Origin of the sequence: Marinomonas piezotolerans (assembly GCF_003362755.1) — a bacterium.
Taxonomy (GTDB): domain Bacteria; phylum Pseudomonadota; class Gammaproteobacteria; order Pseudomonadales; family Marinomonadaceae; genus Marinomonas; species Marinomonas piezotolerans.
In genome coordinates, this window is the sequence record NZ_QKRA01000008.1 from 1 (window position 1) to 115343 (window position 115343).

The following is a 115343-nucleotide window of genomic DNA, read 5'->3' on the forward strand; positions in this document are numbered from 1 at the left end:
TCCACATCCGATCACTCATAACGAAACGCACACCGGTTTGCTTGACGATCATAGAGGCGTTGAACCACCTGATCCCATCCCGAACTCAGAAGTGAAAAGCGCCATCGCCGATGGTAGTGTGGGAGATCCCATGTGAGAGTAGGTCGTCGTCAAGCTTCAAATACGAAGCCCTGATCAGCAATGGTCAGGGCTTTTTTGTGTCTGGTGAAAATCCCTCCTATCGGTGCTCAGCACTTAGGACAAGGTTTAGCTCCTCATGCAAGCACGAACAGTGCTTACATATCTTGTTAATTGCTTGTTCCTCTCTGCAAGCGCTGGTAAGGGTTAGAGTGCCTTTTGAGGCTTTGGCTTCGTAGCATGTATTGAGGCAAAAAAAAGCCTAGCAAAGCTAGGCGTCAAAATTTGGGAACTTGCATAATGAAAACGATAAAACGTTTATCGACGAGCGATTACCCATACAGCATGAATAATACCTGGAATGTAGCCCAATATGGTTAGCAGAATATTAAGCCAGAACGCTCCGCCTATACCGACCTGAAGAAATACACCTAGCGGTGGTAACAAAACGGAGAAAAGAATCCGAATTAAGTCCATGTCGTACTGTCCTCTTTCATATTAGATAATCATCTCTGACAACAAACTATGGAGTTTGTCAGGGGCTTAATCAAGCTACGGTCAGTGTTTTACACGCTATCGCGACATTCCTTCCGCATTGTTTAAGAGAGTACATTTTAGTCACTTCCTACTTTCATATTCTTGAGGCGTTTACTGAGAGCGGGTTGCGATATGCCTAGCATTCGTGATGCAAGCGATTGATTATGATTTGCTCGACGCATGGCTTCTTCGACAAGAAGTTTATTTAATTGCGTTAAACTGGGTAGAGGCTCGTCTTCTGAGAACAACACATTTTGATGGGTGTAACTTTGGTTGCTTGCATCGATGACAGATGTAAAGGGTATCAAACTTAACTCATTATTTTGGCTTTGACTGACCGCATCAAATACGAGCGCTCGTAACTCTCGAACATTGCCTGGAAACTCATATCTATGGAGTTGCTTGATGAGATTGGATGGGATGTTTATTGGAGGTTTTTGAAGCTCTTTGGAGGCAGCATGGACAAAGTGCTCGATGAGCAATGGTAAATCGTTGAGTCGCTCTCTAAGAGGTGGGATTCTCACCATGTGCGTGCGCAATCGATAGTAAAGATCCTTACGGAAGTGTCCGTTTTGTTGTTGCTGCACTAGGTCTTGATGTGTGGCGACAATAACACGAGCTTGTATGCGTTTCGGTCGGTCGCTGCCAATGGGGTAGTACTCACCTTCTTGCAAAAGACGTAATAATTTTATTTGAGAGGTTGGACTAAGATCTCCGATTTCATCTAAAAATAGAGTACCTCCTGCGGCACTTTCCACTAGGCCTGGGCGTACTCTATCGGCTCCAGTAAATGCACCTTTGGCATGCCCAAATAAGGTGTCTGAAAATATATTGTCGTCTAAACCGGCGACATTTACGGTGACTAGGGGGCCAGTTCGTTCACTCAGTTCATGAATTGCACCTGCGATCAGTTCTTTACCAACACCGCTTTCTCCTGTGATCAGAACAGGCTGGCTGCTGTTGGATATGGATTCTAAGTAGCGGAAAGTGGACATCATCTTAGGGTCAGCTGTGACGAAATCTGTGAAGCAATCGGCTTTTTCAAGGTCTTGGGAGAGTAGCTGCGCACGCAGGGCTTGGTTCTCTAGGCTGAGTTCTTGAGTGTGGATGGCACGTTTAATCGCTTCAAGTATTTGTTCTTGATCTGTTGTTTTTACGATGTAATCAAATGCTCCCCGCTTAACGCAGTCGACGGCAGCGTCCACCTGGTTAATACCGCTGAATATGATCACACAAACATCTGGGAATTCTTCATTGAGCCATGTGAGAATTTCCTGCCCTGACATGGTCGGCATTGTTAGATCCAGCAACACTAAGCCAACGTATTCGTCGGCCATGATCTTTGCTACTTGCTTAGGATCGGTACAGGTAATGAGATTATTGAAGCCGTAGCGTTCAAGAGTAAGAGACATGCTCCGCAGGAAAGAGGGTTCGTCATCTACAAGCAGAAGTTTAAATTGTGGGTAAAGCGTTTGTTTCAATGTATGGCCCTCAATTGATGCCGAATGTGTTGTATGACACATCATTGGTTGAGTAAGGGAAATGTTACGGTTACGGTAGTTCCTTTACCCTCTGTCGAATCAAACGACAGTCGGCCTTGAAGTGCCTTTATAATACCTGCGGAGACAGACAGCCCTAGCCCTGTACCACCTCTTTCACGTTTAGTGGTGTAAAAAGGGTCGGTAAGTCGAGATATAACGTCAGCAGGAATGCCGCAGCCGCCGTCTACGATCCTAATCATAGCCTCACCCCCATCTTGGCTTATGGAAGTAGAGACACGTAAAGAGCCATCTTTTGATTCCAGCGCGTCACACGCGTTTAGAATCAGGTTAATGAGTACTTGTTCAATGCGTTGTGAGCTACCTAGTACGGTCGGCTTCCGATGGTCCAACAGTAATTCAAAACAGTCCGTAGCGGTACGTATGGACTGGTCGACTAAACGAACGGCCGTTGCAACCACCACATTTAGATCAACCTCATGGGCAACTTCATCGGGTTGTTCCCTAGCAAAATCTTTTAGATCATTAACAATATTACGAATGCGATCTGTACTGTTCTGCATTTCTTCTAATAGATAGGGGATTTCGCCTTTGATTCGCTGATAAGGAAGCCCTCCTAAAGTGAGGTCTTTCTCTTCTTCTGCTTGTTTATCCAAATAAGGTAAGGCGTCTTCCCATGCAGATTTGAGGATCGGGATATTGAGCATGAGAAGCCCAGTTGGGTTGTTGATTTCGTGAGCGACGCCAGACACAAGTACGCCAAGAGAGGCCATTTTATCGGCTTGAATAAGCTGCTCTTGGTGAGCTTTTAACTCGCGTGAGCGCTTTTCGACTTCTTTTCTGAGCATGGTATTCCAGACCATGATCCCGCCGAGTACGACTAACAAAACCAAGATGGTATAGAAGGCGTATTGTCCTAGCTTTTTCCATTGAACTTTTGGACCATCCAACGTGCCAAGCCATTTATCGTAGATTTCTTGTTGACGGCCTGTGTTCTTTAGAATGGCCAAACCTTCGCTGAACAGAGCAATTAGATCTTCATTTTTGGGAAGGGCGCCATAGCCTAAGCGTTGTCCTGCAACGGGTCGTGCAATGGGCTCGATGTTGCTGAGTCCTAGCTCTTTGCTCAGGTATAGGCTCGGAAGGTTGGCGGTGAGAGCGAAATCGTATTTACCTGATGCTAACAGGCGAAGAGCATCGGAATGTGTGGGAACAGGAATAATAATAGCGCCTGGCACTCGCTGTTTGAGGTATTCGTGCATGATGCTGGCGTTTTGAACTAAGACTTCATGACCAGATATCTCACTGATATCGTCCACTTTAGGACCGTCTTTTCGAGCAAAAAGAGACTGATTAACGATCGAATGGGGCGAGGAGAACTTGATCAGCTTCGCGCGTTCCTCAGAGTGGGCGATACCTTGTAATACGTCGTAGGTACCATCCAAAAGGCCAGCGTAAGCGCTTTTCCAATCGGTCATGGTGAGCTCAATCTGAAACCCCATCACTTCTGCGATGGCGTAGCTGAGTTCAACGTTATAACCTGCTGGATTGCCTCTTTCGTCGGTGAATTCATATGGAGGATAATTATAATCTGCGGCGATGTGTACCACGCGCTTTTGTTGGCTTTGTCCATTAGGTCCAACGCGTTCAAGTGACCATGCGAACTGTGTCATCAGAAAAGAGATCAGCAACCAACTTAAGGAAAGTTTCATCTGTACAAATAATCTACAAAAAGCGTAAGAATAGGCATCTTAGCGGCTCTTAGCGGGAATTAGAAGCCGTGACTTCGGAGGTATAAAACGTCACTTATAACTTTTGTTATAAGTATGAAAAACGTTATAAACCCTCATCTATTGCCCATCAATGCTAGTGTATTGCGCTCAACCCCCTTCAAGCGGCCAAATGACTTATAACAAAAGTTATAACGGTCAGCATCCCAATACAGTCTTGTAAAACTTAAAATATTCTTTATTTTCAATGAGTTAAATGGTTTTTCGTTGTTTGGCACTATCCTTGCGATGTCTCCCTCGTTTTTGATGATTTCATAACAAAAAAATGACACTACGAGGAATTTTCAATGAAAAACGCACTGCTTAAAACAGCACTTGTCTCTGTGATAACTGCGACTTCGACTTTGACCGTGGCTGATACGCAATTCGTCTCAATTGGTACTGGTGGAGTAACAGGTGTGTATTACCCAGCAGGCGGATCAATTTGTCGGATGCTGAATAAAGAACGTAAAGAGCACGGAATCCGTTGTTCTGTCGAATCGACTGGCGGATCGGGTTACAACGTCAACAGTATTCGTGCCGGTGAATTAGAGTTTGGTGTCGCGCAATCCGATGTTCAGGCAGCGGCTTTGGCTGGTAAAGGCCAATTCCAAGATAATCCATTCCCAGAACTTCGCTCAGTATTCTCACTTCACCCTGAGCCCATCCATTTAATGGCCCGTGCTGATTCAGGGATTCAATCTTTTGATGATTTGGAAGGTAAGCGCGTCAATATCGGCAACCCAGGCTCAGGTAACCGATCCATGATGGAGCTGATGATGGCAGAAAAAGGTTGGACGACAGACAATTTTGCGTTTGCGGCGGAGCTTAAATCTTCTGAAATGGCTCAAGCGCTATGCGATGACAAATTTGATGTCACCATTTTCGTTGCAGGGCTGCCAAACGGTTCTGCGCAAGAAGCAACAACGACGTGTGACGTGCGAATGATTCCTCTCATTGATGACACCTCTTTGGCGGTACAGAAGAAACACTCGGAGTTCTCTCAAGCGATCATTCCTAGTGGCATGTACAACGGCAATCCAAATGACGTTGTAACCTTTGGTCCCAAAGCAACGATTGTGACGTCTACAAACGTTTCTGACAAAGTCGTGTATGAAATGACCAAAGCTGTGTTTGAGAACTTTGAGTCATTCAAGCGTCTACACCCTGCTTTTGCTCGGCTCCAGCCATTAGAAATGGTGCATTCTTCTTTGGTTGCTCCTTTGCACCCCGGTGCAGAGAAGTATTACCGCGAGCAAGGTTTGATTAAGTAATCCCTAATACTTAATTGAATGCAGTTTGCTCATATAAAAGCGCCAACGATTGTTAGCGCTTTTACTTCTTTAAAAATTTGTTTGGACACGTCTATGTCGACCCATACTTCTCAAACGCTGGATACCAATAAACTGGACGAAATGGTTGCCGAAGCAGATACCGGAAAACGCGCTCCGACCGGACGTATTGCGCTAGCGTTACTGTTTCTATTACCGCTGTGTTGGTCCTTGTTTCAGCTATGGATTGGCTCGCCGTTACCGTCGCAATTTGGCTTTGGTTTTTTAAATGACACTCAGTCAAGAGCCTTGCATCTTGCATTTGCTGTGAGTCTAGCGTTTCTCGCCTTTCCGGCTTTCAGTCGTAGCCCTACCCACCGTATTCCTTGGTTAGACTACATCTTCGCGTCGGTAGGAGCATTCTGTGCCGCTTATTTATTTTTATTTAACGACGAACTGGCTATGCGCCCAGGCCTGCCAACGACCTTAGACCTTGTTGTAGCTGGCATTGGATTGTTATTAACATTGGAGGCTGCGCGTCGCTCACTTGGGCCACCTTTAATGATCGTCGCTATTTTCTTCCTGCTGTACGTGTTCTTCGGTGATGCGTCTTGGTTACCTGAAGTGTTGCGTTGGAAAGGCGCTTCGTTTGAAAAAGCCATGACGCATATGTGGCTGACGACAGAAGGTGTGTTTGGTATTGCCTTAGGCGTGTCTTCGGGTTTTGTTTTTCTATTTGTATTATTCGGTGCGTTGTTAAACCAAGCAGGTGCTGGTAATTACTTTATACAAGTTGCATTTGCGTTACTTGGGCATATGCGGGGTGGCCCAGCAAAAGCAGCCGTGTTGTCGTCCGCAATGACAGGGTTGATCTCTGGCTCGTCGATAGCCAATGTCGTCACCACCGGTACCTTCACCATCCCTCTCATGAAAAAAGTAGGTTTTAGCCCTGAGAAAGCAGGTGCCGTAGAAGTGTCTTCGTCAGTGAACGGTGTGATTATGCCGCCTGTTATGGGGGCGGTGGCGTTCTTGATGGTGGAGTATGTTGGGATTTCTTACATTGAGGTCGTCAAGCACGCCTTCTTGCCTGCAACCATATCGTACATTGCCTTACTGTATATCGTGCACTTGGAAGCGCTAAAAGCTGACATGCGTGGATTGCCACGAGCAACACCAGCACGCCCTTGGAAAGTTGCGATTCTGCGCAGCGGAATCATCGTTTCGAGTGTGATGATTTTGGCTGGGGTTCTGTATTACTTAGTTTTAGCCATCAAATGGGTGTTGGGAGGATGGTCACATATCGGGTTATTAGCGTTAGTGATCGGAGGCTATATGGGGCTGTTGTACATGTCTGCTAAAAGCAAAGACTTGGACATGGACACCACCGAAGGTGCGATTGTTAAATTGCCCGTATTTGCAGACATTTATCGCGCGGGTTTGTACTACTTAGTGCCTCTGGTGGTATTGATTTGGTTTCTCATGGTGGAGCGTAAATCACCTGGCTTGTCCGCTTTCTGGGCCAGCCTGTTGATGGCTTTTATTTTAGTGACTCAAAAGCCTCTCAAGGCTTGGTTTCGTAAGCAGTCTAATATAAAGAGCCACGTAGCGTTGGGTGTCTGGGATCTTGTCGAAGGGCTGATCACAGGTGCTCGAAATATGATTGGCATCGGCGTTGCGACGGCCACCGCTGGCATTATTGTGGGCACCGTCACCTTAACAGGTGTCGGACAAGTGATGGCTGAGTTTGTCGAGTTGTTGTCTGGCGGCATATTGATCGTCATGTTGCTGATGGTGGCTTTGATCTCCTTAATTTTGGGGATGGGGTTGCCGACGACGGCGAACTACATCGTAGTATCGTCTCTCATGGCCAGCGTCGTCGTAGAGCTGGGGGCACAGTCTGGTTTGATTGTCCCTATGATTGCCATTCATATGTTCGTGTTCTATTTCGGCATCATGGCTGATGTCACGCCTCCGGTGGGACTGGCCTCATTTGCGGCGGCTGCCGTGTCGGGTGGAGATCCGATTAAGACAGGCTTTACGGCATTTTTCTATTCCATGCGTACCGCTTTATTGCCGTTTCTATTTATTTTCAATACAGACCTGCTGCTGATTGATGTGACGTGGTGGCAAGGCATTGTCGTGTTCTTTGTTGCTTTGGCTGCCATGTTGATCTTTGCGGCTGCCACACAAGGTTACTTTTTTGCTCGTAGCAAACACTGGGAAAGTGCCGTGTTACTGGTCGTGGCATTTACCTTGTTTCGTCCTGGTTTTTGGTTAGATCAATTACTTCCTCCCCATGAGCATTATGCGGGCGCAGAGCTGATGCACTATATCGAACAGCATCCTGAAATGGAAAACGTACGATTGGCTGTCGAAGGTGAAAATCTGGATGGTCGCTGGATTGAAACCACCGTGAACTTACCGCTGGCTCCGACTGGCAGTGCAAGCAATCGCCTGTATGACGGCGCAGGCATTGAATTACGTGATGAAGAAGGTCGCCTCTTCATTGACAGTTTAGCGTTTGGCGGCGTTGCTGAGCAGATGAAGTTGGATTTCGATTGGGAAGTGACAGGGTTTGATATTGAAAACCAGCGACCAGCAAAAGAGTGGTTTTTTATTCCTGCATTTCTACTGGTGTTGTGGATTATTCGACGCCAGAAAAAGCGCGCTGCGAAATAGTGTACGTAGCTTTTAGTCGAGGCCTTTAGCCTCGTTTTTTCAATATGTGATGTTAACTTGGAGGTAAATTTGAATATTGTGCAGACGTTTATCTTTGATGAAACTGGGCGAAATATGGGGAGTTATACCAGTGCTCAGCCTGTCGCCTTCTCGGAGAATTTTTCTAAGTTAAAGGCGTATGTTTCAAAATCTTTGATACTAACGAATCTTTCTAACGTCAATGAGATAGCCGCCAGTGTAATGCTGGAGTTGAATGGAAAAACCTACTTAGCATCGATTCGCCGTATTCGTTCGAGAGAAGATCTATTCATCGTTGATGTATATGGTTAACGCGAACGAGGCTTTGCGCCATGGCAAGGTTTGTATTGAGCGGGGGCATAGCCGCGAGAAACATCTGTGCTACGAAGGCGTTGATGTTTGGTCGCGCGACCAGACACACGAGCGCGCCAGGTACGAAAGCTGCCTGATTTGAGATGTGACCGCATCAGCTTGATTACATCTTTTTCAGCTAATCCGTATTCTTGTTCAATCGCTTCAAATGGAGTGCGGTCTTCCCATGCCATTTCAATGATTCTAGATTGATGTTCATCGCTGTTAGAGTAGGGTGTCATGTGTTGAGTCCAGTCTACGAGAATTGATTTATACGTAGCGAACGTGAGAATGGATTGGATATAAAAAGCCCCCCGATAGAGAATTATCGGGGGGCTTTTAACAGGCGTATTGCTTGTGTGTCTATTTGTAGCTAAGACATGTATCGACTTCGTTCGCAGCCCCTAGTACCACAGCAACACGCTGGTGAATGCCTTCAGGCTGGATATCAAGAATGCGGTCTGTATGCGTAAAGGCTTTACCACCCGCCTGCTCGATTAGCATCCCCATTGGGTTTGCCTCATACATTAAGCGAAGCTTACCAGGTTTGCTTGGATCTTTGTTGTCCCATGGGTAGATGAAAATACCACCACGGCAAAGAATGCGATGAACGTCCCCAACCATCGCCGCAACCCAACGCATATTGAAGTTTTTCTCACGTGGGCCTTCTTTACCCGAGATGAGATCAGTGACATAGCTCTGCATCGGCGCTGCCCAGAATCTTTGGTTGGACATGTTGATCGCAAACTCTTGGGTATCTTTCGGTACCTCTACAGTCGGTTGGGTTTGAACAAATTCACCTTTATCAACGTCCAACGTGAACATGCTAACGCCATTACCCGTGGTAAAGACCAACATAGTAGAAGGGCCGTAAAGTACATAACCCGCCGCGGCTTGATTTTTACCTGGTTGTAGGAAGTCTGCTTCGGTGGCGGGTGCTGTTCCAGTTTGGTGATAGATGGAGAAGATGGTGCCGACCATAGAGTTGATATCGATATTGGACGATCCATCAAGTGGATCAAATGCAATCAGGTACTCTCCATCGGTATGAGCTGGCACAATGTCATCTTCTTCCTCAGAAGCAATAGCGCGGACCACAGGTGAAGCTAACAAAGCACTTTTCAGCATATTGTTAGAGATGACATCTAGTTTTTTCTGCTCTTCACCTTGTACGTTTTCATTGCCTGCCATCCCTAGAATCCCAGCAAGCGAGCCTTTCTTCAGTGCGTTTGAGATTTCAATGCAGGTTTGTGTTGTGACAGATAAAACTTCCTGCAATGATTCGGAAGTAGAGCCAGACGCCAAGAACTGAGAGAGGCTTTGCATAGTATTGGATCCTTTACTATTTAATTCGTTATGACAAATTATGCCACTGCCGCGCGGTTCAGTCAGCCAACATGTATGAAAAAGCGAATAAATATTGCTCAGGTAGACACAAGACTGTTCAAGAGAGAACTATGACCTATTTATTACATTATTTAAAACTTGATGGCCTCGGAGGCTGTGAGCAACTAACGACGTTGCCAACAGAAGTTCCCAATGATGGAGCGCACTGGGTTCATCTAGACTGTGCTCAAGTCGAAGGACGGCGTTGGTTAGATGATATCGACAGCATCCCTGAGGCGGTTGTTGATGCATTATTTGCAGATGAGACGCGTCCGCGTACGGTGAAAATGGGCAACGGAATATTAGTGACTCTGCGAGGAGTAAATCTGAACCCTGATTCGGACCCCTCAGATATGGTGTCATTACGCTTGTGGATGACTCCGCATTTCGTAGTATCGACTCGCCGTCGGCGCTTGTTATCTGTAATGGACCAAGTGACGCAATTGGAGCAAGGTGTCGGAGCTGAGAGCGTGGCGGATTTGGTCGCGACATTGACTCATACGTTAACCGTACGAATGGCAGGTATCATAGACGGGATAGAAGATAGGCTGGGGGAGCTCGAAGAAGAGATGAGTTCACAGATATTGCCTGAGCAACGCAGTGTATTGGTTGAGCGTCGGCTACAAACGGTTCGTCTGCGTCGTTTTTTGGTGCCGCAGAAAGAAGCGATTGTGCGTCTATCAACGGATATTCAAGCTTGGATGACGAAAGAGCAGTTAGCTCATATTCACGAAGCGGCCAACGAGATCACGCGCTACGTTGAAGGTCTGGAGTCACTACGTGAGCGCTGTGTCCTAATGCAGGAAGAATTTACGAACCACCAAGCGGAGAAAATGAACGCGCGTATGTACGTCCTCTCCATTCTATCGGGTATTTTTATGCCGCTTGGTTTTCTGACTGGACTGTTTGGAATCAACATTGGCGGTATGCCTGGGACAGACAACAGCACTGCTTTTTGGGTGTTTTGCGTTGTGTTAGTGGTTCTAGGGGGGGGGCAGTTTTTGCTGATGCGGAAAAGCCGCTGGTTTTAGAAACGATCTGAAGCGAGAACCCAATCGGTTAAAAAGCCTTGTTGGGTTCTCGATTCGTCAATTAAAAACGTGAAAGTTATTTCGCTTTAATTGTTTTTACACCAGATTGAGTGCCTAGCAGTAAGACATTCGCTGGTCGCTTTGCGAACAAACCATTGGTGACAACACCAACGATGCCATCGATGCTTTTTTCCAACGCGATGGCATCAAGGATTTCTAGATTGTAAACATCCAGAATGTGGTTGCCGTTGTCCGTCACAACGCCCTCACGATATACCGGGTCTCCCCCAAGTTTCACTAGCTCACGTGCGACATGACCGCGTGCCATGGGAATGATTTCCACCGGCAGAGGAAAATCACCAAGGACCTTAACCAGCTTTGATTCGTCCGCGATGCAGACAAACTCTTCAGAGCATGCCGCGACGATTTTTTCACGCGTTAAGGCAGCACCACCGCCTTTAATGAGGTGAAGATGGTCGTTTGATTCATCTGCACCATCGACATAGACACGAATGTTGTCAACGCTGTTTAAGTCATAAACAGGAATGCCATGACTTTTAAGGCGTTCTGCTGACGCTTCAGAGCTCGCCACGGTTCCGTCGAATAAGCCTTTGTGTTTGGCTAATTCATCAATAAATAAGTTTGCTGTCGAACCAGTGCCAACACCAATAATGGTGTCTTCTTCTAGCATTGGGTGAATGTAGTCGACCGCGGCCTTGGCTACGGCTTGTTTTAATTCATCTTGTGTCATGCTGGGTAACAACCTGTGAGCGATTTTATGAAATAGCATCCCTTTAGGGTGGGCACATTATAGTCAGTTAGTGTGCCTTTTGTTACCCCTCTAGGAGGAAGTTGCTGTGTTCGCGCAAAAAGCATTCAAATACAGCTCTAGGCTTTGCTCATAAAGGGCGGAAGGAGTATATTGCGTGTTCATTTTTTAGCAGATTTACCTCTTAAACGTCACACGGTTGACGTGCTTTCAAAGAAAAAAGCAGGAATGTATATGCCTCATACGATCATCAAAAAAATTCTAAGGGCGCCAGTGTATGACGTCGCCGTAGAAACTCCCGTTACCCCAGCCACGCAACTTTCTGAGCGTATGGGAAACGATATTATTTTGAAGCGAGAAGACCTACAGCCAGTGTTCTCGTTTAAGATTCGTGGCGCATACAACAAAATTATTCAACTATCTGAACAAGAGCGTGCCAAAGGCGTTATCGCAGCCTCCGCTGGCAATCATGCTCAAGGACTAGCGCTTGCGGCCAAAAAGCTTGGCATTAAAGCAACGATTGTGATGCCTGAAACCACACCAGACGTAAAAGTAAACGCAGTGCGTGCTCGTGGTGCGGAAGTGGTACTGTCGGGCGATGCATTTGATGCGGCGTATGCTAAATCGCAAGAGATTATGGCGAAAACAGGCCAAGTGTATGTTCACCCATTTGATGACATCGACACCATTGCTGGTCAAGGTACTATCGGGATGGAACTGTTGCGTCAGATAGAAGGCGACATCGACGCTGTGTTTATTCCTGTTGGCGGCGGTGGTCTGATTGCTGGCGTGTCGGCCTACATCAAGTACTTGCGCCCAGAAATCAAAATCATTGGTGTTGAGCCAACGGATGCGGCATGTTTAAAAGCGGCACTTGAAGTAGGGCATCCAATTCGCTTGCCTACGGTTGGCATATTTGCGGAAGGGGTTGCGGTCGCTGAAATCGGTAAAAATACGTTCGACATTGCAAAAGAATGTGTAGACGAAGTCATCACTGTGAACACGGACGAAATGTGTGCGGCGATCAAAGACATCTACGATGATACCCGTGCCATAACCGAGCCAGCAGGTGCGTGTGCGCTAGCAGGATTGAAAAAATACATCGAGCGTGAAGGGGCGTTGGGTCAGCGCTTAGTGGCAATCAACTCTGGCGCAAACGTCAATTTTGATCGTTTGCGTCACGTGTCTGAGCGCGCTGAATTGGGTGAAAAACGAGAAGCGATCATCGCCGTCAAAATTCCAGAATCTCCGGGTAGTTTTAAGGATTTCTGTCAGGCTTTGGTGGGGCGTTCTATTACCGAGTTTAACTACCGCTATAGTGATGCAAACGAAGCGGTGATTTTTGTCGGTGTAGCATTGGGAGGCAGCCCGCATAGCCGCGAAGAATTACTGCATGATTTAAAAGAATACGAAATCATTGATTTGACGGATGATGAAACTGCGAAAGTGCATGTTCGCCATATGATTGGTGGCCATTTGCGCAGTGAGAAAGGTGAGTTGCTGTACAGTTTTGAATTCCCTGAACGTCCAGGCGCTTTGCTGAAATTCTTGAATACGTTAGGTGGGCAATGGAACATTTCCATGTTTCATTATCGTAATCATGGCGATGCGTATGGTCGTGTCTTAGTTGGCTTGCAAGCCGTCGGTGAAGAGACGGACGTGACGCGCTATTTAGACGAATTGGGTTACCCGTATCAAGATGAAAACGACAATCCAGCGTGCAAGCTGTTCTTTCGCTAAAACGCTGAAAATCGGTTATCATAGCGCCAACTTCAAATAACACGACAACCCTCTGGTCAGTGCGCTGACCAGAGGGTTGTGTGATTCTATAAATGGGTTTTCTCGTGAATATTCAAACGCTTCTTAATCAACGTATTCAAGCCGCTATGGTCGCATCTGGAGCGGCTGATGATGCGCCAGCATTGGTTCGCCAATCTGCAAAAGTACAATTTGGTGACTACCAAGCCAATGGCATCATGGGGGCTGCTAAAAAAATTGGCACCAACCCTCGTGAGTTCGCGGCTAAAGTACTTGAACAGTTGGATTTGTCTGACATCGCCGAAAAAGTCGATATTGCAGGCCCTGGCTTTATCAATATTTTCTTGAAAAACGAATGGCTAGGGGCTCAATTAGGCGAACAACGTAAAAGCGAGCGTTTAGATGTTGCTGTGGTGGCTGATCCTCAAACGGTAGTGGTTGATTACTCGGCCCCTAATCTTGCAAAAGAAATGCACGTTGGGCATTTACGCTCCACGGTGATTGGTGATGCAGTAGTGCGCACCCTAGAATTCCTCGGTCATAAAGTGGTACGTCAAAACCATGTTGGTGATTGGGGGACTCAGTTTGGTATGTTGTTGGCGTACATGGAGCGCTTACGGGCCCAGAATTCCAAAATCAGTATGGCGCTATCAGATTTAGAAACGTTTTACCGAGCAGCTAAAACATGCTTTGACGACGATGAGGCGTTTGCCGCCCGTGCTCGTGAGTTAGTGGTTGCATTGCAGTCTGGTGATGAAGAGTGTTTGGCGCTTTGGAATGAGTTTATCGATATTTCGATGGCGCACTGTGAAGAAACTTACAAGATGTTGGGTGTCTCTCTTGCTCGTCAAGACGTCATGCCAGAAAGTGCCTACAACGATGATTTAGAAAATGTAATCAACGAGCTGCAAACGCAAGGTTTATTGCAAGAATCTGATGGCGCGAAATGTGTGTTTATGGAAGAGTTCGCGAACAAAGATGGTGAGATTACGCCGATTATTGTGCAGAAAACCGGGGGAGGCTTCCTATACGCCACCACAGATCTCGCGGCTGTGCGTTACCGTCAAAAGGTATTGAATGCTGATCGCGTGTTGTATTTTGTTGATGCACGCCAATCATTGCACTTTCAGCAAATCTTCACTTTGTCCCGTAAGGCGGGCTTCGTAGAACCAACCACCAGCCTAGAGCATATGCCATTTGGCACAGTGATGGGCAGCGATGGTAAACCATTTAAAACGCGTTCTGGCGGTGTCGCTAAGCTGTCTGCGCTATTAGAGGAAGCGCAAGAGCGTGCTTTTCAATTGGTTGCATCGAAGAACCCTGACATGGCGGAAGATGAGCAGCGCAATGTGGGGCGCGTAGTCGGAATTGCCTCCGTTAAATACGCCGATTTATCAAAAAACCGCACGTCAGATTATGTGTTCAACTGGGATAATATGCTCAGCTTTGAAGGCAACACGGCACCGTACTTACTTTATGCCTACTCTCGTGTCGCAAGTATTGTTCGTCGTTCTGAGATAGATGTTTCTTCGATTAATGCGCCGATTACGATTGCAGCAGAGCAGGAGCGCGCACTCGCGGTTAAACTATTTCAGTTTGAAGAGGCCATTCAGCAAGTGGTTAGCGATGGTATGCCACATTTCTTGTGTGCGTATTTGTATGAGCTTTCGGGTGTCTTCATGACCTTCTACGAAGCGTGTCCAATATTAGCAGCAGAATCAGGATTGAAAGAGAGCCGCCTTCAGCTGGCTTTGAATACGGCTTCCACCTTGCAGCTTGGTCTGTCTTTGCTCGGTATTGAGACATTAGAGCGCATGTAATGCGCTAATTGAGTTGAAAAAGCCCGCTTTATAAAAGCGGGCTTTTTTGTGAGCATCGCACTGGATTATGACTCGTCGTCAAGAATCACAATCGGTGATAGGGCATTGTTCTTAGCAGCTTTCATTAATCGGCCATCTTGTTTGATATCTCTCACAAACTGATTCACTCGTGCAAGCCAGAGAGGGTCATCCTTGGCGACTGCATACGCATATTGAAATTGCCGAGTTTGGTTTTTTGGCTCAATCAGCTCTGCCCAATCGTAAACGCTGAGAATTTTTTGGCTGTATGGATAGTCTGTGATGAACACATCTGCACGACCTGAAAGCACTTCTAGTTCCCGCTCTTTTGGTTTGATCACCGTTGATATTTGGGCATGTTTCAACTGCTGACGCATGAGGTTTTCCATGTAAGTGCCTTTTTGCACACAAACAATGACACCCTCTTGATCCATATCGGACCAAGAACGTAAAAACGGGTGATTTTTAACACGAATGCCGTATATACCACTTGATAGATAAGGTTCACTGAAATCAACAAGCTCTCGTCGACTGGCGGTATTGCCAACGCCAAACATAGCGATATCGCATTGCTTGGCATTCAAATCCTTTATAAACCGACCGAAATGAGTGGTGACATAGTTCAGCTGGACGCCTAAATCATTGGCTAAGGCTTGGCTTAACTCAATATCAATGCCTTCCAGCCGAGCTGTGCGTGGGTTTTGATAAGTGATAGAAAAGTATTCGGGCCAAATACAGACATTCAATGTGCCGCGCTGTTCAATTTGTTTAAGCGTGCTACTATTCTGATCAACAGAGAACGCTTGTTGCGATAGTAAACAGCACGCGACAATGATAAAACTAGATAAACTCCATCCTGACATATATCAACACCTTAAAAATTCAAACCTATAAGCTACAGTTATTATTCATACATTTAAAAGCAGCGAACTGATCTGTGTTAATAAACTTTCTTAAATTTGGATCAAATCTCATACGACATCAACCTGTCATTGTCGTAAGTGCACTTGTTGTCTTGTTGGTCATGCTGGTGAGCCTACAACAGGTCTTGTCTCGTGGCTATGAGCGTGCGCTAAATGAGCAAAAATCTACCAATGATGCGCTGATATATGCATTGGAAGAGTCCGTTGTTTTATCTCTGCAAGCGGTTGACAACGCTTTACAATCCTTGGCTTCTGAGGTTCTTAGTCGTTCACCACAGACATTCGAGAGCATTAAAACGCAAACCTTGCATAGCTTGCCACAATTAAGAGATATCCAAGTTGTACCGGTGGTACAAGCGCAAAGCTGCATGCCTGTGGACGGTGATATACGCCAAGGCGATCTTCGTTTTCTTGAACCAGCGTCCGGGCGATATTGGGGGGATGCCAGTGTGAGAAAGGGCCTAAGCTATTGGCCTGCGTGCGTGCCCTTCTTTATTGACGACGTGTTAGAGGGTTTTGTCATTGGCTCGATCAACCTCAATTATTACAGAAGCCTATTTCAATCTGTTGCGTCAGGGCAAAGAGAAGTCTCTTTGTATCTATTTAGCGGCCAAAAGGTAGTCGGAGAAGGTGCTGATGCGCTCGCAGACAGGACGCGGCGATCTATTAGAGATCAGGCTTGGGGGGATTATCGTAGCGCTGTCGAGGAGCGTGCTTTTTTAGAGAGCTACCGTTCAACCTCTTTTTTGCCTTTGGTGATGCTGATGCGCTCCTATGATGACGACGCGCTAGTCCGCTGGGAGCGTGATGCGGAAGTGGTTAAGTTTGTCTTTATTATCCTAGCCATTGCGCTACTGATGATGCTGATTATGTACATTGTGTTGCGAGCGAAGCGAGAGAAAATTCAAGGCAGTAATTATTTGCTGAGTATGGCGATTCGTAATACTGCCAATGCGATCTTTATTACAGATCCAAAAGGTAAGATTGAATGGGTGAACGATGCGTTTACCAAGTTAACAGGCTATAGCTTGAAGCAGGTAAGGGGTAAAACCCCCAGAATTTTAAATTCTGGTGTTCATGAACGTCCGTTTTTTCACAATTTATGGACTACCATTTCAGCGGGCAAAAGCTGGCGCAACGAACTGGTCAATCGACGTCGGGATGGTTCTTTGGTGTCTGTTGATCAAACGATTACTCCGATACTGGACAGTAAAAAAAATGTTGAATATTTCATTGCCGTGCATGAAGACATTACCGCGCGAAAAGAAGCTGAAGAAAAAGTCTTGTTTCTCGCCCAGCATGATGATTTAACAGGCCTAGCCAATCGTCGTTATTTTGAAGCGGAATTGGCGCAATGCGTCGCGACCCATCAAAGTGGCTCGATTGCGCTCATATTTATAGACTTAGATCGCTTTAAAGAAATTAATGATACTCTGGGGCATGATGCGGGTGATGTGCTCCTGAAGCGAACGGCTACAAAGCTGCTTCGGGTACTCCCTGATGATGCCAAATTATCACGTCTAGGTGGTGATGAGTTTGCTGTGCTTTTGTACCCCATACACAGTGAAAACGCGCCACAACGCCTTGCCCAAGATTTAGTGCGGACACTTGCCACCCCATTTGAATACCAAGACGTCTCCTTTTCCGTCAGCTGTAGCGTCGGTGTCGCGCTCGCTGATATCGCCATGACAGATGTGTCGTCGTTGCTACGTCAGGCGGATTTAGCGATGTACCGTGCAAAACAATCTGGTAAGAACACGTACCGAATGTTTGACGAATCAATGGACGTGAGTATGCAGAATCGTGTCAGAATGCAGCGACTGCTAAAAGACGCCATGCAGGCTGATGATCAACTGATGCTCAATTTTCAACCACAAATAGATTCGCAAACCGAGCAGCTACATGGATTGGAAGTACTGCTGAGATGGCATTGCCAAGGTGAATGGATTTCTCCAGCAACCTTTATTCCTGTTGCTGAAGACAGCGGCCAGATTGTTGAGCTAGGTCGATGGGTGATCGAAAACACTCTCGCTCAAATTAGTCGTTGGCAACAAAAAGGGCTTTCTTTTGGGCGCGTTGCTATCAATATTTCGGCTGTTCAGATGGCGAACTCGGAAGTTGTGAAAGATCTATTGGATGCGATGAAACGATACGACGTCGGCAGTGACTCCATTGCCGTTGAGTTTACCGAGTCAACATTAATGGTTCGTTCTAATCAGTTGCTTAATAACTTGTCACGTTTACGAGAGGCGAAAATAGCGATCGCAATTGATGATTTTGGCACGGGATACTGCTCGTTGAGTTACTTGAAGGAGCTTAACGCTCAGTACCTTAAAATTGATAAATCATTTATAGATGGTATTGGTGAGCGGTATTCTGATGAATGTATTGTTACCGCGACAATTGCTATGGCGAATGGGCTTGAGATGGCTGTTGTTGCAGAAGGGGTAGAGACCGAAGCGCAAGTGGCTTATTTAAGACAGCATGGCTGTGAGACAATTCAGGGTTATTATTATGGACGCCCTATGCCAGCAGAAACGTTGGAATCATGGATGCAGAGCCACGCTCAACGTATTACCGACCAGTACCTCACTCGATAATGATGTAATGCCTGATTAACTGCGTTTGCGTGCAATCTGCTTCAATCTGGCGTCTAAACGATCGATTTTCATACCTAGACGTTCCGCTTCATCCACAAAATGATCAAACTCTATTTTGCTAGGCAGTAGCTCGCTGTTGGACTGCAAGTAATTGACAAAGTGTGCTCGAGCGTTGGTTGATAGAGTCTTGCTCGCTGACCATTGGGTACGAATCAGACGTGCGAAGCTGGCGGCTGGTAGGTCGCCAACTTTATCCGCAAGGATCCCTTCCCAGTCAAACTCAAAGCCTTGCATGACTTTATGTAAGGTCATCAGAGCTTGAGCATTACCTCGAATACGCAAGTCCCCATCAAAAAAGCCATCTCCTTCGAGTAGCTTTCGGTATGCACCACTTGGCCCCTTAACATGAGTATCTAGTTTGGTGTCCAACTCAACCTCAGTCATGCTAGATGGACGGTCTAACATTACGCCTTCATCTAGCACATGAATCTGAAGAATCAGGTTGAAGTCTTCAACCTCCAAGAAAATTTGCTGTCCAGCCAGCTTTGCTAAATGGCGTTGTGAAGGCAGATCTTGCTTTAATGCATAGTTGATCGCGTGTTCGATAGCGCCCAAGGCGGCAAGACTAAGTGACATGTCAGTATCCTACTTAATGAACCTGATGAATTTGAATGCTAGAAGCTTCTCGAGTGCGGCCCTCTTGATTAAGTCGATCAAGATACATTTGCCATAATTCACTATAGTTCTTGCCCAAATTATAGAGGTATTCCCATGTGTATAACCCAGTATCGTGACCATCATCAAAGCTGATTTTAAGCGCATAATTACCCGCACCTTCGATGTCCATGATCGCAACATCACGTTTGCCAAACTGTAGGATCGGAATCTGAGCACCATGGCCACGTACTTCAGCGGAGGGGGAGTGAACTCGCAGGTACTCTGCGCTCAATCGATACTGCGCGCCATCGGCAAACACCAGTTCCAATTCACGAGATTGCTTATGATAGTGGATTTTAGTCGGGACTGGCGTTGCCATAAAGGGTTCTCGATACAGTAGGTTATAAGATGTATTGGCTTAGATCTTCGTTTTGTGCAACTTCACCAAGTTGCTCATCGACATATGCTGCCGTGATATCGACTTGTTGTCCATCCGGCATGTCGCTGGCAGAGTAAGATACTTCCTCTAACAGGCGCTCCAAGACCGTATGTAAGCGACGTGCGCCGATGTTTTCGGTGCGCTCGTTGACTTGGCAAGCGATCTCGGCCAAGCGCGTAATGCCTTCATCAGTAAAGTTTAAATTGATGTTTTCCGTTTTCGCCAATGCAACATATTGCTTGGTCAACGAGGCGCTTGGCTCCGTTAGAATGCGTTTGAAGTCTTCTACGGTGAGAGCGTCCAGTTCGACGCGAATAGGCAAACGACCTTGTAATTCAGGAATTAGATCGGATGGCTTCGATAGATGGAAGGCGCCCGATGCAATGAATAGAATATGGTCGGTCTTGATCATGCCGTATTTGGTGTTCACGGTGCAGCCCTCGATAAGAGGTAATAAATCACGTTGTACACCTTCGCGTGACACTTCGCCACTGGAGCGTTCTGAGCTTTTTGCGACCTTGTCGATTTCGTCTAGAAAGACGATGCCATGTTGCTCCACCGCTTCGACAGCACGCGCTTTTAGATCGTCTTCATTAACCAGCTTCGCTGCTTCTTCATCACGCACGTGACGCAGAGCCTCTTTAACCTTCATTTTACGCTTTTTCTTGCGCTCGTTCCCCATATTGGAGAATAGGTTCTGCAATTGGCTGGTCATTTCTTCCATGCCTGGAGGCGTCATGATTTCAACGCCAACTGGCGCATCAGACACTTCAATGTCGATCTCTTTGTCATCCAGTTGACCTTCCCGTAGCTTCTTACGGAATGTCTGGCGAGTGGAGCTGCTGGCCGAATCTTCTTCAAAGCCACGAGCAGGTGGCAATAAGGCATCTAAGATTCGATCCTCAGCGGCGTCTTCCGCTTTGTGCTTCATGCGTTCCGTTTCTTGTTCGCGAAACATTTTTAACGAAGTTTCAACGAGATCGCGAATAATAGAGTCCACATCACGGCCAACATAGCCCACTTCTGTGAATTTCGTCGCTTCAATCTTAATAAAGGGTGCATTGGATAGCTTGGCTAAGCGGCGCGCGATTTCGGTTTTACCAACACCCGTTGGACCGATCATTAAAATATTCTTTGGGGTCACTTCAGCACGCATGTTGTCATCAAGCTGCATGCGACGCCAACGGTTACGTAGAGCGATTGCTACGGCGCGTTTGGCACTTTGTTGGCCAATAATGTGTTGGTCTAATGCATTGACCGTTTCACGTGGAGTCATGTTGCTCATAATACAGTCTCTCAAATTCATCTAGTTGAATGCTATTGCGTGTGGTCTTCTAGCTTGTGATCGATATTAATCGTTTCGATCGTCAAGTTGTGGTTTGTGAAGACACAAATATCCGCAGCAATATTCAGACTTTTTTCTACGATGTCTTTAGCGCTTAGGTCAGTGTTATCGATCAAAGCACGCGCCGCAGCTTCTGCGTAGTTACCACCAGAACCAATGGCTAACGCGCCATGCTGAGGTTCAACGACATCTCCAGTACCGGTAATAATAAGGGTGCTGTCTGCGTTGGCGACAATAAGCATCGCTTCAAGCTTGCGCAGTGCTTTGTCTGAACGCCAGTCTTTTGCCAGATCTACCGCGGCTCGAACCAGATGACCTTGATGTTTTTCAAGTTGCCCTTCGAAGCGTTCGAATAGAGTGAATGCGTCCGCAGTCCCCCCCGCGAAGCCTGCAATGACTTCACCGCGATATAAACGGCGTACTTTGCGCGCGTTGCCTTTCATCACTGTGTTGCCAAGTGATACTTGCCCATCGCCACCAACGACGACTTGGTTATCTTTGCGTACGGTTAGAATCGTAGTCATGGTTTACTCCAAATTCGATTAATAACCGAAATGGGGGTATAGCTGAGGATTTCAAGCGTTGCCAATAGGCTTTGACAACGCTTTGAGGGTTATTGCTCTTTTTTTACTTTGTAGGTGTAAGACTCGATGCCCATACTGACTAGCTTGTCTTGAGCACGGTTTTCGGCGGAACGCGTGTCGAAGGGGCCGACGACAACCCGATACCAAACGCCGTTATCACCGGATGTCTTACGAATAGCGGCCTCTAATCCAGATAAAATGAGTTTCGCACGCAATCGGTCCGCTTCTTCATTGGATCGGAACGAAGCCGCTTGAACCATGTAGTAAAAGTCTTGCTCACCACGTGGAGTGTAGTGATAAGCGTCCACATGACTGGTATCAACTTCACTGTCTTGCAAAATCTGATAGAACTCGAAGGTTTCTTTTTTGGTGTCCGCGGACTTAGCAGTCTTTTCCTGCTTTGGTTCAGGTGTCGCTTTTTGAGCGGGCGCAGGTTTGACAACAGGCGCTGGCTTGATAGTCGGAGCACTGGCAGGCTGAGGTGTAACAGTAGAGATCTTTACTAATACAAAGATAAAGGCCGCTAACAGGCCTGGCACAATGAGCCATAGCCACCAAGGTACTTTACGTTTAGGTGGTGGTGGCGCTTTTCGGGTAGCCCCTTTTCGTGTTCGGCCACCTTTGGCAGCCATGAGCATAAAATTTAACATGGGAGGTATCGTTATCATGTAAGTGCGCACATTATGCGCAGTGTGTTAAAAAGTTTCCAGTGGGTCAACGTCGATGGCGAAGCGAATTCTTTGGTTTTTGGTGTTTTGTTCGAGCCATTGTGCGGCGAATGCCACACATTGATGCAGTGGACCTCTTTGAGTGCCTTTCAGGCAGAGTAATGCTCGGTGTTGGCCAGCTTTACGCACAATGATGGCGGTGTACGGTCCAATGATTTGCATGTCATCGGGTAGTGTTACGCTTAATTGGTTACGTAGTTGCATCAATACGCCCATGGCCTGTTGCTCTTGTGCTGATTCAGCGCGAACAATGGCCTGGTATTGAAAAGGGGGGAGCGCTAATTGCTGTCTTTCTCTGAGCCCATCCATGGCAAAGGCTTCGTAGCCTTGCGTGCAAAGGCATTCAATTGCGGGATGCTCTGGGTGATACGTCTGCAGTAAAACATGGCCTCGTTTGGAAGCACGTCCAGCGCGCCCTGCGACTTGGGTAATCAGTTGGGCTGTTCGCTCCATACCGCGAAAGTCGGAGGAGAATAATCCGACGTCAGCATCCATAATGACAACTAACGTAACATTTGGGAAATGGTGTCCTTTAGCGAGCATCTGAGTGCCGACTAGGATGGCTTGATCGTGTTCATGGATCTTTTGCGTAATTTGCGTCAGCGCTGACTTTCTTTGGGTGCTATCTCGGTCAATACGTAGAATGGGTGTATTCTTAAATAGCTGATTGAGAATGCCTTCTACTTGTTCTGTGCCTTCTCCTACCGTAAAAAGCTCGTCGCTTTGACAATCAGGGCAGGTGTGAAGCAGCGCTTTGTGGCTATCACAATGATGACAATGGAGTTTATTGGCACGTTTATGGACGGTGAGGTTCGCATCACAATGATCACAACTCGCAATCCAACCACACTGGTGGCACATCAAGGTCGGGGCATAACCGCGTCGATTTAAAAAAACGAGCACTTGTTCTTTTTTTTCTAGGGTTTGCTTCATTCGCTCTAGAGTATGCTCGCTGAAGCCCTGCTTAAGAGTTTGTCCGCGTAAATCGATGCGCTCCATTTCGGGGAGCTCGGCATTGCCCGCTCTCTGGCGTAATTTTAACCAGTGATAACGTTTCTGTAAGGCATTCGTGAGGCTCTCATAAGAAGGCGTTGCTGAGGCAAGTAAAACGGGGATATTCAGACCTTGGGCACGTTTGATCGCAAGGTCTCTGGCGTGGTATCGAAACCCTTCGTGTTGTTTGTATGATGCATCATGTTCTTCATCAATGATGATAAGACCTAGATCTAGAGTTGGGATAAAAACGCTGGAGCGTGTGCCTATGATGATTTTGGCATCGCCTTTTTCAACCATAAGCCATGCATCGAGGCGTTCCCGATCGGTCATATTAGAGTGCATCAAAACAATATCAGTATTAAAACGTCCCTCAAATCGCCTTAAGGTTTGTGGGGTTAGGCCAATCTCGGGCACCATAACCAAGATCTGCTTATCTTCTGCAAGCAGTGCTTCAATGACTCGTAAAAACACCTCGGTCTTACCGCTGCCAGTGATGCCATCCAGTAATGCGACACCGAATTCATCTTTCATCGCCAAGAGTGCTTTGGTAGCAGCGGCTTGTTCATTATTGAGTGTCGGAGGTACTTGTTTTTGATGGGCGTGTGTTTCGCGCGCACGCTTGAATGCGCGCTGTTCACTTCGGATCAAGCCTTTTTTCTCTAGTGCTTTGGTAGCGCTACTGTTTACATCCAGTACTGAAATAAGGTGTGGGCTTAAACCGTGTGTGGCATGTTCCTGGGCGGCTTTGAGAAACGCTTTTTGCAATTTGGCTCGATTAAGTGTTTCAAGGTCCGTGGCCGCTCCCTCCTCCGTGACAAACCACCATGTTTCACTGCGGAAATCAGCAGACTCGCCTTTACGAAGGCTGGTTGGTAAGGCATGGAAAAACACTTCTCCAAGAGGGTGGTGATAATAACGTGATGCCCATACGCATAGCTCGAACAATTCACGATCGATGATTGGGCTATCATCAAGTAGAGCCGTTAGAGGCTTAATTTGAGCATCAGGGTAGTCACTCTGTGCGACCGTTTCGATGACTAACCCGATTGCTTGACGATCACCATTTCCAAAGGGCACTTTGACTCGCATCCCTGGGCGTAATTCGTGTCGATATGCCAAAGCTTTAGGTACTTTGTAATCAAAGGTCGCTCGCAGCGGCACATTCAGTGCAACTTTGACATACGGGTGAGCAGTGAGCAGAGTATCTACCATCGAAAGACTAATACCTTGATTTTTCAACGAAAAAGTTTGAGCTAACAATACATGATATTAGTGTACGTTAGTCAGCTTTGAAAATGTGAACTTTTCATGTACCTATTGGGATGGAAAATATCATAAAAGGGGTTGCTGAAATGAGCTTTGCCGCCTAAAATACGCGGCTCTTGGTACCACTGTACAATAGATGTACAACGAATCGTGCGGTGCTTGGCAAAAGCGTTGACCAAGTGGCGGCACACCAACCTTAAGGTAAAATACGATGCAAAAAGAAATCCATCCAAAATACTCTACCGTAACTGCAACTTGTACTTGCGGTAACACACTTACTCTTAACTCGACTCTAGGTAACGACCTACACATCGACGTTTGTAGCCAGTGTCACCCATTCTACACAGGTCAGCAAAAAATGCTTGATACTGGTGGTCGTGTTGATCGCTTCAAAAAGCGTTTCGGAGCTCGTCGTTCTACTAAGTAATTGGTGGATGAAACGCATGAGTATTCTAAAAAAGCGCCGGGCATTTTGCTTGGCGCTTTTTTTATGGTTGCCGTTTGGCAGCTATGCGCAGTGTGTCGCTCAAGGTGAACTGAACGTGGCGCAGGTCAGCAAAGTGATTGATGGTGATACCATCCATTTGACTGATGGCCGTAAAGTACGTTTGATTGGTGTCGATACGCCAGAACTTGATCACCGTGATGGTAATCATGACGATTTCGCGGTCGAAGCGAGAATGATGCTCAAAAAACTTGCTGGCCAAGTGGTATACTGGCAAGTAGGTTTAGAGCCTGAAGATCGGTATGGTCGTAAATTGTATTATTTATTTACGAAAGATCGAGTCTCGATTTCAAGTGAGCTATTATCAGCTGGACTTGGGTATCGTGTCGCGATCCCTCCTAACCTGAATTATCAGAGCTGCTTTGATCAAGCAGAGCTCGAAGCAAGGCACGCAATGCGAGGCCTATGGCAAAAACCACCGTTATGGCAGCCAAAAGCTGGATTTACGGTTGTTCGTCCAACCATCGACTTAGTCACGCGTAATCGGGGTGGTTGGTGGCTAGAAACTGAATGGGATTTAGTCATACATATACCGCGATTTGCAGAGCATTTCTGGACTGAAAAAGAGCTGTTTCTTCTTCAGGGAAAGGCTGTTGAAGCGCGAGGTTGGCAATATCAACGTAAGAAGCGGCAGAATGATCGATTTAAATCATTTGTTTTAACAGTGAAACATCCGCAAGACTTACGTAGAATTACTGTGTCACAGTGATTGTGACAACTACTATTACTACTATATAAGGCACCACTTCAAACGTTCTGACACAGGATGTGTTTAGTTTTGAATAAGGGGTCAACTGCTGAAAAAGCAAATGAACAACACTAATTAGACGGAATAAGATAATGGCAGAAGATTTTAAACAAGCCGCTCTTGAGTACCATGAGCAACCAGTACCGGGTAAGTTGAGTATTACGATTACCAAGCCGACTGCAACTTCACGCGACCTATCGTTGGCGTACAGCCCAGGCGTTGCAGAGCCTTGCCGTGAAATTGCTAAAGACCCAGAGGCGGCTTACCGCTACACAGGTAAGGGCAACTTAGTGGCAGTTATTTCTGATGGTACTGCGGTACTAGGCCTAGGTAACATTGGCCCATTGGCGTCTAAGCCAGTAATGGAAGGTAAAGGCGTATTATTCAAACGCTTCGCGGGGGTCAACTCTGTTGACGTAGAAGTGGAAGCAGAAAGCCCAGAAGCATTTATCGACACGGTAGCACGCATCGCGAATACTTACGGCGGCATTAACTTAGAAGACATCAAAGCTCCAGAATGTTTTGAAATTGAGCGTCAGCTTATTGAGCGCTGTTCTATCCCTGTATTTCACGATGACCAACACGGAACAGCGATTGTAACGGCTGCTGGCCTGTTGAATGCACTAGAGTTACAAGGTAAAGCGATTGAAGAGGCTAAAATCGTATGCCTAGGCGCTGGTGCAGCGGCAACAGCGTGTATGAATCTAATCATTGCTTGTGGCGCGAAGCGTGAAAACATTTTCGTGCTTGATCGCAAGGGTGTGATTCACTCAGGTCGTGATGATCTAAATGAATACAAAGCGACGTTTGCTCACGAAACCGACGCACGTACATTAGACGATGCCATCGATGGCGCGGATGTATTCATTGGCGTATCGGGTCCAGATCTACTGACAGTTGAGCAGTTGAAAAAAATGGCTGCCAATCCAGTTGTGTTTGCATGTTCAAACCCAGATCCAGAAATTAATCCTGAAGCGGCATTGGCTGCGCGCGATGATTTGATTATGGCGACAGGCCGCTCTGACTACCCGAACCAAGTAAATAATGTACTTGGCTTCCCATTCATTTTCCGTGGTGCTTTAGACGTTCGTGCGACTAAGATCAACGAAGAAATGAAAGTAGCGGCAGTGCACGCATTGAAAGATCTTGCGAAAGAAGAAGCGCCTGCAGAAGTTGTTGCAGCATACGGTGGCGCGGCGTTGACGTTTGGTAAAGAGTACATCTTGCCGAAGCCAATGGACACTCGTTTGTTGACGAATGTTTCTGCGGCGGTTGCGCGTGCTGCGGTAGATTCTGGTGTAGCGTCTTTGCCATACCCAGACTTTTACCCACTAGAGAACTTAGATCGTTTCGGCGCATAATGCCTCGATTCTGAACTGTATTGAAAAGGCGATGCTGAAAAGCATCGCCTTTTTTATTGAATTTGAATGGCTTGTCAGGGTTGGTCTAGTGTGTGAAAAGGTTTGCGAGCAAGGTGTAAAGTAGCAAGTATTTTGTCTTTTTCTTCAGTAGGTTAGGGCCTACTGAAGAGGAGACTAAAATGAAGTTACTTACGCCCCTTACACATAAGAATGCACAGCTTTCCCTAGATAAGTTGTGTCTAACGTTAATAATGTTGTGTGTGGTGTTGCTTTCGGGATGTTCAGTTCACAAAGTGGCGGGTGAAATCGCTGGAGTAGAAGTTGAAGCCAGTCGCAATGACCGCCACCACAAGTCTGATAAGCAATCATATAATCGTTTTTGCCCGCCAGGGCAGCGCAAAAAAGGTCACTGTTACTAATAAGTCATTACCGATAAGTAAGACCGAACTGAGAATAAAAAAAGAGCCAATCAACCGGCTCTTTTTTTATTGTTTCAAGAAAAGTTATAGGACGTCCTGAAGTAAAAAAGCCAGAGTGTTAGCTCTGGCTTCCTAAAAGACCTCAACTGGAAAGATAAAGTGCTAGCGAGATGTGGTCGCCATCTCTAGATCATCGCGAGTACCGAAGACGACCGTTGTGACACGGCGGTTGAGCTGACGGTTTTCTTCCGTGGTATTTGCCACCAGTGGATTCTTCTCACCAAACCCAATGGTTTCAATGCGATCTGGCTCGATATTAAAATCTGCTACCAATCGTTGTGCGACAGACTGGGCTCTGTCCTCTGACAGCTCTAGGTTGTAGTCTGGGCTGCCTGTGTCGTCCGCATAGCCTTGAACTTGAGCCACTTGATCAGGGTTTGCTTTTAAGTGATCGGCAATTTCTTGTAGCTGTTCGTAGTTAGCTTGTGTGACTTTGTCTGAGTCGAACGCAAACTGAACGTTGTACGGCAGAATTGTCTTGGTTGGCTCGACTTCTACAGGTTCAGATTTAATCTTGGTTTCGATTGGGTCTGGCTCGGAGATTGCTGCGATCCCTGACGTCCACTCATCTTCTTGATTTGTAACAGGTGTCGGTGCCGTAGTTTGATTAGCAACCTTTTGTTGTGCAGCGTCGTTTGTACCGCCAAAGGTCATTTGTAAACCTAGGCTTGCGACTTGATCAGTGTGATCGGAGTTCAAATCTTCCAGCACTCGATAATCTGCTCGAACAGCTAGATTGTCTTTTAGTGCATATTTTACCCCGCCCCCTGCGTTGAACTGCGTGTTGCCATCACCGTCTACGTTACTGCTGTATTGAGTGGTACCAAGACCTGCTGCAACATAGGGAGTGAAATCCGTGTTGTTTGCGAAGTGATAAAGTCCATCTAGACGATACTGATCAGCGTCAACACCTTGACCATTGTGAAGTTCACTGTCGGCGTTTAAGTAGTTAAATTCAATTGCCCAAGGATTATCAAATTGGTAGCCCAAGCCGATACCGTAGGTCTCATTATCTTTTATATCTCGGTTACTGTCTGAATTAGAGTAGCCAATATTAGGGTTGACGGTGAAGCCTGCTTTAGGTTGGTCCGCGTAGGCCATTGAGGCTGTTGCTGTCGCGGCTAGAATACTGCTAAAGACGGCGCTTTTTGAAAATAAATTAGACATGATCTTCTCCTTAGTGGAACCTGCTGTTTCAAGTTGAGATCAGCTTATCGAACTTTTTAAAAGCATGTGTTGACACTAAAAATGCAGAAAATGTGGGGCTTGAAAGGTGTCTGGCGATTATTGACTGGGGCTTTACATACAGCCGTTTCTTTACACGATCCGTGGGGTAATCGGAGACGCTTTTGATGAGAAAATCACCAGAATGATTACACCACTTTTGCACGAGAAATTGGCTCGCTGGGCTGAGCGAGGAAACCTTGCAGAAATTATGACGCAGAGAGCATCAAAAAGGTGACGTTTGAGGTAGACGGTTATATTTTCTTGACGTATTTGTCATGAGTGTGCGACAAGGATTGACACTACAGAGCGCGCGACAGTATGTCAGGCGCTCTGTACTGGCTGATTATAAGTGGTTTGGTTGAGGTTCCTGAGCTGGTAAATTAGCGACAGCCTTTAAAATGGTTAAAAAGGCATCAACCGATGCAATGGAAGCGGACTCTTGCATCGTATGGTAACCCGTCGTTGGAATCTGAATGGTTGTTCCATCTACTAAGCCATTAGACGCGGCAATAATTCGACCGAGCTCGGTACTACCAAGTGAGTGGGGGGATTGGCCTTTTTCAATGAGCTTTTGATTCTGTTGTTCGACATAGTGATCTTTATATAAGAATGAAACGCCATGAGTGCCACAGAGGTTTTCCAGTAGGGCTGTGCTGTCTGCATTGAAGCTGGCATTGGCGTCTTTTTCCCTCAAGACTAATAGCTGTTGATCGGCGGCTTGGGTATCGGGAAAGGGGCTCGTATCGACCACAAACAAGCGGTTAGTGGTACCACCGAAGCGTCGGAACCACTCTAAAAGATAGCGCCAACTTTTACCTGACTCTTCTTGAGCGGTGAAAAAAGCGGTGCCCTTAAACCCTAGACTAAACAGATGCACCAGTGCCGCAGCAGTGATGACGTTATCGAGTTGCCCCTCAAGGCGATCTCCATTCGTCGTTAAGCTATCTTCAAATGCGACAGGCGTCCCAGCATCTACAGCTTCCAATCCACTGACTTCAAAAATTAAGTTGTTACGAAACTCACAAATATAACCGTTTTCGATCACGCCTTTACCGCGATAAACACCGGACCAAGGCTCATAGGCGTACACTCTCTCTTGATTGAAGCGTTCCGTTACTTTATTCATAAGTTGTTCAGAAACGGAGTTATTCAATAAATCCGTACGGTTTGCAGAGACAAATGCAGCATATTGAAATTCATTAGGCCCAGTGCACACCAATCCGTGGCGATCAATATGCGCTGAAAACATTGCGCTGAATGGGTTAGCGCCTTGTGCCACCAGTACGCCTTCGTACCATGTGACTTTGGCACCACGTTCCTCTAGCTCTCGTTGAAGTACACGAAAGAAAGAATGCTCAGCGCCAACCACAGATGGCGCTCTAATAAGACGTTTTAATAGGTCAATGAATTCAGGGTTTAGCATGCATCAATCTCAAACAGTACCGCACAATGGAAGCTGTGATATTAGGCGGTTTTAGCGCTAGGGGAAGACTTTTATTCATTATTTTAAGCTCGTTGGTCAATGCTGGTCATGTTTACCATGATTGGCGTCACACAACTAATAATTGATAATCGTTATCAAGACTGTTATCTTTTATTCATTATATAAAAGCGATCAAGCTAACTTGATCAATTCAATATTGGAACGTAAGGATCAAAATAGTGAAAAAGACGATTGTAAGTGTATTGGTAGCCTTTTCAGCCAGTGCTATGGCGCAGACCTATGACTATGATGTGACACTTAAAGACTATCAAGGCGATGCGAAAAGCTCAGTGTCTTATGGTGGCCAAATTGCACGCCATGCACTGCATAACTCTTTGAAAAAAATCATTAGCGATGGCGATCACGTTGAGATGCTAAAGTATCTGTCCAGCAAGGAAGCTGGACGTGCCATTATCGATCCAGTTAGTAAAGATGGTTTTGAAATCAAACAGACATCTATTGATGAGTTGTCAAAAGGTAAAGATCTATTATCCAGTGCTTACGACGGCGTTATTACGGGGTGGCCTGGTAACCCAACAGCACAAGAATTGTTGCAGGAGTTGGTTGAGCTAGCGTCGAACAGTAAAAAAGGATATGACCCTGTTAATGGTTATGATTACACGCAATTAGTGTCCAAATTCACGATGGGTGCTGTGTTCTACAACAAAGCGGTCAATCACTATTTAGAAGAAAAGCTAGAAGCGGGTCAGAGCCCAAATGATGCGCCATATGTAGAGGGCGCTTACTACACAGGGACAGAACACGTATGGGATGAAGCCTTTGGTTATTTCGGCGCACCAGCGAACGGCCTCGAACTGACTCCAAAAGAAGTTGTTCAAATTACTAAGCAAAACCCTGAGTACTTTACGAAAGCGGATGCAAATGGCGATGGCGTCGTTGATCTTAAATCAGAAATGGCCTTTGCTCATGCCTACTACGCTGCAAGCATCGATGCTAGTGCCGGCACGAACTATTTCCATACGATCATGCAAGCGTTCATTGATGGTCGCCAACTCATAGCCAACGCTAAGGGCGAACGTCTGACGAGTGCCCAGCGCGGTGAGCTAAAAGGCTACGCGGCAACGATCGCGACAGCATGGCAGCAGGTGATTGCTGAAGCGGCGTTTAAATACGCGGGTAGCGTTTATGAAGATTTAGAAAAAATAGCAGTCATAGAAGACGCGCAAGGTAACGTCAACAACGCTTTCCGCTCATATGTTAAGCACTGGGGCGAGCTAAAAGGTTTTGCCTTGTCATTGGAAGCAGCAGGGCGTGATTTAGGTAATGCTCAAGCGGGTCTTGATCGGTTGATTGGATTTAGCCCTGTGTTATTTGGTGGCGCACAAGTCGTGGCTCTAGATGGCAAAGGTGACTTCATTCAAGCAAATGTCGGATCGATGCAAGAATACAAGCTGAATATGATTAAGGTTCAGAATTTGTTAGCGCAAGAGTTTGATCTTAAAGCGAAGCTAGAAGATCAAACTGGCGGTATGAGTGAAGTGTTGAATCAAATCAATGCCGCGGGCCAAAGTGCAGAAAACGATTAGATGAGTAATGCCATCTGATGTTTGATCACTTTGTTGGTTGGCTAGGGAACGAGCTGGTGGCTGCCAGCTCGTCTTTGCTCGACAAAAGCAAGCGAGTGTCTCTTTGGTATCTTCTGTCGGCCTTACTCTTTGCGTGGGGCGTTCTGGCTATTCGTTATGGTCATGACGGCTGGTCTCGCTTGCAACCCTATCTCTCTTGGCGGGTGTGGTGGCATCGCTCAGCCCGTACCGATTACTTGTTATGGTTTGCCAACCGTCTTGCTTTGGCCGTCTTGATTCCCAAAACACTGACGCAGGCCGTCTGGATAAGCTGGTTGTATTTTTATTGGCAAGAGGCTGGGATCGGTGATGCTCAGCTTGGTTGGCCAACTTCGATCGTAATTGTCGTATTTACACTGTGCTATTTCTTCGTTGATGACTTTTCTCGCTTTTTTGTCCATTGGTGTATGCATAAAAGTCCTTGGTTATGGGCATTTCACCAAGTGCACCACAGTGCAAAAGTGCTGACCCCCTTTACGGTTTTCCGTACCCATCCAGTGGAAGGTCTACTTTTCTTTTTACGTTCGATGACGTCCCAGAGCCTCGTCATTAGTGTGTTTCTTGTCGTTTTTCCCAATCAAGTGAGCTTGTGGCAGATTTATGGTGTTCTTGTGACGACGTTTTTATTTAATGCGCTCGGGGCTAACTTACGGCACTCAGGGGTTGCGCTCAGCTACGGGCAACGCATCGAAAAATGGTTTATTTCACCCGCTCAACACCAAGTACACCACTCTAATTTGAACCAGCATTATGATCGTAACTTTGGCGTGGCGTTAGCCATTTGGGATCGAATGTTTGGTAGTTGGGAGCCTGGGCATGATAATCAAATGATTCGTTTTGGTACCAATCAGGCGATCGATAACATGGGCATGCTAGGGCAATGGTGCCAGCCGTTCAAAGATATCTACGAGCTTTTTCAAGCCCGTTTGAAGCGTGTACGAATTTGGCTAGTATCACTGCAAAAAAAAACGCCTCACACAATGGCATTGTGGAAGGCGCCCCAAACAGGGAAGAGCGTCTTAAAGCAAGACAAATAGAGTGAGGTGATGAAAACTATGAAGTGGTCGTTATATCTGCCTCCGCTTGGGCAAGCATATTAAACTCTTCTTCAGGTGTGTTGGCCACTAGGTGATGCTTGCTGTACAAAAAGAAGTAAGCTGCGCCAATGATAAACAAGGCAAGTGTGTACATGAATGCACGAGGGTCGTAAGCGTACACACCGGTTAGCGCGACGATTGAGAGTACGAGTGCAATGCCTGATGTGATGACTCCCCCAGGGGTCTTGTATGGACGCTCAAGATTAGGTTGTTTGACGCGAAGTAAAATGTGGCTAATGGCCATCAGTGCGTAAGAGACGGTCGCGCCAACCACTGCCATGCCCAGCATCAAGTCTCCTTCACCTGTTAATGACGCTAGGAAACCAAATATGCCTGGTATGATCAAAGCACGAGCTGGCACTTTTCGTTCGTTGGTGACAGACAACATTTTGGGCAAATAGCCAGCGCGTGAGAGCGCAAACACCAAGCGGCTATAACCGTAGATGATCGAGAAAAATGAAGCGACTAGACCTGCGAGCGCTAATACATTTACTAATGTAGCCAGAGTGGGTTTGCCAGCCACGTTCAGTGCATCGACTAATGGAACAGCGCTGCTGCCAATGGCTTCTGCACCGGTCACACCCGCGAGCAATAACACGACTAGGGTTGCGGTAAACAGCAAGAAGATCATGGCACCAATGATGCCTTTGGGCACATCTTTCGCAGGGTCTTTGGCTTCTTCGGCCGCCAGAGGAACCCCTTCGACAGCGAGAAATAACCACATGGCAAAGGGAAGGGCAGCCCATACGCCATACCAACCAAAAGGCATAAATTCCGATGCTCCAGCGGCATCTGTCGGGGCGATGTCGAATAGGCGTGATGCATCGAAATCACCTATCAAAGCCACTGCCGTGCCAAGGATTGCTACCACGGCCAAACCTGAGATGACCATCATGACTTTCAGTGCTTCACCAACACCTGCTAAATGAATGCCAATAAATACCAAATAAAATAGCGCATACACTACTGGGCCATTAAAACCGAGTAGTTCTTCGACGGCGGAGCCGATAAAGATAACGATTGCCGCAGGGGCCAGAGCGTATTCTATTAGTACCGCAAGCCCAGTTATATAACCTCCTACTGGCCCCATTGCTTGTCGAGCAAAACTATAGCCACCGCCAGCCGCGGGAATGGAAGCGGACATTTCAGCCAATGACAGTACTAAGGTTAAATACATAATACCCATTAGAACGGCGGCGACGGCGAAGCCTCCCCATCCTGCTTCTCCTATGCCGAAGTTCCAGCCTGCAAAGTCTCCAGAGATAACGTATGAAACGCCAAGTCCAGCCAACAGCAACCAACCTGCGGTGCCTCGTTTGAGTTGGCGTTTTGCCAAATAGTCTTGATCGATGTGTTCAGTCATGTTGTTCCTCATGTGTTTGTGTTGTTAGGTTTTCTTTTTAGTGATTAGAAAATTATTATTATCGTTGTCGTGCTCGATGACCGATTCATCCGTTCGGTCTTTTAGTTGTACTCCTGATAACTGCTTGGTACGTGCTTCGTTGAGTAAGTAACGCGCTTTACGACTGGCTTCAGGGTAATTCAGTCCGGCAGGGCGAATATTAGAAATGCAGTTGCGATAAGCGTCAGTGTTCCCTACTTTTGGGCCCCATGTTAGATACAATCCCATGCTGTCGGGCGAGCTGAGTCCTGGGCGTTCACCGACCAACACCACGACACATTTTGCGTGAAGTAATTCGCCAACATGATCGCCTATCGCGACTCGTCCTTGTTCCACAATACATAGTGGCGCAATAGTCCAAGGCGCTGGTCCGCTGGTGAGTGTTGGGACGAGTTCGTTTAGAAAAGGCAGAACATTTTCTTCTATCGCGAGAGCAGATAATCCATCCACTATCACGAACGCCACATCATAAGTCTCATCGCTGAGGTAAGCGTGATCCTCCAAGGTTTGTTCGGACGCCTTGTTTAGCTGGCGGCCATAATCTGGGCGCTGCAGATACATCTCACGATGTTCGGCACGGCTATGTAAACGAAAGGGCTGACTAGGAGGACTCCAACTTTGTTGCGTCAGCTGATGGATTAACTCGGTAGCGTTTAGTGGAGTGTGGACCGCGTCGATGGCTTGGGCGTGAGCGAGCTGAAAAGCTAATAAGTGCTTTGTCGGGACGCTGACCCCCGCTCTGCCAAGCCCAATTCGCGCGTCAGTAAATTCGCGTAAGCGTTGCCAAGGGTTCTCGATGACTGGGTCGTTGGTAGGGTGAGTTGGGAAAATACGCTTCATCTTAATTCCCCTTCAGCATGTTGGTTAGAGAATGCTCGAACGCCGCAGGAATTTTGTGGTTCAAAGTAAACTGGTCGTCGTTGAAAATATGGGTGTGCTGAAGCCACTGATCGAACTCTGGAGCGGGCTTTAAGCCCAGAGCTTGGCGCACGTACATGGCATCATGAAAAGAGGTGGTTTGGTAATTGAGCATGATGTCGTCAGACCCGGGTATACCCATAATGAAGGTACAGCCTGCAACCGCGAGCAGTGTCATCAGATTGTCCATGTCATTTTGATCCGCTTGGGCATGGTTTGTGTAACACACGTCGCATCCCATTGGCAGGCCAAGTAGTTTGGCGCAAAAATGATCTTCAAGGCCTGCACGAGCGATTTCTTTGCCATCAAATAAGTATTCCGGCCCGATAAAACCGACTACGGTATTGATAAGGAGTGGTTTAAATTTGCGGGCTACAGCATAGGCTCGCGCTTCGCAGGTTTGCTGATCGACATTGTGATGGGCATTGGCAGACAATGAGCTGCCCTGACCGGTTTCAAAGTACATGACGTTATCGCCCACGGTGCCCCGCTTTAACGACAGCGCCGCTTCGCGAGCGTCAGCCAGAGTCGCCAAATTAAAGCCAAAACTGTCGTTGGTCGCTTGGGTTCCACCAATGGATTGAAAGACTAAGTCGACTGGAGCGCCTTGTTCTATGCATTCGATGGTGTTAGTTACGTGGGTCAGCACACAAGATTGCGTGGGTATTTCATAGTGCTGAATCACTTCATCCATCATTTTCATTAGACGACATGCTTGGGCAACGTTGTCCGTTGCTGGGTTTATGCCAATTACGGCGTCGCCATTAGCGTACATTAGTCCGTCTAAGATGCTGGCAGCGATGCCGGTTAGATCATCTGTTGGGTGATTGGGTTGCAGGCGTGTGGAGAGATGGCCTGGTAGCCCAATAGTGCTACGAAAAGCTGTTTTCACATGGCATTTTTTACTTACCAAGATTAGGTCTTGGTTCCGCATAATCTTACTCACTGCCGCGGCCATTTCAGGAGTAATGCCTTGACGAACTTTCTGTAAGGTTGACGGTGTTGCCATGTCACTGAGTAGCCAGTCGCGAAAGCCTCCTACTGTCAGATGAGAAATGGGAGCGAAGGCGATTGCATCATGTTCATCAATGATGAGGCGGGTGATTTCATCTTGTTCATAAGGCACCACCAACTCCTCTAGGAAAAGCTTTAATGGTACGTCCGCCAATGTCATTTGGGCGATGGCACGCTCTTCTGCTGTATCCGCTGCAATACCTGCAAGACGATCTCCAGAGCGGGCAGGGGTGGCTTTGGCCATTAATTCAGCAAGACTTTTAAAGCCAAATGTCCGTTCGCCTACTGTATGTCGAAAGCGAAATTGAGTTGTATTGTTGGTCATATGAAATGATTCCGTCTGCGATGAAAAGCGTATTTTGATAACGCTGAAGTATCGGCATGAAGGTTGCTCTACAAAGAGCTATTAGCAAGCTACGTTATTGTGTTGAATGTGTGAAAAAGGTGTTATCGAATTTTGGCAATATTAAAAAATCCTTTTAAATCAATTAATTATGATTTTATTAGGCTTTCCTTTTGCGCAAATTTGATAGTCGGAGAAGAAAGGTGACTAGGTTGGAATCACTGAGTGCACCACAAAGGAGCGTGGGCTTATCGATAAAAGAGGCATTTGATGCAGATTTGCACGCCAGTAATTTGACTAATTGGCAGCAAGAGTACGATCAAACGAGTCGGGGTGGGTTTCATGGAACGATTATCGAACTACCGTTCAATGATTTGCAAGTGTTCAAAGAGACGACCAGCCGCGCGTTACAACAAAGGTGTGTGGTGTGGCCTGATTCTTTGTGGCTTGGCATTCCTTTGGGCCAGCAAGCAGAAAGCCGCATAGATGGTTTGTCTGTTGGAGATACGCACATTATGTGCCGCCCTGGGGAGTGTGGCTTTGAATTGACGACACCTGCGCAGTATGAGTTGTTTGGTGTGGTGGTCAAGCTGCCTATGCTGCTCCGTATCGCCCACATCCACGATATCAATCTAAGATGGTCCGAGCTGACTCAGCATGGGCGCTTAGTATTGCCAGAAAAGACGCTTTCAGAGGTACGGTTCTTATTGCATCGTTTGTTAAGCTCTAAGCGAATGCAAGGGATGTCTGAGCGTCTAACCCATGACTTGGTCATGATGACGTTACTAGAAGTCTTAAAAGTCAATCAGCCTGCACCAGCTCAAACACAGAGCTATTATCATCGTAAACGTATTGTCGACCAAGCTCGCGCGCTCATTCATGATAATCCTGATACGCCATTGACGGTTACGGATCTATGCCAAGTGGCCAATGTAAGCCGTCGTACATTGCAATATGCCTTCGAAAGCATTCTGGATATAAGCCCCATTCAATATTTAAGAATATCCCGTTTAAACGGTGTTCGGCGTGCTCTGATCTGCGCTAACGGTGGCGTCAATGTCGCGGATATCGCTTCTGAGTGGGGGTTTTGGCACATGAGTCAGTTTGCGAAAGATTATCGTCTATTGTTTGATGAGCGACCGTCTGCGGCGCTGTCTCAAGTGAGCGCTGGTGATATGACGGTTTAAATTTAGTGAGACAGTTGTGTTAAACCGGGTGTGAACTAAGCGCTACCCAAGATATGAAAAAACCGCTTGAGAGATGATTATCTCAAGCGGTTTATACTCATTAGCGCTGGGAAGAGTCTTGTAAGTAAGTCTACTTACCTTTTTGCTCTTCTAAGCGTTTTTCCCAAAAGTCCGCACCTTTGATGCCTAATGCTTGTGGGTCAAAGGTATACTGATCGACTCCTGCTGCTTTTTGGTCTTCGTAGTCTTTAAGCGCTTTCATGGTTGGACGCGCCATAAAGAAGATCGCGATGATTCCCACGATGTTCAACCAAGCCATTAAGCCTACACCGACATCTCCTAGGTTCCAGATGTACCCTGCTGTATTAACAGTGCCATATGCCACCATGAACATGATGAGCAGTTTCACCAGTGTGAGGGGGACATTGATCTTTAATGCGCGGCGTAGGTACGCCACATTGGTTTCAGCAATGTAGTAATACGCTAAGATAGTTGTGAATGCGAAGAAGAACAAGGCAATACCGACAAACGCTGAGCCAAAGCCGCCAAAGATGCTTTGAAGCGCCATTTGGGTAAAGGCTGGCGAAGCAATGATCACATCAGCTGGTACGTTTTGTACAATGAATTGACCATCAGGCAAGGTTCCCTGAACGTTGTATTGTTGTGTGATCAAAATCATAAGCGCTGTTGCAGTACACACAAATAAGGTATCTACGTATACAGAGAATGCTTGAACTAGCCCTTGTTGCGAAGGGTGTTGTACTTCGGCTGCTGCTGCAGCGTGAGGGCCTGTACCTTGCCCTGCTTCATTGGAGTACACGCCGCGTTTCACGCCCCAACCGATCGCAGCACCAAAGCCCGCTTGAGCGGTGAACGCGTCAGAGAAAATCATGCCAAAGATACCAGGTACTTGATCAATGTTTAAGAAAACAACGATCAACGCCATGATGATGTAGCCCATCGCCATAAAAGGCACGATGATTTGGGTAAAGTTAGCAATACGCTTAATGCCACCGAAAATGATGAATGCTAACACAACCAAAATGAGTGCAAGCGCTACGAGTTTAGTGGTGCCAACTTCGCCAAACGAGCTGGAGACAATCGCCCCTTCACCAAAGACTTGAACGACAGCATTACCAACGGAGTTGGCTTGGATGCCGGGCAAAAATATGCCACATGCGATAATAGAAGCGAAGGCAAATAAAATGCCTAACCACTTCATGCGCAAGCCTTTTTCAAAGTAATACGCTGGCCCACCGCGGTATTGGCCACCATCATTTACTTTGTAAATTTGACCAAGGGTTGATTCAGCGTAAGCGGTGCTGGCGCCAAGAAAAGCGACCACCCACATCCAAAACACAGCGCCTGGACCACCAAAACCAATGGCCGCAGCGACCCCGGCAATATTACCTGTACCAACACGGCCTGAAAGCGAGACCGCTAGAGCTTGGAATGAGGAGATTCCTTTTTCGGATGGCGTCGAGTTAAACAGCAAAGACCACATTTCTTTGAAATGGCGGACTTGTGCAAAACGCGTCAGGATAGAGTAGAAAAGACCAGCGCCAAGGCATAAGTAGATAAGTGCTGGACTCCAGATGATCCCATTTAAGAAATCAATGAATTCTTGCATAACGTTAGTTCTCCGTGATGAGCTTCTGTAGTTATTGTTGTGTTTGTTAATCGCGGGGCAATTGACGTAACGGTGTCAAATCAATTAGTGCTTCGTAAACGATGAAACAAGCATGAATATGTTAAATAACATGGCCAAATCTAGCATGAATAGGTGTGGATAAACATTTTGCTAACAGTGTTAATGTGGCGCTAATTGATTCTATCCTAGCGCTATAGGGCGGCTAATTTCAATGAAGGCAGGACGTTAATTTGCGGTGAATAGTTCTGTATTCATACCCCTAACGTCAAGATTATAGAGAGCCATGGTATTATTATTTCACATGGGTTAATAAATTGTTGCGATTTTATGTGTTTATTGCATCCAAAATAAAACATAACATGATGTATCTCCGTTCAACTGGTTTAACTAATAGCCCTATCAGGGGGAGCCTGTCATGTCTTCTGTCGCGTTTGTTTCTCATGGGGGTGGCCCAATGCCGATTTTGGGTGACCCAGGCCATTCAGAGCTTGTAAGTACAATGAAAAATCTGGTCGATGAATTGTCCAAGCGACCCTCGGTAATTGTTGTGGTCAGTGCGCATTGGGAATCTGATGGCATCGAGCTGACCTCTGCAACGGCTCCTCAATTGATTTACGATTATTATGGTTTTCCAGAAGAATCCTATCAATTTAAGTATCCGGCTCCAGGTGCTCCAGAGTTAGCAAAAACGATCGCGGACCAAATGAACGCGTTAGGTGCTCATGTCACGCTAAATGCGTCGCGCGGATTCGATCACGGAGTTTTTATACCCTTAATGTTGATGTACCCAGACGCGAATATCCCCGTGTTACAGCTATCTCTTGATCGCTCGTTGGATACTAACCAGCATTGGCAGTTAGGTGAGCACCTTGCCAAAGTGCTACCTGATGACGCACTGTTACTTGGATCAGGATTTACGTTTCATAACATGCGTGCTTTTTTTAGTCCGCAATCATCGGCGGCGAATACGTCAGCCCATACTTTTCTTCAATGGTTGGATGAAACGGTAACAAGTGAGAAGGTGACGATTGGCGATGCAAAGCAGCGTTGGAATACATGGGATACCTTAGATGGCGCACGCTATTGCCATCCCCGCGAAGAGCATTTAATCCCGTTAGTTGTGTGTCATGCCGCGGCACAACGCCAAGCGAGGGGCATCCCGTTCCGAGCAATGAATGTTGAGGCGCGTCACTATATTTGGTGATCGCCTTGAGCGTGATGGCGTATTGATGAAGCCTGCTAATCTTTGGATCAGCAGGCTTTTTATTTTGAACTATCTACACGGTAGCAGTCGTATAAAGTGTGTTTATCAAAAATGAGGTGTCCTATGATTCGCTACGAAATTGTGAGTATTACGGCCGCTGAAGCGCTCACTGTAAGGCATCAGGTACTTTGGCCAGATAAGCCTCCTTCTTTTTCTATGGTGGTAGGCGATGACACTGCACAGCACTTTGGGATACGCATTGATGGCCAGTTAGTGTGTGTAGCATCGTTATATTTGAGCGAAAGGGCGGCGCGATTGCGCAAATTTGCAACCTTACCTGCTTTTCAGGGACACGGTATTGGCACACAAATGTTGCAGTACCTGATCGACACCGTTAAACACGACGAGCAACTTGAATGCCTGTGGCTAGATGCTCGAGAAACTGCATTATCCTTCTATCAGCGTTTTGGCTTTGTTGTTGAGGGTGAGCGCTTTCATAAAGGCGAGATAGCTTACTTTCGGGTGTCCCAGCCACTTTAATCAAACCATCCCCTCCATCACTCTGTAGGGTTTTGCAATTGGCCGTAGACGGCAACTGCAAAGCCGATGCAATATATGAATGATACAGTGATCCAACATTGCAACCATTCTTAAGGGTGATGACCATGACGCAAAGTAATCAAGAGCTTCTTGCCAGTGACACGGCTTCTTATCATGGATTGAAGGAGGGCATTTTGTATCACTTGCGTTACACACTCGCACTTAGACCTGAACAGGCGACAAAACGAGATTGGTGGTTGTGCTTATCTATGGCAGTAAAAGATCGTATTGTTGATGATATGGTCGACACTCAAGACCGTCATAATCAAGATAACGTGCGACGCTTATATTACCTGTCTATGGAATATTTAATGGGGCGCATGTTGGTCAACAATGTGCACAATGTCGGCGTCTTTAATGAGGCGCAACGGGCGCTGGAATCGCTAGGCTTAGAGTGGGATGAAATCTGTGATGTGGAAGTTGACATGGGGCTTGGAAATGGTGGTCTGGGGCGCTTAGCAGCGTGTTTTCTAGACTCCCTTGCGACCATGGATTTCCCAGCAATAGGCTATGGCATCTACTATGAGTTTGGGTTGTTTAAACAAGAATTTCAGTACGGTAAGCAGATTGAGCATCCCGACACTTGGATCAATTATGGTACACCATGGGAAATCGTCCGGTCTGAGTATGCGCAACCTGTTCAGTACTACGGTCGTGTCGAAGACTCCTATGACAGCTTTGGTAACTATCATCCCAGGTGGGTGGATACGAAAAGTGTGCTAGGGATTCCTCATGACATCCCTGTTGCTGGCTACGATACTAAAACCGTGAATTTCCTACGACTCTGGTCCTCGCGCTCGACTGAGGATTTTGATCTCGATGAATTTAATAACGGTGACTATGTCGAAGCAGTGCGCTCGAAAGCGATTGGTGAAACAATATCTAAGGTTCTTTATCCAAATGATAAAACTGAAAATGGTAAAGAACTGCGCTTGGTGCAGCAGTATTTCTTTGTCGCCTGTTCTTTAGCCGATATCTTACGGCGGTTTGAGCGTTCAAATGGCTCCAATTGGGATGCCCTTCCTGACAAAGCAGCCGTTCAGCTCAATGATACTCACCCAACGATCGCTATCGTTGAACTAATGCGTATTTTAGTCGATGACAAACGCCTGCATTGGGATCATGCGTGGGGCTTAGTGACGCGTATTTTTGCCTACACCAATCATACATTACTTCCAGAGGCGCTTGAAAAGTGGAGTGTCGCTCTATTGAACAAAGTTCTGCCCCGTCACCTTCAACTTATCTTTGAAATCAACCACCGCTTCATGGTTCAAGTAGAAGCACAATGGCCTGATCGCGATGATATTAAAGCCGATATGTCTATTATCGAAGAAGGTCCGCATCGGTCTGTGCGCATGGCACATCTTGCTGTCGTTGGGAGTCATACGGTAAACGGCGTTGCTGCGCTTCACTCGCAGTTGCTTAAAAGTGATTTATTCCCACGTTTTCATGCTTTATATCCGAATAAGTTTACCAATAAAACGAATGGTATTACGCCTCGTCGCTGGCTGTTGAATTGTAATCCTGAATTAACGGCTTTATTTGAACAGTATGGGATCGAAAGTGACTGGCCGAAAAACTTAGAGCGCTTACGTAAGCTTGAATCGCTAGCGGATGACCCTGTTTTTCAAGAGGCGTTCATGGCCGTCAAACACCAGAAAAAGCAAGCTCTAGCGCGAGTGATCTTTGATGAATGTGGTATAGAAGTTGATTCGACCGCGTTATTTGATGTTCAGATAAAACGCCTACATGAGTACAAACGTCAGCATTTAACCTTATTAAATATTTTGACGATCTATCATCGACTCTTGAACAACCCTGATTTAGACATTGTGCCGCGAGTGTTCATCTTTGGGGCGAAAGCTGCTCCTGGGTATGCCTTAGCAAAGACGATTATTCATGCAATTAACGCCGTTGCGGATGTGGTAAATAATGATGGACGGATTCAAGGCAAGTTGAAGGTAGTATTTTTACCAAACTATCGTGTGTCATTGGCTGCCAAGATCATACCCGCTGCAGACCTTTCGGAGCAGATTTCCACAGCAGGAAAAGAAGCTTCAGGCACGGGCAATATGAAGCTGGCGCTCAATGGCGCGCTAACCATTGGAACCTTAGACGGCGCAAACGTCGAAATCAGAGAAGAGGTAGGGGAAGAGAATATCTTTATCTTTGGGCTCAGTATCGAAGAAGTTCAAGCGCTTGATCGCCATGGTTATAACCCTCACCAATATTATCAACAAGATGAAGAACTGCGTAATGCAATTGATTGGTTGTGCTCTGGGTATTTCTCGCCAAATGAGCCCCATGCCTTCGATGATATTCGTGCGGCTCTGTTGGAGCATGGTGATCAGTTTAAAGCGATGGCGGACTATCGCACCTATATGGAGTGCCAGCAAAAAGTGGACGCGGTATATCGAGACCCATCGCGCTGGGCGCGTATGGCGATTCTGAATACGGCGAGAATGGCGAAGTTTTCGTCAGATCGAACCATTCAAGAATATGCACGTGAGATCTGGAATCTGCCTGCGTGTTCGGTATCGTGACGTAGTCAGGTTAAACCGTTGACACAAGCTTTAGAAAGCCATTTTGAGCCGTCAGTAATGAATAAAAAGATGCCGCGGGCTGTGGCCGAGAAAAATAAAAGCCTTGGTAAATTTTGCAGCCATGTTCAGCAAGAATGGCTTCTTGTGCTGATGTTTCTACACCCTCTGCAATGACGGCTAAGCCAAGCTTATCAGCAGTTATGAGGATGACCTCTACCAACGATGCATCATTATTGTTGTGCTCTAAGTCACTGATAAATGAGCGATCAATTTTGAGAATGTTGAGAGGTAGCTGACTGAGATAACGAAGTGATGAGTAGCCCGTACCGAAGTCATCAATGGCAAAGGATATGCCATGCGCCTGCAGAATATTCATCGTTTTGGAAGCGAGACTGAAGTTTTCTATCAGTAAATTTTCTGTGATTTCAAACTCTATGTTGACGCCATCAATGGCATGCTGATCCAAAAGCGCTAGCACCCTTGAAGTAAAGCCGGGTTGCATAAAGTGAGCAGGGCTAATATTGATAGATAATCGCTCAAAACACTCGGGAAGCCCTTTGTTTTGCCACTGGCGCAGTAGCGCTAGGGATCTATCTAGCACCCATGCTTCCAGCGCATCTATTTGACCAGACTCTTCAGCAATAGAGATAAACTCGATCGGAGATATCAATCCCTTTTCTGGATGCTGCCAGCGGAGCAATACTTCCGCCCCAATAATAAAATGCTCAGCGGATACTTGGGGTTGCAGCCATATTTGAAGCTCGTCTTTTGCGATGGCCTGATGAAGCCCCTCTTCAATTTCCCAACGCCAGCGAGCTTGCTGTTGCATACTTTGATCGTAAAACTGGTAATTATTGCGACCTTCTGCTTTGACCCGATATAGAGCCGTATCGGCGCGCCTTAATACCTGATTACTACAGTCAGTGGGCTCAGAAAAGGTAGTGATGCCGATGCTGGTAGAGCAGTGAATCGAGTTACGTTCAATTTTGGTCGGAATGGCGACGGCGTCAATGATCTCCCGAGCGAGGTGTTTTGCTTTTCGGATCGCGGTTTCCTCATCACCTAACTCGGGTAGCAGGAGGACAAATTCGTCGCCTCCAAAACGTGCGCACAGGCTATGCCGGCCAACTAATTTAGATATTCGCTCAGCGATTTCGACGAGTAACTGATCGCCAACATTGTGACCCAAGGAGTCGTTAATGGTTTTAAATCGATCAATATCCAAGTACATAACCGCTCCAACGCCGTTATGCTGGTTAGACGTTTCAAGGCTTTTATCGAGTTCCTCCGTGAGCAGGCGTCGGTTAGCAAGTTGCGTTAACGGATCATAATACGCAAGTGTTAACACTTGCTGTGCGGCGGTATCTTTTTTATGCCAAATCGTGTGGACGTTACGTACTAAATCTCCGAGTTCATCTTCTTTCTGATAGGGAAGCGAGAGGTTTGTTCCCAGACGTTCAAGTTGTTCAACCCATTGTGATATGCGTTGAATTGGCGTGGAGATGAAGCGGTAGAAAATGGCAAACAGGGCGGCACTTAACAACACGGTGGCAAAAAAGCCAGAGATACTTAAAGCTAGCGCGCGATTGGCTAAACCTTCCGCAACGGTTATGGTGTCTAGTTCTACAATAAGCTTAGCGTTGCTAGGCTTACTGCCATCGCTGATTTTAAGGGAGCGTTGGTACTGTGGCGGAATATCTAATAAGTAAAAGCTGAAACTTGCGGTCCACGATAATGGCTTTGGTGTATTGTGTGTTGCCGCCATCAAATCGCCAAAATCATCAAAGATGGTGGCAGCATTAAATAAAGGATCGCTGACCATAAGGTCGGCTACTTCGATTGCTTCTGACACATTAAGGCTGTAAACCGCGCGCTTAATACTAGGTTCGTAGATCGATAAAGATCGCTCAATGTTTTCAAGCTGTTGAGCTCTAACATTCGTTAAATCGATATAGAATTGGGCAAGTGCAGACAAGCCGCCGATTAGAAAAGAGGAGATGAGTATAATCTTCGCCTGCTGAAATGCTATCCGACGCCTTAGTTCCACAGTTAGAATTCCTTTCTCGACTATTTTATTAGAGGTATTTTGCTCGGATAGCCTGATATGTTCCATCTTGCTTGATCATACGAAGTCCAGTGTTAAACTTTTCCAGTATGGTTCGAGACTCAGGGTACTGTTTACTAAGGCATAAATACAGCGGCACGCTTGGCTCTGAAGCAATCGGTGTTATTTTTATATCTTTGCGAACACCTAAGTTCTTCGCGTAGTGCAGCGAAGGGTAAGCTGATGCATACAATATATCAATGTTTCGATAGCGGATCGCTACAATACCACTTTCTAGTGTCGGCGTGACTTCATGTGGGATAGCTTCCGCTGTTAGTTGTTGCTCCATTCCCCAATCTTCGACTGACACAACACTGTAATTTCTGAGGTCTTGCAAATCTTGGATGCCACTGGTGTCTATTTCCTTACGGCTGACTGCGACCCGGGTGCTGATAGTGAGTTCATCGCTAAAAAGCATATAATGTGAGCGTTCGGGTCGACGAGAACAGGATACGGTGCCCAACGCTGAACCATGTTCCATTGACTTCATGATTCGTTTCCAAGGTAATAGAGAAAAAGTCGTTTCGATACCGACTTTGGCAAACGCCGCTTGCGTTGTCTCTACGCCTATTCCGTGGATATCTCCTTCATCTGGGGCAATGATATAAGGTGGGAAGTCAACCACATAGAATTGCAATGTTGAGTCGTCTGCCCAGCTTACCGTGGCAAAAGTTGAGTAGAGTGTTAGTAGTGTTAAGGATAACGCCCGTATCAACACAGAACCTCCGCATCGTTATGTGTTCGCAATAATAAACCGATGAATTGACAAGAAATGTTCACAAAGGTTGAAAATATAACACACATTGCGAGAAACATTAGGGCGTATGTGTTCTTTGTCGCCACTTTTTCATTCTTTTTAATGCCTTCGTTTATTACTCACTGGCACATCAGTGGCTGTGAGTAACTTGAGAAAAAGGGAAGCGTATGGATTTTTCTTGGCTGTGGTTGTTGATCATTGTGGCGATGGGCGCTTATGTTCAAACTGTAACAGGCTTTGGTTTTGGCTTGTTAGTGATGGGCGTGGGCGGAGCTTTAGAGCTTTTATCAATTGCTGAGCTAGCGTTTGTTGCCAGCTCACTAAGCTTTTTTAATGGGCTTTCAGGGTTGTATGGCAATGTTTGGCGTCATGCGCAATTTAAAGCAATCGGCGTCTTTTTAATAACAGCATTACCAATGTCATTGGTAGGGCTTTATTGGCTTGAGCACTTGGGGGCGCATGCGCTCAATGTGCTCCAAGGATTACTTGGGTGTACGATGATTTTAGTCTGTGCGGCCAGTTTGTGGCGCCCTGAGCCTAGGTCAACCCTTTCACCACAGTGGCATTTTGGTGTGTGCGGTGTATTAGCGGGCATATTGAGTGGATTGTTTTCTACGGCGGGCCCTCCGATTTCCTATCTAATGTATCGTCAACCCGTGCCATTGATTGTCATTCGTGCAACCTTGCTAAGCATCTTTCTAGTTTTAGCAGGCTTTCGTTCGGTGACCAGTATTTTTGGTGGGATGATGAACGGCACTATGTTTGCGATAACGGTGCTTGGGGTGCCGTTAGTTCTATTTGGATCCGTGATATCACGCCGTTATTGTTTGACCCTGATAAAACCGGATAAGGTTAGACGAATGGCAATGTGTCTGTTGGTACTGTCTGGTATTAGCTTGCTTTGGAAAGCCATCGCAGCATGATGATCAAAGTATGAGCTTATTAACCATCATGCTGACATAGAGGTGCTATTAAATGACGCCTAATTCCACTAAACGTTCATGTAAGTATGAACCTGCCGTATGTCGTTCCGATAACACAACCTCTGGTCGAGGGTGTAAAAACAACGGCAGTGAAATCCGCGATTTTGTTTTGTCTGTGCCATCAGGATTAATGACGCGATGAGAGGTCGAGGGAAAATAGCCTCCTGAGGCCTCCTGTAGCATGTCACCAATATTGACAATTAAGTTGCCGAAATCACAGGGTACGTCAATCCAAGTGCCGTCTTTGAGTTTGACTTGAAGCCCTGGCTCATTCGCAGCGGGTAGGATTGTGATCAAGTTGATGTCTTCATGTGCCCCCGCGCGAATGGCCCCTAGTTCCTCATCGCCTTTTAATGGTGGGTAATGCAAGACCCGCAATAAAGTTTGATCGCTGTTTTCAATCATTCCTGATAAAGGTTCGGAATAATGCTGCGAGATGTCGTCAGGCGTATGGTGTTCAATCCAGCTAAGGAGTTGCTCGGCAAGCGCATTAGCTTCTTCATAGTACTGGCGTAATTGTGCCTGATGTGTTTCTGGGCATTGTCCCCAAGGGTAAAAATGAAAGTATTCTTTAATGTCTTTCTTGGTATGGCCTTTTGCCGTTTCTGATACCTCAGCAGGAAAATAACCGTCTTGTGTACCTAGGTTATAGCGGTAGTTGTATTTGTCATCAGTATCAAAAAAAGTTTGCCAGTTCTGATAGATGCTAGACACTAATTGCTGGCGAATAGGGTGATTTTTGAGGACGCCGAATCCTGTGTCACGCAGTGATTGAACAAATTCTTGAGGTGCATTTGGGCTTTGAAAATCAACAGCTTCTAGTTTCATAGTAGTTATTCCTAATCTAAATCAGTCAGGGCTAGGTGCATACCTAACCAAATTACGTTTGAGTGCAATGATTTAGGGCTAGGAAGACCAGCCGCTGTGGAAGAAGTAACGCAAATCCACCGTTTCTTCGAGGTAATGCTGGCGCCACACCTCTGAAGCAATGAATTGTTGAAAGCAGTTGAAATTTGTCACAGGCGATTTACACCAAATGATGGTCAGAATGATCTTGCAGTGTAGCGAAAATTGACTGATTGGTAAAATACCTGTTTTTGTCGAATTATTGAAAAATGAAGACGAATTCAGAAAAAACGCTTGTGCCACTAGGCAAATCAACGTGTTGGCCTATACTGGCAACTATGGTCCCCGATATTTGTGTTTTTTTGGTTTAATTTTTGTCGGGGAATTCAGGCGCGAGCTCCTGCGTCGATCTCAAATAGAGGGCGTTATGTTATGACTACATCATTTCAATCGTTAAAGAATCACTTTTTGATCTCTATGCCACATTTGAACGATCCTAATTTCGAGCATACAGTTATTTATCTTTGTGAACACACCGACACAGGTGCGATGGGACTCATCATTAACCGTCCGTCTAAAGTCGACTTTGCTGAGTTGGCTGACCATCTTGGTATGCCAATTGAAGCTCCTAAATTAACTTCTGAACCAATATTTGTCGGAGGGCCTGTTGAGGCAGAGAAGGGTTTTATTCTCCACTCTAACGACAAACATTGGGGCAATACTTTAGAAGTCAGTGATGACGTGTGTCTATCAGCGTCACTGGAAACGTTAGAGCACATTGCCGCCGGTGATGGCCCGAGCCAGTTTCGTATTGCTTTGGGGTGCGCTGGATGGGATGAAGGCCAATTAGAAAGCGAAATTGCCAATAATGATTGGCTGGTATGTGAGGCGGATTTAGACGTATTATTTAATACACCAAGTGAATTGCAGTTTACCGCTGCGACTCAGGTATTGGGTTTAGATATGACTCGATTATCGCCGGATATAGGACATGCTTAATTATGACGAATGCGTCATCTGAAGAACGACTTTCAAACCCCAACACAGCCATCACTGTGTTGGGGTTTGACTTTGGTACGACCCGCATTGGTGTTGCGGTAGGGCAAAGCCTAACGGGACAAGGGCGTCCGCTTAGCCCACTAAAAGCAAATGAAGGGATACCCAATTGGGATCTTATTGCCAAAATCGTCGACGAGTGGCAACCGAGTGCATTCGTCGTCGGTCTGCCCCTCAACATGGATGGTAGTGAAAATGAGATGTGTCAACGGGCGCGCAAGTTTGCTAAACGCCTGCATGGACGGTACAACCGTCCTTACCATATGATGGATGAACGTCTGTCCTCATATGAAGCAAAAGGACAAGTGATTGCCCGAGGTGGCAATCGTAACTTTAAAGAAAATTCCGTTGATGGGTTAGCAGCACAAATGATTCTTGAATCTTGGTTTGCAGAACAGGCTTCTTTCCCAGACGAGTCAAGGTAGCAGTCGATCATGAAGTTGGATTTAAACAAAGCGCTCGCCTCAATGAAGGAGCAAGTCGCTCGCTATTGCGAACAAAAGAACATTGAGAACCCGATTGTTGTAGGCATTCATTCTGGTGGTGTTTGGGTTGCAAACGAGCTGTTGCAATCAGTGCCAACACAAGAGCCGTTAGCAACACTTGATATCTCTTTTTATCGTGATGATTTTACACGCGCAGGACTCAACCCAAAAGTAGGGCAAACACTCTTGCCTGCACTTGAGGATCGTCATGTGATTCTGGTCGATGATGTATTGATGTCTGGTCGGACTGTTCGTGCTGCAATGAACGAGATTTTTGACTTTGGGCGACCTGCCAGTATAACGCTTGCCATTTTATTCGATCTCAATAAACGCGAGCTGCCGATTCGAGCGGATATCATCGGGGAGGCGTTGACTCTAGAAGATAATCAGCGCGTGAAGCTATCAGGCCCTTCGCCTTTGTCTCTTTCTTTGATAGAAACACACTAAATGCGTGGTTTCGCTTTATTTTTTTTGCGGCGCATACGACAATTAATACTTGGATACAGTGGCTCTCTTCGAGATGTGATCTGGCCGAAACAAGTTGAAACCATGCCAGATTGAACCACGAATGCCCGGCTGCAGTCCTGATTGCACCGGGCATTTTCCTATCATACATAGTGATTGAGGAAAGCAAACTATGATGCGATCCGACCCCAGGACGTTACAGTTAAACGAACAAGGTCAATTGAAGCATTTCCTAACTTTGGATGGCTTAAGTAAAGATATTCTGACAGAAATTTTAGATCGAGCAGAATCGTTCCTTTCTATGGGCGAGCAATCTGTTAAAAAAGTACCTCTACTACGAGGTAAAACCGTCGTTAATCTATTTTTCGAAAACTCCACTCGAACCCGTACTACCTTTGAACTTGCTGCTAAGCGACTTTCCGCTGACGTGATCAACTTAAACATTGAAACTTCTGCAACATCTAAAGGTGAATCCTTGATGGACACCTTGCAGAATTTAGAGGCGATGCAAAGTGATATGTTTGTGGTTCGTCATCAAGACAGTGGAGCACCTCATTTTATCGCTGAGCATTGCTCGCCAAATGTCGCCATTATCAACGCAGGCGATGGGCGACATGCCCATCCCACGCAGGCGATGCTTGATATGCTGACCATCCGCCGTAATAAGGGGCAATTTGAGGGGTTAAAGGTTGCAATTGTAGGTGATATTTTGCACTCAAGGGTTGCTAGGTCTGAGCTGCATGCGCTGAAAACGCTAGGCGTCGCAGAGGTTCGCTTGGTAGGGCCCAAAACACTTGTTCCGGAGTATTTTAGTGAATTGGGTGCCACGATATGCCACGATTTGAAAGCTGGGCTCAATGATGTAGATGTTATCGTTATGCTCCGTCTACAAAAAGAGCGCATGGCTGGCGCTTTGCTCCCAAGTGAAAGCGAGTTCTATCGTCTCTATGGTTTAACTGAGGAATCCCTCTCTTGGGCGAAACCTGATGCCATTGTTATGCATCCCGGACCGATTAATCGCGGTGTAGAAATTTCATCAGAAGTGGCAGATGGCGATCATTCGGTGATCCTCAGCCAAGTAACCAATGGCATAGCGGTTCGCATGGCAGTGATGTCTATGGCGATGAGTGGGCAAGTACAAGAGCAGCAAGCGTTAGCAGAAGGTGAAGGCTAAGATGAAACTTCGTATTAGTAATGGTCGTGTCATCGACCCGAGCCAAAATTTGGACGCGGTGACTGATCTGTTTGTTGAAGATCATCGTATCGTTGCGATAGGCGATGCGCCACTAGGTTTTGAAGAAGCAGATGAGGTCGATGCATCAGGCCGCTGGATATTACCCGGTATTGTAGATGTTGCTGTAGCGCTGCGTGAGCCTGGCTATACTCAAAAAGGCTCTATCGCCTCAGAGGGGAGAGCGGCAGTATCCGGCGGCGTTACGACGTTAATTTGTCCTCCCAATACCAAACCGATTGTAGACACGCCTGCGGTCGCAGCATTAATCCAAGATAAAGCTGACGATGCAGGTATGGCGAATGTGTTTCCTATTGGTGCTATTACGCAAGGTTTAGGGGGCGAAACGCTGAGTAACATGGTTGCATTAACCGATGCCGGCTGTGTCGCGCTATCTAATGGTCGTAACAGCTACGCCAATAATAGAGTCCTGTCGCGTGCACTAGAGTATGCGGCAACTCATGACTTATTGGTTGTTTTCCACCCTGATGACCGCAGCCTGTCGGAAGGCGGGTGCGCCCATGAAGGGGTCATGTCGACCATGCATGGTTTGGCAGGCATTCCAGAAACGGCAGAGACCATCGCGCTAATGCGAGATTTACTACTTGTTGAAAAAACAGGGGTTCGGGCTCATTTTGCACGCTTGTCTTGTGCTAAATCGGTGGAGATGATTGCTGACGCCAAAGCATCTGGATTAGATGTGACCTGTGATGTGGCTTTACATAATCTGTTACTGACCGATGAAGTGTTGAAAGAATTTGATGGCCAATATCATGTGTTGCCACCGCTACGCTCAGAAAATGATCGTCTGACCTTGATTGAAGGTCTAAAGGCTGGCGCGATAAATGCAATATGTTCAGATCATCAGCCGCACGAGAAAATGGCAAAGATCGCTCCTTTTGCAGCCACTGAGCCTGGGATGGCAAATGTTGAGGTGTTGTTGCCTTTAGCACTACGCTTGATGGATGAAGGTGATTTACCCTTAGAATTGCTGCTACAAGCACTAACCACGGGACCTGCGGCTTGCTTTGGGTTGGAAGCTGGTTCGTTAGCAGTAGGAAGTTTTGCTGACTTTATCGTGTTTGACAGCACCGTGACGTGGACTTGGGATGCTTCAGAGCGCAAGTCAAAAGGACGCAATTCTGGCTTCAGCGGAGAAGAGCTGACTGGACGTGTGTTGCAAACATATATCTCAGGACAGCTAGTGTATTCACTTAGCTAAGCGTCCAAACACAATATGTATGATAAAATACGGCAATTTGGCATACATCGCGTCAAGGTAAAAGGCGTGGTGTTATGTTGTTTTAGACCAACCAAAGAGTAATTGGTATTAATTCGATGGATAGTAATAAGCAACCAGTGTTAGGAGAGAACTCGGCTGTATTAGCTGAGAATGAGTTGCTTCTACGGCAGAGAGATTTTCTTTTGCAGCTGCGCCTGATGGACAAGGTGCTACTGCAGTCTATCGCTAACAGTGATAACTCTATCAACTTTTGTGACCGTCTTGTGAAACAAGTATGGGCGCTGTTTCCAGCCGTTGTGCGCCCTTGTTTGTTTTGGTGCGATAAAGACCTTACCAGTTGGCGTATTTTGAATTACCTAGATTGGCCAGAATGCTGTTCTTCTGGGGCGGGGGAAGTAGCCCATCCGCCGAAGTCTTTAGTCACGTTTGTTGCCAGCCCATCAAGGCAGTTCGGTTTCGAAAACAATCTGAGTTCGCGTTTAGATTGGGCCGATTGGAGTGATGTTATACAGTCGTACCAGCTAGATGAATGTGCCTTAGTGAGTGTGCAAGATTCTCATGGCGGGTGGTTAACGTTAGGTTTGTTTTCCAGTGAATGTAGTGTCACTGAGGAGGAGCATTTTTACCGTTGGGCTATTGAGCAGGTCTTGCATTCTGTCGATGATTGGGTGCGTGCAATGTTAAATCGACAAAGCATGGATGTTATCTTGCAAGAGACGACGGATAAAGAAACAGGCTTATTACTGCCTCATGCTTTCAATAATGCCATTGATATGATGCTTAAGGATGCTCGTCGGTACTTTCAACGGTTGGCGTTTGTGACGGTTTTTGTCAAAAGTAACGTGGATGTTGCTGAACTCAAGCATTTGTCAGACACGCTAACCAGTACGCTGAGGGATAATGATCTTTTAGCGCGTACGGATGAGCGAGAGTTTGTCATGGCAATGCGCATCGCGCAATTAGACGATGGGTTAATCGTGGCGCGCAAAATAGAGTCCGCGTTATTGGCCGCGGATCCGGCTCAAATTGCGGCGCTTAATGAGGGTGTATCGATAGGTGTATCGTTTTATCCTGAGCAGGCCTCACACAACCGTTTATACATTACGTCTAAAGCGGCAGCTGAAGCGGTTACGGAAAAAACGGGCTATCGCTTAGAGCTTTATGGTCAATTTGTTAAAAATATTGAAGATGCCTACAGCTTGTGATGCTGGATTGAGGGAGGGGAGTAATGTCTATTGCTGAAAACATAGCTCAAGTTAAACAAGACATTAGGCTGAATGAAAAGCGTTTTGAACGAGATATGGATTCTGTTCGATTATTGGCTGTAAGTAAGACGAAACCAATCAGTGATTTAGAAGAAGCTTATCAAGCAGGGCAGCGGTTGTTTGGCGAAAACTATGTTCAAGAAGCAGTAGACAAACACTTACAGCTTGCTGCTTACCAGGATATAGAATGGCATTTTATTGGGCCAATTCAATCGAATAAATCCCGTCAAATAGCGGAAACGATGGCTTGGGTGCATACCATTGATCGTGAAAAAATCGCTCGACGGTTGAGTGAGCAGAGACCATCTCAACTACCGGATCTCAACGTACTGATTCAAGTTAATATCAGTGATGAAGATTCTAAATCCGGCATACGGTTAGAGAACTTAATGCCAATGGTTGAATTGATAAGGTCATTGCCCAATTTACGTTTACGTGGCCTGATGGCAATCCCAGCGCCGCAGGTTACGGAGGCAGATCAAATGCAAGTGTATCAGCCATTGAAACAGGCATTTGAAACCCTGAAAGCCAAAGATCAAGATATTGATACACTTTCTATTGGTATGTCTGGAGATCTTTCAGCGGCCATTGCATCAGGCAGCACAATGGTACGAGTTGGCACCGCCATATTTGGTGAGCGAGCGTATACACACAAAGACTAGTGTGACACTAGTGATATATAGATAGGTGAAGAATGAGTTTGAAGATCGCTTTTGTGGGTGTCGGGAATATGGCATCTGCAATGATAGGTGGTTTGCGCGCAAGCGGCTATGCGAGCGATGCCATTATAGGTACGTCTCGCAATGCAGATAAGCACAAAAGCATTGAAGCTAAACATGGTGTCGCCATGACATCGGATAATAGGCTCGCGGTAGAACAGGCCGATGTCGTGTTCTTGTGCGTAAAACCCAATATGATGCGAGACGTGATACAAGACCTTGTTGACGTGGTAAGACAAGATCAGCTATTTATTTCGGTGGCGGCAGGCATTGAACTTAAATCTTTAGCTGCTTGGTTAACTAAACCGGTTGCCATTATTCGATCAATGCCCAATACACCTTCTTTGGTGGGGTGTGGTATGTCTGGGCTTATTGCAAACGAATTCGTCAGTGATTCTCAAAAACAATGGGTATCAGATGTTTTTGACAGTTTTGGCAGTCATGCATGGGTACAGGAAGAAGAGCAAATGCACACGGTGACAGCATTATCAGGTAGTGCGCCAGCTTACTTTTTTCGAGTCTTAGAAGTAATGATTGAAGCAGGCCAGACGCAAGGTCTAGATGCCGCCACAAGCCGCAAGCTAGCTACTCAAGCGATGAAGGGGGCGGCTGCAATGGTAGAAGAACTCGATGATGACATTGCAGTATTGCGTCGCAATATTACCTCGCCAAATGGAACGACCCAAGCGGCGTTAGAAACACTAGAAGAGAACGGCATTAAAGCGCTTTTTAGTTCCGCTGTTGATGCCTGTTCAAACCGATCTAAAGAGCTTGGAAAAGAGTTTGCAAGCGAATAATGACTTAAGGTAGAGAATAAGCATGGGTGATCCACTAATTCTAGTAGTAAAAACGCTAGGTAATTTGTATCTATTTATTGTGTTGTTGCGGTTAGTCTTACAATTGAGTCGAGCCGATTTTTATAACCCGATTAGTCAAGCTGTTGTGAAAGCGACGAGTCCGCTAGTGCGACCTATTCGCAAGGTGATTCCTTCTATTGGCCGAGTGGATACCTCGTCCGTTGTGCTGGCATTGTTGGTGCAATTTGTTACGTTGCTGATAATGATGTCGATAGTTGGCTATCAATTAGCACCTTTGGAATATGGCATTCGCACCGTCGCTGGAGTCGCATACCACCTTTTGGATCTTTATTTTTGGGCAATGTTGATCTCTGTGATTTTAAGCTGGGTCGCGCCAGGGGCTAGTCACCCAGGAGCGATGTTGGTTGCGCAAATATGTGAGCCTTTGTATCGTACCTGTCATAGAGTCATCCCTTCGCTGGGTGGTCTAGATTTGTCACCGATTTTTATCTTTTTAGGCATTACGGTGTTAAAGCAATTCTTGTCACCTTTTGTAATTTAAAGAAAGGAATGTATTCGGTGTGCATGTGCCTATTTGAGAACATTTGATTATTCTTATATGATGCGCAGCCGAAAGGTCAGTTAAGAATCTTCAGGTTCTGAAAACTAATACTAAAAATTGGACTAGAGCTATGAGTACAATCGCAGTTTACCCTGGCACTTTTGACCCGATAACGAATGGTCACACAGATCTTGTGGAGCGTGCAGCTAAACTGTTTCCGAAGGTTATTGTTGCTGTCGCTGCAAGCCCAAAGAAGCGCCCTGTATTGGCTCACGATGTTCGTATCCGATTAGCTGAAGAAGTACTGGGTCACTTAGATAATGTGGAAGTGCTGGGCTTTGATAATTTATTAACTGAGTTTACTCGCTCAGTAAACGGGCAAGTCGTGGTTCGCGGATTGCGTGCAGTATCGGATTTCGAATACGAATTCCAGCTGGCAAATATGAACCGCGTGATTGCACCGGATGTTGAAAGCTTGTTTTTGACGCCATCTGAAAAACACTCGTATATTTCTTCCACACTGGTGCGAGAAATTGCGTCGTTGGATGGCAACTTCGGTATGTTTGTTCACCCGAAAGTTAAGCATGTGTTAACAGAACACTATAAAGCCGCGGCAGCAGCCAAGCGTTCTTGATCTTATCTGCCTAGTTGGCATTTGATTTATTAGGAGAGCAACGATGTCTCTAATTATTACCGATGAATGCATTAACTGCGATGTATGTGAGCCTGAGTGTCCCAATGAGGCAATCAGTCAAGGCGAAGAGATCTATGTGATCGACCCAAGTAAATGTACAGAGTGTGTGGGGCACTATGATGAGCCTCAATGTCAACAGGTATGCCCAGTCGACTGTATACCCTTGGATCCTAATCACAAGGAATCCGAAGAGCAGTTGATGGAAAAGTACCTAGTATTAACCGGCCAACTTTAAAAAAAAGCCAGAGTCTAAGATTCTGGCTTTTTTGTTTATGTCGCTCCTTCCTCGATAGCCATTAATGCTCAGCAAATAATTTTTGAATCTCCAATGGCGCGGGCGTTTTTTGTTCTTCCCCAACGAGTACAATTAGAGCATTGATATCGACTCGATTTTGCGACGCTGGATGCGTGACAATTTTGCCAGTTGGATCCTCATAGCCGATGGCTGTCCCAATTCCTTTTTGAATCAATGTTGTGACAATGTCTGACCAGCGGACATGCTTCAGAATCACATTTATACGTACCGTGTGGTCGCCTTGATAACGAAATAGATCCTCTAAAACCTGCTCAGTGCCGGGAGCGATTAATGACCGAACCAGCATTTCTGGGTAGGCTCGAATCGGCCGTATCACAGCCTTCGCTCCTGCAGCACGAAAGCGCTCTCGATTATTGTCGTCTATGGCTTCTGCTAGTATAAACGCATCGGACCCCGTTTCTTTAATACGATGGAGGATATCAAACACCAAGCTGTCACTGTGCGGGTCTAGGCTATCTGGGGATAGTACGACGATATACTTAGCGCTTCCTATACTCGCAGTGCTCAGCATGCCTGAGGTTGTAGCGTCTCCTGTATGATGTACAACACCTTTTGAGCGCAGGCTCTCAGGTAATCCTTCTGGGAATTTAGGTGTTAATAATTGAATCGGTACATCACTTAACTCTGGAGTATTGCAGACTTGTTGTACAAGCAAATCTAAGTAACGTTCGGTGTTGGTGGTTGGGGTATTAATGATTAATAAATGATCTTGCATATCACTCCACTCCATGCGCCCTTTCAGTTTCATTTCTTTGCGCATTAATCTTAGTTCCACATAGTCACTCGCGATTTGCGCCAGTAGCGTAATGCCCATGCCGTAGATAAGGACTATGGTTGTAAACTGTCCCCAAAATGTGGCTGCAGAAATATCGCCATAACCGGTCGTACTGGCTGAGGTCATAGTCAGCCAAAATGCTTGCCACCAGTCTAAATCTTCGAAATACACCATTGCGATGCTATGTAGGGCGACCACGACCGCAAGCAACGTAAAACGACGGCGTAAATCTTTCATTGCGTGTAAATGCACTTGCTTTCGAAAGCGCTGGCGCGAGCGAACACGCCGAGTCATGAATTTTGCTAGTACCATGATATTGTCCTGCGATTACGCTTTTGGCATGGCGTAGCCAAGTTGCCGCCAAGATTCATAAACCATCACAGCAACAGTATTAGATAAATTCAAACTACGAGAGCCTGGCTGCATTGGCAGGCGCAAGCGTTGCTGCATAGGCAAAGATGTAATGAAATCATCAGGTAAACCGCGGGTTTCTGGTCCAAATACCAATACGTCATTGGGTTTAAAGTTGGCTTCGCTGTGAGGGTGACTGCCTTTTGTGGTTAAAGCGTAGATGGTGCCTAGTTGGCCTTTGTTTTTGGCTAAGAAGTCTTCCCAGTCTACATAGCGATTGATATGAGCGAACTCATGATAATCCAGCCCTGCACGACGGAGCTTTTTATCGTCTAAATCGAAGCCCAATGGCTCAATGAGGTGAAGAGTGTAACCAGTGTTGGCGCAAAGGCGAATAACATTCCCCGTATTTGGCGGGATCTCTGGTTGATATAAAACGATATGTAGCATGTTGTGGACTCCTTATAGTTGTTCAATCATACCAGAGCTACTTTATTAACTAACTTATTGTTAAAAAAATTAAAAAACTATTGACGGTAATGGTCGGTTGTTTATAATACGCCGCACTTGCCCAGATAGCTCAGTCGGTAGAGCAGAGGATTGAAAATCCTCGTGTCGGTGGTTCGATTCCGCCTCTGGGCACCATTTTAAAAAGCCAGCCAAACCGCTGGCTTTTTAGTGTCTTGCAGTGATCTATAATCTGTATCTTTGTTTGCCCAGATAGCTCAGTCGGTAGAGCAGAGGATTGAAAATCCTCGTGTCGGTGGTTCGATTCCGCCTCTGGGCACCATCTTATACTTCTGAATTCTCAAACGAATGTTTACGGAAGTAATCGCATTTCCCCCTTGTTTAATTCTATTGACCTTCCTCGACATTAAGTTACAGTTTAGTTGGAATTAGCCGCGTCCTTTTTGCTATATTCGACGATGCTCTAACGCCCTTATTTACTGATTTGACTCGCGATTTTGCATTAGTGTCATACACTGTAGATTATCTTCAAGAACAAAAGGTTGCGCTTACTCCGATGACCCACTTCGTTAAAGTGACAGCGATTACCGCTATAAGCTATTTTTTGGCAGGTTGGTTAGGTCAGATGTTTGCCGTCCCGCCAGGATACGCAACGATCATTTGGCCTGCATCCGGTATTGCGCTTGCTTTGTGTCTGCTGTTTGGCTATCACCCTCTCTTGGGCGTGTTCTTAGGCTCGATGGCGGTGAATATTTCAATTAGTTTCAATAATACTGGGCAGATTTTCCTAATCGTTCCTAGTTTGATTGCAGTGGGTTCCACGCTGCAGACATTTGTTGGTTACTGGTTGGTTCACCGTTTTATAGGGTCGCGTCTAGAGTTCTACAATGTCCGCCATGTGTTGCTATTTATTTTGTTAGGTGGACCAGTTGGGTGCTTAGTGAGCGCGAGCGTTGGCACTTCAGTGCTGTATAGTTTTGGCCTGTTGTCCAGCGCACAAGCACCGTTAAACTGGCTAAGTTGGTGGCTAGGTGATTCGGTTGGTGTGATAGTGGTGGTGCCGTGGCTTGCGGCGCTACTTTATAAGCGTTTTAGGATCCATTTTGATCATCCAGGTCGAGTGTTGGCTTCTCTGCTTGTAGTCGCTATCGGAACGGTGATGTTATCCGTGACTACGGCTTACTTTGAATTGAATAAGCAGCGTCTTACGTTTCAAAGTAACGCAGAGTTAAATGCGACTTCCCTGAGTGAGCGCATTAAAAACTCGGTGGATATCTTGTACGGTATGGCAGGACTAGTGCGTGCTAGTGAACTACTCGAGCCTTCTGAGTTTGCTGATTACGCCAGTAATATTATGAGTCGAGATCGCGCAATCAAGGCGCTGTCGATTAATTATGTGATCTCGGACGCTGAGTTAGCTGCGTTTGAAGAGCTGATGAGCGTTCGGCGTAATGCGCCATTCAAAGTCGTGCAAAAAGACAGTGACGGGAAATTAGTTCCTGTTGCGCCAAATGATCGCCATGTTGTAGTGGGGATGATTTTTCCCGAAGAGCCGAATCGACAAGCTCTAGGTTATGATGTGTATTCTGAGCCGTCTCGTCGCCAATCTATAGATCGAGCCATTCGATTAAATGCGGCGTACCCGACGCCAGCGATTCAGTTAGTACAAAATTCTACTGCTGTTTTGATGTTTCTACCTGTTTACCGCGCCGACAAGCTTATTGCTATGGCGACGGGGATGATTGAGATCAGTGATTTATCAAATCGAATACTTAGCCGTCATCGATCGAAGGCGACGCAAACGTATTTGTTGGATCAGAATAAGAATGGAGAGCCCTACATCTTAGCGGCGAGTGGTAACGACGCCGGTATTTCTAGCAGCGAGTTATTACAGCAACTTGAAGATGGGAGGTATCGCTCCATTTATCGGACGGTTATTCCAGTCGGCGCGCATCGCTGGGAGCTTCTACACGTCAGTGCTTATCGTTTTATTGCACAACCTTGGGGAACCCATTTTGCGCTAGTAGGTGGGCTGTTTGTTGCTGGGCTTTTAGGGTGGATGCTGTGCCTTGTGTTTAGTCATGCAGGGCAGATTGAACGTCAGGTGAAAGCGCGTACTAAAGAGCTATCTTTGGTAAACGAAGCGTTGCGCGAATCGGGTAAGAAACTTACCCAGGCGATCGCGGATGCACAGGAAGCTAATTTAGCTAAGAGTCGCTTCCTTGCTAATATGAGCCATGAGATACGAACACCTCTAAATGGGATGTTGGGCAGTTTGTCTCTGCTGCAGAGTAAAATGTTAAGTTCTGATCAGCAAAAGCTTGTCGAATTAGCGAGTCAAAGTGGCGATGCGTTACTAGATCTAATTAATGACATTCTAGATCTATCGAAGATTGAAGCAGGCGAATTAGACCTCGAAATGGCTGAACTGGACTTGCAAACGCTGCTAGAAGATGTGGCCAGCCTAATGCGCATTAAAGCGCAGGAAAAAGGTGTGGAGTTAATTGCACCGGAGACGTTGTTGCCAGCAATGAAGGTCACTGGTGATCGAGCGCGAATTCGTCAAGTGATGGTGAACCTCATTGGTAATGCAATTAAATTCACTCCCGAGGGTGGAAAAGTGCGCTTAATTGCGGAGATAGTAAATAAAGGCTCCGACGTAGCGACAATTCGAATATCTGTGGTCGACAATGGTATAGGTATATCCGGTGACTTACAGTCTCGGTTGTTTCAGCGCTTCAAACAAATAGATAGTTCGACAACCCGTCGCTATGGCGGTACTGGGTTAGGGCTTGCGATTTCACGTGAATTAGTAGAAGCAATGCAAGGGGAAATAGGGGTTACGAGTACCCTTGGTGAAGGTGCAACCTTCTGGTTTAGCGTGCCTTTCGCATACCAAGATGACGAGGCTATGGTGCCATCTAAAACAGTATTGGAACAGTTGAGGGTCTGCTACTATCTGACAAACACAAATACTGAAGTGCGTTACCTAGAGGCTATTTTCTTACGATTCCAGAAAGAATTGCGAGTGATCCATAGTGAAGATGAGCTACCCAATACGCTGACGCAGGGTGACATCTTGATTGTCGATGATAGCGTTATTACAGATCACTCAAATACGTCTTTGAAACAATTTAGCGAGCGTATTATTCTACTTTGCGAACAGCAAACTAACTTACAGCAACTAGAATCATTCTGTTTGGCATCGCTATACAAACCCGTGCATTTAAAAGCACTCTGCAATGCACTCGAAAAAATGTTTGCTACCGAGCCACGGTTATCGTCTGGGCCTGCAGCGAGACCGTTAGAGTTTCGTGTTGAAGCTAGACTATTGTTAGTCGAAGACAACCTGACGAACCAAATTGTGGCGAAGGGGATGTTGGCTCTTTTTGGGGCGCAAGTCGATGTTGCCAGCGATGGTGAAAGTGCACTCGAACAAGTACAGCGTCAGAATTATGATCTTATATTCATGGATTGTCAGATGCCGATAATGGATGGGTATGAGGCCACGCGTAGAATTAGGCTGTTGGATCAAAACAGTGCTACATCTAGTGATGTTCCGATCGTTGCGCTGAGTGCCAATGCAATGAAGGGTGATGATCTAGTGTGTATCGAAGCTGGCATGAATGATCATGTGGCTAAACCCGTGAGCAAGCAAACTTTGGAAAAGGCTTTAAAGAATTGGATTCCACAACATATTCAAGGATCGATTGATGAGTAGCACACCGCAATTTGATTACGATGACTTTTGTTCGCGCATGGGCGGGAATCAGGCCTTGATGGGGGTTGTCGCTAAAGAGTTTATTCGAGAAAGTGCTGAAATCATTGCACTGCTCGATATAGCAGTTGAGCAATTGGATTACGCTGAAATTAAGCGTTTGGCGCATCGCCTGAAAGGAGCATCTGCAGAGGTTTCTGCGACGACATTACATCAAGCTTCTCAGATGCTTGGTAGCGCAGCTGAAGCGAAGGATAATCAAGAAATAAAGGCCCGATTAGGTGTAATACTTGCCTCACATAATGTTGTCGGTAAAGATATTAAACAAGTATTAGCGCTATAAAGGCGTTACATTCGACACAGAAAGTATAAGCCAGACTATGCCAAAAGTTTATCGACAACTTACCGTCCCTGATATGGTGCGTGTTCATCGCTACCAAAGCCTACCGGAGCTTGGTCCTACGTTGCTGTTTTTTAGTGGTGGATCCGCACTCAATAAAATCTCTAGATGTCTTAAGCGTTACACTCATCATTCAGTGCACATGGTGACACCGTTTGACTCAGGAGGAAGCTCCGCCAAGTTACGTGATGCGTTTGACATGCCTGCTGTCGGAGACTTGCGTAGCCGTATTATGGCTTTGGCCGATGAAACCGTGCTTGGGCAACCTGATGTTTATGAATTGTTTAGCTATAGGATGGGGACACGAGCCAATTCTAAACAGTTATTTTTAGAGTTGGCAGCGTTGGTTGATGGTTCGCATCCTTTGATGATTCCGATCGTTGCGCCGATGAAAGCGCTCATACAAACCCAATTAAAGCGTTTGCAAGAAAGGCTGCCAGAGGACTTTGACCTACGCGGTGCCAGCGTGGGCAATTTAATCATTGCCGGCGGGTATTTAAGCTACCAAGAGCTGCTTGATCCGATAGTCTTTTTGTTTTCTAGACTGGTTAAAACACTGGGGCAAGTAACGACTATTATTGATGACGTGTACCACCTAGGCGTGACCTTAAGTGATGGTAGGCGGATAATTGGCCAACATCTAATGACAGGAAAAGAGGCGGCTAAGCTGGATTCGCCTATCACCAAAATTTGGTTAAATAATGGTTTAACGGAATGCGTCCCAGTGCAGCCTTTATTGCCAGATGACCGTAGACAGCAGATCACCAGTTCTGACTTGATTTGCTATCCACCAGGTAGTTTCTTTACGAGTATTGTCGCTAATTTGTTGGTAACTGGGGTCGCCGATGCCATTGCCAAAAACCGTAACCCAAAAGTGTATCTTCCCAACTTGGGAGAGGATCCCGAGCAATTAGGGTGGCCTATAATGAAACGAATCGAGTATTTGTTAAGGCTTTTACTGGATGATGAACCTGATCAAAATTGCCATCGTCCAGTGCTGAATTGGCTGCTTTTAGATGACGCTTATGATTATGGCTTTCTGGACGAAGAGAAACTTAAAGAGTGGGGGGTAAGTGTGGTCAGGACACGACTAATCACCACGAGAATAGAGCGCTATGATGAGCAGCGTGTGAGTGAAGCTTTATTGTCATTTGTATAACTGAACTATCATTCATTCTTTTAGCTATAAAAAGTTGGTTAAAAAAGATACCATCTGTATTCTTCATTATTCACCAAGCACCATTAGCAGGTAAACGTAGACTTCATGAGTAAAAATATTCTCATTTGTGATGACTCAGGGATTGCTCGTAAACAGCTGTCTCGGATCTTGCCCACAGAGTGGGATGCGCAAGTAGAGTTCGCCAAAAACGGTCAAGAAGCGATAGATCGCATTGGTCAACATTCTACGGACGTGTTATTTCTCGATCTAAATATGCCTGTGATGGATGGCTATCAGACCTTGGAAGCTTTGCAATCTATTGCGAATCCGCCGAAGGTAATTGTCGTGTCAGGCGATATTCAGGCGCAAGCCTTAGAACGTGTTAAAGCGCTTGGGGCTTTGGAGTTTTTACAGAAGCCTGTAGACCCTAATTTACTTAAAGAAACATTAGAAGCACATCATTTACTAGGGTTAGAAGATAAGCAGGGCGCCTTGATTTTGGGCGATGCGGTTGAAGATTTTTCTTTGAGTCAATGTCTTCAAGAAGTCTCGAACGTTTCCATGGGGCGAGCTGCCAGTGTGCTTGCAGACATGCTTAATGTATTCGTGAAGCTGCCGGTACCAAAGGTAAATATTTTAGAGGTCAGCGAACTTCAAATGGCACTGACCTATGGTGCTATGAATGATGACCGCTGTTCAGCTGTGACTCAGGGCTTTGTCGGTGCAGGTATCGCCATTGAAGCATTGCTGATTTTTTCAGACTCCAGTTTTCCTGATATGGCGAAACTGTTGAACGTAACTGAAAAGATTGACCGAGATATGGAAATCGAATTACTGATGGATGTATCGTCGGTTTTGATTGGTCCTTTCATAAAAGCGTTGGGCAATCAGTTAAATATAGATTTCAGCTATAGCCACCCAATTGTCATGGGGCAGCACGTCAAGGTTTCTGATTTAATTAACGTGAAGCGTGCAAAATGGAAGCGTACTTTAGCGGTAGAGATCGTATATGAAGTAGAAAATTATGAGATTAATTGTGATTTGATGCTCTTGTTCACTGAAGACTCTCTGCCAGTGCTTGAACGTTTATTGTCCTATTTAGTAGAGGAAGAGTAAATTGAGTCAGCAAGGGGATATGACCGAACTGCATTGGCTCTTTGATATGTTGCAACATATTGATGTTGGGCTTGTGGTTCTTAATAGTAAGTACGAAGTTGAGTTATGGAATGGGTTTATGGAAAACCACTCTGGCGTAAGCTCATCCAATGCTCGTGGGAAATCTTTATTCAGTATCTTTCCGACGATTAATAAAGATTGGTTAAGTCAAAAACTTGATAATGTGCTGGCCCTCCAAACACCGATCTATGTGTCGTGGGAACAGCGTCCCTACTTATTTCCATTTAAATCCTATCGGTCCGTAACCAGCATCTCAGAAAAGATGTTTCAAAATGTAGTGATTCGCCCGATTAATAACGTCAATGGCAAGGTGAGCCACCTTTGTTTGGTGGTGTATGATGTAACTGATGTGGCTGTCAATAAAGCCGCTTTGTCATCTGCAAATCGCAAGCTGGATCAATTAAGTAAGATTGATGCGCTTACTGAACTTAATAATCGAGCAAGCTTGGATAAAGCGCTTAAACTAACGTTTGATTCTCATCGAAATAATGGCAGTGGCCCTCATTCTATGGTGATGGCTGACATTGATTATTTTAAAAAAGTGAACGATACGTACGGTCACCAAGTCGGTGATCAAGTACTGCAAGAGCTCGCGCAAATGTTGTCCAAGGGGTCTCGTAAAGGAGACTTCGTTGGTCGTTATGGCGGTGAAGAGTTCTGTATTTTGCTTCCAAATACCAGTAAAGATGGTGCTCACAAGTTTTGTGAGAAAGTGCGTCAAGAACTGGAGCAGACAGCAATTAAAACCTCAAAAGGTGAATTAAATATTACCATCAGCATGGGGGTAAGTGAGGTCAGCTCAAATCACAAAACCATGGATGATTGGCTAGGGGCGGCTGACGCGGCTTTGTATCAAGCCAAAGAAAATGGCCGTAATCAGACGGTTGTCGCAGAGTCTTAATTGAATGATGTAAATGAATAGCGATAGAAAGCCTCCAGTTGGAGGCTTTTTTGTCGCTACCAATTACTTGTGTTGTAAGCGTTTTTCGACAGCAGTGATCATGCGTGATGCGATGTCTTCATTGGTTGCTGTTTCAATGCCTTGTAGGCCAGGGGAAGAGTTCACTTCTAATAACAGAGGCCCAGAATTCGAGCGGATTAAGTCGACGCCCGCAACCTTTAGGTTCATCGCTTTGGCTGCTTTGATCGCAATGCGCTTTTCCTCTGCTGTGACTTTAACAAGTTCTGCACGTCCACCTTGGTGAATGTTGGCCCTAAACTCTCCTGGTGCCGCAACGCGTTGTATTGAGGCCACCACTTTGCCATCAATCACAAAACAGCGGAGGTCTTTCCCACTCGCCTCTTTAATAAACTCTTGCACCAGAATATTAGCGTTCAAGCTTTTGAATGCGTTGATGACGGACTCGGCCGCTTTTTTAGTTTCGGCAAGTACCACCCCTTTTCCCTGAGTACCTTCCAATAGTTTCACAATAAGTGGAGCGCCACCGACCATATTTATCAAGTCGGTCGTATCGAGTGGAGAATTAGCAAACCCTGTTGTTGGGATGGCTAAACCATGCTCTAAAAGTAGTTGTAAAGAGCGTAATTTGTCTCGTGATTGCGCAATGGCAACGGAATCATTTAGACAGAAGATTCCTAGGGATTCGAACTGTCGCAATAAGGTGCACGCATAGAATGTCATGCTTGGTCGAATGCGAGGAATAACGGCATCTAAATCATTCAAAATTCGACCGCCACGATAGTGAATTTCTGGAGTCGTAGCATCCAGTTTCATATAGCAATGGCGTACGTTTAAAAATTGCATTTCATGACCGCGAGCTTCGCCCGCCTCAATGATGCGACGATTACTATATAGTTCGGGGTTGCTAGCCAACACGCCAATTTTGAGGCCACCTTCTCTTATCTCAGGAGTTTGGTAGAGGTCGGCGAGCGACTCTTGAAGGCGGTCACCGAACATGCAGCTAATTTGAGGATCGACAAGTAGACGGCCGTTCATCGCTTCGCGCCCTAACAGCATTCGAAATCCCATGCTGTCGCGGTCAGTGAGAGTTAATTCCACATCCCACGTACGGTCTCCTAGCTGCATGGGGACACGGATGACATAACGACGCTCACGATCACCGCTAGAGCTTTTGATGACGCGCTGATCAATGACTTCTGCTTCACAGCTTACGACGACTTTACGGCTTTCTTGAATGGGGTGAACATCAAAGGTCGCCCATGTTTGACCGGAGCGTTGGAATGTTTGAATATTGATCGCATGCAATGAAGAAGTTTTGGCACCAGAATCCACTCGTGCCTTAATGGCAGGGATGTTAAGCGAAGGGAAAGCACACCATTCAGCGTTACCCACTACCATTTTTTGATCAAAAAAATCCGACATATTGCATAGTCTCATTGAATTAAGGCGCTTGAGTTGCGCGAATTAGGGATAAAAAAGCGGTGATGGGAACATCCAAAAATTTGCCCGCTATGGGGTGCGTTATAGCCTAATATTGCAGAATAGGTAAGTATAATTTTGTATTACCGCATTATTTCGTGATTTGAATGTTCAGCATAACGTCAAACTATTGTAATAAGAGTCTGAAGGTCTAATATGGCTCTACTGCGAGAAATATTTGGAGCCACAAATGAATGCTCAGCTAATTCAAGAGCTGGAAGCACTGGGTGGAGAAATTCTACCTTCAAGTTTACGAGACTGTGATGAGATCATAATTGATCAGCCAAGCTACAAAGCACGCATTGCGCTTTGGGGTGGCCACTTAGTGAGCTTTGTTCCGTCAGGTCAAGCTGATCTACTTTTTCAATCAGCGAATGAAGGTGCTCAGACTCGCTTTGGGCGGCGTCATTTTGGTGTGCCAGTATGCTGGCCTTGGTTTGGCGCCCACAGAGACGATGAACACTTTCCTGCTCACGGTTTAGCTCGCTACTTCCGCTGGGATCTTGTCGAAGTAGGTCGTTTTAAAAATGGCGATGTCAAAATAGTAATACGTCTGGCGTCAGAAGATCATCCACTGATTGAAGAAATGTGGCCTTACGCGTTTGAATTGCGTCAGGTTTTCCGTTTAGGGGATGGGTTCAGTATTAACTTTTCTGCCGCGAACCTATCGGAAGAAAGCATGCCTATATCGGAAGCGATGCATACCTATTTTCATGTAGGTAGCAATCAGGCTTCATCCGTCGTTGGGCTGGACGGTATACGTTACGTTGATAAGTTCAACGAAGGTAAAGAGTTTACGCAAGAAGGCTCTGTAGCACCGTGTGAAGAGTTAGATAGGGTTTACTTGGACGCACCCAATCAACTGGAGTTGGTTGACTCGGCATTCTCTCGTAAGCTCGTGATTGAAACAGAAGGGAGTTGTTCTACGGTACTCTGGAATCCTGGTGCTGCCCTCGCGGCTTTGCGAACCGATATGGAAGATGATGACTATCAGCATTTTGTGTGTGTCGAAACAGCCAATGCACTTGGAAACAGTTACAAAATTAAGCCAGGAGAGATGCACCAGCTAAGAGTCAGCGTTAAGGTGGAAGCGATCGAGTCTTAATTTCTGTTTGATCTATCGAACTACGATACAAAAGAGCCCAGTTTCGCAACTGGGCTCTTTGTTGTTTGGTGTAGCACTGCGTCATCAGTCCAGATCGTATTCCATGATCAGTGGGGCATGATCAGAAAAGCGCTGGCCTTTATAGACGCTGCCGCCCTGGATGACGTGTTTTAAGCCAGGCGTAGCGATTTGATAATCTAAACGTCCTCCTTCATCAAGCTTCCAGGCGCGCTCATAGTCAGGCCACCAAGTGTATTGCTTATCTTGCTTGTTTACTTGGCGGAACGCATCAATGTATTCATGATCATTGAAGATTTCATTAATCCATTTACGTTCTTCAGGTAAAAAGCCTGAATTGCGTTGGTTCACGAACCAGCTGCTTACGTCGATCGGTGAGCGAGCGACATTACACGTGCCACAAAAAATGAATTCACGACGTTTACGGCGTGTCTTTATTAAATGGTTCTTAAAGCCTTCCATAAAACGGTACTTATGCTCTTGAAGCGCTTCTTCATGATTTGAGCCATGGGGCGTTAAGAAAGAGCCAATGCTGACTTTATCAAAATCTGCCTGAATAAAGCGTCCTTCAAAGTCACATTCAGGGAAGCCCATCCCCGTCATAATGGCCTTTGGCATAGTTTTCGAATAGATTGCTACGCCCGCTTCGTCAGGGTTATCAAGAGAATCAAAGAAGTACGCATTATATTCAGGAGGGAAGAATACGCTGTCATTCAGACTGCGCTCATCTGCTTGAATATCTTGCAGACAAATCACATCTGGGTTTTGACGTAGCACCCACTCGAAGAATCCACGTTCCGCTGCTTGTTTTATACCGTTTACATTAAGGCTGATGACCTTCATTTCTGGTCCCTACAATTCCTAGCCGTGTGTTATATTAACGCCCATTGTTCGTCAGGAAACCATATTCCTGCATCGAGAGGCAATTCGTTTGTAGTTTTTCATCTTTCTGGAGTCGGTATGAAACCTTACCAAAGAGAATTTATAGAGTTCGCAATTGAGCAAAATGTGCTGCGCTTTGGCGAATTTACACTTAAATCGGGTCGTGTAAGCCCGTATTTCTTTAATGCTGGTCTGTTTAGCTCAGGTCAAGCCCTTGCAAAACTGGGACGCTTTTACGCCGCTGCCTTAGTAGAAGCTGACGTATCCTTTGATGTTCTTTTTGGTCCAGCTTACAAGGGTATTCCCTTAGCAACAACTACTGCTGTTGCTCTTTACGATCATCACGATATTGATACACCATACGTGTTTAATCGCAAAGAAGCGAAGGATCACGGCGAAGGCGGCTCATTGGTAGGAGCTCCCCTTCAAGGTGACATCATGATTATCGATGATGTGATTACGGCAGGAACAGCTATTCGCGAAGTGATGGATATCATCAACAAAGCGGGCGCTAAACCTGCTGGTGTACTGATTGCTCTAAATCGCCAAGAGCGTGGTCGCGGTGAACTGTCTGCTATCCAAGAGGTTGAGAGAGATTTCTCAATGCCTGTTGTGAGCATTGTGTCACTGAACGACATTATGACGTATCTTGCAGAGCAAGACTCGCCAGAATTTGCTAAACACCTTGATGCAGTGAAAGCATACCGTGATCAATACGGCGTGTAATGATAAAGCAGGCGTTACTCATTACGCCCGATCATTACTGTCGGAGCAATGGCTGACCATTGCTCCGACCAAGTCTGTAAAGGCTTCGTTTTAAATTCTGTTCTTACGTACTGTCGAATCTTCCCTTCTAACAGTGCTAACAAGTAATTGGCACAAGGCGAAGTACCCATAACAGGGCGTAGCGACTGTTTCAGGTCAGCTTCTCGAATAACTTGGCGAAGCTGAGTTTCAATACGATCAAACAATTGCGCAATACGTACCCTCAGGCGTTCCGTCTCTCCCGCTAGAGCATCGGCAGTTAGCAGACGGCACATGCCTGGGTTTTGCTCTGCAAAGCCTAGGGTTAGCGTCAAAATCATTTCCAAGCGAACAATGACATCCGATTCATCTTGAACTATTCGATGAATGCGAGAGAACAAGGTTTCTTCAATAAACTCGATCAGTCCCTCAAACATCTTCGCTTTACTAGGAAAATGGCGATACAGAGCAGCTTCTGATACACCCACTTCCTTTGCCAATGCAGCGGTCGTGATACGAGCTCCTGGGCTGCTTTCCAGCATGGCTGCTAACGCTTGCAAAATTTCCGTACGTCGATCGCTTTTTTTGGTAGTCATATTGTTACCGCCTATCGCCTTTAGATGTTATCTGCATCCGACTTAAGCTTCTGAGCTTTTATTCGTAATCAATGTGCCCACACCTGTATCAGTGAAGATTTCAAGCAATGTAGCGTGGGGTACACGTCCATCAACGATCACAGCACTGGTGACGCCTGCATTGACTGCCGATAGTGCGCAACTTATTTTGGGAAGCATGCCTCCGTATATGGTGCCATCCGCAATCAAGTTATCGACTTGCATTGTGCTCAGCCCTGTTAGCACGTTCCCTTCTTTATCTTGAACACCAGAGATGTTGGTGAGCAGCATGAGTTTTTCGGCATTAACCGCTTCAGCGACTTTGCCAGCCACTAGATCGGCATTGATGTTGTAGGCATTGCCTTCACTATCAACACCAATGGGAGCAATAACGGGGATAAAGTCACTGTTTTCTAAAACGCTCAATACACTGGTATCGATACTGGAAACTTCCCCAACATGGCCAATGTCGACTTGCTCTGGTGCCGTCATGCCTTCTGCTTGATGTTTTACAAACAGTTTTTTGGCTCTGATGAAGCCGCTGTCTTTACCTGTTAAACCAATCGCTTTACCGCCAGCTCGGTTAATCAGGTTAACAATGTCTTTGTTGACTTGACCACCAAGGACCATTTCAACGACATCCATCGTGTCACTGTCAGTGACACGCATACCGTTAATGAACTTGGACTCGATGTTGAGTTTTTTAAGCATGTCACCAATTTGCGGACCACCACCGTGAACCACAATTGGGTTGATACCGATGGCTTTCATAAGCACGATATCGCGTGCAAATCCAGCTTGTAGCGTTTCGTCAGTCATGGCATTGCCGCCGTATTTAATGACTAGAGTCTTGCCAGCAAAACGCTGAATATACGGCAGTGATTCACTTAATACTTGAGCGACATCTAAAGCGGATTCACGTGTAAAAGCCACGGTTGGAAAGCTCCTTTTGTTAAAAACAGTTAGTCCCTAATGTACGTCATAGGGTGATAACGGTGATCTTATTTGTGCTTACAGAGAGAACATCAGGAAATAACGAGCTGCTCTCTTACGTAGCAGGTGTAAGCGACCACTTATGAGCAAAATAATAACGTGAACTGAGGTTTCACTCTAGCGGAAAGATGGATAATTTGAGGCGATTTTGGCTGCATTTGGAGATAATTAATAGCGCGAACGTAGATCGATTAGATAGGTACACAAGAAGAGCGGAATAGATGAATATATTTCAACTATTCCGCATTGCTGCTAGTTAGTGCCCGTAGAGCCGAAGCCACCCGTTCCACGTTGTGTTGCTGCGAATTCTTCGACGATATTGAACTCGGCTTGCACAACAGGCAGAAGAACCAATTGTGCGACGCGTTCGCCTGGTTCAACGGTGAACGAAGTCTGCCCGCGGTTCCAGCATGACACCATCAATTCCCCTTGGTAATCCGAATCAATCAGCCCAACTAAGTTGCCAAGCACGATTCCATGCTTGTGTCCTAAACCAGAGCGCGGCAAGATCGTCGCAGCAAGGCTGGGATCTTCGATATATATAGAGAGGCCAGTTGGAAGTAAGGTGGTCTGACCTGGCTCTAATATGATGGCCTCATCTAAGCAAGCGCGAAGGTCTAAGCCTGCAGAGCCCTCGGTGGCATAGGTCGGTAAAGGGATCTCATTGCCTATTTTAGAGTTTAAGATTTTTAACTGAATTGGATGCTTCATATCAGGCTCATTTCTGTGTGTGTTGATAGTCGAAAATAATCTGAACCAGTGCTTTGGCCAGTTCGGTTTTGGCGTCTTTTGGCGGCGTCCACTGTTGATCTTTTGACAGCACAGTGACTTGGTTCTGGTCGTTATTAAAGCCAATGTCTTGGCGCGAGACATCATTCGCAATAATAAGATCGAGTCCCTTACGCTCAAGTTTGCCTTTGGCATACTGCAAAACATTATTAGTTTCAGCAGCAAAGCCAACCATGCATTGTGCGGATTTCTCCGACGCGAGAGTCGCAATGATATCTGGATTCTTTACCAGCGTGAGAGTCATTTCATTGCTGTCATCGGTCTTTTTCATTTTTTGATCTGAAATGTCTTTCATCCGGAAGTCGGCAACGGCGGCGGCGCCAATAAATACATCGGCACCGTTTGCCATCGCTGCGCGGCAGGCGTAGAGCATTTCTTGTGCGCTTTGAATGCGAACCAGCTTCACATCATGGGGGGGGGGTATTTGTGTCGGGCCGCTGACGAGCGTTACTTTAGCACCTTTAGAGGCCGCTGCGCTGGCCAGTGCGTAGCCCATTTTCCCAGAGCTATGATTGCTAATGAAGCGTACTGGATCAATGGCTTCCATGGTTGGTCCAGCGGTAATCACCCAATGCTGACCTGCAAGCTCTGTTGATTGCGCTGAAAGCGCTACGTCAACAGCGGTAAAAATATCCTCAGGCTCTTCCATGCGACCAAAGCCTACATCGCCGCAGGCTTGCGCTCCCGAAGTAGGCCCGATCATCAGAACACCTCGATCGATTAAGGTCTGTACATTGGCTTGGGTTGCTGGGTGTTTCCACATGGCTTGGTTCATCGCTGGTGCGAGCATTACTGGCGCTTCTGTAGCAAGGCAAAGAGTGCTGAGTAAATCATTGGCCATGCCTTGAGCATAACGAGCCATAAAGTCAGCCGATGCGGGGGCAATGAGAATCGTATCGGCCCACTTTGCAAGCTCTATGTGCCCCATGCCTTGCTCTGCTTCGCTGTCTAGCAAAGTGGTGCGAACCGGATGTCCAGAAACCGCTTGCAGCGTCATCTCGGTGACGAAAGCTTTGGCACCGTCCGTGAGAACCACTTGTACCTCTGCGCCTGCTTTGGTGAGTAAGCGGATCAGCTCGATGGTTTTATAGGCTGCAATGCCACCTGTGATTCCCACCAAAATATGTTTCTTTATGAGACTAGACATAAAACGCTTCTTGTAACAAAGTGAAGGACAGATCAATGCCTGAGGGCTCATCAGGAAGAGAGCTCGGCGGATCATTTAATTTGCCAAAGATTACCACATGGAGGTGCGTATGAGTATCAAACACTGGCCCGCTAGCGAGCGACCGCGAGAGAAGTTGATTGAGCAAGGTGCGCAAGCGCTGAGTGATGCAGAATTGCTAGCGATTTTTCTTCGCACGGGGACACAGGGCATGAGCGCTGTTGAGCTGGCGCGTACCGCGCTGCAACATTTTGGCGGTTTAAGAGCCATGCTATCCGCTTCGAGAGAAGAGTTTTGCCAAGGCTTTGGCTTAGGCGATGCAAAATATACCCAGTTGCAGGCGGTGTTAGAAATGTCCAAGCGACATTTACAAGAGCAACTGACGCGCGATACCGTGTTTAGCAGTGCTGAGGCTGTACGTACCTATCTATCGACGCAACTAAGACACTCACAGCGGGAAATCTTCGCCGTTTTATTTCTCGATTCCCAACATCGCTTAATTCGTTACCAAGAGCTCTTTATGGGTACCATTGACAGCGCAGCGGTCTATCCAAGAGAGGTCGTTAAAGCGGCGCTGACACATAATGCTGCGGCGGTAATCCTCGCCCACAATCATCCTTCGGGTGTCTCTGAACCCAGCCAAGCGGATATAAGTATCACTGAGCGTATTCGAAAAGCGTTGGACTTAATCGACGTGCGCTTGTTGGATCATTTCATAGTGGGTGATGCTCGGCCCTTGTCCTTGGCAGAACGGGGGCATTTATAGTGGAGCTCTAGTGACATAATTGAGCTACTTTGAATTGGCCTACTACGCTCTTTGATCGTGTTTTAGAACGTCCTAAATCCTGTTTTAGGACGTTTTTCATAGGATGGCATCCCACAATTAGGCCTGACTTAATTGAATAGAGGTGGCGAGCTGATCATGAAATCCTATGGTGTTTTCTTATTTTTTATCGGAATTATGGGGCTGTTGGCGAATCCACTTTATGCCGAAGAAAAAGAGGCAATGCTGGCTGGCGTGCAAACACTGCAAGTATTTTCTCCAATGCGTAAACAGCTGCTAACGGTAGATGTTTGGTATCCAGCAAGGCAAGGTGGTGTCGCAACGGAAGTGGGTGCTAATAAGGTGTTTGAAGGTGCGCCGGCTTTGCGTGATGCACCAATGGTAAACGGTCGTTTTCCGTTGATTGTTTTATCCCATGGTTCGGGTTCGACGGTGCATGGCATGGCATGGCTTGCATCGGCATTGGCACGAGCTGGGTATATTGTCGCAGGCCCGAATCATCCAAGGACGACTTCTGGGGACTCAACACCAGAAGATACGCCAAAAATATGGCAGCGCACAAATGATCTGTCCACGCTTATCAGCTTTCTAACGAGTCAGGATGTTTGGCGAGAGCGAGTGGATGCTAGCCGTATCGGTGCGTTAGGTTTCTCTTTGGGAGGCGCTGCGGTGATGGAAATCGCTGGGGCTAGGGCAAATTTAGCGGACTATGTTAGTTATTGTGACCGCTATCCAGATATGGCGGACTGTTATTGGTTTGCCTCAGGTGTGGCTTATATTGATCAACAAAAAGTCAATGTACCTGCTTTTGATCTACGCGATGTCGATCAGGCTCTATTTGAGCAGTCCAATCGCGATGCAAGAATCAAGATGGCGATACTAGTAGACCCCAGCGTGGCGCAAGCTTTTGATAGTCATAGCTTAAAACAGATCCATATTCCTTTGTCGTTCATTAATCTTGGGGAGCCCACAACAGTGCCTGTATCGGTTAGAACCGATGCACTCGTAGCGCTTGTCCCTAAAAGTTCTCTGACCTACATAAATGACGCCGTACATTTCAGCTTTCTTCCCGAATGTAGGGAAGGGGCCGTAGCGTTTTTAAAAGAGGTTGAAGAAACAGACACATTGTGTGATGACGGTCGTCAACGCAGCCGATTTGATATTCACCAAGAGTTGGTGCAAAAAATCAAAGCAGAGTTGGCTAACACGCTTTGACAGACAGATTAGGATAAAGGCAGTTCTACTCCAACTTTATACATTACTTGAAATGCACGTCATGACTCGCATGTTTATTGGGATGTTACTTGCGCTAGGCATTGTGAACCCATCGTTCAGAAAGCTGGAGGCCCGTCCTAGCGCTGGCGGAAACTGATCAATTTTTTAACAAAATCGTTGCTGTTATAAGAGGGATGTGGGAGAATTCGCGCCGCTATATCCTCGGTACGGGATTTTGTGGCCCCAGTGTCTTCTTCACTGAAGAAGTTCCCGCGTGACCCACGCTCCGCCTGAGGAAGTATCAACTTCCAATAATTTTCGGATAGCATAAGGTAATTAATTATGTCTCGCGTCTGTCAAGTTACTGGGAAGCGTCCTGTTACAGGTAACAACGTTTCTCACTCAAAGCGTCACACAAAGCGTCGCTTCCTTCCTAACCTTCATTGGCACCGTTTTTGGGTCGAAGGTGAAAACCGCTACGTACGTCTACGTGTATCTTCTAAAGGCATGCGTATTATCGATAAAAAAGGCATCGATTCAGTTTTGACTGAAATGCGTGCTCGTGGCGAAAAAGTATAAGGAATCTGAATCATGGCTTCTAAAGGCGCTCGCGATCTAATTCGCATGGTATCTTCTGCAGGTACTGGTCACTTCTACACGACTGACAAGAACAAACGCAACACTCCAGATAAATTGGAGATGAAAAAGTACGATCCTGTTGTTCGTAAGCACGTGATGTACAAAGAAGCGAAAATCAAATAATTTTCGCCTCCTTGTAATCGAGAAAGCCGGCCTAGTGTCGGCTTTTTTGTGTCTAAAAGTAACGGTATATGAGTGTAATCTGTAAGCTTCTAGCTCAAAAGTTAACAAAATGTTTAAAAAGTAGGCTAAGTTATGATCTCCTCTAATGTGTTTGTAGGGATTTAGCTATGCCAACTTTTCATCAGTTTTTAAAAATTCTAGGCTTATCATCGGTCGTTTTTTTGACAGCTTGTGGTGGGGAATCTGACAGCTCAGACTCAGGCAGTGATTCTTCTTCTGGTGGTGGTTCTTCTACCGTATCGGGCGGTTTCGCATCATCAGATGTTTCAGGAAAAACATTCTTTGCTATAGCCTCCGACAAGTCGGTTATGACCTTTGACTACGACACGAGTAAGATGTCTGGTGGTCCGGGATATGTGACCAGTGGGTCTTATGATTATTACAGCTCAAGCTGGACGCTCGATAATGGCTATCTTGTATTAGCGGACGATGACACTAAGTATAAGCTTGAGAGCAGTGAGACGGATTATTTAAGCGTTTGTGAAAGTGATGCGGATAGTACACCAAGCTGCAGTTCGTCAGAGCTTACTCGCTGGTACACAGATAAAGCAAAAGCAAAAACTTATGCAACATCGGACAGTGCTGGTACGGCTATTGACTTTAGTACCATTACGGATAGCAAACTTAAAAGCCATCTCCAAGGTTTAGAGTATGATAACCTTGAGCAGGTTCAGATTATCTATGCGAACGACATGGAAATCGCTTCCATGGCAGGCCTAAATCAGTTTACAAACCTTCGTAAGATCTATATGGCAGGCAATGCACTGACAGATATTTCTCCGATCCAAACGCTAACGTCGCTAGATGCGTTACGCATCCCCGGTCAACAAGACAGCAATGGGGACTTAAACCTTAGTAGTTACGCACCGATTACGAGTTTGACTAGCTTGCGCCAGTTAGAGTTGACTCAATTTGGGTCAACGACTCCTACAAAATTCGAGCTGGATACATACATCTCTAATCACACAAATAAAAGTTCTATTCGTTACTTGATTTTACGAGGTTTAGAGCTCGACCAAGATGATATCAACGCCATTGATGGAATGAATAGCTTGCAACGCTTGGCGATTGAGGAGACAGGGGCTACGTTAAACTTTGATACACTAGCTAGCAGTAACTCTTTGTCTAATGTGCGACGTTTAGAGCTCGGGTTTAACGAAAAAGACTCGGAGAATTCAACGTTTACTTTTAACACCTTCAACACGGCTGACGATATTGATTTTAGCAAGTTACAGCGTTTGTCGCTTTCTAATACAAACTTAACTGATAGCGATCTTCTAGCGATTGGTAATGCGATTGGTAACAGCGCGAACCTTAAACGCTTGGACATTCGATACATACACAGTAGTGCAACGGATACAGATTTCGGTGAATCATTCAAGGCGCCAAACCTTGAGTATTTGAAATTGCGTGTGTCGGGTGCCGACTATGACCTAGACGTTCCCACAAGTGGAGGCGCTTTTACACCATCTAAACTCAAACAGCTTTACTTAGAGGATGGTGATATCAATGGGTTTACGACCAGCCACTATACAAATCTAGAGCGCTTACGTGCCCGAGAATCCATTTTCTCTGACTTCACAGATATGGCAGGGCTGGCAACCAGTTTGAATGCGCTGACAAAATTAACTCAATTGCGTGTCAAAGGGGCTAAGGTTGGTAGTGCATCAGGAACCGCCATTACTTGTAGTGCACTAACAAACGCTGGCTTCAGTAAAACTAATGTTTGTAATGATACAGATTGATAAATATGAATAGTCTAGATGAACAGCACCGCTAGTTTAGGCTGACTGCTGAAAAACACTGGGCATTCACAAATAGCTGTAGTAGAAATAGGCGACTTGATGTCGCCTATTTTTTTAAGGAATCCACTTTGCCAGAACTACCCGAAGTCGAAACCACTAAGAACGGCATTGCGCCGCATATTCTGAATAAAACCATTTCTGCCATTGAGATTCGTCAGCCTCAATTACGTTGGCCGATCCCTGCCGAAGTGTCTGAAAAACTGCCTCACCAAATCGTGCGTTCAGTGACGCGTCGAGGCAAGTATATTGGGGTACACACAGACGCTGGCACTTTGATTATTCACCTAGGCATGTCAGGTCGTTTGTATTTCGTTGCACCGAATATCCCCCCGCTATTTCATGATCATGTAGATATCCATTTTGGTGCGGATGAGCCGATTCTGCGTTATACCGATCCACGTCGTTTCGGTGCCATGATGTGGCAGGAAGGAGAGTGGACAGGTCATCCACTTCTCAATCATCTAGGGCCAGAGCCACTGACAGATGCTTTTAACGTGGAGTATTTGCATAGCAAGGCGAAAGGCCGAAAGCAGGCGATCAAACAATTTATTATGGACAGTAAAATCGTTGTTGGCGTCGGTAATATCTATGCAAATGAAGCTTTGTTTATGGCGGGGATTCGCCCGACTCGAGCGGCGGGCAATATCAGTAAAGCCCGATTAGCAGCCTTTGTTGAAGCGATAAAGGAGGTGCTAGAGGCGGCCATCGCCCAAGGCGGGACGACGCTAAAAGATTTCATCGGAGGCGATGGAAAGCCGGGTTATTTTAAACAAGAGTTGAAAGTCTACGGGCGTGCAGATCAGCCTTGTCGGGTCTGTGATTCGGTCTTAATTGAGATTCGCCAAGGGCAACGCAGTACGGTTTACTGTGCAAAATGTCAAAAGTAAAGGTTGGGCATGTTTATTGCTGAACATCGTTAAATGAAGCGAAATAGTAATTATCGGTCTACATTTATCAGAACAACTACGCACGATAGCTAAATAAGCCAAAATAATAGTGTAATTGTGCACGCTAGGATTGCGCTCAATCATTAATCAGTTTATTTTTGACCAATTAGCCAGCTTTTTGTTTCAAGCAGGTTACCCAGACAAAATTTAAGAGGAAAAAGAATGAAAGGTATCTTTCTTGCGTCAGCTACCGCTCTAGCAATTGCATCCGTGTCTGCCCAAGCAGCGGACATCAAACCAGCCGTGGTGTATGACCAAGCTGGTAAGTTTGATAAATCCTTTAACGAAGGTGTGTACAACGGTATCACTCGTTTTACAAAAGATACTGGCATTCAAGTCCGTGAATCAGAGCCAAAAAATGAAGCTCAGGTCGAGCAAAACCTTCGTCGCTTAGCTCAGCGCGGTTACACGCCAATTGTTGCTGTCGGTTTTAACATGGCGTCCGCTGTGTCTAAAGTGGCAAAAGATTTTCCAGACATCCAGTTCAGTATTATCGATGGCGTCATCGATCAACCAAACGTTCAGTCAATTGTTTTTAAAGAGCACCAAGGGTCGTTCCTTGTCGGTGTTTTAGCCGCGATGAATTCTAAAACTGATACGGTGGGGTTTGTTGGTGGGATGGACATTCCTTTGATTCGTAAATTTGGCTGTGGTTATGAGCAAGGTGTTAAGTACGTAACGCCTAACGCAACCGTCATCCAAAATATGACAGGTTCAACGGGCGCCGCGTTTAACGATCCAACCAAAGGTTCAGAATTAGCAAAAAGTCAGTTCTCCAAAGGAGCTGATGTCGTGTTTGCTGCCGCAGGTGGTACGGGTATCGGTGTTTATCAAGCAGCGAAAGACGAAGGTAAACTGGCGATTGGTGTGGATTCGAACCAAAACCATATCCAGCCTGGCACGATGCTAACATCAATGGTTAAGCGTGTTGATCGCGCTGCTTACAAAGCATTTGAAGACGCGCAAGCGGGCGATTGGGAGCCAGGTCTAGAAGTGTTGGGTCTTTCTGAAGGTGGTGTAGATTGGGCTTTAGATGATTACAACAAAGGTTTAATCACTGCTGATATGAAGGCGAAAATGGAAGCAGTGAAAGCAAGTATTGTGAATGGTGACATTAAAGTTCATGACTACATGTCAGACAGTACTTGTAACTATTAATGGTTAGTAAAGCAGCTGCTCACCAACGGGTGGGTAGCTGCTTTTTTTTGTTTAGAATTCTGAAATAGAACGGTATATGAGCAATCAAACACCTCCATATGCGATTGAATTAGAAGGGATTTCAAAGCGATTTGGTGCAGTGCAAGCAAATAAAGATATTTGCCTGCAAGTACCGAAAGGCTCGATTCACGGGATCATCGGTGAAAACGGCGCGGGTAAATCAACTCTAATGAGCATCATTTACGGGTTTTACGAAGCGGACTCAGGCACCATCTCGATTGATGGTGAGCAAGTCGACATTCGTAACTCGCAGGACGCGATAAAAGTGGGCATAGGCATGGTCCATCAACACTTTATGTTGGTGGAAAACTTTACTGTGCTGGAAAATATCGTGCTCGGTGCGGAGGGAGGCGCTGTCCTTAAACATGGATTGTCAGCGGCTCGAGAAGAACTAAAACGCCTCGAAACCGAATATCGACTTGATGTCGACGTAGATGCGGTGGTCGAAGATCTTCCCGTTGGTTTACAGCAACGAGTCGAGATTCTAAAGGCCCTGTACCGAGGTGCAAAAATACTAATATTGGATGAGCCCACTGGTGTCTTGACACCTCAAGAGGCGGATCATTTGTTCCGCATACTCAAGTCGCTCAAGGAGCAGGGAGTCACGGTTCTCCTGATCACTCACAAATTACGTGAAATTCTTGCATCGACGGATAATGTTTCTGTGATGCGACAAGGCGAAATGGTTGCACATCGAGAAACGGCGACCACGAATAAAGATGAGCTAGCGGAGCTCATGGTCGGTAAAAAAGTCCGTCTTAAAGTCACCAAGGATACGGCTCAGCCAACCGGGACCGTATTGTCTGCAAAAGATCTAAGCTTTTTCGATAGCCAAGGCGTCGAGCGCCTTAAAAAAGTATCGTTTGAACTCAAAGCGGGAGAAATACTGGGCATTGCGGGGGTATCCGGCAATGGTCAAAGCGAGCTGCTCAATGTCTTATCAGGTATTGCGCCTTTGTCTTCCGGAGAAATTCAATACGCTGGCCAAACCATTACTGCCTCAGCGCCGAAGAACGCTGCACAGATGCGTGATCTCAAAATGGCGCATGTACCAGAAGATCGACATAAGATGGGGTTAGTGACCGGCTTTGACGCGTATGAAGCTGCTGTATTGGGTTATCAAAACTCCGAAGTCTATAACGGCAAAGTGTTGATGAATCGTAAAGCGATGCTGAGTGAATGTGAGCAAAGAATGACTGACTGGGACGTCCGTCCGCCAGATCCTTTTTTAAAGACCGCTAATTTCTCAGGTGGTAATCAACAGAAAATAGTCATTGCTCGCGAAGTGGAGCAAAACCCAGAAGTGTTGCTTATAGGTCAGCCTACTCGCGGTGTAGACATCGGTGCAATTGAAAATATTCACGAACAGATTGTCAAATTGCGTGATGCAGGTAAAGCGATCTTACTGGTGTCTGTGGAGCTGGATGAGATTATGGCGTTAAGTGATCGAATTATTGTGATGTTTGATGGGGCTGTGGTGGGTGAAGTTCCTGCCGATCAAGCAGATGAGCGAACGTTGGGGTTAATGATGGCGAACGCGTGGAATGAAGAAAAAGGAGCGGCAGAGGCATGAGCCAAGCAAAAGTCCCTGTTTGGGTAAATGTAGGGTTGATCCCTCTGTTGAATATATTGTTGGCCTTCTTTGTTTCAGGATTGGTGTTTTTGGCTATCGGTCAAAACCCTCTAGAAGCCGCTGGGTATTTGGTATATGGCGCGTTTGGTTACGATGCCGGCATTGGTTATACCTTGTACTATGCCACCAACCTGATTTTTACTGGGTTGGCAGTTTCCATCGCGTTTAAAGCTGGACTCTTTAATATCGGTGGTGAGGGGCAGGCTTACATCGGTGGTCTCGGTGTGGGGCTGCTGTGTTTGTGGTTAGACAGTTCGATGCCATTAATCATCATTGCGCCGTTAGCGATTATTGGTGGCGCTGTGTTTGGTGCGGCATGGGCGTATATTCCAGCGTACCTTCAGGCTCGCCGCGGTAGCCATATTGTAATCACTACCATCATGTTCAACTTTATCGCTTCCTCTTTGATGGTTTATCTGATGGTGAATTGGCTAAAAGAAAAGGGGATGATGTCTCCGATTAGCCGTACCTTTCAAGAAAGTGCTTGGCTACCGTATTTGCATGATGTGTTTTCACCGCTTGGGTTGGACATCGGAAATTCGCCACTAAACTTAGCTTTTATTTTAGCGTTGTTAGGTTGTGTGGTGTATTGGGGGTTGGTCTGGCACACCCGCTGGGGATATCAATTAAGGACCGTTGGCACAAACCCGACGGCTGCCCGATATGCGGGAATTGATAACGCCAAGGTGACCATTTGGGTGATGTTGATCTCAGGTGCTTTTGCTGGGCTGGTGGGTGTTAACGAAATCATGGGAGTGAATCATAACTTGCTACTGAATTTTACTGCAGGCTATGGCTTTGCGGGGATTGCGGTCGCCCTAATGGGGCGCAACCACCCCATTGGTATTATTCTGGCAGCGATATTGTTTGGTGCCTTGTATCAAGGTGGGGCGGAGCTTGCGTTTGAAATCCCATCGATCACCCCTGAAATCGTTGTCGTGATCCAAGGTTTGGTGATCCTGTTTTCAGGTGCGTTAGAGAATATGTTTAAAGGCAAAATTGAAGGCTACTTTTTACGCAGAGCGGCAGCATAGGAGCGCGGTATGTTTGAAACATTAATACTGATACTCGATGCGACCTTACGCGTATCGACCCCATTAATTCTTGCCGCGTTGGCGGGCTTGTTTTCTGAGCGTTCAGGGATTGTCGACATTGGCTTAGAAGGCAAAATGCTGGGTGGTGCCTTCGCGGCAGCCGCAGCAGCGGCGGTATTCGGTTCGGCGTGGATCGGTCTGGCGTTCGCTATTTTAGCATCGGTTGGTTTAGCTCTGATTCACGGTTTTGCGTGTATTACGCATCGCGGTGATCACATTGTCTCGGGGGTTGCGATTAATACGATTGTCGCAGGTCTGACCGTCACGCTTGGACTCGACTGGTTTAGCCAAGGCGGTCAGACGCCAGCGCTAACAGGGGATGCACGGTTTACATCAATTGTTTTTCCGTTCGCAGAACAGATCGCAGACGTACCTGTCATCGGTCTGATTTACTCCGAGCTGCTTAGCGGGCATAACATTTTGGTGTACATGGCCTTTGTGTTTGTACCGGCGACTTACTGGATTGTGTTTAAGACGCGCTTTGGCCTGCGCCTTCGTGCGGTCGGGGAGAATCCACATGCGGTCGACACGGCGGGTATTTCGGTGGCGTTGGTGCGTTATCGTGCTGTCATCATATGTGGCATCTTGTGTGGGATTGCAGGCGCTTATTTGTCAACGGCCCACAATGCGGGCTTCTTGAAAGACATGAGTGCAGGTAAAGGTTATATGGCGTTGGCTGCACTTATCTTCGGTAAATGGCGCCCAGTGCCTGTGCTGTTTGCGTGTCTGCTATTTGGCTTTTTGGATGCTGTGGCAGTTCGTCTACAAGGCGTTGCGCTACCAGGCATTGGAGAAGTGCCAGTGCAAGCCATCGAAGTGTTGCCATATGTACTGACGGTGCTACTACTAGCAGGATTCATTGGCAAAGCGGTGGGGCCAAAAGCGATTGGTAAGCCTTACGTGAAGGAACGAGCATAATGTCATCGTCCCACCAAACGTGGCTTGAGCGAGCTGAAAGTGCTATGAACAGGGCCTATGTGCCGTATTCTAAATTCCAAGTGGGGGCTGTCATTGAGACTGTTTCTGGGCAAGTATTTTCTGGGTGTAATGTTGAAAACGCATCATACCCTGAAGGCACTTGTGCTGAGGCGGGGGCGATTTCTGCCATGGTGATGGGAGGCGAGCATCGTATCCGTCAAATTTATGTGATGGGACGAGGCAAAGAGCTGGTCACTCCATGCGGTGGTTGCCGTCAGAGAATTCGTGAGTTTTCTGATGAACATACTCAGATTCATATTTGCGCACCTGAAGGGGTACGTAAGTCCTTACTCTTGAATGAGCTTCTACCCTTTTCATTTGGGCCAGATAATCTCAAGTGACGAGTATTTGGTAAGGTATAAAGCCATGTCTAATGACATGGCTTTTTTATTAGCGAGTGTCCTGTACTAAGGGAGTGGCGATGTTTGAGTTAAAAACAGTCGGTTTATTTCTGATAACCGCTTTGGCTGAGATTGTTGGGTGCTACTTACCTTATTTATGGTTACGAGAAGACAAAACAGCATGGCTGTTGTTACCCGCCGCATTCAGTTTGGCCGCTTTTGCATGGTTATTGTCGTTACACCCCGATGCCGCAGGTCGAGTCTATGCTGCGTATGGTGGTGTATATATTTTTGTGGCCATCCTGTGGCTATGGTGGATCGAGGGAATCCGTCCTAGCGTATGGGATCTGATCGGTGTCAGTGTTGCCATGTTGGGCATGGCTATTATTATGTTTGCGCCTCGACCGAGTTAGTTGAGGTGGTGTCATTGTCTAATTTTTTCTTCACAGCTTCGATGAATTTTGGTGTCAGTCGTAAGTAAGCGGTAACTAACCCAATGTCATCTGGGTCTCGCTTGATGGTAAACCCCATTGCACGACAGAAGTCGATCATGCGTTTATTTTCTGCCAACACGGTGCCTTTCATTTCTTTAATGCCTTTATCGTTGGCCACTAAAAACAATCGTCGCATAAGCATTGCGGCTAGCCCTTGGCCTTGATAATCGTCGCCTATCACCACGGCGAATTCGCAGCTATTGTCATCAAAGTTGTCGCTAAAGCGTGACGCCCCCATCATGGTTTGTTTACCTTTGGTATCGCTTACCGCAATTAAAGCCATTTCTCTGTCATAGTCGATGTGTGACAAGGATGACACCATGCGAGGCGTCAGCTCTGAAATGTTTGCAATAAAGCGAAAGTAGCGACTTTCATGGGACAAGCTTTTGACAAAGTCAGCCATCATATAGGAATCACGGGGCAATATTGGGCGAATGGTTATATTGTTTCCATTACGTAGACAAACATTTTCCACCCACTGGCGCGGGTATGGCTGGATCGCCAGATGCTGGTAACGTTTCAGGCGAGGGCAGCTCTTTAACGTCGCTGTGACCTCCGCAAAGAGGCTACCGCTTTCATGTATACGCACATCTGCTAATTCAAGCTGACTAAACTCTGGCAGTTCACAAATCATCGTAGAGAAGCTGCGTAATAGTTCTTCTAACTCGTAAGACTCCACGCCTGGAAAGGCTCTATGAATAAGATCTTTTGCTAGCACAGTATTCAATGGGGGAAGGCCAACGGCCTCGGATGTTTGATGCCATTGAGTAGCGCCCTCCAGAGAAAGACCGATTGCGGGCCCAAATATCGGGTCTTGGAACGCTCTTAAACGAATCGGGGCTTGTAATAGAAAGTGTGCCTGACGACGGGTAGTAAGGCGAAAATGAAATAATTCAAAGGTCTCTTTAAGGTCCTCCGCATTAGGGTGCTTTTTCCCTGATTTGATTAAGGCTTGCAGCTGTTGCCGTGCTGTGGCGACATCAATATTAAAGCGAAAAGCGTGGCTGTCCGGTGCCTGCGTTGCCAATAGCTGATTTCGTTGAAACTGCTCTAGGAATTGAAACCCTTCGATGGCGGATTCTGGGGTGCGAAAGGTAGGAATTCCAGCTTCATTGATCCGAGTGCGCATGGCTACCATGCTGCCACCGCCGAGCAGACAAACCATGACCAGTTTTCGTTGTTGTTTGTGAAGCAGCATGACTTGCTCATAAAGAGACTCAAGATTGATTAAGGCGGTGGGGCTTAACATAAGCAACACAGCCCCACATTCTTTATCTTGCAGCGCGACTCGGGCGAGGTCGACAAACAAATCCGTATTGCTGCTCGCCCATGCGGTCGTGACACTGCCAACATTACCACGTCCAGCCATCATGGATTCCAGCTGTGCGTGCAGGGTAGGGCTTGGCGAGAGCAAGTTGACATTGAGCTCGTTGGCTCGTTGCGCAGCAAGCTCACCAGGGCCTGCGCCATTACCGAGTATGAGTAACGAGCCGCCTTTGACACGACGAGCGTTTGTCATGACGGAGGCGGCTGCAACCAAGTCATTTAACCGACGGCCTCGTACTGCACCAGTGCGACTTAAGGCCGCATCTAAAACGCGTGGATCTGCCCCCACATTATGCTCGGCGACCACCGCAACGGGTTTGGAACGGCTTGCGGCTCGCAAACTGCTAAGAAAACGAGTCGTTGAACCAATTCTCTGTAAGTACATCAGTATCGATTGGCTTTCAAAGTCATTAGATAGGTAATCTAAAATTTGAGAAGGCATGACATCAATCGGTGTTCCCATGGACACTACTTGTGAGAAGCCAATACCCTGCCAGGTTGCCCAATCCACCAAGGCACTGGCTACAGTTCCCGACTGCGACAGCAGTGCTAAACGCCCGGCCTGGGGTTGCGTTAGACCCAGCCATGCGGAAAAACCAAGTTTAGGACGACAGACGCCAAAGCTGTTGGGGCCGAGTAAGCGCACTTGGTGGTGGCGCACGGCGGCTTGGATATCTTTGGTGGCTTCTTCAGTGCCCGTTAACATCAGTAGAGCAGGGATGCCCAACTTACCGCATTGTTCAATGACGTCAGTTAAAGGTAGGCTGCTTTCACCCGCTAAAATAGCCAAATCCGGAGCGTCGCTAAGTCGATCCAAATCGTCGATGTGCTGAAATGGACAGCAGCGCGTCTCAGGATGATGCGGGCGTGCGCCATACAAGGTGATAGCCTTGTGTTGACCTTTGCCGAGCAGTGCTTTGAGGGTTGCCTGCAAAATAGGGTGTTGAGGGTCATGACCTGTAAAAACGAGCACAGAGGATGGGGCAAGTAGTGGCTGTAACGCGTGTTTGGGCATGCAGACGTCTCCCTGACAGGCTTGTAAAAGGTCTTTAGGCATTAATGTATCATGTACTAAGCAAGTCTAGACCAATGTCTGATAGGCTGCTGAGTACGTATTGTGGCTTGATAAGACATAAGGACTTTGTTCATAGTAGCCTTGCACAGCCGAAGAAGACATAACAAAAACAGACACCTTTGATTTGGGTGACTAACGAATTTTTGGAACATTCATGACAACTGCGTATTTAACACATCCTGTATGCGAAGATCATCGACTGGGAGCGGATCATCCCGAATCCCCTGAGCGCTTAGAAGCGATTCAGAACCGGCTTATTTCTGGTCAGTTGATGGACTTTTTACGCTGGCGAGAGGCGGATCTTGCAACCCTTGAGCAACTCAACGCCACACACGATCCTGAGTACGTAGCATCAATCTTTGCTAAAGCGCCTCTCGAAGGGCATGTCGAACTCGATTCCGACACAATCATGATGCCGAGTACGCTTGATGCCGCACTTCGTGCAGCAGGCTCAGTGGTCAAAGCGGTGGATTTGATTATGACCGGTGAGGTGGATCATGCGTTTTGTGCGGTGCGACCGCCAGGGCACCATGCAGAATACGATCGCGCAATGGGCTTTTGTTTATTTAATAATATCGCAGTTGGTGCACGGCATGCGTTGAATGAATATGGCTGTCAGCGGGTAGCCATCGTTGATTTTGATGTTCACCACGGCAATGGTACGGAAGATATTTTCGAGTCGGACACTAAAGTACTGTATGCATCGAGCTATCAATACCCGTTGTTTCCTTACCCTGATCCAGGGGCATCCCATGACAACATTATCCATATGCCGTTGGAAAAAGGCAGCAAAGGCGCAGACTTCAGAGCCGCCTATGAGGCTCACCTTTTTCCGAGATTAGAAGCCTTTCAGCCAGAGCTGATTATGATTTCAGCGGGTTTTGATGGACTGGCAGAAGACCCTCTGGGGCAATTGCAACTGAAAGAAAGTGACATCATCTGGTTGACTGAGCGCCTAGTGGATGTCGCAGACCGTTACAGTAACGGACGCATCATTTCGGTTCTTGAAGGAGGTTACAACACCGACGCACTTGGGCGAGCCGTATTTCAGCATTTAAAAACAATAATGAAACTTTAGATAGCGCCATGATTACAGATTGAAACGACTTCTCACCATTCTCCAACGATATTTGCGAATCGTTTTTTGTAAAGTAAAAAAGATATTGATGTCGTTCTTTAAGAGCAGGGGGGGAGATATGGCATTAGTTCGTTTAGTGTATGTGAGCCGCGCAACCAAGCTATTTCAGCCTTCGTCTATCAAGTCGCTTTTGGCCACAGCGCGTCGCAATAACCAAAACCATCAAGTGACGGGATTATTGTGTTTTAACCAGCATTGCTTCTTACAATGCTTGGAAGGACCTCGTGATAAAGTGAACGAAACATTCCACCGGATTTTGTCTGATCCACGGCACAGCCATGTGGAGATTGTTCATTTTGAATACATCGAGAAGCGGGAATATGTGCAATGGAACATGGGATACTTACAAGATAACGCCAGCATCCGAGCGCTCATTCAAAAGCATTCTCAGCAAGAAGTCTTTAATCCCTATGAGCTCTCAGTGACGGCGACATTGGGAATCTTGCGGGATGTCCGAGACGACATTTATCACGCTATGGTGGACGCATCATCGTAAGAGTAAAGGTAAATTGAGGTATTAAAAAGGGAGCCACGAGGCTCCCTTTTTGCTGATATTTATCTATGCAACAACTTTGCGTTTGCGGCTGTAGATAAACAGTAGAATGAATAACACAAGGCCAGCAGAGTCGAGCAAGATACTGTGATGTGGCCAAAGCATTAGCAAGGCTGCAACGCCTGAAAGTAAACGAAGCAAGATCGGTAATGGGCCTTCTAAGTAGCCTTCCATCAAACCAACGAACGCGTAAATGCCAAATAAAGCGAAGACAAAAATACGCAGCACGTCTTCAGCGTCTCCGCCGATGAAGTTGGTGTATGCCAACAATAGAGGAATGATGTACAAGCCTTTAGCGATTTTCCACGCCGTGAAGCCTGTCGCCATTGGCGGTGTTTTCGCAATCGCAGCGGCAGCGAAAGCTGTTAAACATACAGGTGGTGTGACGTTCGAGTCCTGAGATAGCCAGAATATGATCATGTGTGCGGATAGCAACGCGGCGCTTGCGACAGCAGGATCAAGGGCTTGCTCTAGTAGCTGATTTTTAAAGTCCCCAGGTACTTGTGCAACCAAAGCTGTTGCATCTGCTTGGCTCATTGGCGCAGAGAGCAACGCATATTTTTCTGGGTCGATCAGCATAAAGATGACTTTCGCTTGCTCAGGTAAATTGCCATCCATAATCATGTTGATCAGATGCGATTCAGCAATCAAATTATACAAAGCAGGAGCGGACAGTGTCGCCAAGACAATGTATGCCGCTGTAACAGGCAGACCCATACCTAAGATTAACGACGCCAAAGCCACCAGCGCCAACATGATAAACAGGCTGCCGTTTGACCACTCGGCGATCATCAACGAAAAGGTGTTACCGATCCCCGTCATAGCCACCACATTCACCACTAACCCAACAGCCACCAACAAAATGGCAGTGGTAGCCATGTTGCGCGAGCCTTGAGCCAGTGCATCAAGGACATCCTTGAACTTCATGGGATTCTTAGACAACCAAGAAGAAACAACCACAGCAATAATAGAGATGCCTGCTGCATACGTGGGCGTAAAGCCCCAAATAAGCAACGCGACAAGCACGGCCAGCGGCAATAAGAAATGCCAACCTTCTTTAAATACTTCTAGGAAGCTGCGCGTATCAAGCTCAACAGCATGAGCATGGCTACGCATGGCTTCAACACGCACATAGAAACCGACTGACATAAAGTACAGGAGGGCTGGCAGTGTTGAGACAGCAATGATTTCAACATACGGTATCTGCGTATACGATGCCATGATGAAGGCACCAGCACCCATAACAGGAGGCATAAGCTGCCCGCCGGTGGATGCAGCAGCTTCTACCCCCGCAGAGAAACGAGCGGGAAAGCCTGCTTTTTGCATCATCGGGATAGTAATAACCCCCGTTGAAACGGTATTCGCCACAGAAGAACCGGAGACAGATCCCATCAAACCTGAGCCTAACACCGCAACAAAGCCTGGGCCACCAACGAAACGGCCTGCCGCACAGCGCGATAGCTCGATAATAAAGTCGCCAGCACCGGATTTAACCAAGAAAGCGCCAAAAAGAATGAACATGAACACATAGGTCCAGGAGATCCGTGCAATGGATCCAAACATCCCTTCGGATGAGAAGTAAGAGCGGAACATCACTGTTTCTAGACTTAATCCAGCGAAGCCAAAGATGCCATCAATGTATGGCCCCCACCAGAATACATAAGTCAGCGCAACCACGATAAGAGTCGGTATGAACCAACCGGTGGTGCGGCGTGCGAGTTCCAGCGCGATCGCAATCGCAGTAAATGACACGATCCAGTCGCTGGTTATAAACTTCACGCCACGCTCATACAAAGCATCTTCGAATAGGATGAGATACATCGTACAGGCGACGGCGACGACGCCAATTAAGACATCAAACGCGAGAACCCATTTTTGTCCTTGTAACGTCGATGCTTTAAACCCCGGTACCATCAACGCACAGATAAGCGCAAAACCACTAAAGTGGATGGCTGAAACCCAAAGTTCAGACATGGTACCAATTGTATTGAAATAAATATGCGCAAGGGCGAACAGTACTCCGGCCCAGTATATAAAGCGCCCTGTAGTGGAGGTCTCTTCCCGTTGGGCAAGTTCCAAACTTTTCAGTTTGGCTTCCATTTCTTGGTCATGGGCGACCTGAGTGGACTCAGACATAATCAATAACCTGTCTATAAAATAAAGGCTCACATGGGGTGAACAAGGAGATGTTTACAAGGGTAGAGAGAGGGGCGTCGAGCCCCTCTCAACAGGACATTGTTACTCAGTGATTAAATGCGCTGGAATGGTCAACCCTGCTTCACGGTAGTAGCGTGCAGCACCTGGGTGCAGCGGTACTGGCAAGCCAGCGATGGCTTTTTCAAGTGCCATGGCTTTGGTTGCTTTGTGGATGCCGTTTAGGAATGGAAGGTTTTCGTAGATGGTTTTGGTTAGCTGATAAACATCTTCTTCCGATACATCGTCACGAATAGCTAAGAAGTTTGGCTGGGCAATGGTGTTAATGTCTTTTGTTTGACCAGGGTAAGTGTTCGCTGGAATGTTGAAGCGCGTCCACAACTGGAACTTGCCATTGGCCTGTTTGATTTGCTCATCGGTGAAGTTCAGGATGGTAATGTCGTCACCCAATGCAGCGTAAGCACGCGTAACAGCACTGGTTGGAACGCCAGATGGAATGTTCATCCCTTCAATCGTACCGTTTTGAAGTGCATCGGCTGATGCCGCATAGCCCATGTATGCCATATCGAACTCATCAACTGGCATATCCATGTTATTTAGCAGGGTTAGACCTGAGCCTTCTGTACCAGAGTTTTTAGTACCGATAGAGAATTTTTTGCCTGCAAAGTTAGCCATGTCAGTGATGGTGCCTGAATCGACGTGATCCGCTTTGACGACAAACTGCTCAACGTTTTGCCACAACATAGAAACAGAGCGAAGGTTTTTTTGTGGCCCTTCATTTTTCATTTTGCCAGAACCGTCCCACGCCCAAGCGCCGTATAAGCCTTGTAGGATCGCCATTTGAGCTTCGTTTTCACGTAGCAATTTGATGTTTTCGCCAGATCCTGCTGAGTTAATAGCAGAGACGGAAAGTCCTAGTGTGGGTTCTAGCTTAACCTTGGCAAGCGTTGCGAGTGCCACGCCGACTGGATAGTAAGTACCGCCTGTTGAAGCCGTTGCTAAGATATAGGAGCGCTTTTCAGCCGCTTGAGCAAGACCTACTGAGCCGACTGCTGTGCCCATTACCAATGCGGCACTCATTGCTTTGACTAGCGTACGTTTACTTATCTTCATTTTCATTTTCCTGTTTCTTTTGTTTTTATTCAGAGGAGCCTGAAAGAGCTTCCTCGCTCTCGGTACAAGAGTATAGGCAAAGCCAGTGCCAACTGCTCAAATTAATTATAAGTGTCTGTTTTAAAATGAAATTATTGTCTTTTCATAAGAATGGATATTCTCCAAATGAGCAATAAATTGCTTATTGCTTAGTATTTGATAAGCAAAAAATGGCCTATCAATTTGGAACGGCGCTGCGTTGAAGTGGGAAAAAAAGTGTTTATTGGGGCGGAAGGCGGCTAAAAATCGGTCTCTGCACGTCACATTTAGGCAATAAGCAAATTATTGCCTACCGCCTAAATGTTAGAAAGAAGCGCTGATTAATCTAAATAATCGGATCGGTTTAAACCGAATTTTGTCATTTTTTGATTCAATGTTCGCCGCGGTAATTCCAGCTCGTCCATGACCGCTTTAATATTGCCTTGATGCCTTTGGAGCGAGCGTTTGATGATGTCTTCTTCAAATGCCGCCACTTGAATCGCGAGCGGCAAGGGCTTGTGCTCTACGTCTTCCGACGAAACAGGAATTTGCTGACCATTCACGAGATCTGCCAAGCTGACTCGATTATCGAGTGCAAAGCGAATCGCGACATTTTTGAGTTCGCGAACGTTCCCCGGCCATTGGTGGCTGCGCAGTATTTTCTCGTCTTGGTTGCTGAGTTGTCGACTGTCTCGGTCACGCTCATTGGCCGCCTGATTCACATAATGCATGAAGAGCAAAGGCACATCTTCGGAACGCTCTCGAAGCGGGGGCAAAAAGAGCTGTGTGACATTTAAACGATAGAACAAATCTTGGCGAAAATTCTCATCTTCCTTAAGATCGGCTTTAGATGCCGCAATCACTCGAATATCCACGGCGATACTCTGGTTGGAGCCCAGCCGCTCAATTTGTCCTTCTTGGAGGGCGCGCAGAATTTTAATTTGCAGGTGTGCAGGCGTGCTTTCAATTTCGTCTAGAAATAAGGTGCCACCGTCGGCATGTTCAAATTTGCCAATGCGTCGCTTTGATGCGCCTGTAAATGCGCCTGCTTCGTGACCAAAGAGTTCGCTTTCAATGAGATGCTCAGGAATCGCTCCACAATTAATAGGCACAAAGCGCTTATGTTTGCGCGGACTGAACTCATGTAAGCACTGAGCGACCAGCTCTTTACCGCTGCCAGTTTCACCATAAATGATCACGTTTGTATCGATTTCAGCGGACGCGAGTAGTTCGCGCTTGAGGCGTTGAATAGCGGGAGAAATACCAATGATTTTACCATCCAAACCGGAACGTACTGCGAGGTCATTTTGCAGACGTAGGTTCTCGATCATCAAGTTTCGTTTTTCACAGGCGCGCAGGAGGGTTTCGACAAGGCGCTCGGGCACAAACGGTTTCTCAATAAAATCATAAGCGCCATCCCGCATTGCCTGAATGGCCATATCGATGTCGCCATGCCCCGTCACTAAAATGACCGGTAAATCTCGAATTTGAGCGTGAGCGATCTCCATCAGTTCTAGACCAGTCATGCCGGGCATTTTAACGTCTGTCAGTAAAATACCGCGAAAATCTTCGTTTAAATGAGGGAGTGCTTCTTCGGCGGAGCTTGCGGTGAGGACTTCTAACCCTGCCATCTGTAGCCACTTTTCGGTCGCTTTGCGAATCATTGGGTCATCGTCGACCAGTAAAACCGTACCGCGTGTTGCTGTGTGCATAGTTACTCTTTCTCGCTAAAAAACGTTAGGGCGATGGCTGTGTTTCTAACGTAGCTAGGGGCCACGTTATGGCAAACCGAGCGCCGCCTAAGGGGCTTTGGTCAACCTTGATGGTGCCGTTTAAATCACGCACGATGGCGGCGACAATCGCAAGCCCTAAACCTAAGCCACTGCCCATGGACTTGGTCGTATAAAACGGTTCGAACAATTGTGAATGCTGCGCTTCGGGGATGCCTGGGCCATTGTCGTCTACGGTGAACCGGATATGCGTGTTGTCGATGATTTCACTGCGCATACAAATCACTTTTTGTGATTGCTCCGCCAATGCATCGCAGGCGTTGCTGACTAAGTTTACCAAGACTTGTTCAACACGTGCATTATCGCCAAGGACATAATGATCACCATCTACTTGGGAGCAGTCTAGTTCTATCTGGTCTGTTTCTAACCGTTGTCGTAGCAGTATGGTCGTTTGGTTGATGGCGGTTTGTAAGCTCACCGGGCTGACTTGCTCGGGTTTTTTATAGGCAAACGTTTTGAGTTGGGAGGTAATCACGGCCATGCGCTGGGTTAGGTCATCCAGCAGAGAGAGGTTTTCTTTCACCATATCCGGCTCGTCGAGTAATTGACGACTAATGGCAATGTACGTCCGCATCGCTGTCAATGGCTGGTTTAGCTCGTGGACGATGGCCGTCGACATACGGCCTAATGCTGCCATTTTGCCTGCTTGGATCAGCTCATTTTGGGCATTTTCAAGCGCTAAGGTGCGTTGCTGAACTTTATGTTCCAGTGATTCGTTGGCATCAAGCAAGGCTTGTTCGAGCTGTTTGCGGCGGCTGATGTCAACGACCGTTGCTAAATACTCATGTTGGTGCGAATGGGTCATCACACGCAATGATATTAGCGCAGGGAAATGGCTGTCTGGCTGCCGTTTGCCTCGCGCTTCGACACCAATGATTGGCGTAAATTGGGGAGATCCGAACGCTTTCAGCGCCGCATCCAAAGAGGTGTTTGGTGTGACATCTAGGAGCAGCGTTTGTAATGGCTGGCCAATGGCCTGCTCAATGGTCAGATTGAACTGTTGGGCGGCTTTGGGGTTGATAAAACGAATGTGGCCGCTGGCATTGAGCGTGAGCAAGCCTACTTCCGCATTGCTGATAATGGAGCGCTGTTGTTCTTCGTTTCTCGCTAACACATCGCGTGTTTCCTGTTGTGAGAGCTTCTTCAAGCGGCGCTCACGAAGGTACAGCATCCACACGCCAAGAATCCAAAGTACGGCAATGGTGATGGCAGCGAGCATATCACTGTAGCGCTCATTGGCGCGGGCAGAAGTCAGTGTTGTAAAGGTCCAGCCTAAATCATCTAGGCGAACACTCTGAGTCAGATAATGTTGATGATCGATTTGCCAGATATTGGCATTGACGCCGTTGCTAAGCGGAATTTGTTGTTGTGTGGAGATGCCGTTTTTATGTTCCCCGATCCAGCGTTGAGGTGACGCAATGAAAATCTCATCTGAATCATCGCTTATCGCAAATAGCTCATCTTGCGGAGAATCTGGCAGCAGGTTTTCAAGGTTGATTCGGACAATTGCGGCTCCGACAAAATGCGTGCTTTGATAAATCGGTGCAGACAAATAGTAGTACGCAGGGTGGCCCGGCTTGTTATCGTAGAAGCGACCTTCTTCACCGCGCTCGGCGAGTTGGAATAACGGCAGTTGGGCAAATTCGTTCGTTGCAAGAGATTGATTATCACGCCAATCGCTGTAGGCGACGGTTTTTCCTTGTTGGTTGACGATAAACAAACCGGACGCACCCGCGACAAGGTTGGTTTGTTCTAAATAACGAGAGACTTGCTCAATTAGGTCTGTTTGCTGGGTGTGGCGCGTTTCATCCACGAGACGGATGACGTCATCATTTTGTGTTAGCAAGAAAGGCAAGTAATGGAACGCGTTTAAAGCCCCTCGAACACGATGAATGGACGCAAGTAGGCGATCCGATGTTTCATCGTGCAACGCTTGATAACTTAGGTCTTTAGACAGCTTGCCGACGCCTAAGCCTAGGAGCACGGAAATAAGACACCAAGCGATGCCAATCCAAATAATACGTTTACTGGTTTTACGAGCCATAGAGTCTCTTATTTGTGCAAGTAGTGCTTTGAACGATCTATAAGCATACAACAGAACCAACGCACGATGCCTATAGCGCGTTCAAAGCACTTTACCACGCTTATCTGGCGGCGTCGGCGTTGTGCTGGATAGATGAATTAGGGGTGTTGATGAACCGCGCTACTTCTTGGATCGGCATGGCTTTGGCAAACAGCCAACCTTGTCCGGTGGCGTGGGGAATATGCCTCAAAATATACTCAGCTTGTTCCTGCGTCTCGATACCTTCAAACACAGTACTGATGTTGAGGTCTTTGAGTAATTGAAAAATTGCACTCAGGGTATTGCGATTATATGGGTCTTGGTCTCCGATCATCTGCGTAAAGCTACGGTCTACTTTGATCTCTGTGGCTTTGATTTTACTGAGCCAAGACAGGTTCGCATAGCCGGTACCAAAATCATCGAGCGATATCTGATAGCCACATGAAGTAAAGCGGGCCACAGACGATTCAATACCTTCAAATCCTGAGGCTGAGTTCTCGGTTATTTCGAAGATAAGCTGGTGGGCTGGGATACGATGGCCAGAGCAATGGTCATTAATGAATGACAGTAATGAAGGGTCTGACATATCAGACATCGATAAATTGATGCTGAGATGTAGGTTGGAATCAGTCTTAAGTAGGCTAGACGCTTGGTACAACGCTTTTTCAATAACTAACCTCGATAGCTGTGGCATCAGACCGTTTTTCTCCGCAATGGCAACGAAGATGTCAGGGGATATGTGACCAAAGTGCTTATCATGCCATCGCGCCAACGTTTCAATGCCAATGGTTCGTCCGCTTGTCAGGCATACCTTAGGTTGAAATAACACTGATATCTCTTGCGTTGCGATGGCGCGTCGAAGTGCGCGTTTGAGAGATTTTTTCTGATGAATAACGAATAATATTGAGCTGTGTAGCAGTGCGCTGATGGCTAAGGATAACACCCCGACGACGGAGATAAACCACAAGCCTTTGCCGAAGAGCCCCGGCGCTGCGTTGTAAGCCGTGACGCACTCAAGTGCTTTGCTTGAGGTGTTGCACTGTTGCGTGAGTAATAGTCTCCATGACGATCCTGACTGAGTCAGCACGTTCTCGGGGGCCATGGGACCAGAGGCATGGAATACGTAACGATTATCCTCTGTGCTCAAAATGAACCCAGTATTAGGATAATTGGAAGGTATGCTCGCATACGCATTGTCAGGAACGATTAGAACGGCAACCGCGCCATCAGACACCATGTTGACTTGAATATCGCCCTTAATAGGGTCCTTCACCGCACGCCAGTGTTGCAGACCTCGTTCTGGCCAAACTATCGTTGGCTTGGGAAGTACGAGGCCCGCTTCAAGATTTCCCCAGCTAGCGCTACAAATAATACGGCCATCTTGAATATGGACGACATCTTTTATTAATGGCGCGCGCCAGAGGTCTTCACGCATGGTGATCAGATTTTGTTCACTGCATGTATTGTTAGAATGCGTGAAGATCGTGACGAGGTTACTGTGCAGTTGTTGAGAGGTTTGCGAGGCACTCGACACAAAGCGCTCGAGTTGCTCACTGTCGAGATACCAAAATACGAGGTGTGCCATGAGAAACGTTATACTGATCCCCATTATAAGGCTCAGCCATATGTAGGTTCTGACGAAATAATACATCATGGACCATAAGTGTTTCGTTAATGAGGCGATAGGCGAGGAACTGTTCATCCGTGAGAGTCTCGTTCAAAATAAATCGGGTGGGTGATCGCAATATGTTAATGTTTGTAACATTCTACGTTTTTTACTTTGAGACCACTTCTTTTTGTAAGTAAAAAATAACGAAGTGTCTTTTTTTTTGCTTAATGAGTGTATGGCTACTGTTTGAATCGGTCGGCTCGTGATTGTTATAGGGAACACATTCAAATCAATGTTTAGTAGTAAAGGTGAGGGTGCCATGGTGTTACGTGTATTAGGTGTGTCATTTCTAGCGATTTTGTTGGCAGCGTGTTCGAGTGGGCCGATTAGCCCATCAGATGCCGTAGGGTTTTCAGAAGAAGGTGGCGCCAGCTACTATGCGGATAAATACCATGGGCGCACCACCGCCAGCGGTGAACCGTTTAACCAGTATGCCATGACGGCGGCACACAAGCGCTTGCCGTTTGGTACCAAAGTGCGCGTAACCAACTTAGACAACGGCAAAAGCGTCGTGGTGCGTATCAACGACCGAGGCCCATTTGTCAGCGGCCGCGTGATCGATTTAAGCAAAGCAGCTTTTCAACGCATCGCCAATACACGACAAGGCGTCGTCGAGGTCTCTGTAGACGTGTTATCACGTTAAAGCACGTCTACTGTATGACTTATTCTCCCTTCCAACCAACACTGACGAATACAGGGCAAGGCGCACTAGGTTTAGATGTTTTGCTTAGCGCGCCAGAGGAACGTTTAGCATCGTCTGTCTTTGCGTTTGTACAGGTGCAAGTAAAGCAACCCACGGTGTATCCCATCGTACCTGATGGTACGAACATCCTGTTTTTCTCTCCCTGTCGTCAGTCCTTTGGTGGTACACAGCAGAGTATCCTTGAAGTACCACTCACTATGGCGCGAGGAGAGTACTTCGGTATTTGGTTTTACCCTGGTGCGATGCGACGTTTTTTTAACGTCGATATATCGGAAGTGACGAATCAGGTACAGGGTCTAGATTTTTTCTCTGAGGCTAGTTTGCCTAACTTAGGCGAGCAGCTTTATGCATGTAAAAACTTTTCCGAGCGAATTGCGCTGTGTGAGACGCTATTGCTCAAGCGAGTAATGGATCGTCCTTTGTCCGCCAAGTTTACTGCCGCCTTGAGTGCCATTTACCAATCATATGGTCAATGCTCGGTCAAACGGATGGCCGAAACAATCGGCTGGAGCCATCGGCATCTAAATCGCCAATTTCTCCTGCATACTGGCTTAACGGTCAAAGCCTTCGCGCAAACTGTGCGTATGAACGAATACTTAAAGCGCTGCTACCAACAGGTATCACGGCCGTTACATCATGGTTTGGATCTGGGGTTCTATGATCATTCTCATTTAATTAAGACCATCAAACAGCACAACTTAGATGGCCTCTCACCTACCGCCAAAGTGGCGATGTCCAGTTTTTACAATCCCTCCAATTAGACTGCCTACATACTGATGCCACAAATCAAGGAGTCAGTATGTCATTTTCAAACCGCGATATTTTAGCCATGAGCCAAGGAGCGTTCTTTGGTGTCGGCAATGCCCAACTTCCCAGTGATCAAATGCTAATGATTGATGAGATCACTCATATAGATAATAGGGGAGGGGAGTATGATAAAGGGCTGCTGAAAGCCAACTTAGCCATACAGCCGGATCATTGGTTTTTTGCTTGTCATTTTAAGGGCGATCCCGTCATGCCCGGCTGTCTAGGATTAGATGCACTATGGCAATTGCTGGGAGTCTTTTTGGGTTGGTCTGGGCTGTCGGGAAGAGGCCGCGCATTGGGCGTCGGGCAAGTGCGTTTTTCTGGACAGATTTACCCCGATGCCAAGCAAATCGAATACCATGTCCATGTAAAACGTATCATCAAAAAGCCACTAGGGATGGGCATTGCCGACGGTTATGTCTTGCTAAACAACGAGGTGATATACATCGCTAAAGACCTAAAAGTCGGCATGATTAAAAGCGGAGGATAACGAATGGCGATTCAAAGATAGAAAAGAACTGGTATTTGAGGACGAATTTGTAACAGCATTTCTGAGCAAAGGGTTTTCTCTAATTAAGTTGTCTCGTTCTGAAGAAGACATAGCTATTTTTGCTTAACTTATTAAACACTTCAAAGGCCATTAAACCGCTGAGATATGTTTCTTAAATCAGGTACACTTACCTCATGAATGAAGTTCGAGGTAGGACATGGAATTATTTAAAGTTCATCTAGTTGTTGTTTTGATTGCATTTCTTGCTGGCTGCGGGGGCGGTGGTGGCTCTGAAGCTGAGTCAAAGCAAGATACCAGCTCAGGCTCAACTGAGACATATAAGGAAGAGCTTGTCTCATTAGGTTGGGATTGCGGTTCTACTGACATTTTTTGCTACAAAGTTGAAAGCGGAAATTTAAAATCTGCCAACACAAGTACTATGCTAACCACTACAGATTCCATCACTAGCAGTGAAGTCGTGAATTCCCATCTTAAGGCGCAGGCAATGGAAAATATTTCCGGCCTCAGCTACCTTGATTCCTGTTCGATCACGAATAGCAATACCACTTACTCTTGTCTGGGTTACGTTCGCTCTACTGATAGCGCTCAGACTTATGAATTCAACATCAACTACCCTTCGGTAGACAACAACAAGAATGGCATTCCTATTGACCTAGGTTCTTCCACTATCACTGATGATGGCGCGAGCCGAATAGTTCAGCTTCGTCAGGGGTACTTTGAGAGCATTGGGTACGAATGCGAAAGCGGCACATGCACTGAAAATGCACTGGACACCCTTAATGCTGCTGTTGGCGAACAAAAGGTAAATGATTTCGATATCGAGGCGTGCTCCACCGCAGACGGCACGTGTGAAAGTAAGTCCTACTATCAGATTATGTCTGACCTGTATGTTGTCAATAAAGATCCCGACTACATTCGCTGTACGGTTAACGAGTACTTTGATTCAACAATTACTTGCGGCAAGGAATGGGGGCAAAATGAAACATTTAGCTGGATGCGATTGGATACCTACATCATTAAGGTTAATAGACAGCTGGATTCTATGCATGATGCCAGCATTATCAAAAGCGCCACTAAATCGGATTTAAATCCAGCGGGTACAATGGTCTTTTCTGGCCTTAGTGACATAGACACTTACGTTTCCGATATGAATAGTCGCTATGACGTTAAAAGTTACCTACCACAATTCCCTAGCGTTCCTGTCTCAAGCGACTACCCCAGCCTATATTATGAACTAGACGACTACCTAACTCAGCTACAGAATGAAGTTGTCTGGCCTCAGAGCAAAATTGATGACATACGTTCTTCGTCATGTTTCGAAGTTAGAAATGAGAATGGCGCTTTGCCGAACGATTGGGTGAAGTGCTACGCAAACATTAATGATTACACCATTGCTGAATGTGATTTTTCACGAACGACAGATTACGAGTCTTGCACAACACACTATGAGCGCCCTGAGTCAATGAAAGAGGTGTTCAATAATTTCTATTCAATTTTTGGCTTTGACAAGGTGTATGCTGATGGCGTCCAGCATTTTGAAATGTTCCCAGTAACCGTCTACGACGCTGCATTTCATATGAATGCCCTATACTCTGACCGTATTGCTCAGCAATCAGTGAGTTATCAAGACGCCTTCACGGCCACACAGGTAATGCACAATGCAACGAACGCTCAGATGATAGCCGCTAGCCCAGATTACGATGAATGGAATACCGATAAAGCGCATGGTGCTGCTGTAACAGGGGTGCTTGCAGGATACAATGGCAGTTACGTTAATACAGTAAACAGGTTACTGAAACGATCCTTTGGTGAAACTATTATTGATCAATTCAATGACTACTTGGCCATAGAGAAGCCAGAGCTTGTGAATTTTAGCTACGGCGTTTCTTCGCATCATTTGGTAGATGCTAAGAAGTATCTTTACAAATCTGAGAAGCACAGCACTAGTTTTATTGTCGCTGGGGCGGGAAATTCTGGCATCAATTGGTCTCAATTTCTAGATGTCGAATCGAGTGACTTTAATGCAAACCAACTCAGTCAAACTCTTTTCGCTGGTGGAATGAACGTCTACGAGGGTTTTAAGGTAAGTCGAAGCGCCTACCCTGGAGAGAATCCCATTCTACAAAGTCGTTTTATCTTTGCTTCTTTTTATCAAAATCCTACTGCAGGGGTATTAGGCAACACTCAACACAGTTTTATCCCAGAAGCTGGCACTAGCATGGCAACACCTACTGTGGCGCGTGCCTTAAACCTTTTAAAAAATTATTGCCAAGGTAGCTCCTACGAAAACTTAGCCACTGTATTGCTTGAAAATGCCGATCGCACTTTTGACAGCTATGATCCTGAAGTATTTGGGATGGGGCGACTGGATGTTTGGGCTGCTTACAGTTATTTAAAATCGAATTCATGCCCATAAAAATGCTATTTGATTAAAGTTCGCGACAGCAATCCCCCTAAGCTAAACCTAACCGCCGCCCATGCGGCGCAGTCGGTCTTAAATAGAAATCACCATTTAAGAGTATTGCATGTGATCTTATAAATCTATACTGTACTAGTACATGAATACAAACCTTCTTGTGAGAGTCGAATCCTATGAAGGACTTAATCCAGTATTTAACCGAAGTAGACGATGAAACCGTGTTGGAGAAGCGTCTAAAAGTGCTTCTGACACCGAATGAAATTAGTGAAATGGTAAGTCGTTTGAAGATCATTGCCTTGTTAGACGAAGGCGTGCCACAGCGAGATATAGCGAAACAATTGGGTGTGGGTATTGCGACTGTGACGCGTGGCTCCCGTGCATTGAAGGAATTAAAAGAGATATGAGTTCATATAATAAAAAGCCACCACGCATCGAGCTGCCGCGTAAGCCAAAATACGTGACGATTAGCTCGGACTGTGACTTTTTCGGCATGTTTAAGAAGGTCGAAAAGCAATTTGAAAACTGCTTTATGTTGGAGTCATTAGGGGAAGAGAGCTACATTTCTCGCCACTCTATTATTGGCTTCGATCCAGAGAAAATGTTGTGGGCAGAGGGTAAGCAGCTTTTTATTCAGGAGCGTGATGGCACGCTTAACCGCTACGAATCTGACAACCCTTATTATTTGTTGCGCAGTATCGTGCCGCAAAACATTTTGTCGCGTATGTACGCAGGTGGTCTAACGGGGTACATCGGCTACGATGCGATGAATTACTTTGAGCCAACGTTGGATCTGCAAGCCAGCGAGATGTTTGATGCGTTCCGTTTCGGGCTTTATAAGGATGGCTTGATTCTCGATAAAATGACGGGGGAAGTGTTTTACTTCTACTACGATCAAGATCGCTCGGAGCAAGTGCAGGCATTGCTGGATGCGCCAGTGCCAGAGAATGGCGCGTTGACCATCGTGGCGGCTGGCGAATCCATGAGCCGCGAGGACCATGCAGACGCGGTCGCTAAAGTGAAGCAGGACATTATCGAAGGCAAGATTTTTCAATGTGAAGTGGGCTTCAAGAAATGGTTCGATATCGATGGCGATACCATTGGTATTTATGAGCAAATGCGAGAAGTGAACCCATCGCCGCAGATGTACTACATCAAGTTTGGTGAGCAAAAAGTCATAGGTGCCAGCCCTGAATTGTTGTTCCGCTTACGCCAAGGCGAGATGGAAACCTTCCCACTGGCGGGGACGGCGAAACGCGGTGTTGATGCCAAAGAAGATGTGGCGCTCGCTCGCGCCTTGTTAAACGACCCAAAAGAAATCGCCGAGCACAACATGATTGTGGACTTGCACCGCAATGACATTGGTCGCGTGGCACGTTTTGGTACCGTGAAAGTGCGCTCGTTGATGGATATCAAGCGTTTTAGCCATGTGCAGCACATTTCCAGTGAGATTGTGGGCATTATCGCAGAAGAGCACGATATGTTTTCTGCGCTGGCCAGTAACTTCCCCGCCGGCACGCTAACTGGCGCACCGAAAATAGAAGCCATGAAAATCATTGATGACATGGAGAACGATGGGCGTGGCCCATATGGTGGTGCGGTCGGTCAGTTTTCATTCAATGGTGACTGTCACTTTGCCATCCCGATCAGAACGGTATTTGCCAACGGTAATAAAGCCTATGTGCAAACGTGTGGGGGTAATGTGTATGACTCCAATGCCGCTGATGAATATCTAGAAATCCAACGTAAATTCGCCGGCACTAAGCGCGTGCTGGATCAATTTGCACCTGAGCAGTAAGGGTAGGGAACATGAAAGTTTATATTATCGATAACTACGATTCGTTCACCTACAACTTGTATCAGTACATTGGTGAGATTTTGATGAGCGAGCAAAGTCGTGGCCGCCTTGAACAGTTTGATGTAATTGTCAAACGCAACGATGAGGTGACGCTTGATGATATCAAAGCTGCTGCGCCCGATCGTATTATCATCTCTCCAGGGCCAGGCACCCCAGAAGATGAATCCTACTTTGGGGTGTGTGCCGAGGTAATCCGAGAGCTGGGCAAGTCCACCCCTTTGATGGGCGTATGTTTGGGGATGCAGGGCATTTGTCATGTATTCGGTGGTAAGGTGATCAAAGCTCACTTACCGATGCACGGCAAGACCAGCCCGATCACACATAATAGCGAAGGGATTTTCTACGATATTCCAGATCAGTTAGAGATCATGCGCTATCACTCGCTGATGGCGGAACCTGAGAGCTTACCAGAGTGCTTAGAAGTCACCTCTGTCGTCGGTGATCTGAAACTGGAAGACTTCGCGAATCACGAAGTGATTCACCAAGGTGGTGATTACGAGATCATGGGGGTGCGTCATAAAGAATACCCAATCCAAGGGATTCAGTTTCACCCTGAATCGTTCGCTACCGAAGGTGGCCGCGACTTAATCAAAAACTTCTTGTTTCAGGTGTAATCCTTGCTGCCAAGGCTTCTTAACCAGAAGTCTTGGCACGATCGGCGCGCATTCTTCTAAAGCGCTATTTTCCCATAGAATCATACTCACGCCTTGGCTCTAGATGATGCGTTAAAAGCACCTATTTAGAGGCTGCTTAACCATCCGCGACGTATTCCCTGCTGAAATGTTACTTAAACAACCTGTTAGGTTTTCAATTTTTCAAAGCCCTGCTAATTTAATTAGATTCACCCTAAAAATAAGAACACTTCTTTTCACACTTTTTCGTTCTAGCTGTTAAGGGGACACACATGACGGGCTCACAAACATTATTAGAGTTGGCGAAGAAAATGCCAAAAACAGAGCTGCATTTGCACATTGAAGGGACATTCGAACCCGAGCAAATGTTTGCGATTGCCCAACGTAATCACGTTGCTTTGACATACGCGACAGTTGACGAATTGAAACGAGCCTACCAATTTGAGAGTCTGCAAGACTTTTTGGATTTGTATTATCAAGGCATGTCGGTGTTGCTTCATGAGCAGGACTTTTATGATTTAACCATGGCGTACCTAAAACGCGTGCATGACGACAACGTCGTGCATGTGGAGATCTTTTTTGATCCGCAAGCGCACTTAGAGCGCGGCGTGTCCTTTGAAACGCAAATCAAAGGTATATACGGAGCATTGAAAGATGCCGAGCGCGATTTTGGCATGACCTTTAAGCTCATTATGTCGTTCCTTCGTCATTTAGAGGAAAAAGATGCGTTTGATACCTTGGCGCTCGCGAAGCCTTATCTGGATTGGATAGACGGGGTGGGGCTTGATAGCTCAGAAGTAGGACACCCTCCTGAAAAGTTCGTCAATGTGTTTCGAGAATGTAAATCGCTGGGTCTTAAAGTGACGGCTCACGCAGGGGAGGAAGGCCCACCGGCCTATGTATGGCAAGCGATAGATGAGATCGGCGTTGATCGTATCGACCACGGTAACCGTGCGTTGGAAGACAACAACTTGATTGCGACCATTAAGCAAAAGGCCTTAACGCTTACAGTCTGCCCTTTATCGAATCTGAAGCTTCGTGTGGTGGATTCACTGGTTGAGCACCCCATTCGTTGTATGTTGCGCTTGGGCCTTAATGCGACAGTGAATTCTGATGACCCGGCATACTTTGGTGGCTATATGAATGACAACTATGCTGCCTTGGTTGAAGAGACACAGTTGACCAAAGAAGAGCTATATCGCTTGGCGTGCAATGGTTTTGAAGGTAGCTGGTTAGATCAACCGACCAAGGCGAAGCATTTGCTTGAGTTGAAGACACTCTTTTCTCAAGATTAGGCGATTGTCCTAGTGACACAGTCAAGGGAGCCGCGGCTCCCTTTTTTATTGTCCGTATCGGGCAAAATTCGGGCATAATGAGCGCTTTTAGGTGGAGAGAACCGTGCAAACGCTGGCGCAGTTAAAAAATGGAGAGTTGGTTGGATGCAAACGCTTGCAGCTATCCGAAGGGCTTACGCAATTTCCAAAGGAGGTTTACACGCTTGCGGACACACTGGAAGTACTGGATCTGTCGGACAACCACTTATCAGAGTTACCGGATGACTTAACGTCGTTAGTTAATCTGAAGATTCTCTTTGCCTCTAACAATCAATTCGAACATGTGCCAGATGTGCTTGGGCGTATGCCAAAGCTTGAAATGATTGGCTTCAAACATAATCGCATCAGAACCGTCTCAAAGCATTGTTTGCCCCCGCAAACGCGTTGGTTGATTTTGACGGATAATCAGATCCAAGAACTACCCGACTCGATAGGGCGTTTAACGCGTCTAGAGAAACTTGCTCTGGCGGGTAATGCGCTGACGAAACTGCCGGATTCGTTTGGGGGGTTAACGAATCTGGGGTTACTTAGGATCTCGGCGAATCGACTGAATGCCTTTCCTGACGTTGTGTTGTCGTTACCCAAACTGGCGTGGTGTGCATTTTCGGGCAATCCATTCTGTGCGGATCGTGATGAGTACGCTGAGTTTGTAACCGTCGCATCAGATGACCTGCAGCTGCATCACGTATTGGGACAGGGAGCTTCGGGGCTTATTTCCCAAGCGACTTGGCGACGAAATGCGCACAACTTTGCCGCACAGGTTGCGGTGAAAGTGTTTAAAGGTGAGGTCACGAGTGATGGGTATCCTCAAGATGAGCTGGATGCCTGTCTAACCGTGGGTCGCCACGATAATCTTGTTAAGCCGCTTGCGCATATCCACGAGCCAGATTGCGCCGCACTGGTGATGGCGTTGATTCCTTCGGATTACTACAACTTAGGTCAACCGCCGAGTTTGACAACGTGCACGCGTGATACCTTTACGAAAGGGCAGCAATTTAGTGCGGCTCAAGCGCAGCATATTATCGAGCAGATGCGTGATTTGGTCGCGCATTTAGAGAGCAGAGAAGTCAGTCATGGTGACTTGTATGCCCACAATGTGCTGATCAATGCTGACGGGCATATATTGTTTGGGGACTTTGGTGCGGCGTCGAAATATCATAATTTAAATGCCGAGCAAAAAGCAGGTATCCGAGCGATTGAGCGCCGAGCGCTAGCTTACTTTGAAGAAGATATCCTTGGCTTAGTTGTGTCATAGAGAGCATTAAGTGGCATAAAAAAAGCCCAGCGAGTGCTGGGCTTTGATACATCCACGTAATATTTAAGCGTTGTATTCGAATGGATGGTCGCCATTTTCGTCTTTAATGCGAGTAGGCAATCCCATGTTGTTCAGCTGCGCTAGGAATGGGCGTGGATCAAGTTGCTCCACGTTACGCATTTCTGAACAGTCCCAAGTGCCATTCGCTACAAGGATCGCTGCCGCAACTGGCGGTACGCCCGCTGTGTAAGAGATACCTTGGCTACCCACTTCGTTGTAGGCGTCTTTGTGATCTGCAACGTTGTAGATGAAGACTTCTTTCTCTTCCCCATCTTTAATCCCTTTGACGACATCGCCGATGCAGGTGTTGCCTGTGTAGTCTGGTGCTAGAGACGATGGATCAGGTAGAACAGCTTTCACAACTTTAAGCGGTACTACTTCTAAACCTTCAGCTGTTTTAACGGGTTGCTCAGACAGTAAACCTAAGTTTTTAAGTACGGTAAAGACGTTGATGTAGTGTTCACCAAAGCCCATCCAGAAGCGCACGTTTGGTACGTCTAGGTTTTGTGACAGAGAGTGAACTTCGTCGTGGCCGCTCATGTAAGTCGTTTGCTGACCGACAACAGGTAGGTCGTCGGTGCGGCTGACTTCAAACATTTTGTTGACGTTCCACTCGCGATTCTGCCAAGAGTAAACAACGCCGGTAAACTCACGGAAGTTGATTTCTGGGTCGAAGTTAGTCGCGAAGTACTTGCCATGACTACCCGCGTTAACATCGATGATGTCGATGTCACTTACGGTGTCAAAGTAGTGGTTGTATGCAAGGGCTGCGTAGGCGTTAACCACACCTGGATCGAAGCCTACACCCAGAATAGCTGTGATGCCTTTTTCTTTACAGGCGTCGCGGCGTTTCCATTCGTAGTTTGCGTACCACGGTGGGGTTTCACAAATTTTGTTAGGTTCTTCATGGATCGCGGTGTCTAGGTAAGCTACGCCCGTTTCCATACATGCTTCAAGCACTGACATGTTGATGAAAGCAGAGCCAACATTGATCACGATTTGTGAGTTGGTGTCTTTGATCAACTTGACGGTTGCTGGGATATCCAATGCGTTAAGGGAGTATGCCTCAATGCGACCCTCAACCTTCATGGCACCTTTGTCTTTGACACTGGCAACGATCTCTTCGCATTTGGCAACGCTGCGTGAGGCAATGGCGATATCGCCCAGTGTGTCATTGTGTTGGGCGCATTTGTGAGCCACTACGCGAGCGACCCCTCCGGCACCGATAATCAATACGTTCTTTTTCATAGTAGTGCTGTCTCCAAGTTAGAATTGATGCGCCTTAAGAAAGGTTGTGCATAAAGTCGTCGTAATCAAACTCACGAACTAACTCAATTGTGCCGTCTAATTGTTTCACCGCGATGGATGGCATCTTGACGCCGTTGAACCAGTTCTTTTTCACCATGGTGTAGCCTGCCGCATCTTCAATCGAGATACGATCACCTACTTTCAATTCATGGTCGAATTTAAATTCGCCAAAAATGTCGCCGGCTAAGCAAGATTTTCCGCAAATCATGTACTCGTGATTACCATCGCATGGTGTCATGCGGGCGCTTTCACGGTAGATCAGTAAGTCGAGCATGTGTGCTTCGATGGAGCTGTCGACAATGGCTAGGTTTTTACCATTGAATAAGGTATCCAGAACCGTTACTTCCAAGGTGGTGCTTTTAGTAATTGAAGCTTCTCCAGGCTCTAGGTACACCTGAACACCATATTTGTCCGCAAACGCTTTAAGGCGAGCGCAAAATTGATCAAGGGGGTAGTTGTCGCCGGTGAAGTGAATGCCACCACCTAGACTGATCCATTTCATTTTGGCAATCAGATGGCCAAACTGCTTTTCGATAAGGGTCAGCATCTCATCAAAACGATCGAAATTGTCATTTTCGCAATTGTTGTGAAACATAAAGCCAGAAATGTCATCGATCACAGTTTCAATGCGTGCTGGATCCCATTCCCCTAAACGGCTAAACGGTCGTGCCGGATCCGCGATAATGAATTCCGACGTGCTGACTTGTGGGTTGATGCGTAGGCCACGAGTTTTGTCTTGGCTTGCTTGCTTAAAGCGCTCCAGCTGGCCGATGGTGTTGAAGATTATTTTATCGCTGTTCGCTAAAACGTCTTCAATCTCATTATCCGCATAGGCCACACTGTAAGCATGTGTCTCGCCAGCAAATTTTTGCTTGCCTAGCTTTACTTCGTACAACGAAGAAGACGTTGTACCGTCCATGTACTCTTGCATCAGATCAAAGACGGACCATGTCGCAAAACATTTCAATGCCAATAAAGACTTAGCACCAGATTGCTCGCGCACATAGGCAATCTTCTCTAAATTGCGCAGAAGTTTGGCTTTATCAATGAGGTAATATGGTGTTTGTAACATGGACGTCTGCCCTATGGGTTAAAAGGCGACATTTTAGTAGAAAGGTATGAGTGTTGCTAGCGCGTGCCAAGTCTTTTCAATGTTTAAACCGGCGTGCTTTAAACTATCAGCGCCATCGTAGAAATGAGGTGCCCTGTAGTGGTGCTACAGGGCACTGATGGCCATGACTTAATTAGTTGTTTGAAAAATATTGTTGAAAAGCTTTCAAGCGCTTAGCCAAGTCAGGGAGCTGTTCGTCTCTTACTTGGGAAACGCATGCTCGGGCTCCATCAATTTGTTCTGATCCAGTATTTGCTAAAGAAATTGCGCTGATACCGTGGTAAAGCAGTGCTGTCAGTAGCTCGTCCCCAGACAGTCCTGGGTAAGCGAAAGTAAAGTAAAAACCATCACTAAGTGGTTCACCATTATCGCTGTCGTACACAATACTAAAGCCGCACTCTGTAAATAGCTGCTTCATCTTTTCTGCGCGAGCTTGATAGACCTTCGTTAGATTTAAAAAGGGTAGCTCACCATCGTTTGCGGCTTTTAGCATTGCTGCAAGGCCGTATTGTGTTGAATGCGTAACGCCAGATGATAAACCGTGCAAAGCGCCAAAGATCATGGCTTTGCCAAACTGGTCATTCCCTAGAGAGCTTTTAAGGGTTGGGAAGGTGCGATTGAGCAGAGTCTCAGAGATGATCAGGCTACCAATACGCTGTCCTGCGTAACTAAAGACTTTAGAGCTTGAAATGAGCAACGCATAATTATCTGAATAATGTGCGATAGTCGGCTGGTATGGGGCGACGCCAGGCATAGAGTAATCAGAGCGATAATCCATGCCGAAGTAGGCAAGGTCTTCGATGACGATGACATCGTACTTTTTCGTCACTTCAGCAATGATACGAAGCTCTTCATCATTGAAACAAATCCACGCAGGGTTATTTGGGTTTGAGTACAACAGCGTAGTGTAGCGCCCCGTACTTAAATGCTCCGTGAGTGCTGCACGTAGTTTTTCTCCGCGATGGTTGTAGACGTCAAAGCTGCCCCATGTCTGGCCTATCATGGAAAGTTGGCGCTTTTGGTTCGGGAAACCTGGATCGATAAAGAGAGTGCCACCCTGTTCACGAATGCGGTTTCCTACTAAGAACATTGCCAATGCACCTTGGGCTGCACCTACAGTAGGGAAGCAGTTTGCAGCACTTATATCGAGGTTAAGAAACTGCTTACAGAAACGGCTGATTTCTTGCTTTAAGGGCGGGATCCCCTCGATCATCGGGTACTTCGAGCCCACACCGCGTTGCAGTGCCTCGGCTTCCGCACGAATGCCTATTTCAGGGGCTGGTAGCCCAGGAACACCCATTTCCATGCGTATGTATTGTTCTTGAGTCTGAGTTTCAATGTTGTTGACTAGCGTTACCAGCTCACGGATACCAGCCTTTGTCATGTCTGTAATGCCAGACTGTGTGATGGATTGATGGACCGCGGTAGGGTTAATTGGCGTGTTCGAATACATTGTTAAAGACATGACTCTTTCATCTATTTGCTGATTGGAATGGTCAGACTAGCGCTTCTCTCAAATGTAAGGGAGTAGTTATTTTTGAGGGTGGTTATAGTTTTAATCTGGAGTAAGTGTTGAACGGTTAAATGGCGATATGACAGAAGCTTAATGTTATGAAATATATAGATATTTCAGGTAAACGCTTGGATTATGTTGAGTTTGTTATGCGTTCAGATCATGGATAAGCAGAAAAAAATCGTGCTGGCGTTTTCTATTTTGAATTTGTGGATAGAATTCTAAGGTGAACGTTTACAAGGGGGTTTTATGCGTGTTAACGCGCTGTAAGTCCGCTAAAACAGTGGAACACAGTGAAACCAGTGTCGATGTTGGTCTTGTGGATAAAAAAGTGGATGGAACGCCTTAAGCCGACATTTTCTTGCACGTTAGGACTATTTTAGGAGTAAAGTTTTACAAACTGTCGCGATCTTCTTAGAACGTGCGCATACCATGCACCAGCCAAATATCTTGAGTCCAATATGTCAAATTGTTAGAGAGATTTTGTCTGTCTCTAGCCTATAATTGCATCTCACTCAATTGTTAAAATATGTAATGTTAAGGGTTATATAAGTAACTGATATATTTGTTGTTCGTTCTGGAATAAAGGCCCGATAATTGCTTTATACCTTTAATAAAGCGCTTCCTGCTTCCCAGAGTATTTTTTTTGGGGAGGGTACCATATGTGCCTCGGAGCGTATTATGACATTAATTTTGATCTTGATGCCGCCGATGCGTTACACATGATTACAGTAAAAAAAAGCATTTCATTGTATCGTGTGCTCGCATGAATTGCTTGAGTGCTACGTATAAATGCATGAATGGCTAAATTTCTGACCACATTGAGTTGATCTTGTCACTATGAGTGATTCATTTTTCACAAAAAGCCGTAACGCACTATCGATTAGCATTTTTGCGTTCGTTTTAGTATTTGCCGCGAGTCTTTCTTTATCGTATGTATTTCATGAACAACATACTAAGTCAGAGCGAGCGAAATCGCTTTCTTTGCTTTCAACCTATGCTTATCACCTTGAGCATACACTAGATCATAGCCTTTCCAGTAACTACACGTTTGCTAGTTTAGTTAGAGAGTTCGGCGGCTTTACTCGTTGGTTTCCTGCGGTCGCCGCATCGCTTCATGATATTTATCCCCAAGTGAACAACTTTGCATTATCACCCGATGGTATCGTTTCCAAGGTTTATCCGTTAGAAGGTAATGAAGGCGTATTAGGGTTCAACCAACTGACTGACGCTGAGCAAGGTGAAGAAGCACAAAAGGCGTTAATTAAGAAAGAGATGCTTCTATCGGGACCAGTAGAGTTGGTGCAGGGAGGGGCAGGTGTTGTTGCACGGTTGCCGATTTACTTGATTGATCGTTGGGGCGGCAAGGATAAGTTTTGGGGATTTTCAAGTACGGTTATCAAGCTTGACACCTTGTTGAACAGTGTCAACCTCGATGACTTGTATCAACAAGGTTTGTCTTATCAATTGCTGCGGACAGATACCACCAAGCCGATGATGATTAGTCAGAAAGGTGCAGAGGTTTTACACGACCCTGTTACGGTGGAGTTGGATTTACCTAGCGTTAGCTGGACGTTGCAAGCAGAGCCCGTCGATGGTTGGCTCCCAATTCGGTATTTAGGCGCGTATGTTTTGTGCTCACTGCTGGTTGCGGTTGTCGTCGCCCGATTTGTTTTCTTAGCCTATCGCATGAGTGATCAAAGGTCTCAACTTGCTTATTTACTATCAGAGCGAACCCAAGAGGCGCACCAAACGGCCCAGCGCTTAATGAGTACTTTGCAGGCTATTCCGGATCCTATGATTGAGATCAGTGAACAAGGTCTGGTCCTAGACGTACATGTTCCGAATGATGAATTGGAAGTGAAACGATGCTTTGACATCGGAGCTCCATACGCAAAACATCTTTCTTCAGAGGCCTCTGAAGTATTTGGTGCGGCACTTGCGCAAGCACGCGAAACGATGAGTCATCGAGGTTCCATTTTCAGTGTGTTGATTGCTCAGAAAACCTATTGGTTTGAGATGTCAGTTGTGTGCAACCAGGTCGAGCAACATCAGGACGTGAGTAGTTTTGTGGTGTTACTGCGCGACATTACTGTACGACAGGATGCAGAAGAGCAACTGCGTATCGCTGCGACGGCATTTGAAACCCAAGACGGTATCTTAATCAGCAACAAAGACAATTGTATCATTCGGGTCAACAAAGCCTTCGAGCGTATTTCTGGGTATGCAGAAGAGGAAGTCTTGGGGCGCCCGCCAAGCGTATTAAGTTCCGGACGGCACACGGCTGAGTTTTACGTTGAAATGTATGAGCGATTACGTAAAGAAGGAAGCTGGGAAGGAGAGATTTGGAATCGCCGTAAAAATGGTCAGATCTACCCTGAGTGGTTAAGCATATCTACTGTACGCGACAAGGATCAGCAAGTTAGTCACTATGTCGCGACATTTAAAGATATCTCCGAAAGCAAAGCGTCGGAACGCAAAATTCGTCAGCTGAATTATTACGACAGCCTCACTCGTCTCGCGAACCGCAGTTTACTGATTGAAGAGATGACTGAGCTATTGAAAGATAATGGCTTGGCGGGGCGTCAGAGTGCTGTAATGTTCATCGATTTAGATCATTTCAAAGATATAAACGATGTATGGGGACATAAAGTCGGCGATCATTTGCTTCAAGAAGCGGCGTCACGATTGAATCAAAACACACGCCAACAAGATACTGTCGCGAGATTTGGTGGCGATGAATTTCTCATATTGCTACAAGACGTCGATGTGTCACTCAATCTTGATCGTGCTGCATATCGTGCGAGTCATGTGGCAGATAGAATCTTCAAAGCGTTTGAGCAGCCTTTTCAACTTGAAGGCGTTGATTATCAAGTATCGATCAGTATTGGTATTGCGATCATGGATGAACACGTGATCGATCCGCTGGATATTATTAAACAATCTGAATTAGCCATGTATGAGGCTAAGGCCGCGGGGCGTTCACAACTTTGCTTCTTTAAAAACAGTATGCAAGAGCGCGTTTTTGAGCGTGTACAGCTTGAAGGTGACTTGCGGCATGCCATAGACAACAACGAGCTCATATTGCATGTACAACCGCAATGGAGTGTCGATAAAAAGATCATTGGTGCGGAGGCACTGTTGCGCTGGCATCATCCTGATCGTGGCTTGGTGTCCCCGGCAACGTTTATCCCCATAGCTGAAGAAACTCGACTTATTCTGCCGATAGGTAATTGGGTACTTCGAATGGCTTGCCAGTGGCTGTCTGATTGGCAAAGCAATCAAGCAATGGAAACCTTTGTCATGTCGATCAATGTGAGTGCAGTGCAGTTTTCGCAGGACGATTTTGTCTCTCAAGTAGAACAAACATTGAAAGAATTTGATGTGCCGCCTAATACATTGCAATTGGAGCTAAC

Annotated in this window: 99 protein-coding genes, 2 tRNA genes, 1 rRNA gene and 1 pseudogene (1 of these 103 running past the window's edge); 63 read left to right on the plus strand and 40 right to left on the minus strand. The window is 46.4% G+C overall.

The features are described 5' to 3' along the window. Positions 1–40 precede the first annotated feature (40 nt). Positions 41–155: ribosomal RNA gene (rrf, locus tag DN730_RS14635) — 5S ribosomal RNA — on the plus strand. Between the two features lie 280 nt (positions 156–435). On the opposite strand, the gene DN730_RS14640 is transcribed toward rrf, so the two are convergent. The 3 genes from DN730_RS14640 to DN730_RS14650 all read right to left on the minus strand — a co-directional run bounded on the left by DN730_RS14640 (position 436) and on the right by DN730_RS14650 (position 3865). After that, the gene (locus DN730_RS14640) at positions 436–594 is read right to left on the minus strand and encodes a YqaE/Pmp3 family membrane protein (protein WP_115468900.1); all 159 of its coding nucleotides are present in this window, start codon (positions 592–594) and stop codon (positions 436–438) included. A gap of 137 nt (positions 595–731) precedes the next feature. Continuing rightward, positions 732–2135 carry a sigma-54-dependent transcriptional regulator gene (locus DN730_RS14645; RefSeq protein ID WP_170139028.1) on the minus strand — a complete coding sequence of 468 codons (1404 nt, stop codon included), beginning with the start codon at positions 2133–2135 and terminating at the stop codon, positions 732–734. Between the two features lie 41 nt (positions 2136–2176). Then, positions 2177–3865 (minus strand): transporter substrate-binding domain-containing protein, encoded by a 1689-nt coding sequence (locus DN730_RS14650; protein WP_115468901.1) that lies wholly within the window; start codon positions 3863–3865, stop codon positions 2177–2179. A gap of 365 nt (positions 3866–4230) precedes the next feature. On the opposite strand from DN730_RS14650, the gene DN730_RS14655 reads away from it, so the two are divergent. The 3 genes from DN730_RS14655 (at position 4231) to DN730_RS14665 (ending at position 8202) form a co-directional block, all read left to right on the plus strand. After that, the gene (locus tag DN730_RS14655; RefSeq protein ID WP_115468902.1) at positions 4231–5196 is read left to right on the plus strand and encodes a TAXI family TRAP transporter solute-binding subunit; all 966 of its coding nucleotides are present in this window, start codon (positions 4231–4233) and stop codon (positions 5194–5196) included. 93 nt (positions 5197–5289) lie between these two features. After that, the gene (locus DN730_RS14660) at positions 5290–7872 is read left to right on the plus strand and encodes a TRAP transporter permease (protein ID WP_115469058.1); all 2583 of its coding nucleotides are present in this window, start codon (positions 5290–5292) and stop codon (positions 7870–7872) included. Between the two features lie 69 nt (positions 7873–7941). Then, positions 7942–8202 (plus strand): hypothetical protein, encoded by a 261-nt coding sequence (locus DN730_RS14665; RefSeq protein WP_115468903.1) that lies wholly within the window; start codon positions 7942–7944, stop codon positions 8200–8202. Here DN730_RS14665 and DN730_RS14670 read toward each other — a convergent pair. Both DN730_RS14670 and DN730_RS14675 read right to left on the minus strand, forming a co-directional pair. Further along, positions 8199–8483: a TIGR03643 family protein gene (locus DN730_RS14670; RefSeq protein ID WP_115468904.1), complete on the minus strand. Its 285-nt coding sequence runs from the start codon at positions 8481–8483 to the stop codon at positions 8199–8201. The two genes, DN730_RS14665 and DN730_RS14670, sit on opposite strands and share 4 nt — an antisense overlap. Before the next feature lie 121 nt (positions 8484–8604). Further along, positions 8605–9567, minus strand: coding sequence for a class 1 fructose-bisphosphatase (locus tag DN730_RS14675; protein WP_115468905.1), 963 nt, complete (start codon positions 9565–9567; stop codon positions 8605–8607). Between the two features lie 131 nt (positions 9568–9698). Between DN730_RS14675 and DN730_RS14680 the strand changes: the two genes are divergently transcribed. Next, positions 9699–10658, plus strand: a complete 960-nt coding sequence (locus DN730_RS14680) for a zinc transporter ZntB (RefSeq protein WP_158541222.1) — start codon at positions 9699–9701, stop codon at positions 10656–10658. Positions 10659–10734: 76 nt separating this feature from the next. Here the strand turns inward: DN730_RS14680 and rpiA are convergent, their stop codons facing one another. Next, positions 10735–11409 carry a ribose-5-phosphate isomerase RpiA gene (gene rpiA / locus DN730_RS14685; protein WP_115469059.1) on the minus strand — a complete coding sequence of 225 codons (675 nt, stop codon included), beginning with the start codon at positions 11407–11409 and terminating at the stop codon, positions 10735–10737. Between the two features lie 252 nt (positions 11410–11661). On the opposite strand from rpiA, the gene ilvA reads away from it, so the two are divergent. Together ilvA and argS are read left to right on the plus strand one after the other, a co-directional pair. After that, positions 11662–13167: a threonine ammonia-lyase, biosynthetic gene (gene ilvA, locus DN730_RS14690; protein ID WP_115469060.1), complete on the plus strand. Its 1506-nt coding sequence runs from the start codon at positions 11662–11664 to the stop codon at positions 13165–13167. A 104-nt stretch (positions 13168–13271) separates the two neighbouring features. Beyond that, positions 13272–15005, plus strand: a complete 1734-nt coding sequence (argS, locus tag DN730_RS14695) for an arginine--tRNA ligase (RefSeq protein WP_115469061.1) — start codon at positions 13272–13274, stop codon at positions 15003–15005. 65 nt (positions 15006–15070) lie between these two features. Here argS and DN730_RS14700 read toward each other — a convergent pair whose 3' ends face one another. Continuing rightward, on the minus strand, positions 15071–15886 hold the full coding sequence (locus DN730_RS14700) for a substrate-binding periplasmic protein (protein ID WP_115468907.1): 816 nt from the start codon (positions 15884–15886) through the stop codon (positions 15071–15073). A gap of 167 nt (positions 15887–16053) precedes the next feature. Between DN730_RS14700 and DN730_RS14705 the strand changes: the two genes are divergently transcribed. Continuing rightward, positions 16054–18546, plus strand: coding sequence for a putative bifunctional diguanylate cyclase/phosphodiesterase (locus tag DN730_RS14705; protein ID WP_158541223.1), 2493 nt, complete (start codon positions 16054–16056; stop codon positions 18544–18546). 15 nt (positions 18547–18561) lie between these two features. Here DN730_RS14705 and DN730_RS14710 read toward each other — a convergent pair whose 3' ends face one another. From DN730_RS14710 to DN730_RS14735, 6 genes are all read right to left on the minus strand, one after another. Further along, positions 18562–19182: a ubiquinone biosynthesis accessory factor UbiJ gene (locus tag DN730_RS14710; protein WP_115468909.1), complete on the minus strand. Its 621-nt coding sequence runs from the start codon at positions 19180–19182 to the stop codon at positions 18562–18564. Positions 19183–19195: 13 nt separating this feature from the next. Then, the gene (locus tag DN730_RS14715; protein WP_115468910.1) at positions 19196–19582 is read right to left on the minus strand and encodes a gamma-butyrobetaine hydroxylase family protein; all 387 of its coding nucleotides are present in this window, start codon (positions 19580–19582) and stop codon (positions 19196–19198) included. 22 nt (positions 19583–19604) lie between these two features. Next, a complete protein-coding gene (gene hslU, locus DN730_RS14720; RefSeq protein ID WP_115468911.1) occupies positions 19605–20927 on the minus strand; it encodes an ATP-dependent protease ATPase subunit HslU in 1323 nt (440 codons plus the stop codon). Between the two features lie 32 nt (positions 20928–20959). Beyond that, complete coding sequence (hslV, locus tag DN730_RS14725; protein ID WP_115468912.1) at positions 20960–21511, minus strand: ATP-dependent protease subunit HslV; 552 nt, start codon at positions 21509–21511, stop codon at positions 20960–20962. 89 nt (positions 21512–21600) lie between these two features. Further along, positions 21601–22221, minus strand: coding sequence for an SPOR domain-containing protein (locus DN730_RS14730; protein WP_115468913.1), 621 nt, complete (start codon positions 22219–22221; stop codon positions 21601–21603). A 45-nt stretch (positions 22222–22266) separates the two neighbouring features. Then, a complete protein-coding gene (locus DN730_RS14735) occupies positions 22267–24507 on the minus strand; it encodes a primosomal protein N' (protein ID WP_115468914.1) in 2241 nt (746 codons plus the stop codon). A gap of 265 nt (positions 24508–24772) precedes the next feature. Here DN730_RS14735 and rpmE point away from each other — a divergent pair, with 265 nt between their 5' ends. The 4 genes from rpmE (at position 24773) to DN730_RS14755 (ending at position 27594) form a co-directional block, all read left to right on the plus strand. Beyond that, the gene (rpmE, locus tag DN730_RS14740) at positions 24773–24988 is read left to right on the plus strand and encodes a 50S ribosomal protein L31 (protein WP_115468915.1); all 216 of its coding nucleotides are present in this window, start codon (positions 24773–24775) and stop codon (positions 24986–24988) included. A gap of 16 nt (positions 24989–25004) precedes the next feature. Continuing rightward, positions 25005–25775 carry a thermonuclease family protein gene (locus tag DN730_RS14745; protein WP_245957983.1) on the plus strand — a complete coding sequence of 257 codons (771 nt, stop codon included), beginning with the start codon at positions 25005–25007 and terminating at the stop codon, positions 25773–25775. A 131-nt stretch (positions 25776–25906) separates the two neighbouring features. Then, positions 25907–27175: a malic enzyme-like NAD(P)-binding protein gene (locus tag DN730_RS14750; protein WP_115468917.1), complete on the plus strand. Its 1269-nt coding sequence runs from the start codon at positions 25907–25909 to the stop codon at positions 27173–27175. A 179-nt stretch (positions 27176–27354) separates the two neighbouring features. Then, positions 27355–27594, plus strand: a complete 240-nt coding sequence (locus tag DN730_RS14755; protein WP_115468918.1) for a hypothetical protein — start codon at positions 27355–27357, stop codon at positions 27592–27594. Between the two features lie 162 nt (positions 27595–27756). Here the strand turns inward: DN730_RS14755 and DN730_RS14760 are convergent, their stop codons facing one another. Next, positions 27757–28821 carry an OmpA family protein gene (locus DN730_RS14760; RefSeq protein WP_115468919.1) on the minus strand — a complete coding sequence of 355 codons (1065 nt, stop codon included), beginning with the start codon at positions 28819–28821 and terminating at the stop codon, positions 27757–27759. A 403-nt stretch (positions 28822–29224) separates the two neighbouring features. Next, entirely contained in the window at positions 29225–30304 is a 1080-nt protein-coding gene (locus tag DN730_RS14765) for a peptidase M42 (RefSeq protein ID WP_115468920.1), read from the minus strand. Positions 30305–30543: 239 nt separating this feature from the next. On the opposite strand from DN730_RS14765, the gene DN730_RS14770 reads away from it, so the two are divergent. After that, entirely contained in the window at positions 30544–31911 is a 1368-nt protein-coding gene (locus DN730_RS14770) for a DUF4856 domain-containing protein (RefSeq protein ID WP_115468921.1), read from the plus strand. 17 nt (positions 31912–31928) lie between these two features. Beyond that, positions 31929–32987 (plus strand): sterol desaturase family protein, encoded by a 1059-nt coding sequence (locus DN730_RS14775; protein ID WP_115468922.1) that lies wholly within the window; start codon positions 31929–31931, stop codon positions 32985–32987. A gap of 16 nt (positions 32988–33003) precedes the next feature. Here the strand turns inward: DN730_RS14775 and eat are convergent, their stop codons facing one another. The 3 genes from eat to DN730_RS14790 are packed head-to-tail and all read right to left on the minus strand — an operon-like array spanning position 33004 to position 36706. Then, a complete protein-coding gene (gene eat / locus DN730_RS14780; protein ID WP_115468923.1) occupies positions 33004–34410 on the minus strand; it encodes an ethanolamine permease in 1407 nt (468 codons plus the stop codon). A gap of 24 nt (positions 34411–34434) precedes the next feature. After that, positions 34435–35289: an ethanolamine ammonia-lyase subunit EutC gene (gene eutC, locus DN730_RS14785; RefSeq protein WP_115468924.1), complete on the minus strand. Its 855-nt coding sequence runs from the start codon at positions 35287–35289 to the stop codon at positions 34435–34437. A gap of 1 nt (position 35290) precedes the next feature. After that, positions 35291–36706 carry an ethanolamine ammonia-lyase subunit EutB gene (locus DN730_RS14790; RefSeq protein ID WP_115468925.1) on the minus strand — a complete coding sequence of 472 codons (1416 nt, stop codon included), beginning with the start codon at positions 36704–36706 and terminating at the stop codon, positions 35291–35293. Between the two features lie 221 nt (positions 36707–36927). Between DN730_RS14790 and DN730_RS14795 the strand changes: the two genes are divergently transcribed. Then, positions 36928–37911, plus strand: a complete 984-nt coding sequence (locus DN730_RS14795) for a helix-turn-helix domain-containing protein (protein ID WP_245957984.1) — start codon at positions 36928–36930, stop codon at positions 37909–37911. 130 nt (positions 37912–38041) lie between these two features. Here DN730_RS14795 and DN730_RS14800 read toward each other — a convergent pair whose 3' ends face one another. Then, entirely contained in the window at positions 38042–39541 is a 1500-nt protein-coding gene (locus tag DN730_RS14800) for an alanine/glycine:cation symporter family protein (RefSeq protein ID WP_115468927.1), read from the minus strand. Between the two features lie 436 nt (positions 39542–39977). Here DN730_RS14800 and DN730_RS14805 point away from each other — a divergent pair, with 436 nt between their 5' ends. The 3 genes from DN730_RS14805 to DN730_RS14815 all read left to right on the plus strand — a co-directional run bounded on the left by DN730_RS14805 (position 39978) and on the right by DN730_RS14815 (position 43909). Then, positions 39978–40766, plus strand: coding sequence for a DODA-type extradiol aromatic ring-opening family dioxygenase (locus DN730_RS14805; protein WP_115468928.1), 789 nt, complete (start codon positions 39978–39980; stop codon positions 40764–40766). 123 nt (positions 40767–40889) lie between these two features. Continuing rightward, positions 40890–41306, plus strand: coding sequence for a GNAT family N-acetyltransferase (locus DN730_RS14810; RefSeq protein ID WP_115468929.1), 417 nt, complete (start codon positions 40890–40892; stop codon positions 41304–41306). A 125-nt stretch (positions 41307–41431) separates the two neighbouring features. Next, complete coding sequence (locus DN730_RS14815) at positions 41432–43909, plus strand: glycogen/starch/alpha-glucan phosphorylase (RefSeq protein WP_115468930.1); 2478 nt, start codon at positions 41432–41434, stop codon at positions 43907–43909. 10 nt (positions 43910–43919) lie between these two features. Here the strand turns inward: DN730_RS14815 and DN730_RS14820 are convergent, their stop codons facing one another. Together DN730_RS14820 and DN730_RS14825 are read right to left on the minus strand one after the other, a co-directional pair. After that, positions 43920–45956, minus strand: a complete 2037-nt coding sequence (locus DN730_RS14820) for a putative bifunctional diguanylate cyclase/phosphodiesterase (RefSeq protein ID WP_158541224.1) — start codon at positions 45954–45956, stop codon at positions 43920–43922. Positions 45957–45984: 28 nt separating this feature from the next. Then, the gene (locus DN730_RS14825; protein ID WP_115468932.1) at positions 45985–46731 is read right to left on the minus strand and encodes a substrate-binding periplasmic protein; all 747 of its coding nucleotides are present in this window, start codon (positions 46729–46731) and stop codon (positions 45985–45987) included. A 206-nt stretch (positions 46732–46937) separates the two neighbouring features. On the opposite strand from DN730_RS14825, the gene DN730_RS14830 reads away from it, so the two are divergent. Beyond that, positions 46938–47693, plus strand: a complete 756-nt coding sequence (locus DN730_RS14830) for a sulfite exporter TauE/SafE family protein (protein WP_115468933.1) — start codon at positions 46938–46940, stop codon at positions 47691–47693. Positions 47694–47741: 48 nt separating this feature from the next. Here DN730_RS14830 and DN730_RS14835 read toward each other — a convergent pair whose 3' ends face one another. Continuing rightward, entirely contained in the window at positions 47742–48581 is an 840-nt protein-coding gene (locus DN730_RS14835) for an isopenicillin N synthase family dioxygenase (protein ID WP_115468934.1), read from the minus strand. A 450-nt stretch (positions 48582–49031) separates the two neighbouring features. Between DN730_RS14835 and DN730_RS14840 the strand changes: the two genes are divergently transcribed. The 11 genes from DN730_RS14840 (at position 49032) to DN730_RS14890 (ending at position 57351) form a co-directional block, all read left to right on the plus strand. Further along, complete coding sequence (locus tag DN730_RS14840; RefSeq protein WP_115468935.1) at positions 49032–49598, plus strand: YqgE/AlgH family protein; 567 nt, start codon at positions 49032–49034, stop codon at positions 49596–49598. 2 nt (positions 49599–49600) lie between these two features. Beyond that, on the plus strand, positions 49601–50080 hold the full coding sequence (gene ruvX, locus DN730_RS14845; protein ID WP_115468936.1) for a Holliday junction resolvase RuvX: 480 nt from the start codon (positions 49601–49603) through the stop codon (positions 50078–50080). A gap of 9 nt (positions 50081–50089) precedes the next feature. After that, complete coding sequence (pyrR, locus tag DN730_RS14850; protein ID WP_115468937.1) at positions 50090–50587, plus strand: bifunctional pyr operon transcriptional regulator/uracil phosphoribosyltransferase PyrR; 498 nt, start codon at positions 50090–50092, stop codon at positions 50585–50587. Positions 50588–50777: 190 nt separating this feature from the next. Then, positions 50778–51779: an aspartate carbamoyltransferase catalytic subunit gene (locus tag DN730_RS14855; RefSeq protein ID WP_115468938.1), complete on the plus strand. Its 1002-nt coding sequence runs from the start codon at positions 50778–50780 to the stop codon at positions 51777–51779. A 1-nt stretch (position 51780) separates the two neighbouring features. Further along, positions 51781–53058 carry a dihydroorotase gene (locus DN730_RS14860; protein ID WP_115468939.1) on the plus strand — a complete coding sequence of 426 codons (1278 nt, stop codon included), beginning with the start codon at positions 51781–51783 and terminating at the stop codon, positions 53056–53058. A gap of 116 nt (positions 53059–53174) precedes the next feature. Further along, the gene (locus tag DN730_RS14865) at positions 53175–54284 is read left to right on the plus strand and encodes a diguanylate cyclase domain-containing protein (protein WP_115468940.1); all 1110 of its coding nucleotides are present in this window, start codon (positions 53175–53177) and stop codon (positions 54282–54284) included. A 23-nt stretch (positions 54285–54307) separates the two neighbouring features. After that, positions 54308–55006, plus strand: coding sequence for a YggS family pyridoxal phosphate-dependent enzyme (locus tag DN730_RS14870; RefSeq protein ID WP_115468941.1), 699 nt, complete (start codon positions 54308–54310; stop codon positions 55004–55006). 32 nt (positions 55007–55038) lie between these two features. Further along, the gene (gene proC / locus DN730_RS14875) at positions 55039–55860 is read left to right on the plus strand and encodes a pyrroline-5-carboxylate reductase (RefSeq protein WP_115468942.1); all 822 of its coding nucleotides are present in this window, start codon (positions 55039–55041) and stop codon (positions 55858–55860) included. Positions 55861–55882: 22 nt separating this feature from the next. Further along, positions 55883–56422, plus strand: a complete 540-nt coding sequence (locus DN730_RS14880) for a YggT family protein (protein ID WP_115468943.1) — start codon at positions 55883–55885, stop codon at positions 56420–56422. A 130-nt stretch (positions 56423–56552) separates the two neighbouring features. After that, positions 56553–57056 (plus strand): pantetheine-phosphate adenylyltransferase, encoded by a 504-nt coding sequence (coaD, locus tag DN730_RS14885; RefSeq protein WP_115468944.1) that lies wholly within the window; start codon positions 56553–56555, stop codon positions 57054–57056. Between the two features lie 43 nt (positions 57057–57099). Further along, entirely contained in the window at positions 57100–57351 is a 252-nt protein-coding gene (locus DN730_RS14890; protein ID WP_115468945.1) for a YfhL family 4Fe-4S dicluster ferredoxin, read from the plus strand. Between the two features lie 61 nt (positions 57352–57412). On the opposite strand, the gene DN730_RS14895 is transcribed toward DN730_RS14890, so the two are convergent. Continuing rightward, positions 57413–58519, minus strand: coding sequence for a potassium channel family protein (locus tag DN730_RS14895; RefSeq protein ID WP_115468946.1), 1107 nt, complete (start codon positions 58517–58519; stop codon positions 57413–57415). A gap of 15 nt (positions 58520–58534) precedes the next feature. Further along, a complete protein-coding gene (trmL, locus tag DN730_RS14900; RefSeq protein ID WP_115468947.1) occupies positions 58535–59008 on the minus strand; it encodes a tRNA (uridine(34)/cytosine(34)/5-carboxymethylaminomethyluridine(34)-2'-O)-methyltransferase TrmL in 474 nt (157 codons plus the stop codon). Between the two features lie 119 nt (positions 59009–59127). On the opposite strand from trmL, the gene DN730_RS14905 reads away from it, so the two are divergent. From DN730_RS14905 to DN730_RS14935, 7 genes are all read left to right on the plus strand, one after another. Further along, positions 59128–59203, plus strand: a tRNA-Phe gene (locus DN730_RS14905). 69 nt (positions 59204–59272) lie between these two features. Further along, positions 59273–59348 (plus strand) — tRNA-Phe (locus tag DN730_RS14910). Positions 59349–59531: 183 nt separating this feature from the next. Beyond that, on the plus strand, positions 59532–62747 hold the full coding sequence (locus tag DN730_RS14915) for an ATP-binding protein (RefSeq protein ID WP_147290588.1): 3216 nt from the start codon (positions 59532–59534) through the stop codon (positions 62745–62747). Beyond that, positions 62740–63087, plus strand: a complete 348-nt coding sequence (locus DN730_RS14920) for an Hpt domain-containing protein (RefSeq protein WP_115468949.1) — start codon at positions 62740–62742, stop codon at positions 63085–63087. The genes DN730_RS14915 and DN730_RS14920 overlap by 8 nt, the downstream gene beginning before the upstream one ends. 37 nt (positions 63088–63124) lie before the next feature. Next, positions 63125–64303 (plus strand): GAK system CofD-like protein, encoded by a 1179-nt coding sequence (locus DN730_RS14925; RefSeq protein WP_115468950.1) that lies wholly within the window; start codon positions 63125–63127, stop codon positions 64301–64303. Positions 64304–64408: 105 nt separating this feature from the next. After that, the gene (locus tag DN730_RS14930) at positions 64409–65419 is read left to right on the plus strand and encodes a response regulator (RefSeq protein WP_115468951.1); all 1011 of its coding nucleotides are present in this window, start codon (positions 64409–64411) and stop codon (positions 65417–65419) included. Position 65420: 1 nt separating this feature from the next. Continuing rightward, complete coding sequence (locus tag DN730_RS14935; protein WP_245957985.1) at positions 65421–66380, plus strand: sensor domain-containing diguanylate cyclase; 960 nt, start codon at positions 65421–65423, stop codon at positions 66378–66380. Between the two features lie 63 nt (positions 66381–66443). Here the strand turns inward: DN730_RS14935 and rimK are convergent, their stop codons facing one another. Both rimK and DN730_RS19175 read right to left on the minus strand, forming a co-directional pair. Continuing rightward, the gene (gene rimK / locus DN730_RS14940; RefSeq protein WP_484177319.1) at positions 66444–67343 is read right to left on the minus strand and encodes a 30S ribosomal protein S6--L-glutamate ligase; all 900 of its coding nucleotides are present in this window, start codon (positions 67341–67343) and stop codon (positions 66444–66446) included. Between the two features lie 75 nt (positions 67344–67418). Next, positions 67419–67838: pseudogene (locus DN730_RS19175) on the minus strand (ATP-dependent zinc protease family protein); the annotation flags it as partial. Between the two features lie 232 nt (positions 67839–68070). Between DN730_RS19175 and DN730_RS14945 the strand changes: the two are divergent. Further along, complete coding sequence (locus tag DN730_RS14945; protein ID WP_115468953.1) at positions 68071–68985, plus strand: D-hexose-6-phosphate mutarotase; 915 nt, start codon at positions 68071–68073, stop codon at positions 68983–68985. 84 nt (positions 68986–69069) lie between these two features. On the opposite strand, the gene DN730_RS14950 is transcribed toward DN730_RS14945, so the two are convergent. After that, the gene (locus DN730_RS14950) at positions 69070–69846 is read right to left on the minus strand and encodes an exodeoxyribonuclease III (protein WP_115468954.1); all 777 of its coding nucleotides are present in this window, start codon (positions 69844–69846) and stop codon (positions 69070–69072) included. 117 nt (positions 69847–69963) lie between these two features. Between DN730_RS14950 and pyrE the strand changes: the two genes are divergently transcribed. Beyond that, positions 69964–70611 (plus strand): orotate phosphoribosyltransferase, encoded by a 648-nt coding sequence (gene pyrE, locus DN730_RS14955; protein ID WP_115468955.1) that lies wholly within the window; start codon positions 69964–69966, stop codon positions 70609–70611. 14 nt (positions 70612–70625) lie between these two features. Here pyrE and slmA read toward each other — a convergent pair whose 3' ends face one another. From slmA to coaBC, 4 genes are all read right to left on the minus strand, one after another. Then, a complete protein-coding gene (slmA, locus tag DN730_RS14960; protein WP_115468956.1) occupies positions 70626–71225 on the minus strand; it encodes a nucleoid occlusion factor SlmA in 600 nt (199 codons plus the stop codon). A gap of 42 nt (positions 71226–71267) precedes the next feature. Further along, the gene (gene argB, locus DN730_RS14965) at positions 71268–72176 is read right to left on the minus strand and encodes an acetylglutamate kinase (protein ID WP_115468957.1); all 909 of its coding nucleotides are present in this window, start codon (positions 72174–72176) and stop codon (positions 71268–71270) included. A gap of 312 nt (positions 72177–72488) precedes the next feature. Beyond that, positions 72489–72947: a dUTP diphosphatase gene (gene dut, locus DN730_RS14970; RefSeq protein ID WP_115468958.1), complete on the minus strand. Its 459-nt coding sequence runs from the start codon at positions 72945–72947 to the stop codon at positions 72489–72491. Between the two features lie 7 nt (positions 72948–72954). After that, the gene (gene coaBC / locus DN730_RS14975) at positions 72955–74172 is read right to left on the minus strand and encodes a bifunctional phosphopantothenoylcysteine decarboxylase/phosphopantothenate--cysteine ligase CoaBC (RefSeq protein ID WP_115468959.1); all 1218 of its coding nucleotides are present in this window, start codon (positions 74170–74172) and stop codon (positions 72955–72957) included. A gap of 109 nt (positions 74173–74281) precedes the next feature. On the opposite strand from coaBC, the gene radC reads away from it, so the two are divergent. From radC to DN730_RS15035, 12 genes are all read left to right on the plus strand, one after another. Further along, positions 74282–74956, plus strand: coding sequence for a RadC family protein (gene radC / locus DN730_RS14980; protein ID WP_115468960.1), 675 nt, complete (start codon positions 74282–74284; stop codon positions 74954–74956). Positions 74957–75112: 156 nt separating this feature from the next. After that, on the plus strand, positions 75113–76189 hold the full coding sequence (locus DN730_RS14985; protein ID WP_115468961.1) for an alpha/beta hydrolase family protein: 1077 nt from the start codon (positions 75113–75115) through the stop codon (positions 76187–76189). 342 nt (positions 76190–76531) lie between these two features. Further along, the gene (gene rpmB, locus DN730_RS14990) at positions 76532–76768 is read left to right on the plus strand and encodes a 50S ribosomal protein L28 (protein WP_067033002.1); all 237 of its coding nucleotides are present in this window, start codon (positions 76532–76534) and stop codon (positions 76766–76768) included. A 12-nt stretch (positions 76769–76780) separates the two neighbouring features. Next, positions 76781–76951 carry a 50S ribosomal protein L33 gene (rpmG, locus tag DN730_RS14995; protein ID WP_111637483.1) on the plus strand — a complete coding sequence of 57 codons (171 nt, stop codon included), beginning with the start codon at positions 76781–76783 and terminating at the stop codon, positions 76949–76951. A gap of 167 nt (positions 76952–77118) precedes the next feature. Further along, entirely contained in the window at positions 77119–78756 is a 1638-nt protein-coding gene (locus DN730_RS15000) for a leucine-rich repeat domain-containing protein (protein WP_115468962.1), read from the plus strand. A 128-nt stretch (positions 78757–78884) separates the two neighbouring features. Then, positions 78885–79703 (plus strand): bifunctional DNA-formamidopyrimidine glycosylase/DNA-(apurinic or apyrimidinic site) lyase, encoded by an 819-nt coding sequence (gene mutM / locus DN730_RS15005; protein ID WP_115468963.1) that lies wholly within the window; start codon positions 78885–78887, stop codon positions 79701–79703. Positions 79704–79925: 222 nt separating this feature from the next. Next, positions 79926–80921 carry a BMP family lipoprotein gene (locus DN730_RS15010; RefSeq protein WP_115468964.1) on the plus strand — a complete coding sequence of 332 codons (996 nt, stop codon included), beginning with the start codon at positions 79926–79928 and terminating at the stop codon, positions 80919–80921. 76 nt (positions 80922–80997) lie between these two features. Next, positions 80998–82554: an ABC transporter ATP-binding protein gene (locus DN730_RS15015; protein WP_115468965.1), complete on the plus strand. Its 1557-nt coding sequence runs from the start codon at positions 80998–81000 to the stop codon at positions 82552–82554. Further along, entirely contained in the window at positions 82551–83648 is a 1098-nt protein-coding gene (locus tag DN730_RS15020; protein ID WP_115468966.1) for an ABC transporter permease, read from the plus strand. The genes DN730_RS15015 and DN730_RS15020 overlap by 4 nt, the downstream gene beginning before the upstream one ends. A 9-nt stretch (positions 83649–83657) precedes the next feature. Then, on the plus strand, positions 83658–84626 hold the full coding sequence (locus DN730_RS15025) for an ABC transporter permease (protein ID WP_115468967.1): 969 nt from the start codon (positions 83658–83660) through the stop codon (positions 84624–84626). Then, positions 84626–85027 carry a cytidine deaminase gene (cdd, locus tag DN730_RS15030; RefSeq protein ID WP_115468968.1) on the plus strand — a complete coding sequence of 134 codons (402 nt, stop codon included), beginning with the start codon at positions 84626–84628 and terminating at the stop codon, positions 85025–85027. The genes DN730_RS15025 and cdd overlap by 1 nt, the downstream gene beginning before the upstream one ends. Before the next feature lie 80 nt (positions 85028–85107). Continuing rightward, positions 85108–85440, plus strand: a complete 333-nt coding sequence (locus DN730_RS15035) for a YnfA family protein (RefSeq protein WP_115468969.1) — start codon at positions 85108–85110, stop codon at positions 85438–85440. Here the strand turns inward: DN730_RS15035 and DN730_RS15040 are convergent. Continuing rightward, the gene (locus tag DN730_RS15040; RefSeq protein ID WP_115468970.1) at positions 85415–87862 is read right to left on the minus strand and encodes a bifunctional acetate--CoA ligase family protein/GNAT family N-acetyltransferase; all 2448 of its coding nucleotides are present in this window, start codon (positions 87860–87862) and stop codon (positions 85415–85417) included. The genes DN730_RS15035 and DN730_RS15040 overlap by 26 nt on opposite strands. Before the next feature lie 214 nt (positions 87863–88076). On the opposite strand from DN730_RS15040, the gene DN730_RS15045 reads away from it, so the two are divergent. Both DN730_RS15045 and DN730_RS15050 read left to right on the plus strand, forming a co-directional pair. Then, a complete protein-coding gene (locus DN730_RS15045; RefSeq protein WP_115468971.1) occupies positions 88077–89000 on the plus strand; it encodes a histone deacetylase family protein in 924 nt (307 codons plus the stop codon). A 118-nt stretch (positions 89001–89118) separates the two neighbouring features. Continuing rightward, the gene (locus DN730_RS15050; RefSeq protein ID WP_158541225.1) at positions 89119–89556 is read left to right on the plus strand and encodes a BLUF domain-containing protein; all 438 of its coding nucleotides are present in this window, start codon (positions 89119–89121) and stop codon (positions 89554–89556) included. A 63-nt stretch (positions 89557–89619) separates the two neighbouring features. On the opposite strand, the gene DN730_RS15055 is transcribed toward DN730_RS15050, so the two are convergent. The 5 genes from DN730_RS15055 to DN730_RS15075 all read right to left on the minus strand — a co-directional run bounded on the left by DN730_RS15055 (position 89620) and on the right by DN730_RS15075 (position 98359). After that, positions 89620–91749: a TRAP transporter permease gene (locus DN730_RS15055; protein WP_115468973.1), complete on the minus strand. Its 2130-nt coding sequence runs from the start codon at positions 91747–91749 to the stop codon at positions 89620–89622. Between the two features lie 102 nt (positions 91750–91851). Beyond that, positions 91852–92880, minus strand: a complete 1029-nt coding sequence (locus DN730_RS15060; RefSeq protein WP_115469063.1) for a TAXI family TRAP transporter solute-binding subunit — start codon at positions 92878–92880, stop codon at positions 91852–91854. A 359-nt stretch (positions 92881–93239) separates the two neighbouring features. Then, positions 93240–94610: a sigma-54-dependent transcriptional regulator gene (locus DN730_RS15065; RefSeq protein ID WP_115468974.1), complete on the minus strand. Its 1371-nt coding sequence runs from the start codon at positions 94608–94610 to the stop codon at positions 93240–93242. A gap of 25 nt (positions 94611–94635) precedes the next feature. Next, positions 94636–96732, minus strand: coding sequence for a sensor histidine kinase (locus tag DN730_RS15070; RefSeq protein ID WP_115468975.1), 2097 nt, complete (start codon positions 96730–96732; stop codon positions 94636–94638). 100 nt (positions 96733–96832) lie between these two features. Then, the gene (locus DN730_RS15075) at positions 96833–98359 is read right to left on the minus strand and encodes an EAL domain-containing protein (protein ID WP_158541226.1); all 1527 of its coding nucleotides are present in this window, start codon (positions 98357–98359) and stop codon (positions 96833–96835) included. A 292-nt stretch (positions 98360–98651) separates the two neighbouring features. Here DN730_RS15075 and DN730_RS15080 point away from each other — a divergent pair, with 292 nt between their 5' ends. The 9 genes from DN730_RS15080 to DN730_RS15120 all read left to right on the plus strand — a co-directional run bounded on the left by DN730_RS15080 (position 98652) and on the right by DN730_RS15120 (position 107935). After that, on the plus strand, positions 98652–99062 hold the full coding sequence (locus DN730_RS15080) for a septal ring lytic transglycosylase RlpA family protein (protein ID WP_245957986.1): 411 nt from the start codon (positions 98652–98654) through the stop codon (positions 99060–99062). 14 nt (positions 99063–99076) lie between these two features. Further along, positions 99077–99883 (plus strand): helix-turn-helix domain-containing protein, encoded by an 807-nt coding sequence (locus tag DN730_RS15085; RefSeq protein ID WP_115468978.1) that lies wholly within the window; start codon positions 99077–99079, stop codon positions 99881–99883. A 38-nt stretch (positions 99884–99921) separates the two neighbouring features. Next, a complete protein-coding gene (gene fabA / locus DN730_RS15090) occupies positions 99922–100419 on the plus strand; it encodes a bifunctional 3-hydroxydecanoyl-ACP dehydratase/trans-2-decenoyl-ACP isomerase (protein ID WP_115468979.1) in 498 nt (165 codons plus the stop codon). Positions 100420–100636: 217 nt separating this feature from the next. Next, complete coding sequence (locus DN730_RS15095) at positions 100637–102856, plus strand: S8 family serine peptidase (protein ID WP_115468980.1); 2220 nt, start codon at positions 100637–100639, stop codon at positions 102854–102856. 176 nt (positions 102857–103032) lie between these two features. Next, positions 103033–103263 carry a Trp family transcriptional regulator gene (locus DN730_RS15100; RefSeq protein ID WP_115468981.1) on the plus strand — a complete coding sequence of 77 codons (231 nt, stop codon included), beginning with the start codon at positions 103033–103035 and terminating at the stop codon, positions 103261–103263. After that, positions 103260–104654 carry an anthranilate synthase component I family protein gene (locus tag DN730_RS15105; RefSeq protein WP_115468982.1) on the plus strand — a complete coding sequence of 465 codons (1395 nt, stop codon included), beginning with the start codon at positions 103260–103262 and terminating at the stop codon, positions 104652–104654. The genes DN730_RS15100 and DN730_RS15105 overlap by 4 nt, the downstream gene beginning before the upstream one ends. Before the next feature lie 11 nt (positions 104655–104665). Beyond that, positions 104666–105328, plus strand: a complete 663-nt coding sequence (locus DN730_RS15110) for an anthranilate synthase component II (protein WP_115468983.1) — start codon at positions 104666–104668, stop codon at positions 105326–105328. Between the two features lie 290 nt (positions 105329–105618). After that, entirely contained in the window at positions 105619–106641 is a 1023-nt protein-coding gene (locus tag DN730_RS15115; protein ID WP_115468984.1) for an adenosine deaminase, read from the plus strand. Between the two features lie 103 nt (positions 106642–106744). Beyond that, on the plus strand, positions 106745–107935 hold the full coding sequence (locus DN730_RS15120; protein WP_115468985.1) for a leucine-rich repeat-containing protein kinase family protein: 1191 nt from the start codon (positions 106745–106747) through the stop codon (positions 107933–107935). A gap of 63 nt (positions 107936–107998) precedes the next feature. On the opposite strand, the gene DN730_RS15125 is transcribed toward DN730_RS15120, so the two are convergent. From DN730_RS15125 to DN730_RS15135, 3 genes are all read right to left on the minus strand, one after another. Further along, a complete protein-coding gene (locus DN730_RS15125; RefSeq protein ID WP_115468986.1) occupies positions 107999–109243 on the minus strand; it encodes a saccharopine dehydrogenase family protein in 1245 nt (414 codons plus the stop codon). Positions 109244–109277: 34 nt separating this feature from the next. Next, positions 109278–110375: a carboxynorspermidine decarboxylase gene (gene nspC, locus DN730_RS15130; protein ID WP_115468987.1), complete on the minus strand. Its 1098-nt coding sequence runs from the start codon at positions 110373–110375 to the stop codon at positions 109278–109280. Between the two features lie 172 nt (positions 110376–110547). Then, a complete protein-coding gene (locus tag DN730_RS15135) occupies positions 110548–111879 on the minus strand; it encodes an aminotransferase class I/II-fold pyridoxal phosphate-dependent enzyme (protein ID WP_115468988.1) in 1332 nt (443 codons plus the stop codon). Positions 111880–112767: 888 nt separating this feature from the next. On the opposite strand from DN730_RS15135, the gene DN730_RS15140 reads away from it, so the two are divergent. Further along, on the plus strand, positions 112768–115343 hold the 5' portion of the coding sequence (locus tag DN730_RS15140; protein WP_115468989.1) for a bifunctional diguanylate cyclase/phosphodiesterase. 391 nt of this gene lie beyond the right edge of the window; the window shows 2576 of its 2967 coding nt (coding positions 1–2576); its start codon is at positions 112768–112770; the stop codon falls past the right edge of the window.

Excerpts from the sequence above, each read along its gene's own strand:
- DN730_RS15125 (WP_115468986.1), bottom strand. The coding sequence starts at position 109,243 with ATGAAAAAGAACGTATTGATTATCGGTGCCGGAGGGGTCGCTCGCGTA.
- DN730_RS14745 (WP_245957983.1), top strand. The coding sequence starts at position 25,005 with ATGAGTATTCTAAAAAAGCGCCGGGCATTTTGCTTGGCGCTTTTTTTA.
- DN730_RS15080 (WP_245957986.1), top strand. The coding sequence starts at position 98,652 with ATGTTTAGTAGTAAAGGTGAGGGTGCCATGGTGTTACGTGTATTAGGT.
- slmA (WP_115468956.1), bottom strand. The coding sequence starts at position 71,225 with ATGACTACCAAAAAAAGCGATCGACGTACGGAAATTTTGCAAGCGTTA.
- DN730_RS14890 (WP_115468945.1), top strand. The coding sequence starts at position 57,100 with ATGTCTCTAATTATTACCGATGAATGCATTAACTGCGATGTATGTGAG.
- DN730_RS15050 (WP_158541225.1), top strand. The coding sequence starts at position 89,119 with ATGGCATTAGTTCGTTTAGTGTATGTGAGCCGCGCAACCAAGCTATTT.
- eutC (WP_115468924.1), bottom strand. The coding sequence starts at position 35,289 with ATGAAGCGTATTTTCCCAACTCACCCTACCAACGACCCAGTCATCGAG.
- radC (WP_115468960.1), top strand. The coding sequence starts at position 74,282 with ATGAGTATCAAACACTGGCCCGCTAGCGAGCGACCGCGAGAGAAGTTG.
- fabA (WP_115468979.1), top strand. The coding sequence starts at position 99,922 with ATGTCATTTTCAAACCGCGATATTTTAGCCATGAGCCAAGGAGCGTTC.
- DN730_RS14805 (WP_115468928.1), top strand. The coding sequence starts at position 39,978 with ATGTCTTCTGTCGCGTTTGTTTCTCATGGGGGTGGCCCAATGCCGATT.
- nspC (WP_115468987.1), bottom strand. The coding sequence starts at position 110,375 with ATGTTACAAACACCATATTACCTCATTGATAAAGCCAAACTTCTGCGC.
- DN730_RS14835 (WP_115468934.1), bottom strand. The coding sequence starts at position 48,581 with ATGAAACTAGAAGCTGTTGATTTTCAAAGCCCAAATGCACCTCAAGAA.
- rpmG (WP_111637483.1), top strand. The coding sequence starts at position 76,781 with ATGGCTTCTAAAGGCGCTCGCGATCTAATTCGCATGGTATCTTCTGCA.
- DN730_RS14700 (WP_115468907.1), bottom strand. The coding sequence starts at position 15,886 with ATGTCAGGATGGAGTTTATCTAGTTTTATCATTGTCGCGTGCTGTTTA.
- DN730_RS14810 (WP_115468929.1), top strand. The coding sequence starts at position 40,890 with ATGATTCGCTACGAAATTGTGAGTATTACGGCCGCTGAAGCGCTCACT.
- DN730_RS14650 (WP_115468901.1), bottom strand. The coding sequence starts at position 3,865 with ATGAAACTTTCCTTAAGTTGGTTGCTGATCTCTTTTCTGATGACACAG.
- DN730_RS15015 (WP_115468965.1), top strand. The coding sequence starts at position 80,998 with ATGAGCAATCAAACACCTCCATATGCGATTGAATTAGAAGGGATTTCA.
- DN730_RS14640 (WP_115468900.1), bottom strand. The coding sequence starts at position 594 with ATGGACTTAATTCGGATTCTTTTCTCCGTTTTGTTACCACCGCTAGGT.
- DN730_RS14655 (WP_115468902.1), top strand. The coding sequence starts at position 4,231 with ATGAAAAACGCACTGCTTAAAACAGCACTTGTCTCTGTGATAACTGCG.
- DN730_RS14680 (WP_158541222.1), top strand. The coding sequence starts at position 9,699 with ATGACCTATTTATTACATTATTTAAAACTTGATGGCCTCGGAGGCTGT.
- trmL (WP_115468947.1), bottom strand. The coding sequence starts at position 59,008 with ATGCTACATATCGTTTTATATCAACCAGAGATCCCGCCAAATACGGGG.
- DN730_RS15045 (WP_115468971.1), top strand. The coding sequence starts at position 88,077 with ATGACAACTGCGTATTTAACACATCCTGTATGCGAAGATCATCGACTG.
- DN730_RS14895 (WP_115468946.1), bottom strand. The coding sequence starts at position 58,519 with ATGGTACTAGCAAAATTCATGACTCGGCGTGTTCGCTCGCGCCAGCGC.
- hslU (WP_115468911.1), bottom strand. The coding sequence starts at position 20,927 with ATGAGCAACATGACTCCACGTGAAACGGTCAATGCATTAGACCAACAC.
- DN730_RS14755 (WP_115468918.1), top strand. The coding sequence starts at position 27,355 with ATGAAGTTACTTACGCCCCTTACACATAAGAATGCACAGCTTTCCCTA.
- DN730_RS15025 (WP_115468967.1), top strand. The coding sequence starts at position 83,658 with ATGTTTGAAACATTAATACTGATACTCGATGCGACCTTACGCGTATCG.
- DN730_RS14715 (WP_115468910.1), bottom strand. The coding sequence starts at position 19,582 with ATGGCAACGCCAGTCCCGACTAAAATCCACTATCATAAGCAATCTCGT.
- ruvX (WP_115468936.1), top strand. The coding sequence starts at position 49,601 with ATGACGAATGCGTCATCTGAAGAACGACTTTCAAACCCCAACACAGCC.
- DN730_RS14790 (WP_115468925.1), bottom strand. The coding sequence starts at position 36,706 with ATGACCAACAATACAACTCAATTTCGCTTTCGACATACAGTAGGCGAA.
- DN730_RS14660 (WP_115469058.1), top strand. The coding sequence starts at position 5,290 with ATGTCGACCCATACTTCTCAAACGCTGGATACCAATAAACTGGACGAA.
- rpmE (WP_115468915.1), top strand. The coding sequence starts at position 24,773 with ATGCAAAAAGAAATCCATCCAAAATACTCTACCGTAACTGCAACTTGT.
- DN730_RS15060 (WP_115469063.1), bottom strand. The coding sequence starts at position 92,880 with ATGAAGATAAGTAAACGTACGCTAGTCAAAGCAATGAGTGCCGCATTG.
- pyrR (WP_115468937.1), top strand. The coding sequence starts at position 50,090 with ATGAAGTTGGATTTAAACAAAGCGCTCGCCTCAATGAAGGAGCAAGTC.
- DN730_RS15035 (WP_115468969.1), top strand. The coding sequence starts at position 85,108 with ATGTTTGAGTTAAAAACAGTCGGTTTATTTCTGATAACCGCTTTGGCT.
- DN730_RS15105 (WP_115468982.1), top strand. The coding sequence starts at position 103,260 with ATGAGTTCATATAATAAAAAGCCACCACGCATCGAGCTGCCGCGTAAG.
- DN730_RS14750 (WP_115468917.1), top strand. The coding sequence starts at position 25,907 with ATGGCAGAAGATTTTAAACAAGCCGCTCTTGAGTACCATGAGCAACCA.
- DN730_RS15135 (WP_115468988.1), bottom strand. The coding sequence starts at position 111,879 with ATGTCTTTAACAATGTATTCGAACACGCCAATTAACCCTACCGCGGTC.
- DN730_RS14760 (WP_115468919.1), bottom strand. The coding sequence starts at position 28,821 with ATGTCTAATTTATTTTCAAAAAGCGCCGTCTTTAGCAGTATTCTAGCC.
- DN730_RS15110 (WP_115468983.1), top strand. The coding sequence starts at position 104,666 with ATGAAAGTTTATATTATCGATAACTACGATTCGTTCACCTACAACTTG.
- DN730_RS14950 (WP_115468954.1), bottom strand. The coding sequence starts at position 69,846 with ATGAAGGTCATCAGCCTTAATGTAAACGGTATAAAACAAGCAGCGGAA.
- DN730_RS15040 (WP_115468970.1), bottom strand. The coding sequence starts at position 87,862 with ATGCCCAAACACGCGTTACAGCCACTACTTGCCCCATCCTCTGTGCTC.
- dut (WP_115468958.1), bottom strand. The coding sequence starts at position 72,947 with ATGAAGCATCCAATTCAGTTAAAAATCTTAAACTCTAAAATAGGCAAT.
- DN730_RS14930 (WP_115468951.1), top strand. The coding sequence starts at position 64,409 with ATGAGTAAAAATATTCTCATTTGTGATGACTCAGGGATTGCTCGTAAA.
- DN730_RS14985 (WP_115468961.1), top strand. The coding sequence starts at position 75,113 with ATGAAATCCTATGGTGTTTTCTTATTTTTTATCGGAATTATGGGGCTG.
- DN730_RS14675 (WP_115468905.1), bottom strand. The coding sequence starts at position 9,567 with ATGCAAAGCCTCTCTCAGTTCTTGGCGTCTGGCTCTACTTCCGAATCA.
- DN730_RS14840 (WP_115468935.1), top strand. The coding sequence starts at position 49,032 with ATGACTACATCATTTCAATCGTTAAAGAATCACTTTTTGATCTCTATG.
- DN730_RS15055 (WP_115468973.1), bottom strand. The coding sequence starts at position 91,749 with ATGTCTGAGTCCACTCAGGTCGCCCATGACCAAGAAATGGAAGCCAAA.
- DN730_RS15065 (WP_115468974.1), bottom strand. The coding sequence starts at position 94,610 with ATGCACACAGCAACACGCGGTACGGTTTTACTGGTCGACGATGACCCA.
- DN730_RS14870 (WP_115468941.1), top strand. The coding sequence starts at position 54,308 with ATGTCTATTGCTGAAAACATAGCTCAAGTTAAACAAGACATTAGGCTG.
- DN730_RS14800 (WP_115468927.1), bottom strand. The coding sequence starts at position 39,541 with ATGCAAGAATTCATTGATTTCTTAAATGGGATCATCTGGAGTCCAGCA.
- DN730_RS14925 (WP_115468950.1), top strand. The coding sequence starts at position 63,125 with ATGCCAAAAGTTTATCGACAACTTACCGTCCCTGATATGGTGCGTGTT.
- DN730_RS14860 (WP_115468939.1), top strand. The coding sequence starts at position 51,781 with ATGAAACTTCGTATTAGTAATGGTCGTGTCATCGACCCGAGCCAAAAT.
- DN730_RS14830 (WP_115468933.1), top strand. The coding sequence starts at position 46,938 with ATGGATTTTTCTTGGCTGTGGTTGTTGATCATTGTGGCGATGGGCGCT.
- DN730_RS14735 (WP_115468914.1), bottom strand. The coding sequence starts at position 24,507 with ATGGTAGATACTCTGCTCACTGCTCACCCGTATGTCAAAGTTGCACTG.
- coaD (WP_115468944.1), top strand. The coding sequence starts at position 56,553 with ATGAGTACAATCGCAGTTTACCCTGGCACTTTTGACCCGATAACGAAT.
- DN730_RS15115 (WP_115468984.1), top strand. The coding sequence starts at position 105,619 with ATGACGGGCTCACAAACATTATTAGAGTTGGCGAAGAAAATGCCAAAA.
- DN730_RS15085 (WP_115468978.1), top strand. The coding sequence starts at position 99,077 with ATGACTTATTCTCCCTTCCAACCAACACTGACGAATACAGGGCAAGGC.
- DN730_RS15010 (WP_115468964.1), top strand. The coding sequence starts at position 79,926 with ATGAAAGGTATCTTTCTTGCGTCAGCTACCGCTCTAGCAATTGCATCC.
- DN730_RS15075 (WP_158541226.1), bottom strand. The coding sequence starts at position 98,359 with ATGGGGATCAGTATAACGTTTCTCATGGCACACCTCGTATTTTGGTAT.
- DN730_RS14920 (WP_115468949.1), top strand. The coding sequence starts at position 62,740 with ATGAGTAGCACACCGCAATTTGATTACGATGACTTTTGTTCGCGCATG.
- DN730_RS14710 (WP_115468909.1), bottom strand. The coding sequence starts at position 19,182 with ATGTCACTTAGTCTTGCCGCCTTGGGCGCTATCGAACACGCGATCAAC.
- DN730_RS15000 (WP_115468962.1), top strand. The coding sequence starts at position 77,119 with ATGCCAACTTTTCATCAGTTTTTAAAAATTCTAGGCTTATCATCGGTC.
- DN730_RS14880 (WP_115468943.1), top strand. The coding sequence starts at position 55,883 with ATGGGTGATCCACTAATTCTAGTAGTAAAAACGCTAGGTAATTTGTAT.
- DN730_RS14865 (WP_115468940.1), top strand. The coding sequence starts at position 53,175 with ATGGATAGTAATAAGCAACCAGTGTTAGGAGAGAACTCGGCTGTATTA.
- hslV (WP_115468912.1), bottom strand. The coding sequence starts at position 21,511 with ATGACTACGATTCTAACCGTACGCAAAGATAACCAAGTCGTCGTTGGT.
- eat (WP_115468923.1), bottom strand. The coding sequence starts at position 34,410 with ATGACTGAACACATCGATCAAGACTATTTGGCAAAACGCCAACTCAAA.
- ilvA (WP_115469060.1), top strand. The coding sequence starts at position 11,662 with ATGCCTCATACGATCATCAAAAAAATTCTAAGGGCGCCAGTGTATGAC.
- DN730_RS15020 (WP_115468966.1), top strand. The coding sequence starts at position 82,551 with ATGAGCCAAGCAAAAGTCCCTGTTTGGGTAAATGTAGGGTTGATCCCT.
- DN730_RS15095 (WP_115468980.1), top strand. The coding sequence starts at position 100,637 with ATGGAATTATTTAAAGTTCATCTAGTTGTTGTTTTGATTGCATTTCTT.
- DN730_RS14670 (WP_115468904.1), bottom strand. The coding sequence starts at position 8,483 with ATGACACCCTACTCTAACAGCGATGAACATCAATCTAGAATCATTGAA.
- DN730_RS14775 (WP_115468922.1), top strand. The coding sequence starts at position 31,929 with ATGTTTGATCACTTTGTTGGTTGGCTAGGGAACGAGCTGGTGGCTGCC.
- DN730_RS15100 (WP_115468981.1), top strand. The coding sequence starts at position 103,033 with ATGAAGGACTTAATCCAGTATTTAACCGAAGTAGACGATGAAACCGTG.
- DN730_RS14730 (WP_115468913.1), bottom strand. The coding sequence starts at position 22,221 with ATGTTAAATTTTATGCTCATGGCTGCCAAAGGTGGCCGAACACGAAAA.
- DN730_RS14855 (WP_115468938.1), top strand. The coding sequence starts at position 50,778 with ATGATGCGATCCGACCCCAGGACGTTACAGTTAAACGAACAAGGTCAA.
- DN730_RS15070 (WP_115468975.1), bottom strand. The coding sequence starts at position 96,732 with ATGGCTCGTAAAACCAGTAAACGTATTATTTGGATTGGCATCGCTTGG.
- rpiA (WP_115469059.1), bottom strand. The coding sequence starts at position 11,409 with ATGACACAAGATGAATTAAAACAAGCCGTAGCCAAGGCCGCGGTCGAC.
- pyrE (WP_115468955.1), top strand. The coding sequence starts at position 69,964 with ATGAAACCTTACCAAAGAGAATTTATAGAGTTCGCAATTGAGCAAAAT.
- rpmB (WP_067033002.1), top strand. The coding sequence starts at position 76,532 with ATGTCTCGCGTCTGTCAAGTTACTGGGAAGCGTCCTGTTACAGGTAAC.
- coaBC (WP_115468959.1), bottom strand. The coding sequence starts at position 74,172 with ATGTCTAGTCTCATAAAGAAACATATTTTGGTGGGAATCACAGGTGGC.
- cdd (WP_115468968.1), top strand. The coding sequence starts at position 84,626 with ATGTCATCGTCCCACCAAACGTGGCTTGAGCGAGCTGAAAGTGCTATG.
- DN730_RS14945 (WP_115468953.1), top strand. The coding sequence starts at position 68,071 with ATGAATGCTCAGCTAATTCAAGAGCTGGAAGCACTGGGTGGAGAAATT.
- proC (WP_115468942.1), top strand. The coding sequence starts at position 55,039 with ATGAGTTTGAAGATCGCTTTTGTGGGTGTCGGGAATATGGCATCTGCA.
- DN730_RS14765 (WP_115468920.1), bottom strand. The coding sequence starts at position 30,304 with ATGCTAAACCCTGAATTCATTGACCTATTAAAACGTCTTATTAGAGCG.
- DN730_RS14815 (WP_115468930.1), top strand. The coding sequence starts at position 41,432 with ATGACGCAAAGTAATCAAGAGCTTCTTGCCAGTGACACGGCTTCTTAT.